This window comes from Actinokineospora auranticolor, from assembly GCF_002934265.1.
GTDB classification, from domain to species: Bacteria; Actinomycetota; Actinomycetes; order Mycobacteriales; family Pseudonocardiaceae; genus Actinokineospora; species Actinokineospora auranticolor.
The window spans coordinates 1-115,343 of the sequence record NZ_PTIX01000016.1; the positions used below are offsets into that span (position 1 = coordinate 1).

Annotated in this window: 99 protein-coding genes, 7 pseudogenes and 1 riboswitch (1 of these 107 running past the window's edge); of the genes and pseudogenes, 58 read left to right on the forward strand and 48 right to left on the reverse strand. The window is 71.9% G+C overall.

The genetic code is table 11. The annotated features are described in order from the left end of the window. Positions 1-175: 175 nt before the first annotated feature. Positions 176-787 carry a tetratricopeptide repeat protein gene (locus CLV40_RS24830; RefSeq protein ID WP_104481409.1) on the forward strand — a complete coding sequence of 204 codons (612 nt, stop codon included), beginning with the start codon at positions 176-178 and terminating at the stop codon, positions 785-787. A gap of 399 nt (positions 788-1,186) precedes the next feature. Here the strand turns inward: CLV40_RS24830 and CLV40_RS24840 are convergent, their stop codons facing one another. Further along, positions 1,187-1,690 (reverse strand): hypothetical protein, encoded by a 504-nt coding sequence (locus CLV40_RS24840; protein WP_104481411.1) that lies wholly within the window; start codon positions 1,688-1,690, stop codon positions 1,187-1,189. A 421-nt stretch (positions 1,691-2,111) separates the two neighbouring features. Then, on the reverse strand, positions 2,112-2,312 hold the full coding sequence (locus CLV40_RS37440) for a hypothetical protein (protein ID WP_146108231.1): 201 nt from the start codon (positions 2,310-2,312) through the stop codon (positions 2,112-2,114). A 907-nt stretch (positions 2,313-3,219) separates the two neighbouring features. Here CLV40_RS37440 and CLV40_RS24845 point away from each other — a divergent pair. From CLV40_RS24845 to CLV40_RS40405, 4 genes and pseudogenes are all read left to right on the forward strand, one after another. Then, positions 3,220-4,599: a helicase-associated domain-containing protein gene (locus tag CLV40_RS24845; protein WP_181043717.1), complete on the forward strand. Its 1,380-nt coding sequence runs from the start codon at positions 3,220-3,222 to the stop codon at positions 4,597-4,599. A gap of 159 nt (positions 4,600-4,758) precedes the next feature. Further along, positions 4,759-5,154: pseudogene (locus CLV40_RS39800) on the forward strand (GAF domain-containing protein); the annotation flags it as partial. A 125-nt stretch (positions 5,155-5,279) separates the two neighbouring features. Further along, positions 5,280-5,369: pseudogene (locus tag CLV40_RS39805) on the forward strand (hypothetical protein); the annotation flags it as partial. Beyond that, positions 5,347-5,679 (forward strand): SpoIIE family protein phosphatase, encoded by a 333-nt coding sequence (locus CLV40_RS40405; protein ID WP_281261691.1) that lies wholly within the window; start codon positions 5,347-5,349, stop codon positions 5,677-5,679. The pseudogene CLV40_RS39805 and the gene CLV40_RS40405, both read left to right, overlap by 23 nt. Before the next feature lie 206 nt (positions 5,680-5,885). Here the strand turns inward: CLV40_RS40405 and CLV40_RS24855 are convergent, their stop codons facing one another. Continuing rightward, positions 5,886-6,854 (reverse strand): iron-containing redox enzyme family protein, encoded by a 969-nt coding sequence (locus tag CLV40_RS24855; RefSeq protein ID WP_104481413.1) that lies wholly within the window; start codon positions 6,852-6,854, stop codon positions 5,886-5,888. 120 nt (positions 6,855-6,974) lie between these two features. On the opposite strand from CLV40_RS24855, the gene CLV40_RS24860 reads away from it, so the two are divergent. From CLV40_RS24860 to CLV40_RS24880, 5 genes and pseudogenes are all read left to right on the forward strand, one after another. Next, positions 6,975-7,187, forward strand: coding sequence for a CDGSH iron-sulfur domain-containing protein (locus CLV40_RS24860; RefSeq protein WP_104481414.1), 213 nt, complete (start codon positions 6,975-6,977; stop codon positions 7,185-7,187). 162 nt (positions 7,188-7,349) lie between these two features. Beyond that, positions 7,350-7,685, forward strand: a pseudogene (locus CLV40_RS40885) (thiamine pyrophosphate-requiring protein); the annotation flags it as partial. A 23-nt stretch (positions 7,686-7,708) separates the two neighbouring features. After that, entirely contained in the window at positions 7,709-7,882 is a 174-nt protein-coding gene (locus CLV40_RS40890) for a hypothetical protein (RefSeq protein WP_219824101.1), read from the forward strand. A gap of 732 nt (positions 7,883-8,614) precedes the next feature. Further along, positions 8,615-9,052 (forward strand): SRPBCC family protein, encoded by a 438-nt coding sequence (locus CLV40_RS24875; protein WP_104481416.1) that lies wholly within the window; start codon positions 8,615-8,617, stop codon positions 9,050-9,052. 11 nt (positions 9,053-9,063) lie between these two features. Further along, the gene (locus CLV40_RS24880) at positions 9,064-9,885 is read left to right on the forward strand and encodes an SDR family NAD(P)-dependent oxidoreductase (RefSeq protein ID WP_342752301.1); all 822 of its coding nucleotides are present in this window, start codon (positions 9,064-9,066) and stop codon (positions 9,883-9,885) included. Here CLV40_RS24880 and CLV40_RS24885 read toward each other — a convergent pair. The 3 genes from CLV40_RS24885 to CLV40_RS24895 form a co-directional block, all read right to left on the reverse strand. Beyond that, positions 9,851-11,443: a phytoene desaturase family protein gene (locus tag CLV40_RS24885; RefSeq protein WP_104481417.1), complete on the reverse strand. Its 1,593-nt coding sequence runs from the start codon at positions 11,441-11,443 to the stop codon at positions 9,851-9,853. The genes CLV40_RS24880 and CLV40_RS24885 overlap by 35 nt on opposite strands. Before the next feature lie 106 nt (positions 11,444-11,549). Next, a complete protein-coding gene (locus tag CLV40_RS24890; RefSeq protein ID WP_181043719.1) occupies positions 11,550-11,978 on the reverse strand; it encodes a DUF6292 family protein in 429 nt (142 codons plus the stop codon). Positions 11,979-12,055: 77 nt separating this feature from the next. Then, positions 12,056-12,496 (reverse strand): Hsp20/alpha crystallin family protein, encoded by a 441-nt coding sequence (locus CLV40_RS24895; RefSeq protein ID WP_104481418.1) that lies wholly within the window; start codon positions 12,494-12,496, stop codon positions 12,056-12,058. 145 nt (positions 12,497-12,641) lie between these two features. Between CLV40_RS24895 and CLV40_RS24900 the strand changes: the two genes are divergently transcribed. Together CLV40_RS24900 and CLV40_RS24905 are read left to right on the forward strand one after the other, a co-directional pair. Then, a complete protein-coding gene (locus CLV40_RS24900; RefSeq protein ID WP_245931548.1) occupies positions 12,642-13,271 on the forward strand; it encodes an HSP18 transcriptional regulator in 630 nt (209 codons plus the stop codon). A gap of 407 nt (positions 13,272-13,678) precedes the next feature. Further along, positions 13,679-14,348 (forward strand): annotated as a pseudogene (locus CLV40_RS24905) (catalase); the annotation flags it as partial. Here CLV40_RS24905 and CLV40_RS24910 read toward each other — a convergent pair. The 8 genes from CLV40_RS24910 to CLV40_RS24945 all read right to left on the reverse strand — a co-directional run bounded on the left by CLV40_RS24910 (position 14,290) and on the right by CLV40_RS24945 (position 20,530). Then, the gene (locus tag CLV40_RS24910; protein WP_245931549.1) at positions 14,290-15,285 is read right to left on the reverse strand and encodes a hypothetical protein; all 996 of its coding nucleotides are present in this window, start codon (positions 15,283-15,285) and stop codon (positions 14,290-14,292) included. The pseudogene CLV40_RS24905 and the gene CLV40_RS24910 sit on opposite strands and share 59 nt — an antisense overlap. Before the next feature lie 91 nt (positions 15,286-15,376). After that, complete coding sequence (locus CLV40_RS24915; protein WP_146108232.1) at positions 15,377-15,661, reverse strand: hypothetical protein; 285 nt, start codon at positions 15,659-15,661, stop codon at positions 15,377-15,379. A 149-nt stretch (positions 15,662-15,810) separates the two neighbouring features. Continuing rightward, complete coding sequence (locus CLV40_RS24920) at positions 15,811-16,002, reverse strand: hypothetical protein (protein WP_104481420.1); 192 nt, start codon at positions 16,000-16,002, stop codon at positions 15,811-15,813. A gap of 145 nt (positions 16,003-16,147) precedes the next feature. Next, positions 16,148-16,663 carry a glycosyltransferase gene (locus CLV40_RS39095; RefSeq protein WP_219824102.1) on the reverse strand — a complete coding sequence of 172 codons (516 nt, stop codon included), beginning with the start codon at positions 16,661-16,663 and terminating at the stop codon, positions 16,148-16,150. 294 nt (positions 16,664-16,957) lie between these two features. After that, the gene (locus CLV40_RS39820) at positions 16,958-17,329 is read right to left on the reverse strand and encodes a glycosyltransferase (RefSeq protein ID WP_245931550.1); all 372 of its coding nucleotides are present in this window, start codon (positions 17,327-17,329) and stop codon (positions 16,958-16,960) included. A gap of 206 nt (positions 17,330-17,535) precedes the next feature. After that, positions 17,536-19,803, reverse strand: coding sequence for a catalase (locus CLV40_RS24935; protein WP_104481422.1), 2,268 nt, complete (start codon positions 19,801-19,803; stop codon positions 17,536-17,538). A 197-nt stretch (positions 19,804-20,000) separates the two neighbouring features. Further along, positions 20,001-20,327: a hypothetical protein gene (locus CLV40_RS24940; protein ID WP_104481423.1), complete on the reverse strand. Its 327-nt coding sequence runs from the start codon at positions 20,325-20,327 to the stop codon at positions 20,001-20,003. Next, positions 20,324-20,530: a hypothetical protein gene (locus CLV40_RS24945; RefSeq protein WP_104481424.1), complete on the reverse strand. Its 207-nt coding sequence runs from the start codon at positions 20,528-20,530 to the stop codon at positions 20,324-20,326. The genes CLV40_RS24940 and CLV40_RS24945 overlap by 4 nt, the downstream gene beginning before the upstream one ends. A 332-nt stretch (positions 20,531-20,862) precedes the next feature. Here CLV40_RS24945 and CLV40_RS24950 point away from each other — a divergent pair, with 332 nt between their 5' ends. The 4 genes and pseudogenes from CLV40_RS24950 (at position 20,863) to CLV40_RS39830 (ending at position 22,320) form a co-directional block, all read left to right on the forward strand. After that, positions 20,863-21,132, forward strand: a complete 270-nt coding sequence (locus CLV40_RS24950) for an SDR family oxidoreductase (RefSeq protein ID WP_104481425.1) — start codon at positions 20,863-20,865, stop codon at positions 21,130-21,132. A gap of 138 nt (positions 21,133-21,270) precedes the next feature. After that, a pseudogene (locus CLV40_RS40615) lies at positions 21,271-21,642 on the forward strand (GyrI-like domain-containing protein); the annotation flags it as partial. Positions 21,643-21,841: 199 nt separating this feature from the next. Continuing rightward, positions 21,842-22,024 carry a hypothetical protein gene (locus CLV40_RS39825; RefSeq protein WP_104481426.1) on the forward strand — a complete coding sequence of 61 codons (183 nt, stop codon included), beginning with the start codon at positions 21,842-21,844 and terminating at the stop codon, positions 22,022-22,024. Between the two features lie 146 nt (positions 22,025-22,170). Beyond that, positions 22,171-22,320: a hypothetical protein gene (locus CLV40_RS39830; RefSeq protein ID WP_245931552.1), complete on the forward strand. Its 150-nt coding sequence runs from the start codon at positions 22,171-22,173 to the stop codon at positions 22,318-22,320. Between the two features lie 182 nt (positions 22,321-22,502). On the opposite strand, the pseudogene CLV40_RS40410 reads toward CLV40_RS39830, so the two are convergent. Then, positions 22,503-22,652, reverse strand: a pseudogene (locus CLV40_RS40410) (transposase); the annotation flags it as partial. 323 nt (positions 22,653-22,975) lie between these two features. On the opposite strand from CLV40_RS40410, the gene CLV40_RS24980 reads away from it, so the two are divergent. The 3 genes and pseudogenes from CLV40_RS24980 (at position 22,976) to CLV40_RS24985 (ending at position 24,967) form a co-directional block, all read left to right on the forward strand. Then, positions 22,976-23,323 carry an STAS domain-containing protein gene (locus CLV40_RS24980; protein ID WP_104481427.1) on the forward strand — a complete coding sequence of 116 codons (348 nt, stop codon included), beginning with the start codon at positions 22,976-22,978 and terminating at the stop codon, positions 23,321-23,323. A 216-nt stretch (positions 23,324-23,539) separates the two neighbouring features. Then, a pseudogene (locus tag CLV40_RS40895) lies at positions 23,540-23,764 on the forward strand (DUF6098 family protein); the annotation flags it as partial. A gap of 261 nt (positions 23,765-24,025) precedes the next feature. Continuing rightward, on the forward strand, positions 24,026-24,967 hold the full coding sequence (locus tag CLV40_RS24985; RefSeq protein ID WP_104481526.1) for a carbon-nitrogen hydrolase family protein: 942 nt from the start codon (positions 24,026-24,028) through the stop codon (positions 24,965-24,967). Between the two features lie 23 nt (positions 24,968-24,990). On the opposite strand, the gene CLV40_RS24990 is transcribed toward CLV40_RS24985, so the two are convergent. After that, complete coding sequence (locus CLV40_RS24990) at positions 24,991-25,413, reverse strand: hypothetical protein (protein ID WP_104481428.1); 423 nt, start codon at positions 25,411-25,413, stop codon at positions 24,991-24,993. 223 nt (positions 25,414-25,636) lie between these two features. Here CLV40_RS24990 and CLV40_RS24995 point away from each other — a divergent pair, with 223 nt between their 5' ends. Continuing rightward, positions 25,637-26,077: an Hsp20/alpha crystallin family protein gene (locus CLV40_RS24995; protein WP_104481429.1), complete on the forward strand. Its 441-nt coding sequence runs from the start codon at positions 25,637-25,639 to the stop codon at positions 26,075-26,077. A gap of 925 nt (positions 26,078-27,002) precedes the next feature. On the opposite strand, the gene CLV40_RS39850 is transcribed toward CLV40_RS24995, so the two are convergent. The 4 genes from CLV40_RS39850 to CLV40_RS25015 form a co-directional block, all read right to left on the reverse strand. After that, on the reverse strand, positions 27,003-27,602 hold the full coding sequence (locus CLV40_RS39850) for an alpha/beta fold hydrolase (RefSeq protein ID WP_245931553.1): 600 nt from the start codon (positions 27,600-27,602) through the stop codon (positions 27,003-27,005). A gap of 796 nt (positions 27,603-28,398) precedes the next feature. Next, complete coding sequence (locus tag CLV40_RS25005) at positions 28,399-28,704, reverse strand: hypothetical protein (protein ID WP_181043720.1); 306 nt, start codon at positions 28,702-28,704, stop codon at positions 28,399-28,401. Positions 28,705-29,023: 319 nt separating this feature from the next. Beyond that, the gene (locus CLV40_RS25010; protein WP_104481430.1) at positions 29,024-30,439 is read right to left on the reverse strand and encodes a COG1470 family protein; all 1,416 of its coding nucleotides are present in this window, start codon (positions 30,437-30,439) and stop codon (positions 29,024-29,026) included. Continuing rightward, positions 30,436-31,044: a hypothetical protein gene (locus CLV40_RS25015; RefSeq protein ID WP_104481431.1), complete on the reverse strand. Its 609-nt coding sequence runs from the start codon at positions 31,042-31,044 to the stop codon at positions 30,436-30,438. The genes CLV40_RS25010 and CLV40_RS25015 overlap by 4 nt, the downstream gene beginning before the upstream one ends. Before the next feature lie 186 nt (positions 31,045-31,230). Here CLV40_RS25015 and CLV40_RS25020 point away from each other — a divergent pair, with 186 nt between their 5' ends. Next, positions 31,231-31,611, forward strand: coding sequence for a VOC family protein (locus tag CLV40_RS25020; RefSeq protein WP_104481432.1), 381 nt, complete (start codon positions 31,231-31,233; stop codon positions 31,609-31,611). 91 nt (positions 31,612-31,702) lie between these two features. Here CLV40_RS25020 and CLV40_RS25025 read toward each other — a convergent pair whose 3' ends face one another. Next, positions 31,703-32,815, reverse strand: coding sequence for a beta propeller repeat protein (locus tag CLV40_RS25025; protein WP_104481433.1), 1,113 nt, complete (start codon positions 32,813-32,815; stop codon positions 31,703-31,705). A gap of 198 nt (positions 32,816-33,013) precedes the next feature. Continuing rightward, positions 33,014-33,496, reverse strand: a complete 483-nt coding sequence (locus CLV40_RS38315) for a hypothetical protein (RefSeq protein WP_181043721.1) — start codon at positions 33,494-33,496, stop codon at positions 33,014-33,016. Between the two features lie 223 nt (positions 33,497-33,719). Here CLV40_RS38315 and CLV40_RS25030 point away from each other — a divergent pair, with 223 nt between their 5' ends. Both CLV40_RS25030 and CLV40_RS25035 read left to right on the forward strand, forming a co-directional pair. Next, positions 33,720-36,599, forward strand: a complete 2,880-nt coding sequence (locus CLV40_RS25030; RefSeq protein ID WP_181043722.1) for a helix-turn-helix transcriptional regulator — start codon at positions 33,720-33,722, stop codon at positions 36,597-36,599. Positions 36,600-36,816: 217 nt separating this feature from the next. Further along, positions 36,817-38,979: a bifunctional lysylphosphatidylglycerol flippase/synthetase MprF gene (locus CLV40_RS25035; RefSeq protein WP_104481435.1), complete on the forward strand. Its 2,163-nt coding sequence runs from the start codon at positions 36,817-36,819 to the stop codon at positions 38,977-38,979. A gap of 173 nt (positions 38,980-39,152) precedes the next feature. On the opposite strand, the gene CLV40_RS25040 is transcribed toward CLV40_RS25035, so the two are convergent. Further along, on the reverse strand, positions 39,153-40,265 hold the full coding sequence (locus tag CLV40_RS25040) for an epoxide hydrolase family protein (RefSeq protein ID WP_104481436.1): 1,113 nt from the start codon (positions 40,263-40,265) through the stop codon (positions 39,153-39,155). A 56-nt stretch (positions 40,266-40,321) separates the two neighbouring features. On the opposite strand from CLV40_RS25040, the gene CLV40_RS25045 reads away from it, so the two are divergent. The 3 genes from CLV40_RS25045 (at position 40,322) to CLV40_RS25055 (ending at position 45,329) form a co-directional block, all read left to right on the forward strand. After that, positions 40,322-41,266, forward strand: a complete 945-nt coding sequence (locus CLV40_RS25045) for a helix-turn-helix transcriptional regulator (RefSeq protein ID WP_104481437.1) — start codon at positions 40,322-40,324, stop codon at positions 41,264-41,266. A gap of 22 nt (positions 41,267-41,288) precedes the next feature. Then, positions 41,289-41,498, forward strand: a riboswitch (cobalamin riboswitch). Between the two features lie 103 nt (positions 41,499-41,601). Further along, the gene (gene metE, locus CLV40_RS25050) at positions 41,602-43,881 is read left to right on the forward strand and encodes a 5-methyltetrahydropteroyltriglutamate--homocysteine S-methyltransferase (RefSeq protein ID WP_104481438.1); all 2,280 of its coding nucleotides are present in this window, start codon (positions 41,602-41,604) and stop codon (positions 43,879-43,881) included. 149 nt (positions 43,882-44,030) lie between these two features. After that, the gene (locus tag CLV40_RS25055; RefSeq protein WP_104481439.1) at positions 44,031-45,329 is read left to right on the forward strand and encodes a glycoside hydrolase family 18 protein; all 1,299 of its coding nucleotides are present in this window, start codon (positions 44,031-44,033) and stop codon (positions 45,327-45,329) included. Between the two features lie 64 nt (positions 45,330-45,393). Here CLV40_RS25055 and CLV40_RS25060 read toward each other — a convergent pair whose 3' ends face one another. Beyond that, positions 45,394-46,527: an epoxide hydrolase family protein gene (locus CLV40_RS25060; protein ID WP_219824103.1), complete on the reverse strand. Its 1,134-nt coding sequence runs from the start codon at positions 46,525-46,527 to the stop codon at positions 45,394-45,396. A gap of 284 nt (positions 46,528-46,811) precedes the next feature. Here CLV40_RS25060 and CLV40_RS25065 point away from each other — a divergent pair, with 284 nt between their 5' ends. Genes CLV40_RS25065 through CLV40_RS25080 form a run of 4 tightly spaced genes read left to right on the forward strand, consistent with a single transcriptional unit; the run spans position 46,812 to position 49,932 of the window. Further along, the gene (locus CLV40_RS25065; protein WP_219824104.1) at positions 46,812-47,267 is read left to right on the forward strand and encodes a carboxymuconolactone decarboxylase family protein; all 456 of its coding nucleotides are present in this window, start codon (positions 46,812-46,814) and stop codon (positions 47,265-47,267) included. A 37-nt stretch (positions 47,268-47,304) separates the two neighbouring features. Beyond that, the gene (locus CLV40_RS25070) at positions 47,305-48,318 is read left to right on the forward strand and encodes a Gfo/Idh/MocA family protein (RefSeq protein WP_104481440.1); all 1,014 of its coding nucleotides are present in this window, start codon (positions 47,305-47,307) and stop codon (positions 48,316-48,318) included. Further along, positions 48,315-49,124: a class I SAM-dependent methyltransferase gene (locus CLV40_RS25075; RefSeq protein WP_219824105.1), complete on the forward strand. Its 810-nt coding sequence runs from the start codon at positions 48,315-48,317 to the stop codon at positions 49,122-49,124. Before CLV40_RS25070 ends, CLV40_RS25075 begins: the two co-directional genes overlap by 4 nt. Then, positions 49,111-49,932, forward strand: a complete 822-nt coding sequence (locus CLV40_RS25080; RefSeq protein WP_181043723.1) for an inositol monophosphatase family protein — start codon at positions 49,111-49,113, stop codon at positions 49,930-49,932. Before CLV40_RS25075 ends, CLV40_RS25080 begins: the two co-directional genes overlap by 14 nt. 9 nt (positions 49,933-49,941) lie before the next feature. Here CLV40_RS25080 and CLV40_RS25085 read toward each other — a convergent pair whose 3' ends face one another. The 3 genes from CLV40_RS25085 to CLV40_RS25095 form a co-directional block, all read right to left on the reverse strand. Continuing rightward, on the reverse strand, positions 49,942-50,679 hold the full coding sequence (locus CLV40_RS25085; RefSeq protein WP_374066528.1) for an APH(3') family aminoglycoside O-phosphotransferase: 738 nt from the start codon (positions 50,677-50,679) through the stop codon (positions 49,942-49,944). A 68-nt stretch (positions 50,680-50,747) separates the two neighbouring features. Continuing rightward, positions 50,748-52,046 (reverse strand): aminotransferase class III-fold pyridoxal phosphate-dependent enzyme, encoded by a 1,299-nt coding sequence (locus CLV40_RS25090; RefSeq protein ID WP_104481444.1) that lies wholly within the window; start codon positions 52,044-52,046, stop codon positions 50,748-50,750. After that, complete coding sequence (locus CLV40_RS25095; protein ID WP_104481445.1) at positions 52,043-53,074, reverse strand: zinc-dependent alcohol dehydrogenase; 1,032 nt, start codon at positions 53,072-53,074, stop codon at positions 52,043-52,045. Before CLV40_RS25095 ends, CLV40_RS25090 begins: the two co-directional genes overlap by 4 nt. Before the next feature lie 48 nt (positions 53,075-53,122). Here CLV40_RS25095 and CLV40_RS25100 point away from each other — a divergent pair, with 48 nt between their 5' ends. Further along, a complete protein-coding gene (locus tag CLV40_RS25100; RefSeq protein WP_104481446.1) occupies positions 53,123-53,878 on the forward strand; it encodes a PIG-L deacetylase family protein in 756 nt (251 codons plus the stop codon). A 5-nt stretch (positions 53,879-53,883) separates the two neighbouring features. Here CLV40_RS25100 and CLV40_RS25105 read toward each other — a convergent pair whose 3' ends face one another. Together CLV40_RS25105 and CLV40_RS25110 are read right to left on the reverse strand one after the other, a co-directional pair. After that, positions 53,884-54,633, reverse strand: a complete 750-nt coding sequence (locus tag CLV40_RS25105; RefSeq protein ID WP_104481447.1) for a TylF/MycF/NovP-related O-methyltransferase — start codon at positions 54,631-54,633, stop codon at positions 53,884-53,886. Between the two features lie 28 nt (positions 54,634-54,661). After that, on the reverse strand, positions 54,662-55,807 hold the full coding sequence (locus CLV40_RS25110; RefSeq protein ID WP_104481448.1) for a radical SAM protein: 1,146 nt from the start codon (positions 55,805-55,807) through the stop codon (positions 54,662-54,664). A 206-nt stretch (positions 55,808-56,013) separates the two neighbouring features. On the opposite strand from CLV40_RS25110, the gene CLV40_RS25115 reads away from it, so the two are divergent. After that, the gene (locus CLV40_RS25115; protein ID WP_104481449.1) at positions 56,014-57,816 is read left to right on the forward strand and encodes a B12-binding domain-containing radical SAM protein; all 1,803 of its coding nucleotides are present in this window, start codon (positions 56,014-56,016) and stop codon (positions 57,814-57,816) included. A 3-nt stretch (positions 57,817-57,819) separates the two neighbouring features. Further along, entirely contained in the window at positions 57,820-59,343 is a 1,524-nt protein-coding gene (locus CLV40_RS25120) for an FAD-dependent oxidoreductase (protein ID WP_104481450.1), read from the forward strand. On the opposite strand, the gene CLV40_RS25125 is transcribed toward CLV40_RS25120, so the two are convergent. From CLV40_RS25125 to CLV40_RS25140, 4 genes are all read right to left on the reverse strand, one after another. Next, a complete protein-coding gene (locus CLV40_RS25125; protein ID WP_104481451.1) occupies positions 59,307-60,578 on the reverse strand; it encodes a glycosyltransferase family 4 protein in 1,272 nt (423 codons plus the stop codon). The genes CLV40_RS25120 and CLV40_RS25125 overlap by 37 nt on opposite strands. Beyond that, positions 60,575-61,840, reverse strand: a complete 1,266-nt coding sequence (locus CLV40_RS25130; protein ID WP_104481452.1) for a DegT/DnrJ/EryC1/StrS aminotransferase family protein — start codon at positions 61,838-61,840, stop codon at positions 60,575-60,577. Before CLV40_RS25130 ends, CLV40_RS25125 begins: the two co-directional genes overlap by 4 nt. 49 nt (positions 61,841-61,889) lie before the next feature. Next, on the reverse strand, positions 61,890-63,311 hold the full coding sequence (locus CLV40_RS38320; protein WP_104481453.1) for an ATP-grasp domain-containing protein: 1,422 nt from the start codon (positions 63,309-63,311) through the stop codon (positions 61,890-61,892). Between the two features lie 86 nt (positions 63,312-63,397). Next, positions 63,398-64,363 (reverse strand): KamA family radical SAM protein, encoded by a 966-nt coding sequence (locus CLV40_RS25140; RefSeq protein WP_104481454.1) that lies wholly within the window; start codon positions 64,361-64,363, stop codon positions 63,398-63,400. 602 nt (positions 64,364-64,965) lie between these two features. Here CLV40_RS25140 and CLV40_RS25145 point away from each other — a divergent pair. From CLV40_RS25145 to CLV40_RS25180, 8 genes are all read left to right on the forward strand, one after another. Continuing rightward, positions 64,966-67,107, forward strand: a complete 2,142-nt coding sequence (locus CLV40_RS25145) for an FHA domain-containing protein (protein WP_181043724.1) — start codon at positions 64,966-64,968, stop codon at positions 67,105-67,107. Then, positions 67,107-70,295: an MFS transporter gene (locus CLV40_RS40620; RefSeq protein ID WP_342752302.1), complete on the forward strand. Its 3,189-nt coding sequence runs from the start codon at positions 67,107-67,109 to the stop codon at positions 70,293-70,295. Before CLV40_RS25145 ends, CLV40_RS40620 begins: the two co-directional genes overlap by 1 nt. A 107-nt stretch (positions 70,296-70,402) precedes the next feature. Next, entirely contained in the window at positions 70,403-71,641 is a 1,239-nt protein-coding gene (locus CLV40_RS25155; protein WP_104481455.1) for a cation:proton antiporter domain-containing protein, read from the forward strand. A gap of 549 nt (positions 71,642-72,190) precedes the next feature. Further along, positions 72,191-72,817 (forward strand): hypothetical protein, encoded by a 627-nt coding sequence (locus CLV40_RS25160; RefSeq protein ID WP_104481456.1) that lies wholly within the window; start codon positions 72,191-72,193, stop codon positions 72,815-72,817. 4 nt (positions 72,818-72,821) lie between these two features. Beyond that, positions 72,822-74,828: a hypothetical protein gene (locus CLV40_RS25165; RefSeq protein WP_104481457.1), complete on the forward strand. Its 2,007-nt coding sequence runs from the start codon at positions 72,822-72,824 to the stop codon at positions 74,826-74,828. 6 nt (positions 74,829-74,834) lie between these two features. Beyond that, on the forward strand, positions 74,835-79,718 hold the full coding sequence (locus CLV40_RS25170; protein ID WP_104481458.1) for a DNA repair ATPase: 4,884 nt from the start codon (positions 74,835-74,837) through the stop codon (positions 79,716-79,718). Positions 79,719-79,735: 17 nt separating this feature from the next. Continuing rightward, on the forward strand, positions 79,736-80,392 hold the full coding sequence (locus tag CLV40_RS25175) for a hypothetical protein (RefSeq protein ID WP_104481459.1): 657 nt from the start codon (positions 79,736-79,738) through the stop codon (positions 80,390-80,392). A gap of 259 nt (positions 80,393-80,651) precedes the next feature. Next, positions 80,652-81,269, forward strand: coding sequence for a signal protein (locus CLV40_RS25180; protein ID WP_146108235.1), 618 nt, complete (start codon positions 80,652-80,654; stop codon positions 81,267-81,269). Here the strand turns inward: CLV40_RS25180 and CLV40_RS25185 are convergent, their stop codons facing one another. After that, a complete protein-coding gene (locus CLV40_RS25185) occupies positions 81,270-81,743 on the reverse strand; it encodes a nuclear transport factor 2 family protein (RefSeq protein WP_104481461.1) in 474 nt (157 codons plus the stop codon). Positions 81,744-81,845: 102 nt separating this feature from the next. Between CLV40_RS25185 and CLV40_RS25190 the strand changes: the two genes are divergently transcribed. After that, positions 81,846-82,391, forward strand: coding sequence for a TetR/AcrR family transcriptional regulator (locus tag CLV40_RS25190; RefSeq protein ID WP_104481462.1), 546 nt, complete (start codon positions 81,846-81,848; stop codon positions 82,389-82,391). A gap of 60 nt (positions 82,392-82,451) precedes the next feature. On the opposite strand, the gene CLV40_RS25195 is transcribed toward CLV40_RS25190, so the two are convergent. From CLV40_RS25195 to CLV40_RS25225, 7 genes are all read right to left on the reverse strand, one after another. Continuing rightward, complete coding sequence (locus CLV40_RS25195; protein WP_104481463.1) at positions 82,452-82,805, reverse strand: 4Fe-4S dicluster domain-containing protein; 354 nt, start codon at positions 82,803-82,805, stop codon at positions 82,452-82,454. Beyond that, complete coding sequence (locus tag CLV40_RS25200) at positions 82,802-84,361, reverse strand: FAD-dependent oxidoreductase (protein WP_104481464.1); 1,560 nt, start codon at positions 84,359-84,361, stop codon at positions 82,802-82,804. The genes CLV40_RS25195 and CLV40_RS25200 overlap by 4 nt, the downstream gene beginning before the upstream one ends. A gap of 15 nt (positions 84,362-84,376) precedes the next feature. After that, the gene (locus tag CLV40_RS25205) at positions 84,377-85,228 is read right to left on the reverse strand and encodes an ABC transporter permease (protein WP_374065056.1); all 852 of its coding nucleotides are present in this window, start codon (positions 85,226-85,228) and stop codon (positions 84,377-84,379) included. Then, on the reverse strand, positions 85,225-86,037 hold the full coding sequence (locus tag CLV40_RS25210; RefSeq protein WP_104481465.1) for an ABC transporter ATP-binding protein: 813 nt from the start codon (positions 86,035-86,037) through the stop codon (positions 85,225-85,227). The genes CLV40_RS25205 and CLV40_RS25210 overlap by 4 nt, the downstream gene beginning before the upstream one ends. Then, positions 86,034-87,059 carry an ABC transporter substrate-binding protein gene (locus CLV40_RS25215; protein WP_104481466.1) on the reverse strand — a complete coding sequence of 342 codons (1,026 nt, stop codon included), beginning with the start codon at positions 87,057-87,059 and terminating at the stop codon, positions 86,034-86,036. The genes CLV40_RS25210 and CLV40_RS25215 overlap by 4 nt, the downstream gene beginning before the upstream one ends. 41 nt (positions 87,060-87,100) lie before the next feature. Beyond that, positions 87,101-88,432, reverse strand: coding sequence for an LLM class flavin-dependent oxidoreductase (locus tag CLV40_RS25220; RefSeq protein WP_104481467.1), 1,332 nt, complete (start codon positions 88,430-88,432; stop codon positions 87,101-87,103). Between the two features lie 111 nt (positions 88,433-88,543). Then, positions 88,544-89,719 carry an ROK family transcriptional regulator gene (locus CLV40_RS25225; protein WP_181043725.1) on the reverse strand — a complete coding sequence of 392 codons (1,176 nt, stop codon included), beginning with the start codon at positions 89,717-89,719 and terminating at the stop codon, positions 88,544-88,546. A gap of 218 nt (positions 89,720-89,937) precedes the next feature. Here CLV40_RS25225 and CLV40_RS25230 point away from each other — a divergent pair, with 218 nt between their 5' ends. Both CLV40_RS25230 and CLV40_RS25235 read left to right on the forward strand, forming a co-directional pair. After that, positions 89,938-90,267: a hypothetical protein gene (locus CLV40_RS25230; RefSeq protein WP_146108236.1), complete on the forward strand. Its 330-nt coding sequence runs from the start codon at positions 89,938-89,940 to the stop codon at positions 90,265-90,267. Beyond that, positions 90,264-94,157, forward strand: a complete 3,894-nt coding sequence (locus CLV40_RS25235) for a tetratricopeptide repeat protein (protein ID WP_104481470.1) — start codon at positions 90,264-90,266, stop codon at positions 94,155-94,157. The genes CLV40_RS25230 and CLV40_RS25235 overlap by 4 nt, the downstream gene beginning before the upstream one ends. Here the strand turns inward: CLV40_RS25235 and CLV40_RS25240 are convergent. Then, positions 94,154-94,975, reverse strand: coding sequence for a hypothetical protein (locus CLV40_RS25240; RefSeq protein WP_104481471.1), 822 nt, complete (start codon positions 94,973-94,975; stop codon positions 94,154-94,156). The two genes, CLV40_RS25235 and CLV40_RS25240, sit on opposite strands and share 4 nt — an antisense overlap. 743 nt (positions 94,976-95,718) lie before the next feature. Between CLV40_RS25240 and CLV40_RS25245 the strand changes: the two genes are divergently transcribed. From CLV40_RS25245 to CLV40_RS25285, 10 genes are all read left to right on the forward strand, one after another. Further along, complete coding sequence (locus tag CLV40_RS25245) at positions 95,719-96,270, forward strand: hypothetical protein (protein WP_146108237.1); 552 nt, start codon at positions 95,719-95,721, stop codon at positions 96,268-96,270. A 25-nt stretch (positions 96,271-96,295) separates the two neighbouring features. After that, positions 96,296-96,652 (forward strand): hypothetical protein, encoded by a 357-nt coding sequence (locus tag CLV40_RS25250; RefSeq protein ID WP_245931554.1) that lies wholly within the window; start codon positions 96,296-96,298, stop codon positions 96,650-96,652. Then, positions 96,652-97,530 carry a hypothetical protein gene (locus CLV40_RS25255; protein WP_104481473.1) on the forward strand — a complete coding sequence of 293 codons (879 nt, stop codon included), beginning with the start codon at positions 96,652-96,654 and terminating at the stop codon, positions 97,528-97,530. Before CLV40_RS25250 ends, CLV40_RS25255 begins: the two co-directional genes overlap by 1 nt. Before the next feature lie 4 nt (positions 97,531-97,534). Beyond that, complete coding sequence (locus CLV40_RS25260) at positions 97,535-99,295, forward strand: WD40 repeat domain-containing protein (RefSeq protein WP_104481474.1); 1,761 nt, start codon at positions 97,535-97,537, stop codon at positions 99,293-99,295. Beyond that, positions 99,292-102,453 (forward strand): CHAT domain-containing protein, encoded by a 3,162-nt coding sequence (locus CLV40_RS25265; protein ID WP_146108238.1) that lies wholly within the window; start codon positions 99,292-99,294, stop codon positions 102,451-102,453. The genes CLV40_RS25260 and CLV40_RS25265 overlap by 4 nt, the downstream gene beginning before the upstream one ends. Positions 102,454-102,690: 237 nt before the next feature. Next, positions 102,691-103,701, forward strand: coding sequence for an acyl-CoA dehydrogenase family protein (locus CLV40_RS25270; RefSeq protein WP_245931555.1), 1,011 nt, complete (start codon positions 102,691-102,693; stop codon positions 103,699-103,701). After that, the gene (locus tag CLV40_RS25275; protein WP_104481476.1) at positions 103,698-104,981 is read left to right on the forward strand and encodes a bifunctional PIG-L family deacetylase/class I SAM-dependent methyltransferase; all 1,284 of its coding nucleotides are present in this window, start codon (positions 103,698-103,700) and stop codon (positions 104,979-104,981) included. The genes CLV40_RS25270 and CLV40_RS25275 overlap by 4 nt, the downstream gene beginning before the upstream one ends. Continuing rightward, positions 104,978-105,109 carry a hypothetical protein gene (locus CLV40_RS40415; RefSeq protein ID WP_281261689.1) on the forward strand — a complete coding sequence of 44 codons (132 nt, stop codon included), beginning with the start codon at positions 104,978-104,980 and terminating at the stop codon, positions 105,107-105,109. Before CLV40_RS25275 ends, CLV40_RS40415 begins: the two co-directional genes overlap by 4 nt. Further along, a complete protein-coding gene (locus CLV40_RS25280; protein WP_104481477.1) occupies positions 105,109-105,444 on the forward strand; it encodes a glycosyltransferase family 2 protein in 336 nt (111 codons plus the stop codon). The genes CLV40_RS40415 and CLV40_RS25280 overlap by 1 nt, the downstream gene beginning before the upstream one ends. A gap of 65 nt (positions 105,445-105,509) precedes the next feature. Further along, positions 105,510-106,616 carry a YihY/virulence factor BrkB family protein gene (locus CLV40_RS25285; protein WP_104481478.1) on the forward strand — a complete coding sequence of 369 codons (1,107 nt, stop codon included), beginning with the start codon at positions 105,510-105,512 and terminating at the stop codon, positions 106,614-106,616. Between the two features lie 10 nt (positions 106,617-106,626). Here the strand turns inward: CLV40_RS25285 and CLV40_RS25290 are convergent, their stop codons facing one another. Next, complete coding sequence (locus CLV40_RS25290; RefSeq protein WP_219824106.1) at positions 106,627-108,090, reverse strand: aminotransferase class I/II-fold pyridoxal phosphate-dependent enzyme; 1,464 nt, start codon at positions 108,088-108,090, stop codon at positions 106,627-106,629. A 7-nt stretch (positions 108,091-108,097) separates the two neighbouring features. Then, positions 108,098-108,991 carry an SDR family oxidoreductase gene (locus tag CLV40_RS25295; RefSeq protein WP_104481479.1) on the reverse strand — a complete coding sequence of 298 codons (894 nt, stop codon included), beginning with the start codon at positions 108,989-108,991 and terminating at the stop codon, positions 108,098-108,100. A gap of 105 nt (positions 108,992-109,096) precedes the next feature. On the opposite strand from CLV40_RS25295, the gene CLV40_RS25300 reads away from it, so the two are divergent. Both CLV40_RS25300 and CLV40_RS25305 read left to right on the forward strand, forming a co-directional pair. After that, positions 109,097-110,113, forward strand: coding sequence for an NAD-dependent epimerase/dehydratase family protein (locus CLV40_RS25300; RefSeq protein WP_104481480.1), 1,017 nt, complete (start codon positions 109,097-109,099; stop codon positions 110,111-110,113). Between the two features lie 17 nt (positions 110,114-110,130). Continuing rightward, entirely contained in the window at positions 110,131-111,315 is a 1,185-nt protein-coding gene (locus CLV40_RS25305; protein ID WP_104481481.1) for a zinc-dependent alcohol dehydrogenase, read from the forward strand. A 187-nt stretch (positions 111,316-111,502) separates the two neighbouring features. Here the strand turns inward: CLV40_RS25305 and CLV40_RS25310 are convergent, their stop codons facing one another. Next, on the reverse strand, positions 111,503-113,326 hold the full coding sequence (locus tag CLV40_RS25310) for a SpoIIE family protein phosphatase (RefSeq protein WP_219824107.1): 1,824 nt from the start codon (positions 113,324-113,326) through the stop codon (positions 111,503-111,505). A gap of 223 nt (positions 113,327-113,549) precedes the next feature. Here CLV40_RS25310 and CLV40_RS25315 point away from each other — a divergent pair, with 223 nt between their 5' ends. Next, positions 113,550-113,999 carry an ATP-binding protein gene (locus CLV40_RS25315; RefSeq protein ID WP_104481482.1) on the forward strand — a complete coding sequence of 150 codons (450 nt, stop codon included), beginning with the start codon at positions 113,550-113,552 and terminating at the stop codon, positions 113,997-113,999. Further along, the gene (locus tag CLV40_RS25320; protein WP_104481483.1) at positions 113,996-114,352 is read left to right on the forward strand and encodes an STAS domain-containing protein; all 357 of its coding nucleotides are present in this window, start codon (positions 113,996-113,998) and stop codon (positions 114,350-114,352) included. The genes CLV40_RS25315 and CLV40_RS25320 overlap by 4 nt, the downstream gene beginning before the upstream one ends. Positions 114,353-114,380: 28 nt before the next feature. Here CLV40_RS25320 and CLV40_RS25325 read toward each other — a convergent pair whose 3' ends face one another. The 3 genes in view from CLV40_RS25325 to CLV40_RS25335 are tightly spaced (each overlapping or abutting the next) and all read right to left on the reverse strand, a layout consistent with a single transcriptional unit that may run on beyond the window. Continuing rightward, positions 114,381-114,668, reverse strand: coding sequence for a hypothetical protein (locus CLV40_RS25325; RefSeq protein ID WP_104481484.1), 288 nt, complete (start codon positions 114,666-114,668; stop codon positions 114,381-114,383). Next, positions 114,655-115,044, reverse strand: coding sequence for a hypothetical protein (locus CLV40_RS25330; RefSeq protein ID WP_104481485.1), 390 nt, complete (start codon positions 115,042-115,044; stop codon positions 114,655-114,657). Before CLV40_RS25330 ends, CLV40_RS25325 begins: the two co-directional genes overlap by 14 nt. Next, positions 115,041-115,343, reverse strand: the final stretch of a protein-coding gene (locus CLV40_RS25335) for an NRAMP family divalent metal transporter (protein WP_104481486.1). The gene runs 930 nt beyond the window's last position; 303 of the gene's 1,233 nt are visible here — the last part of the coding sequence; its start codon lies beyond the right edge, outside the window — the gene reads right to left on this strand; the stop codon is at positions 115,041-115,043. The genes CLV40_RS25330 and CLV40_RS25335 overlap by 4 nt, the downstream gene beginning before the upstream one ends.

Here is a 115,343-nt window from a genome sequence, read left to right on the forward strand (position 1 = left end):
CACCGGAGCTACCCGCGGGTGATCAAACGGAAAATGAGCAACTTCCCGGTCAAACGCGCACGACACCGACAACAACTCCGAAACAGCCGACCACCTCACTCGAACATCACCCTCACCCCGCCCAGCAAGACCCGACACCGCCGCCGACCAGCCGAAACCACCTAACCGACCGGCATTGGGCCTAGGCCACCATGGGCCGGGTGAGTTCGGGCAGGCGGAGCTGTGCTTCCGCGAGGGGATTGAGCTATGCCGGAAATCCGGTGACGAGGTGGGCGTCGCCAGCGCTCTCAACAGCCTGGGTCTCGCACTTCACGGCCTCGGGCGGTCCAGAGAGGCGATTGACCACTACCAACAAGCGCCACGGGCGCAGATCGCCCGTGGTGAGCAACGCGGAGCGGCGCTCACCCACGTGAACGTCGCCCGCTCCTTGATCGCTCTGGGGGACGACTCCGACGTGATCCCACACCTCGACCGGGCGAGGACGGTTTTCGCCGAGATCGGTGACCGGTACAACCAGGCTCGTGCGTCGCTCGAGCTGGGTTCCCTGCGCTTGAATGCCGGCGAGCCTGCCGAAGCGCGGAGAATCCTCTCCGCGGCGCTGGGGGTCATGGTGGACTTGGACGCCAAGTACGAACAGGCACGTATCCACGAACAACTCTGCGCGGTGGCGACGGCGATGCGGACCGACGAGTCGGCCCGACGGCACCTTGAGCGGGCCGCGGAGCTGTACGAGTCCACGGGCAGCCCCTTGGCCGAACGGATCCGCCGCCGACTCACCGGTAGCTGATCAGCTCCGGTGGTCGCAGCCGCGGCAGGACCGCCGCCGTCGACGGCTCCGGCAGATGGAGCACCACGTACACCTCGCGCCGAAGGTTCGCCGCGAATCGACCCGGCTGCGAGCTGAGCAGGTGCCCGAAGCCCGCGTAGCGGCGCGGACCTCTTGGTCGGCCGCTTCGAGCAACTGTTCTTCGAGAGGGCGGTCCGGTACCGGCTCCGGCACGGCGGCCCCCAACCTGCTGCGCACCGACCCTGGTGCCACCAGGGGGTCGTGGAAGCCTGCCTTGAGCAGCGCGGCACCGGTGATGGTCCCGTACTGGAAGGGCGAGCCCTGGTCGCCGATGATGTAGTCGGCCGCGATCGATACCACGGGCCAGTCCTGGTCAGGGGGTACCAGGCGCAGACCTGATCACAGCGCGTCGTGCAGCACGTGCTCGACCTGCTTGCCGTAGCTGTGCCAGATGTTCGGGTGCAGCACGCCGACGACCCGGTACCGGTCGGATGGGAGTTCTGTGACGAGCCTGCGCATCAACCCCGGCTGGTCCAGCCACAGGTTGTGCGCGCAGCCGGTCGAGGTCACCAGGACCAGCCGCTGGTCGGGGCGGACTCCCAGCGCGGCTCGGTGCTCGGCGCGCAGGTGCAGTTCCGCCAACAGTTGGTCGACGACGGGATCGCCGACCACACGCAGCGACTCTCGCACGGCCTCGTGGTGGCCGTTGTAGGCGGCGACTTGGTCGTCGTGCGCCAACAACTGCCGAACCGCGATGGCGCGACCGGCGTGGACGGTGTCCTGCGCGCTGGTGCCGTACCGGTGTGATTCGGTCTGCTTCCCGGCCCCGGCCCGGACGGGCGCGACCTTGTCCCGCAACGCCCCGTGCGCCATCACCAGGACCGGCTCGGTGAGCTTGTGCAACCCGCTGTTCTGCGCGGCGATCGCGACGTCGCAGGACCCCGGGTGGGCCTTGGTGACATCCCTCCAGCGAACGACGTCCGCCCCGCGTCTGCGGAGGTGGGCTGCGACATCGCGCGTTCTGACCTGCGACGGCGTGCCCGCGACGGGGAATACCGCGCAACGTCGTGCAACATGTCCGTGCCACGACCACGGCCGAAAGGGCTCATGCGCCAGCGGCACCTCGTCGTCGCGTGGTGTGGACGCGCTCAGCACGGCCCGGCAGTCAGCGGCCCTGCCATGCGTATCAGCACTTCGGCCAACCGCACGACCTCGACGACGGTTCCGCTGTTGCGGGACAACAGTTGTTCAGCGGCGGTCAGGTCGGATCCTGCCCGCACCCACCCCGCGTCGTCACTTCCGGCAGGGGGTAGTCCGGGGTACTTCACTCACTCGCCACGTCTTCAGCGCCTGGCCTCGATTCGCTGCGTTCGATACGCAGTGCGGCGTCATTGCCGAAGACGGACTTTGCCAGCGGTGCGACCGCGTCGACAGTACCAACCTCTCCGCGTCCGGCAAAGAGGGAGAGCAGGCGCTCGACGAATTCGGTGGCTTGGTTGTTGGCTTCGCGTGCCTCGATCTCCACCCGGCCGTCTTCAAGAACGCGCCACGACTGCGGTGGACTACTTTGTCCGACCCGGTCCGGAGATCGATGACCTGCCCACCGAGTCGCCGCTCCCGCCATCTTTCCACGACCAGGTTCACCGCGAACAACGCGCCGATCACCTCGGCGTAGGCGGTGGGATCCCAGGCAGCGAACCCGACTTCCTCGACGCGGACACCCTCCTCCTCGGCGGTCGCGACGAGGAGAGCCAGGTCATCCTCGTCCCGCACTTCGACTATGTCCCGCGATTCCACCGCGTCCGGACTCACCTCCCTGTGCGCGGCCTTGTCGCATCGATCATCTGCGGAACCTGTGCCGTTGTTGCACGCGAGCAGGCGGTACAGGTCCAGGCGACTGCGGTGGGGTGTGTTTGTCGTAGCGGCACCGGCCTGGTCGCCCGTCCGGGCCACGCGAGAACCTGGCTCTGGGCAGAATGCCTGGTATGGACACCGGTTCGTTCGCGCGGTACCTCGGTCGGATGGACCGGGTGGAGTTGGCTGAGTTGTTGCGGGTTCGGCCGGAGGTGCGGACGGCGCCGGTGCCCGATGGGCCCGGGGCGCTTGCGGAACGACTGAGCGGTCGCGGGTCCTTGGCCGCGGTGCGGTTGGTGAGCCGGGATGCGGTGGCGGCGGGGCGGGCCGCGGCAGGCTTGGGGTCCGAGGCCACCGTTGACGCTGTGGCGGCGTTGACCGGGGGTCGCAGGGACGCGGTCCGGTCGGCGCTGGGCGAGTTGCGGCGGGTCGGGGTGGCGTGGCCGGATGGGGAGGTCGTGTGTCTGGTCTCCCCGGTGTCGGCGCAGTGGAAGCGAGCGAACGGTCACATGGAGGTGACCGGACCGCCCGCGGTTGAGCCTGGTCGGCGCGGTGCGGACGGTGAGCTGCGGTCTTCGGTGCAGCACCTGCTGCGGGTGGCCTATGCGCTGTTGGATACGAGCAAGCCGATCGTGGGGTTGCGACGGGGTGGGGTCGGGGTCCAGGAGCGGAAACGGTGGGGGGCGGCTCTCGGTCTGGATGACGACTACCTGTTGCTGGTGTTGGACCTGCTGTTCGCGGCTGGGTTGTTGGCGCAGGTCGGGACAGCGTTCGAGGTCACCGCGCGGTATGAGCGGTGGCGGGAGGCAACGCCTGCCAGGCAGTGGGCGGAGCTGGCGTGGGCCTGGTTCTGGTTGTCGCACTCCCCGACTGCCCGGCGGAGCGCGGCGGGGTCCAAGGTCGAGTCGTCGCATTCTCGGGCAGCGCGATGGGCGGTGCTGCGGGCGGGACGGGGCGGGGTGTCGGTCGAAGCGGTCGCTGATGCGGCCTATTGGTTCTGCCCGGCGGTGCATCAGCACGCTGTTGGGGTTGTCCGCGAGGCGACGATGGTGGGGGTGGTAGCGGGGACCGCGCTGAGTGCGTGTGGGGAGGCGTTGTTGTCCGCGGGCGATACGGAGGCGCTGGCCGCTTCGGTGGCCGAGGTGGTGGTGCCGATGCGGTGCGAGGTGGAGGTGATGGACGACCTGAAGGCTGTGGTGTTCGGGCAGATGACGGTCGAGGCCGCGCGAGTGCTGGAGGCTTCCGCGGAGAGCTCGGTAGAGGACGGGGCGCGGGTGTGGCGGTTCACCACGGCGAGCGTCCGGGCGGCGTTCGCCCAGGGGTGGACCGAAGGCTCTTTGCTGGCCTCCTTGAACGAGCTGACACAGCACAACGTGCCGTTGGCGCTGCGGGTGCTTTTGGGAGAACGCGGGCGAGGGCAGGTGCGGTTGCGGGAGGTGAGGTGCTGCGTGGTGGCGGAGGCGAATGTCATCACGGAGGTGGTGCGGTTGCCCGGGTTCGCGGAGTTGGCGCCGACTGTGGCGGGGAGTGCGATGGCGCCGTCGGAGGTGGTCGCGCAATTGCGGGCGGAAGGATTCGAAGTGGTCGACGATCCGCCATCCGGGAGTGTGATCGTCCGGCGGCCGCGGAAGGCACGAGTGGCCGCCCAGGTGGAACAGGTGGAGCCGGAGGCGGTGGACCTCCCCGACCTGGGGTCGGACGGGTCGTCCACGACGCAGATCGTGCGCGGACGGAACCCGATGTTGTCGGAGGAGGCGGTGGCGTTGCTGGTGGGAGCTATCGACGGGCAGTCCGACGTGCGCATCGACTACGTCGACGGGAAGGGCGAGTCCTCCACCCGCACCATCACGCCGACTGGATGGGACGGGCCGTTCCTTCTGGCGTGGTGCCACATGCGGGAGGCCGACCGTGTGTTCAGAGTGGAACGGATCAGGGCGGTGTCACCAGCGGGACCCTGAGGGAAGCGATGGGCAAGCACACCTTGCCCGGCCTGCGGAGGCTCGGCGGGATCGGTGCCGCGGGCAGTGCGGTGTTCTAGGCCAGGTCTCCGCCCGTCGAACGGGAAAGTGCCCGCGGACCCGCCGCTTCGAGCCGTGACCGATGTGGGCCTGCGGCACATGAACCTGGAGGAGTTCCTGCGCGCGGTCTTGGCCCGCATCCAGGAGCTGTTCGAGGTCGACGCCGCCTCGGTGCTGCTCTACGACACCGCTGCCGAGGTGCTGACCGTCGGAGCCTCGGTCGGCATGAACGAGCAGGTCGGACACGGGATCACCATCCCGCTGGGCGCTGGGTTCGCCGGGCGGGTGGCCGCTGCCCGCACCCCGGTGATCCTCGACCGCGTCGACGCCACCACCGTGGTCAACTCACTGCTGTGGCGTCGGGGCCTGCGAGCGCTGCTCGGTGTCCCGCTGCTCGCGGGCGGCGACCTGGTCGGCGTGCCGCACGTCGGGTCGTTGACCCCGCGCCGGTTCACCCCCGACGACAGCCACCTGCTGCACTTGGTCGCGGATCGGATCGCCCAGGCCACCCAAGCCGATATCAGCAACGCCGACCGCGCTCCAGCGCAGCCTGTTGCCCACCAGGTTTCCCGGCCGTCCCCGGTCTGGCGTTCGCGGCCCGCTACATCCCCGGCACCTCGATGGCGGTGGTCGGCGACTGGTACGACGTCTTCTCCCTGCCCGGCGACCGCCTCGGCATCGTCATCGGTGACGTCACCGGCCACGGCCTGGCCGCCGCGGTCGTCATGGGCCGCCTGCGCAGCGCCCTGCTCACCGCGCCCCCCGACCTGCCCATCGGCCTCGGACTCACGCCGCGACACCGTCGTCGCCCTCCCGCGGGGAAGCGTCTTGGCCCTCCACACCGACGGCCTCGTCGAACGACCCGGCCAGCCCCTCGACCCCTACCTTGACCAGCTCCTCGACAACCTCACCCACGACAACCCCGCCGCTGTCTGCGCCCAGGTCACCGACGCGCTCTTGGGCGCTGAACCACCCCGCGACGACGTCGCCCTGCTCGTCGTCCGATTCACCCCGACGTAGGCGCCCCCCGCTCGTCCGAAGTCCCGTTCACGTTCGCGCCAGGCCCGGCCCCGCCGGCACGCAACGGCACCCTTCGGCGTCCGCTGGGAGTTGGATGAGTCTCACCCGCAGCCTGCGGGTTCGGTGCACCGGGCATTGGAGATCACCGGACTGCTCACCGTGCGGGTCACCTACCCCCGGTTGCGCACCGTCCCCTGAGCACGAGGTCAGCTCGCCAGGGACGCGGGCGGAGCCTGCCACCGCTGGAGCAGGTGGTGGCCGAAGTTCGCTTCCACGGCGAGGGCGCAAGCCGCGCCGAACACGATGTCGGCGGCCGCGGTGGGGTGTTGCCTGGCGTAGGAGCCGCACAGGTCGTGCGCGGCGATCTGCTCGTGCACCGCGTCAGCCTCGACGTGCTCGTCGTAGAAGCGGGTCGCCGCCTGGTCGAATCCGAGTCGGCGCAACCCGTTGCCGTAGCGGCGGTTCGGTAGCGACGAGGTCATCTCGAACGCCGCCAGGTGACCGAGCAGGGCCGGGGTCCAGCGGTGGTGCAGGCCGAAGAAGGAGATGAGGTTGTTGACCGCCAACGTCTCCCCGGACGCTTGGTCGATGAAGTGGCCGTAGCGGTCGTCGAGGTCGAGGGCGCGCATGGTGGCGCGGAACAGTTCCGAGTGCATGTCGGAGAGTCGGCCACCGCCGTACTCGTCGGCTTGGATCTCGATGATGGCCGCCTTCGCCTGGCCTTCGAGGCGGGGGATGGCCAGGCTGTGCGGGTCGGCTTCCTTGAGGTGGTAGATCGACCGCTGGACGACGAACTCGCGGAACTGCTCCAGTGTCGCTCCGCGTTGCAGGAAGCTCGCCAGCGGCGGCCCGTCATCGGCGGCGACCAGCTCCGCCAACGCCTCGGGGACCCGCTCATGGGTCGTCGACCGGTGCGGAACGAGGTCACGCAGGGCCTCGTGCCACGGTTGTTCCAGCTGTCGGCGGAACGCCAGGAGATCGAGGTCATCAGCGAGGTCGGGGTCCACCTCGTCGAATCCCCGGTAGTGCAACTCGTAGCAGATCCACAGGGCGAGCTGCAGGTCCGCGTCGCGCCAGGGGTCGTCGACCCGCACGGTGGGGAAGGGGCTCCCCGGCTCCCGAAAGGCTCTGATCACCGCGGCGCTGAGCTCGCCGCGGGTGTGGGGGACGCGCATGAGAACTCCTCGGGCCAAGGTAAGTGCCCGACGACTACCCGAACGACCACGAGTCCAATCGGAACCGATCAGTCGTGAACACCACGTGTGTGGTGGGGCAGGGCCGGGTATTCCGCCTCCATGGCTCCAGAACCGGCGGCGACCGTGACCGTCTACGACAACGGCCCCCTGCTCGTCCGGGGCGACTTCGAGATCCACACCCAGGACGGCGCCGTCGTGGACCGCAACCGGGCGACGATGGCGCTGTGCCGGTGCGGACGATCCGCGATCGCACCGCTCTGCGACGGCAACCACAAACTCGGTCACCGGGGGGCCGAGAAACACCTGGGATGAACCCGCGTCGCCTGACGTCGGCTCCCCGCGGCGCCACCGTGTTCCGGTGACCGGCACAGTCCTGAGTGGATCTCACCGTGCCGGGCGCGGTGACGTCGGTTCAGGCCATGTCGCTTCGCGGAAGCTTCCCGGCCGGTGCGCGGTTCCGGGGGACGGCATCAACGGGACGTGGCCAGTGAGTTCCTGGTCGAGGTCAACGTCGCCGAGCAACTGCCCAGCGCCTTGGACCGCGCGATGCGCACCGCGGCGGGGATGCGGGCTCCGACGGTGCCGATCGTTCCGGCGGACCTGCAAGAGGCGGAGCACACGCCGCCGACGCACGAGTTCAAACAGGTCCCGTCCAGCCCACCCGCCCGCGTCCACCCCCGCTTGGTCGCCGCCGCCGACGCCATCACCTGCGCGGCGGACGTGCTCACCGCGGTGGAGAAGGTCGCGATCCTGGTGGGTCAAGGCGCCCGAGGTGTCGCCGACTGCCTCGCCGAACTCATGACCATCACCCGCTACCGACACTCGTGGTCCGCGTGTTCCACAACAACGACCTCAACCAGGTCACCTGGGAGTTGCGCGCGATGGGCGGCGCCCCGAAGTTCGAGCAGTCCCCATCCCTGCCCGACATCTCCTACGCCGACACCGCGCGCCTGTTCGGCGTCGACGCGATCACCGTGGACGGCCCCGCCGACCTCACCGCCGCCTGAGGCCGCGCCCTCACCGCGCGCGGCCCCGTTCACCCCGCCGGGGCACAAGCACGGCCGTGTCGCCGACCCGCGGTCGTCATCACCAACGGCACCGACCGACCGCTAGGCGCTCTGCACGACCTGGGACTGCGCCGCGCCCGCGCCTTCCTGGGGCATCCCGCCCGGAGTGCGACCTGGCTCCTGTCCACCGACGCCGACACCACCGACACCACCGTCCCCGCCGACTGGATCACCGCGCACGTGCGCCTGGCCACCCGTGGCGCCCGAGCGGTCGCGGGCGCCGCCCACCTCGACCACCCGGCTGGGACTCTCCCGGGCCGGAATGCTCGCCTACGCCCAGGTCCTGGACTCCGCCCGCCTACCCGAAGGCCACGGCAACGTCCTACGGCGCCAACCTCGGCATCCGCGCCGACACCTACGACACCGCGGGCGGCTTCCCCACCGGCAATACGGGCGAAGACCACGAACTCTGGCGCCGCCTGCGCCACACGCCCCAGGTGTACGCGGACCACGCTGCCGTCACCACCCGCGCACGCCGCAGCGGCCTGGCCGACCTCCTCGCTAGCCTCGACTGAGCCGCACCACCGAGCCGCGTTCCCTCGGATCGCGGGGATGGGCGCGACACCGAGCGCATGCCCCGAACTGCCAGGACTTCGAACCACGCCTCCGCCGCGTCCGCACTTGGCGCCCGAGCCGGGGTTGCCGCGAAAGCCCGCCGGGTACTCGTCCGGCATGGCCACGGTGCACGCGCGGATATCCGCTTCGCCCGATGTTGTCTGGGCGGTTCTCGCTGACGGTTGGATGTACGCGTCCTGGGTGGTGGGGGCGTCGCACATCCGGAGCGTGGATTCCGGGTGGCCCGCGGTCGGGGCCCGGATCCACCACAGCGTGGGTGCGTGGCCGTTGCTCATCCACGACAGCACCGAGGTGCGGGAGTCGCGCGCGGGGGAGGTGTTGGAGCTGGAGGCGCGGTTGTGGCCCGCCGGGTCCGCGCTCGTGCGCTTGGAGCTCGCCGCGGTCGACGGGGACACGGAGGTCACCATGGTGGAACAGGTGCGTCGCGGGCCGTTCTCCGCGCTCCCCGACCGCCTGCTGGACGCGCTGCTGGTGCCGCGCAACCGTGAGGCGTTGGCGAGGTTGACCGACCTGGCCGTTCGCCGGTCCGACTGAGCGGGCCCCTGGTGCTGTCGAGCATCCCGCCGCCGTTGGCACTGGTCACCGGCGCGTCAACCGGAATCGGGTTCGAGTTGGCCCGCGAGTTCGCCGAACACGACTTCGACGTGGTGCTGGTGGCTGACGAACCCGAGGTCGTCGACGCCGCTCACCGGCTTTCCAGACCCGGCAGCCGGGTGGTGGGGGTGCGGGCCGACCTCACCGTGCCCGCTGAGGTCGAAGCGCTCGTGGCGCGAGTGGGGGAGATGGGCGCGCTGACCGCGCTCGCCCTCAACGCGGGCGCGGGTGTCGGCGGCGAGTTCACCGAGGAATCCACGGTGGACGAACAGCTCGCCGTGGTGGACCTCAACGTCCGCTCGACCGTGCACCTGGCCAAGTCGCTGGTGCCGGGGATGCTCGGACGCGCGCACGGACGGGTGCTGTTCACCTCGTCCATCGCGGCGCTGGCCCCCGGCCCGTACCAGTCGGTGTACAACGCGTCCAAGTCGTTCGTGCAGTCCTTCGCGAAGGCGCTGCGGGCCGAGGTGGCGAATACCGGGGTGACGGTGACCTCGTTGATGCCCGGTCCCACCGACACCGCGTTCTTCCGGCGTTCCGGCCAGCTCGACACCCCGATCGGCGCCGGGCCCAAGGTCGATCCCGCCGAGGTGGCGCGCGCCGGGTTCGCCGCCATGATGGCGGGACGCGCCCAGGTGGTCACCGGGTCGTTGCTGGTCAAGGCACAGGTGCTGCTCGGCAGGGTGTTGCCGGACCGGGTGCTCGTCGCGGCGCACAAGCTGCTGACCCGGCCGCGCGTCAGCGGTGGAGGGCGCGGTGCAGGCCGCGCATGACCGACCGGTAGGCGGGGCCGTACCACCCGTTAGCCGCTAGGGCGGCCTTGGCCGCGTTCGCCCCGGCGCCGCCGTGGACGCCCCCGCCGGGGTGCGCGGACGCACCTGCCAGGAACAGGCGTTCGACGACGGTGTCCGCGCGCGACAGGCCGGGGGTGGGGCGGAAGACCAGCTGTTGGTGGATGCCCGCCGTGCCCGCGTTGATGGCGCCGTCGACCAGTGAGGGGTTGGACCGCTGGAGGTCGGCGGGTCCGGAGACGACCCGACCCGCGATGGTGTCCCGGAAGCCCGGGGCGTGGCGGTCGACGATGGCTTCCACCTTGGCCGCCCACTGCTCCAGGCGCTCGCGCGGCCAGTCCCCGCCGCGGGGCACGTGCGAGTACAGCCAGGCGGATTCCGTGCCCTTGGGGGAGCGGGTCGCGTCGGCGGTGGTCATCTGGCCGAGCAGCAGGAACGGGTTCCCCGGCTCACGGCCGCGGCCCAGGTCGGCGTCGACGGCGACCAGGCCGTCGCTGTCGACGCCGAGGTGGACGGTCCCGGCCCGGCGCGGCTGTTCGGCGGTCCACGGGATGGGGGTCGACAGTGCCCAGTCGATTTTGATGGTGGAGTCGTCCCAGTCGAACTTGCCGATGTCCGCCAGCAGGGTGGTGGGCAGCTGGTCTTGGTCGATCATGTCGAGGTAGAGCGCGGTGGCGGGGACGTCGGCCAGCACGGCGCGGGCGGCTCGGATGTCGTGGTCGGCGGTGCGCACGCCCACCGCTCTGCCCCGGGCGGTGAGGACCTTGGTCACCCGCCGGTCGCATTCGATTCGTCCGCCGCGCGCGGTGAGTCGCGCGACCAGGGCGTCGGTGAGCGCGCCCGCGCCGCCTTGGGGGACGGGGAAGCCGACGTCTTGGCCCAGCATGGCCAGCAGCCAGCCGAAGACGGCGCTGCCGGCTTGGTTGGGTCCGAGGTCGGTGTGCATGGCGTTGCCCGCGAGCAGGACCCGGGCGCCTTCGCCGTCGAACAGTTCCTCGCCGAGTCTGCGCACGGGCATGGTCACCAGGCGGGTCGCGCGCAACGCGTCGCCTACCCCCAGCGTCCGTGCCAGGCCGAGTCCGGCGCGGACCGGGGGGAACGGGCGCAGCAGCGCCGCGAGCAGGTCGTCGCGGACGTGGAGGTAGCGGTCGTACTGGGCGCGCCACGCGTCGCCGTCGCGGGGGGCGAATTGCGCGACCGACTCGGCTGTGCGTTCGACGTCGCGGTCGATGAGCACGGCGCGGTCGTCGGGCAGGACGTGGGCCAGTACGGCCGGGGCGTGGCTCCACCGCAGCCCCCACTGGGCGAGGTCGAGTTCCGCCAGCACCGGGGAGGCCGTGGCCAGCGGGTGGAAGGCGCTGAACAGGTCGTGTCGGAACCCCGGGACGGTCAGCTCGGCGGTGCGCACGGCCCCGCCGGGCACGGCGGCGGCCTCCAGCACCAGGACGTCCCACCCCGCGTCGGTGAGGATGTTCGCCGCGACCAGGCCGTTCGGCCCGCTGCCGACCACGACCGCGTCCACCGCCACCCGAACTCCCATCACCCCCGTGCGCTGGTACCTGACGCGCTCCGCGCGACGAGCGAACGCCCCACCTCACCCTGCCACGCTTGACCGCTCGCCGCTCGCGTAGGCGACCGCCCGGTGTTCAGGCGGCCTTCTGGTCGGACCGGCGCATGGGGTGGCGGCGCAGTTGGTCGAGCAGGCTCTCACTGTCGTCGACGTCACGGATGGCCACAGGCGCGGTCTGCGGGCGGCGGCGGTCGCCGCGCGCCACGGCGGCGAGGAACCTGGCGATCCGGCGGGGAGCGGGGGCGACCGCGTTCGCTGCCAGGTGCGCGACGGTCACGAGGTCTTCCCCGGAGTGCGTCTCGACCGCGACCGACCAGCCGTGCCGCTCGTCCCAGAGCAGGGCGGTGTCGCGCCCCGGGTGGTCCGGTAGCTCGGTGTCCAGCGCGATGTACGCCGAGAGCGGGGTGTCCAGGTCGACCGTGGTCGACTCGGCGCCGACGCCCAGTTCCTCGGCCACCGCGCCGAGGTACTCGCCCAAGGCGCGGTGCAGGGCATCTGAAGTCACGTTGAGGGTGTCCTTTCCCGCGCGGCCGGGTGGATCGGCTGCCCGGGCGTCCGCTCGACCGCCCGGGCAGCCGCAGGTCAGGCGTTGATGGCTTTCCGGTCGCCGTCCGCGGCCTCGATGGCGATCTTGCGGGGCTTGGCCCGCTCGGCGACGGGGATGCGCAGGGTGAGCACGCCGCGGTCGTAGGCGGCGCTGATGCGTTCGGTGTCGAGGGTGTCGCCCAGGAACAGTTGCCTGCTGAACACCCCGCTGGGGCGCTCGGCCACCTGGAACTCGGCGCCCTCGGCGCCTTCCTGCGGCCTGCGCTCGGCCTTCACGGTCAGCACGTTGCGCTCGACGTCGAGATCGATGGCGTCGGGGTCCACACCGGGCAGGTCGAAGCAGACCACGAACTCCTCACCCGCGCGGTAGGCGTCCATGGGCATCGCCGTCGGACGCGACCACGTCCCCTGAGCGCCTCCCAGCACCTGCTGGGCGATCCGGTCGAACTCCCGGAACGGGTCGGTGCGCATCAACATCGTTCCACCTCCTGTGTTGTCGTCTGGTCGTCAACGCGCACGACAGTTCTAACACGTAATCCAAACGACGACAAGTTCATTGTCGTCGGAGTGACGACGTACACGGCTATCTTTGGCGGGTAGCAGGCATCTAGACTGTCGTCTTGTGGATGACGATCGAGACGACGCGCGTTCGCGGTTGCGCAGCAGTCCGTCCCGCGAGGGCGACGCGGTGGCCGATCTGGCCCTGGTGAGCGCGGTCGCGGGGCACGAGGCCGCGGGGGGAGAGGACGTGTTGGCCGCCCTCAGCCTGCTGCGGCACATCCGCGACGAGGTGGCCCAGTGGGAGCCGCGGTTGATCGAGGCGGCGCGCGCCGCCGGTATCAGTTGGGCGCGGATCGCGCCCGCTCTCGGTGTCTCCAGCAGGCAGGCCGCCGAGCGGCGCTACCTGCGGCTGCGCCCGGACGGCACGACGACGAGCACCGGGGAGGAACGGGTCCGCGCCGAACGCGATCGGCGTGCCGGCGACCGGGCGGCCGTGCTCTGGGCCCGCGAGAACGCCGCCCTCCTGCGCAGGCTCGCCGCCGCGGTCGGCGCGGTGGACGGCCTGGGCCGCGATGCCCAGCGCTCGATCGACCACGTCACCGACGCGCTCGGCGGCGCCGACACCGCCGACCTGCTCAGCCCGCTCGCCGACGCGAGCCCGTACCTGCGCGAGTCGTACCCCGACCTGGCCGACCGGATCGCCGCCGTCGGCGACCAGGTCGACCGCGCCCGCCACGACGCCGGAGCGTGACACGTCGACCGTGATCTCCTTGCCGCGGCTTGTTTCCGCGACCGCCCGCCGCCGGGCATGGGGGTTCGGGTGGTCGGCGTCCGCCGTCAACGACGAGGACCACGTGGACGCGAGCAAGCCCGCGAAGATCGTCAAGGACGCCTTGGGCAAGGCCGTCGAGAAAGTTGCCGAACCGACAACAACACCACCGGTACCGGGGCTCCCGGCAGCGCGCCCCCGTCGCTGGACGAGCCGACCGAACCGCGTGAGCCGTGGCCGCGCAAGTCCGACCAGGGCTCGCCCCCGACACCCGCACCGCCACGGGTGCGCGGACCGGGGCCGACCACGGCGCCAGGGAACAGCAGGGCGCGTACCTGACCACCTACGACCGGTGTCCGCCTGCCCGATACCGACCACTCGCTCAAGGGGTGTTCGTGCGGTTCTCCACGGTCGTGGGTTCGCGCGGGTCCGCCGACGCCGTCCGCGACACCAGGGGTTTTGCCACCAAGTTCTACATCTCCGAGGGTAACTTCGACTTGGTGGCAACAACTCCCGGTGTTCTTCATCCAGGACGGCATCAAGTTTCCGGACATCATCCACGCCGCGAAGCCGCACCCGGACCGGGAGATCCCGCAGGCGCAGAGCGCGCACGACACGTCCTGGGATTTCGTGTTCCTGCACACCGAGGCGACCCACCACCTCTTCTGGCACCTGTCAGACCGGGGCATCCCGCGCTCGTACCGCACCTGCTCGACCGACCAAAATCGCGCCGGCGGAACTGGCGCCCGTCCGGCCCATGGGCATGCTCACGCTCGACCGCAACACCAGCAACTACTTCGCCGAGAGACCGAACAGGTCGCCTTCCACGTCGGGCACCTTCCGCCGGCCATCGATGTCACCGACGACCCCCTGCTGCACGCGCGGCTGTTCTACCGCAGCCTGAGCCCGGTGGAGCGGGAGCACATCGCCCGGGCGTTCACCTTCGAGCTGGGCAAGTGCTACGAGCGGGTCATCAAGGAACGGCAGCTCCGGGTACTGGCTACTGTGGACACCGAACGGTGCGCCCGCGTCGCCGCCGGGCTGGGACTGCCCGCGCCGGAGCCCACCGGTCCGGTTGCGGGCGGTGCTGGGTGACGCGGTCTTCCACGACGACCTGTTGCCCACCTCCGGTCAGGATCGCGTACACGCACGCCACCCCGATCGCGAGTGTGGTGGCCGTGGAAACATTGCACAGCAGCGCCTTGCGTCTTTCAGTGGTCTCGGAAGGCTGGTCCCAGAGGTTGTTGTACACGGTCAGCCACACCGTCATGACCAGGAGGGTGACCACGGTGATCCCGGCCAGCCGCAGCGGGGACAGCGCGTCCGCGAGCTTCCAGGACGAACTGGTGATGATGCCGTAGGCGGCGGTGCCCGCCGCGGCAGCGGTGGCGCCCGCGAGGTGGGGGACGAGCCGCCACGGGCGGTTGTCCCGGACCATCCCGGCCAGCAGCCGCAGCCTGCCGCGCAACCCGACCAGGACGACGTGTGTCGCGGACGGCGCGTGGTCGTCGGGCACGTGCTGTGTGGGGGCCAGTGCTCGACGCAGCCGTGCCGCCACCCCCTGTCCGCCGGGATCCCCGTCCAACCCGGGTTGTCGCGAGACCAGCTGCCGCACCACGCGGACCAACAGCGCTCGTACCCGGCGCCGGACCAAGAGGGCCCCGAGCGCGGGCAGCGAGATCAGCGCGACGCCGTGTTCGACGTCGACACCGGCGGCGACGGGTGCCGTCCCGGCGCGCCGGGGCAGATCGGTGACCAGGACCAGCAGGTCCCAGCCCCGGTGCTCCCGGTGCCGATCCGCCAACGCGCGCATCGGGATGTCGCCGTCCTCGTCCAGTGGCAGCTGGTCGACCTCGCGCTCCACCCGCCACCGCGTCCGCCCGCTCACTTGAGCGGCGAAGACCTCGGGCAGCTCGTTGACGGTCGTCGTGATGACCCGCTCCGGCAGTCCTTCGTCGACCAGCACGCCGACGGCCAGCCGGCTCGGTGCGTTCACGTGGTTCCCCTCGCTCGTCGGTTCCCCAGAGCTCAGGCAGCACCACCCGGCCCGGCGGCGTTGCGCGCGGTCGCCGGCCGGGTGGGTGCCGTCAGGGTTTGAGGACGATCTTCTCGCAGTCCTCCTCCTTGTTCTTGAAGATCTCGAAACAGCAGGGGTGAGCGGCGTTGCGCGCACAACCACACCGCCGCGACCCCGGCAGCGGCCACACCTGGCTCAGGTTCACCGCGTCGAGCACCGTGAGCCGTCCGGCGGTGTTCGACGCGAAGAACAGCACGGCGAACACCGCCGTGCGCGCTACTGCGGTGGTCGTGGTCATCCACCACGGCCACCCGAACTCCTCGATCGTCGCCAGGCCCAGTGCCGCGCTCCCCACGTCCACGCCCCGCGGGCCGTCGGCGCGCAGCCAGTCCGCGGTCAGTAGTCGTCGCTCAACCCACGATGCCGCTCTGCGCGCGTGGTCGGATCACTGGCGCGCGCGGTCTTGGAGTCTTCCAGACGCAGGTAGTCGTGGATAGGGTCGAACTACACGAGCCCCTGGAGGTGCAGGTCGTGCAGCCAGCCGCGCACGGGCCAGTGGCCGTGTCCGCGCCGGAAGGTGGTGGCGTTGCGGACGAGTTCGGGTGCGCGGTCGGGGTCGAGGCGGGTCGGCGGGTGGCACTGGTGGTAGACCGCAGCCGCCGCTCGGCACCGCCACCGACCGCACCGGTGCGGCACCGGGGATGGGGTGGAGCCGGGGCACGTCGTCCATGCGCGACCACGACGTGGGAGTCGGGTGGGCAGGCGGCGATTCCCGTGCGTTGCCGGTGCAGGTGGTCGTCGCGGCGGTGGGTGGTGGTGACCACCGCGATACGAGGGCTGGTCACGCGGACAGCGCGTCCAGTTCGGCCGCGGCCCGCGCGGCGCCGTCGCCAGGTGACCACCGCTGCCAACCGTCGCCGCCGCGCTCGCGGGCGCGACGCAGCAACTCAGGCCACCGAGCGGGTTCGGGCCAGCGCGGTGCCACGACGGCGAGGCGGGCCCGGGACAGGACCGCGGCGGTGGTCCGCTGTTCGCCGAAGGGGCGAGCCTGGGGGACCACCACGGCCGCCCGCCGCGCCGCGGCGACCTCGGCCACGGCGTTCTGGCCGCCGTGGGTGACCACGACCTCGGCGGCGCACAGCGCGTCCCACGGGTCCTCGGCCCAGCCCGCCCAGCGGAGGTTCGGCCGCTCGTCGACGGGCTCCGGCCCCATGGCGGTCCAGGTCCACTCGGGAGTCGCCGCCGCGCAGGCGCGCAGTTGCCGGGGGTCGACGTCGAGTCCGCCGGAGCCCCACATCGCGAGCACGTGGCCGGTGGTGCCCGTGCGGCTCGTGTGCCGGTGGTCGGAGCGTGACAACGCGCCGAGGTGGGTGGTCTTCGCCCGCCACTCGGGTGGCCAGTCCGGTTGCGCCCGCGCGGGCCACGGGGCGAGCAGTCTGGTGGCGGGGCACCCAGTGCAGGATGCCGTGGGCGGTGACGTCGTCGGTGGTCGGGTCGGCACCCACGTCGTCGGCGAGTCGCAGCCAGGCTCCCGGCCAGTCGGCCGGTCGAGCCGCGCTCGACAACCCGATCACCGGAGTGCGCAGTCGGGCGGCGACTGCGCGGGCGCGGTGCAGATGGCCGGAACCGCGGTGGTGGATGTAGTAGCCGATCACGATGCGAGTGCCCGGTACAGGCTTTCGTAGTTGTCCACCATAGTCGTCAGCGAGCACGTGCGTTCCGCGTGCACCCGAACCCGGCGGCGGTCCAGAGTGGACGCCGCTGTGATCGCGGTGGCGAGACCCGGGATGTCGCCTGGGTCGGCCAGTATCCCGGTGGGGTCGTCGAGCAGTTCCGGCAACGCGCCGCGCGCGTAGCCCGCGACCGGTGTCCCGCAGGCCAGTGCCTCGGCCACCACCAGCCCGTAGGGCTCGTCCCAGCACGGTGAGACGACCGCGACGGCCGCGGAACCCGCCAGGGCCACCAATGCGGAGTGGTCGAGGTACCCCAGGTACTCGATGTCCCCACCGAGCAGAGGCGCCACCTGCTCATCCTGGGGCGTTGGGTGTCCTGCGGTCGTCGACCACTGTCGTGTGCGCGGTGCATCGCGATCGTCCGCTATGGCGCGCTGATACCCAATTGCGCACTTCCAACGTGGAGAAATCGGGCTGGTCCTGGTGCGGGCGGCGTTCAGCGACGCCACCCGCACCACGTTTGTCACAAGGACCTCGAAGGCCGATTCCAGGCCGCTCAGCTCGCGGTCGTGGCGAACCGCTCCCACACCCTGTGCAGGGTGAGCAGTTGCGTGACCTGGGTGAACACCTCGGCCGGGTCGTCCCCGACGACCACTCCCGGTGCGGTGGGTGCGATACCCGCTTCGGCCAGTGCGGCCTCCCCGCCCCAGGTACCGATCGCTTTGCCGTGTCGGTACGCCTCCTGCAACATCAGGACTACGCGTGGATCGACGGTGGCCGCGGGCACGCCCGCCTTGGCGTCGAGGACGGGCAGCGCGTCGGGTGCGGGGGGCGGCGCGGCGGCGAGCAGGATCGCGTCGAACTCGACGGAGCGGGTGGTGAGGAACGTCCGCTGCGCGATCAAGCCGTCGGCCAGTTCACCGCCGCGAGCGGCGATGACCAGCGGTGTCATGTCCGCGCTGGTGATGTCCTGGCGGAGGGTGTGCAGGGCGTTGAGGCTGTCCGGGTCGTCGGCGTCGACGACGATGCCGACGACCCTGCCGTCGGTCGGCCACGCCTTGCCGACCTGCGACAGGGCGGGACTGGGGATCACCTCCGGCGCGGGCGCGGCCTGCTCGGGGACGGGGAGCCCGAGGCCCGCTGCGACCTGGGCGCACAGTTCGGTGTCCACAGCGGCCAGTACCCGGAGCTGCCGTTCCTTGATGGCCCGCTCGTAGCACTTGCCCAGCTCGAAGGTGAAGGCGCGGATGACGTGGTCGCGCTCCACCGCGGTCAGGCTGAGGTAGAACAGGCGTGCCTGGCTGAAGTGGTCGGCGAAGGACGCCGGTGACCGGCGCTGTTTGACCGACGCCGCCACGGTCGCGGCGACCTCGGCGAACGCGCCGGAGTCGGCACCCGCGTGGAACGGGCAGCCGCCGTCGAGGCTGTTGGGCTTGTACGGGGCCACGCCGCTGTGCACGGCGTGCTGGTGGAAGCCGTCGCGGAGCATGTCGTTGACGGGCGCGTGCGGGCGGTTGATCGGGATCTGGTTGAAGTTCGGCCCACCCAGCCGGGAGAGCTGGGTGTCGACGTAGGAGAACAGCCGCGCGTGCAGCAGGGGGTCGTCGGTGACGTCGATGCCCGGCGGAAGGTGCCCGACGTGGAAGGCGACCTGTTCGGTCTCGGCGAAGTAGTTGGTGGTGTTGCGGTTGAGCGTGAGCAGCCCGATCGGCTGTACCGGGGCCAACTCCTCCGGCACGATCTTGGTCGGGTCGAGCAGGTCGATGCCCTCGAAGGTCTGCTCCGGAGTGTCGGGCAATACCTGGATGCCCAGCTCCCACTGGGGGAACGCGCCCGCCTCGATGGCGTCGAACAGGTCGCGCCGGTGGAAATCCGGGTCCACACCGGAGATGAGCTGCGCCTCCTCCCAGAGCAGGGAGTGCACGCCGAGTTTGGGCTTCCAGTGGAACTTCGCCAGCGCGGTCTCGCCGTCGGCGTTGACCAGGCGGAAGGTGTGGACGCCGAAGCCCTCCATCATCCGGTACGAGCGCGGGACCGCGCGATCGGACATCTGCCACAGCACGTGGTGGGTGGCCTCGGTGTGCAGGGACACGAAGTCCCAGAACGTGTCGTGCGCGCTCTGCGCCTGCGGGATCTCCCGGTCCGGGTGCGGCTTCGCGGCGTGGATGATGTCGGGGAACTTGATGCCGTCCTGGATGAAGAACACCGGTATGTTGTTGCCCACCAGGTCGAAGTTGCCCTCCGAGGTGTAGAACTTCGTAGCGAACCCCCGGGTGTCACGCACGGTGTCGGCGGACCCGCGCGAACCCACGACGGTGGAGAACCGCACGAAAACCGGCGTGCTGACCCCCTCCGCGAGGAAAGCCGCCTTGCACACCCCCTGCGCGTTGCCGTAGCCGACGAACACCCCGTGCACTCCGGCGCCGCGCGCGTGTACCACCCGCTCGGGGATGCGCTCGTGGTCGAAGTGGGTGATCTTCTCGCGCAGGTGGTGGTCCTGCAGCAAGGTCGGCCCGCGCTCACCGGCCTTGAGCGAGTGGTCGGTGTCGTGCAGGCGCACACCGGTGGACGTCGTCAGGTACTCGCCGTGCTGCTCGCGCGCTCGCGGCTCGGCACCGGTCTCGGCACCGGTAGCCGTGCGCGTCTCCGGCGAGGACTGGTCCGCCTTGCGCGGCAACGGCCCCTGGGGCTCGGTGGGCGGATCGATAGCGGGCGGCTTGCTCCCGGGTGCGCCGGGAACGGGTGGGGTGACCAGGTCGGCGACCTTCTCCACGGCCTTCTCCACCGCGTCCTTCACGACCTTGGCGGGGTTGAACGAATCCACGTGGCCTCCTAGTCGGCAGTCGCCGCCCGACTACCCGGGGCAGGCCCGACCTACACGTGGCCGCCGCGGTGGGGTGGAAACTGATTCGGCTCGACCGCGCCGTCGACGTCACAGCGGGCTCACGGCGGTTCTCCCGTCCCCGCGTCCGGCGGCCGGACACGGAGGCCACGGGCATCCGGGTCGAGGAGGATGACGGCTTAGCGCGCGAGGTGCCACGTTGAGTTGCGAACACGGCCCGCCTCTCCACGCCGCAGCCAGTCGACCAACGCGTCCGATACCACCAGGCGATCCGTGGCCGGGGGAACCGGGAGGGGGCGGACGAACAGGTCTACCCTGCGCCCGGTGTAGCTGCGCTCCCAGCGTTCCCACCGCGCGCGGGTGGCCGCGGACGTGGCTCCGGACAGGTCGTAGCGCTGCCGCCCCAACTCCGACGGCCCGAAGTCGACGCGCCGTTGCCTCTGGTAGGCGGGCCACGGCGTGTCGGGCAGCTGCGCGTAGAACGACCACACGTCGAGGTCCTTCACCCCGGTACGGCCGTCGAGGTAGTGCGACGCCGCCCCTGCGCGAGGGTCACCGCCACGCGGCGGTCCAGGTACTCGGGGCGCCGCGCGGCGAACACGGCGTGGTCAGCCTCGGCGATGGCGTACAGCCTGGCCAGGTGCCCCTCGGCCAGCGGCGCGCAGGAGCGCTCACTGAACCCCGGTTCGCCCAGCTTCCCCTCCGCCATCGTGATCAACCCGCCGCCGCGGTCGAGGTCACCGCCGGGTGCGTGGCCGAGCCGCCTCGGCCGTGCCTCATCGCCGCGGTCCGGGTTCGGCGTTGCCCGCGTCGGCTACGCGTGAGGTCGAACGAGGAGCGGCGGCCACCATGTTGACACGCCAGGATTCCTTGATCCCCCGGTTGTCGAAAGGCATCGGCTTGCCGGGAAACACACCGGACATCCTGGGGCTCGCCATACGGGTCACCGCCGACGAGCCATGGGACCTACCGCTGTCCAGAGGACGACAAGACCAGCAGCGCTGCGGAGTCCCTCTGTGAACGCGGGGTGGAAACAGTGGCGTGACGGTGACCGCGTTGATGCCGGGGCCGACCGACACGGAGTTCTTCGGCCGGGCGGACATGAGCGACACCAAACTCGGTACGGGCCCCAAGGACAGCGCTGAGGAGGTAGCCCGAGAGGCGTTCGACGCGCTGATGGCGGGCAAGGACCACGTGGTCGCGGGTTCGGTCAAGAACACCGTGCAGTCGGTCGCCGGGCATGTGGTGCCAGACCGTGTTCTCGCCGCGCGGCACCGCAAGATGTCGGAGCCGGGCACCGATGCGGACTGACACGCGGGTCATCCGGGTGGCGTCCGTCCCCTCCGGACACGTGTACGTCCGCCATATCGGCGACCCGTTGGGACGGGACGGGGCCATCCGCCTCGACGACCCGCGCCGGTGCCACGCACCGAGCGGTTCACAGCAGTGGTGGCCACCGGTCATGCTGGACCCGCGCTGGGTGCACGACCACCACGACGAGTTCGATGTCTTCCACATCCACTTCGGATTCGATGCCCAAGAACCGGGAAAACTGGGCGAACTGTTCGCTGGGTCACGCCGATACGGGAAACCGCTGGCGCACACTGTGCACGATCTCCGCAACCCGCACCACGGGGATACGCGTGCCCCGCGGAACTGGCCGTCACCACCCACGTCGGCGAGCACGGCGGCATCGAGGCCACCTACGGCGCACTCGGGACCTGGGTGGTGCAGAACGCGATGTCGGTGGCCGGACCGGTGCGGGAGGTCTACGTCGTCGGTCCTCGTGACACACGCGATCCCGCCGCGTGGCGCACCGAGATCGGCTGGCCGGACTTCGGGCGGGGCACCACCCCGTGCGAGATCGTTGTGCGCAGGGGTGGCGCGGGTGGCGAGTTCGCCCGCCACTCGGCCGTGGACGATCAGCTCGCTGTGGTGGACCTGAACATCCGTTTGCAGGCGGGCGTTCGGGTGTCGGTGGTGGTGGGAGGACCTGGCAAGACGACCCGGAGGATCACCGATGCCAGTTCCCCAGGGCCCCACCGACCTGCCGAAGCGGTCCTGGTGGGCGGTACTGCGCGCCACGGTCAAGGAGTCCCAGCGCGACGACCTGCTGGACTGGGCCGCCGCGCTGACCTGCTACGCGGTGTTGTCGTTGTTCCCCGCGATCCCCGTGCTCACCTCGGTCCTGGCCATGCTCTGAACCGTCCGCCACCAGCGCCCTGATCGACAACGTGCGACTGCTCGCTCCGGGCGAGGCCGCCGACATCATCGTCAAACGCGATCACCGGGCTGCAAAAGACCAGCAGCACCGCGGGCATCCTGGCGGTTGTCGGCATCGCCGGGGCGTTGCGGTCGGCCAGCGGCTACATCGGCGCGGTCGCCCAGCGGGTGGGCGCGCTCGTGGGGATCGGCGACGCCGGCTTGCGGATCTGGGACATCGCGAAGTGGCCCGTGATCGCCCTGCTCGTCGGGCTCGCGTACGCCATCCTCTGCTAGGCCGCGCCCAACGTCCGCCAACCGCGGTTCCGCTGGCTAAGCCCTGGCGGCCTGCTCGCCGTCTTCCTGTGGGTCCTCGCCTCGGCGGCGTTCGGCGTTTACGTGGCCAACTTCGTCTCCTACAACAAGACCTATGGCTCCCTCGGCGTCGACCATCCGGAGACTCAGCTCCGCCGCTCTTACCGGGAGAAATACCAGTACATCGTCTCCCAGGGAGGGAAGTCTGCGGGCAACGCCCGCCACGCGCAGCCGGTGCGCACCGCGTACGGGATGGGGTCGCAAGGGCACCGAAGCCGCCCCCGGAACCACCGTCGCTCTCGACTTTCCCTCAGGACACCGCCTTACCGGGCAGGACGGTGAAATCCGCCCGGCAGCGGACCCTGTTCGACGGGCCGGTGCGGGGGCGAGGTGCTTGGGTGGGGGAATGGGTGACGACGTGGAGGCCGTTGTGGAGCGCGCCGGCGACGGGATCGTCGTGGTGTGCGCGCCGGGTGAGTTCTTGCTGCTGGAGCCATGAGGCGGTCGGCTGTGAAGAGTCCCCGAGAAATGTCACATCCGGTGCGTCTTCGACAACCCGCCGCGACTGGCTATGGTGAAGGCACGTTCGGGCGGTTGAGCAGCCAGCGGCCACGATGACGCCGCTGGGAGGCTTGGCATGACCAACCCGCTGACCATCACCACCGGCTTCGGCGTCCACGGGGACCTGATCCAGGCCGAGGGCGAGATCGACCTCGCGACCGCGGGCGAACTCCGCGACGCCCTCGATGCCGTGTTCGCCACCGACCACAGTTCCGCGACGGTGGTCGTCGACCTCACGGGGGTGACGTTCATGGACTCGGCCGGGTTGTCGGTGCTGCTGCGCGCCGCCAAGCGCGCCAAGGCCACCGGACGGCAGCTCACCGTGGCCGCGATCCCGGCAGGCCCGGTGCGACGCGTGCTCGACCTCAGCGGGCTCGGCACGATCTTCCCCGTCGTCGACGAACCAGGAACCGCACCGCTCTGAGGCGGTCGGGCCCGCCCCCGCGTCCTCGCGCAGCTACGGTCGGTGATCGCCGAAGCGCGCCGTCGGACTTCGACTGGCTGGTCATGGCCGCACCCGACCGCGGCTCGCGGCGCGGGGTGGGCGCCTTCGGGCATACCCGGCGGGGCCCGTGTTTTCGGGCGTGCCCGCGGGGTACCAGGTGGGTGCGTCGCGCGGGCCTGTCGGCGAACCCGCCGCGTGTGGAGGGACTGGCGGGGCAGGCGGTCGCCGCGGCTGTGGGTGGCCCGCCGGTTGCACGACTACCGGCACCTGCGGTCGATCCGCGGGCCCGACGTTCGGCCGTGGGGCGCCCGTGGGCGGGAACTCGCTCGGGGCCCGGACGACGAACCACTGATCGAGGTCCTCCGGCCGATCGCGCGCATCCACCCGGCGGTGCTGGACGAGGTCGACGCGACCCTGGCGGTGCACGGTGGGCACTGGGGTCCACTGGACCGCACAACCCCGGGGCCCTGCCGCGTTTGGACGGGAGGGCCGTGTGTTGCTGGACGCCGACACCGCTGCCGACGTGCTGAGCACGTGGTCCGGGCGACACCGGCCGCCGTGCCGGATGCCGATCACCGCCACCGACAGCGGACTGGCGTCGACGCCCGCACTGGGGCAACCGCCGAGGACGGAGCCCGGATAACCTCACCGGCAACGACAGTGCGGGTGGAGGAACGGGTCGTGCGGGTTGCGGTGGTCCAGGCGGCGGCGCCGCTGTTCGAGCTGTCGACCGCGCTCGAGCGGTTCGAGATCCTGCTGCGCCAGGCCCGCGACGCCGGTGCCGATCTCGTGGTGTTCCCCGAGGCGTTCCTCGGCGGGTACCCCAAGGGCGCCTCGTTCGGCGCGACGGTCGGTGATCGGACGGCGGACGGGCGCGCGCTGTTCGCGCGCTACCGCCGATCGGCCATCGAGATCCCCGGCGAGTCGCTCGACCGGGTACGCGCCGCGGTCGCCGCGGCGGGGTGCCTGGTCGTGGTGGGCGTGGTCGAACGGGCCGGACACACCCTCTACTGCTCGTCGCTGCTGTTCGACCCGGCGGGCGCCCTCATCGGGCACCACCGCAAACTCATGCCCACCGGGGTCGAACGCCTGATCTGGGGTCAGGGCGACGGCTCCGACATCACCGTCGTACCCACCGACCTCGGCCGGATCGGGATGGCCATCTGCTGGGAGAGCTACCTCCCGCTGTACCGGGCCGCCCTCTACCAGCGGGGAGTCGAGTTCTACTGCGCGCCCACCGTAGACGCCCGCGACGCCTGGACGGCGACCATGCGGCACATCGCCGTCGAGGGCCGCTGCTTCGTGCTCTCCGCCAACCAGTTCGCCACCCGCCGAGACTATCCCGAGGAATACCCGCTTCCCGAACCCGTCGCACGGGAGCAGGCCCTGATCAACGGCGGCAGCTGCGTGGTCGACCCGTTCGGCCACCTGCTGGCGGGTCCTGTGTTCGGCAGGGCGGACCTGCTGGTCACCGAGGTGGACCCCGACCAACTCGACGGCGCCTACCTCGACCTCGATGTGTCCGGCCACTACTCCCGCCCCGATCTGCTGCGCTTGGACCACACCCCCGGCCCACCCCGGGTCGCCGCGCCACCGGTCACCACCCGACAGGACCGGTGCTGACCCGGGTGCTCGTGGTCGGTCGGCTACCGGTGACGGCGTTGTTCCGGAGCGGCGGTGGCGGAGGGGCGGGAGAGCCGGGCCGTCAGCAGCCACAGGGCCAGGACGACGAGGTCCACGACCAGGGTCGGCCAGCGGACGCCGAGCGGTTCGTCCTCGCCGACCGGCGAGAGCAGGCCAACCGCGTCGAAGGCGACCAAGCCGAGGAACGCCGGCGAGCCGAGCTGGGCGAGCAGCCTGCGGAAGCCCGGCCGCAACAGTGCGACCAGCGCGAGCGCGGCGAACACGAGGTGGATGACAGCTGTCAGCGGGTTGCCGAACAAGCCGACCCCGCCGTGGTCGGTGGACCCGGGCATGGTCGACCCGCCGGTGGTGAACGTGACGATGGCGGTGGCCGTGAGCACCACCACCAGCGCGGCGCACAGGGCGACAGCCAGCCGGAACGACACGGGGCCTCCTTGATCAGCTGGTTGCGGTCGGGTCCCCCATCGGCCACCGCTCAAACTCACCGCCGTACGGGCAGTGCTGTGCGACCGCCGCGGCGCCGGCAGCGCGCTGGCGCGGTCGTCTTAACTGTCATCCTTTCGGTGACATGGCTCTTGTCATCGTTTGGACGACGTGCTAGAACTGAGGTGCGCGTTGGCAAGAGCGACACGAGAGGAAGGACAAGCCATGTTGATGCGCACCGACCCCTTCCGGCAGTTTGAGCAGCTCGCCCACCAGGTCTTCAACGGCGTCGCCGGGACCTGGTCGCGTCCCACGGCGATCCCGATCGACGCCTACCGCGCTGCGGACGAGTTCGTGGTCGCCTTCGACCTGCCCGGCGTCGAACCCGACGCGATCGAGCTGCACATCGAGCGAAACGTGCTCACGGTCAGGGCGGAGCGCAGGCCCGCCGCGGGCACCGAGTCGGTGGAGATGCAGGTGTCCGAGCGGCCGCTGGGCGTGTTCTCCCGGCAGTTGTTCCTCGGTGACGCCCTGGCCACGGATCGGATCAGGGCCGCCTTCGACGCGGGCGTGCTGACGGTGCGGATCCCGATCGCCGAGCGGGCCAAGCCCAGCAAGATCACGATCGGCAGCGGGCAGGACGCCCCCAGGGAGCTCAAGACCTGATCCGGGAGGTGACCGTCATGACGTCTATGACGACACCCACCCGCGACGAGTTCCTCGCCCTGCTGTGCGAGGACGACGACTGGGTCCGCGCCGAGTTCGACGCGATCATCGAGGCGAGCTGGGGTCGCCCAAGTCGGCCGCGCCCCGACTCGCCCACCCCGCCAGGACCACCCGTGGCCCGGTACGGGGAGCGGACGGGGCCACGGCGTTGCGACGCCGGTTCGGTGTGGTGTCGGGAGCGCTCGCCTCCGCGGCACAGTCGCCACACACGATGGGACAGGAAGGACGGTGTTGCCCAGTAGCAGAAGACGACAACGCGATGGACTACCTGTCAGGCCGCTCGCCGCTTCGAGCACACCACTGCGCGGGTTCCCCCTCCGGCCCGCACCGCCGTTACGGCACCGTCGCCATACGACACGGCGAACCGCACTGACTGCAAGTCCACTGTAGATGGTGGCCCCGGTCCGCCGGGGCCACCACCATGACCCAACCGGAGCGCGAGCAGGCCCTTCCCGTCACCACACCGGCAGCCGCGGCGAACGCCGCCGCACCGCACGGGTTCGCGGTATCCGCAACCAGCCGGGCCGGGGCCACGTCCAGGCGCGCGTTCGACCCGGATCGGCTCGCGCGCATGAGCGGTGGTGAAAGGGAATCAACATCGCCCCAGGGCTACGCGACCGGTCGTGCGCGACCACCAGTACTGGTCGCAGCACCCCGACCGCCCGTTCCAACCCCGCAGGCGGAGCGTGCCGTACCAGGTGGGTTCCGGACTGCGCGAACGCGACAACCACCCTGTAACGTCCGCGCCGCCGGTTTCCACGTCAAAGGCCACCACCCACCCCGTGCACACCGCTGCGCCCGCCGTCGCCGCCGCCCGGGCCACGTGGGAGACGTCGGCCCCGACGACGCGGCGCCTCAGCCCTGGTCAGGCGCGCGCACCGGGGAACAGCGCGCGGACGAGCAGGGCGACCGCCTCCGGGGCCCCGTGGTGCACCGCGTGCCCAGCCCCGCACAGCTCGACGAGTCTGCCCCTCGGCAGCGGCGCCGCGACCTCGCGGGCCCACGCGCGCGGCACGAGGGGGTCCCGCTCGCCGCGGATCACCACCGTGGCGGTCCGCAAGTGGTGCGGCTTGTGCTCGACGTCGTCCGCGAGCAGGCACCTCGCCGTTCCGGCGATCCGGCGCGGACCGCACCGCAGGTAGTCCGCCGCCACGAGCGGGATGAGGGAGAGCCGTTCGCGGGGGATGTCGAGCAGCAGCCTCCTGAGCTGCCGGATCGCTGAGCGCGCGCTCCGGTCCACGGTGGGGCCGAGGAAGACAACGGGACCGAGCAGCCCGCCCGTGTGCGAGGCCAGGTCCGCGACGACCTGGCACCCCGCCGAGCTCACCACCAGCACCGCCCCCTCCCGCCCGGTGCGCCGCAGCCAGTCGGCCGGCGCCGAGGAGAGCCCCCGCGCGTCCAGCGCCGAGCGGGGGCCGAGTGTGCCGCCTAACCCGGGCAGGTCGATCGTCGCGACCCTGGCCACCGCACCCAAACGCCGCGCCAGCGGCAGGAACGACCGGTGTGCGCAGCCCAACCCGGGGAACGCAGACCACCGCGGGCGCCCCGGTCGGGCCGAGTACGGTGGCGTGCACCCGGGTGCCCGCCGCTTCGGTGATCTCCGTGGTGGTCAGCACCGCCCGAATCCACCCAACCGGACAGCCACGACGGAGCGAGGGCGGCCGGACGGCCGTGGTCGCGCCCGGCCGCCTCGCCCGGCGGCTGTCGGCGCGCTGTTGGACCGACCGTCCACGACTTCGCACTCTCGTGCCGTGCCGGTGAACACCACTGTCGAAAAAGCTGAAACGCCCTACCTGTGGGGATTCCCCCTGGTGCCCGCACTTTCCGGCGTACGTCGTCCACCACCCTGGTGTGACCGCCGCGCAGGGGGAATCCCCGGTCAGGCGCACCCCTGCGGCCAGATGCTCGAGGGGACCCACCGCGGGCTGCGTCAGCATCCCGCCCCGACCCTGGACTCGGTCCTGACCTGGCTCGCCCCGGCTGCCCACCCCGTCATCTCCATCGGTGTCGCCTAACCCGCACGCACGCCTGACGGAGTCGACAACAGCGCAGACCAGCGACTCGACGGCAGTTGGCCACCATCGACTGGTTGCGCGGCAACGCCTCCCCGCTGTTCACCCTCACCGGCCCCAGTAACGGCGAGACCGTCCTCTGGCACGTCGTTGCGGTCGCGGTGGCCACTGCGGCAGCCGCCGGGGTCGGTTCGTGACCGTCAATCGGACCGGATCCGGGGGTGGGCCCTCAAGGCCCACCCCCGGACTTCACCAGCCGTTGGTGGTGCAGGTAGTGGTTGCGGTGGTGGTGTTGCTTTCCGAGGTGGCGGTGAAGGTCACTGTCGTTTGGCCGGAGCCGCTGTTTCGCTTCGCGTGCACTGGAACCCGCACGGTCTCGCCGAACTGTGCTGTGGTCAGTGCGTTGGGTACGGCGATTGTCCTCTCGGGGTTGTCGGTTGTGGCTGTGAGGCGGTAGACGTCGCCGTTGAGGTAGGCGCTGACGTCTTCTGGGTGTTGTCCGGCGGGTTTGGCGAGCAGGACGCCGGAGTCCGGGGTGAACGAGTCCGAGCCCATCCGGTGCGTGCCCGGTGCTCGCCGATGACGGTCAGGAAAGCGTGGTTCGCGGTCTCCAGCAGGTGCGACGACCCGGCCAGCACGACGTGCGCGGCGACGGACTGCCCGAACAGCGCCCGCAAGTCCTCGTCCGCGCGGTCGGCGAACGCAGGACTGGTTGCCAAGTGGCGTTCCGCCGTCATGGTGTTTCCCGGTCCGTCCCTTGTCCCGTGGATGCCACCGAACAGTCGGGGATCACGCCCGCCGGCACCTGACGACCTGGCGGTACGCCGTCGTGCGGGGCGGCGGCGTGCTGGTCGGGTGGTTCCCTGAGTTCCGGTTAGGCGGGGATCGTGGCGAGGGATTTGATGATGGTGAAGGCCTTCGTGGTGGGGTCGGGGTTCGCGTGGCCGTAGGTGAGGGACTTGATGGTGTTGCCCGCAGGCGCCTCATAGGGGATTTGGGCGGGGGTGTTCGGGGGTGGGGTGACTGTGCGGGACTCGACTGTGCCGTCGGCCAGTTGGAGTCGGAGGGTGTAGTCGCCGCCGGTTCCTATGACGGTGAGGGTCAGTTGGCGGGCGGGTTGGGCCAGTTCGATGCGGACCGGGAGGTTGTTGCAGAGGTTCGCGCCCGCTGGGCGGGCGCTGGTGAGGAAGCCGCCGAAGGTGCCGGTGGTGCGGAGGGCTACCGAGGTGGCGTCGCGGCAGTCGGTGGGGGATCGTTCGGCGTCGCTGGACAGGGTTAGGCCTTTGTAGAGGGTTGGTTGGATCAGGCGGTCGCCTGCCGGTTGGTTGTCGGGGAGTCGGCTGAAGTCGGTGATGGTCGATTCGCCGGGGGGTTGGGAGGCGGAGGAAGGGGTGGAAGAGGAAGGGGAGGGGGGAAGGGAGGAGGGGGAGGGAACGGAGGAAGGGGGAAGAGAAGAGGGGAGAGAAGGGGGCGAGGAGGGTTGGGGGAGGGCGGTGGGGATGGCGGGAGGGGTGGGGAGGAGTTGGGCCACCTGCTCGGTTTTGTTGTCGCGGATGAGTAGCGCGCCGCCGACCGCGGCGCCTGCCAGGGCGGCGATGCCTGCTGCGATTCCCGCGACCCGAACAAGACCACCGGCCAGGCGAGGGCGTTGGACGAAAGTCGCCGGTCGCTCGGACTCGAGTTCGCCCGCGTGGGCGCGCAGCGTCAGGGCTCGGCGGACCTCTTGACCCGTGAACGGCGCGTTGGCCCGTACACGCACCGCTACGCCCGAGCCGGTGCCCGGCTCCAGCAGCACCCGTTCCGGGTCGAACTCGAAGCCGACGCGGCGTTCGGGGTCGCTGCCGGTGAGGGCTACCGCGAGGGTTGTGTTGCCCTCGTTGGACAGGGCTACCGTGTAGGCGCCGCGGTCGCCGCCCAGGACGACCTCCGGTTGTACGGCCATGGCCAGTACGGGGACGGGTGCTACCGCCAAGGGCAGTTCCGCGCAGTACGACGCGTCGCGTTGGTAGGGGGAGCGGACCAGGATGCCGAGGACGTAGGGGCCAGCCACCAGCAACCCGCGTGGTGGCACCGTGATGCGCACCTGGGTGGTCCCCGTCTCCTTCGGTCGCAACTTCACCGTGGCGGGCTCCACGGTGAACAGGTCGTCGCGGGGCAGGCCGACGACGGTCGTGGTGAAGTGCTCCACCACCGGCCCCGCGTTCTGGATCGTCACCACCACGTCCGCCGACTCGCCCGGCGCCAGGGCCAGTCGGTCCGGCGCCACGGTCACCCGCACCAGCGCGTTCATCGCTCCACCCTCGGTTCCACCCAGCAGGCCCAGTCCTGGCCGTTGGGCTTGTCGTCTTCCACCCGCAGCACCAGCTTGGTGGCGCCCTGGAACGGGGTCAGGTCCACCTCCAGCCCGTGGACCGCGTGGTCGGTCCCGGTCTGGTTGCTGCGCACCACCTCGCGCCGGGTGCCGTTCGGCATCACCGCGAGCACCACGAAGTCGTCGATCCCGGCGGTCGGGTTCGACCCGCACTGGATGTAGCCCAGCGAGGTGCGGAACCGCTGCCCCGGGGAGACCGGGCCGGGCAACGTGTACGTGCCCTCGATCCACCCGCCCGGCTTCATCTCCGGGTGGGTCTCGACGTACCTCGGGGCCGAGCCGTCCTCGAGAGCGCAGTCGCCGTCGTAGACACCGTCGCGCGGGATGGCGAAGCCGCGCGCGTCGGCGTCGGCCCCGTACGGGATGGTGCCCGCGCCCGTCGCCCAGTCGGCGCTCACCCCGTTGTCGTACATGTTGTACGGCCCGGTGGTGAACCGGAAGGAGCCCCACGGGCTGGACGGTCCCGGCGTGCCGTCGGCGCCGACCGCGGTGACCCGCCAGCGGGCCTGGTTGTCGCCGGTCATGGTGAAGGACGCGGACCCGGTGACCGCGGTGACCGGGCCGCCGCGTTCAGGTTCCCAGCCGCCGGACTCTGTTGTCCATCGACCGCACCGGGGATCCGTTACGGGTGGGAAACCCGTTCGCCCGCCCTCGCGCGCTCGGCTACGGTCGCCGGGTCCGGGGGTTCCCGACCGAAGGCAGGTTCCGCGATGGCGTGTCGGATCAGTGAGCTCGTACTCGGCTGCCGCGACCCCGAGGCGCTGTCCCGGTTCTGGTGCGAGGTCCTGGACTTCGTCGTCCTCGACCGGATGGACGACGGCTCCCAGGAGATCGGCCCCCGCGAGGGCTTCGGCGGCCCGCAGGCCACGATCATCCTGAGCAAGCGCGACGAGCCGGAGCGGGGCAAGTCCCGCCTGCACATCGACGTGAACGCCACCGACCGCGACCAGGACGCCGAACTCGAGCGGCTACTGGCCCTCGGCGCCCGCCCGGCCGACATCGGCCAGACGGGCGACGAGGAGTGGCACGTCCTCGAAGACCCCGAGGGCAACGAGTTCTGCCTCCTCAAGGCCCGCCTCAACCCCCTGTGAGCGGGGCTCGGCGCTCTTGGCGGTGGCCACGAGCACCGGCGGTTGGATGGCTATCGAGCCGACCGCGGCGGCGCGTGGTGGCCGGACCGGCTCAGCGCGGTCGGTTGGTCGCGCGGCCGAGCAGGGCGGCGGCCGTGCGGGCCGCCGGGTCGGTCGACGCGGCGTGCCAGCCGACCGCTGTTACGCGGGTGCCGCCGACGCAGATCCGGTGCAGGGCCGAGGCCACGTTGCCGTTGGTGGTGGCGACGGGTGCCTCGTCGCGCCAGCGGGTGCCGTCCCAGTGGGCCAGGTGCGCGGTGTCGGGGAGGCCCGGCAGTTCCGCGTAGCCCGCGAACCAGACGTCGTCCGGGGCGACCACGGCGATGCCGGTCAGCTCCGTGATGCCGCTGGGGGTCGGGGCGATGTCCGTCCACTTCGAACCGTCCCAGTGCCGGGCGATGCCGACGTGCGTGTCCGACTTGCCCGGCGTGACGTTCGTGCCGACGACCCACACGGAGTCGTGGTCGACGGCGGCGACGTCGTGCAGCTCGATCCCGTCGCCCGGGAACGGGACCCGGGTCCAGGTCGTGCCGTCCCAGCGCGTGATGAGTGCCTCGACGCGTTCGCCGTCGCCGCGGCTGCCCACGGCCCAGACGTCGTCGGTGGTCCGGGCGGAGACCGCGTCGAGCCGGTTCAGCGCGGAGCCGGGGCTGGGGGAGCTGATCGCCCGCCAGGCCGTCCCATCCCAGCGGGCGATCAGCGTGTGGGTCGGGTCGGCGTCGGCCGAAGGGCCGGAGGCGCCTACCGCCCACCCCTCGGTGGTCGACAGCATCGCGACGGCGTTCAGCGAGCTGTTGCCGTCCACCGACGGCCCGTCCAGCGCCTCGACCGCGCCGGAGGACCGGGAATAGCGCTCGATCCGGGGCTTGCCGCCCCCGCGCCCGTCGGAGATCCAGCCCACCGCCCAGACGTCGTCCCCGACCCCGTCGACCCCGATCAGCCGCGCGGCCGCGGCCGCGGGGGCCGGGGCGACGAACCGGAAGTCCTGGGTCCAGCGACCCACCAGCGCGACCGTGCGCCCGGTCGCCGGGTCCGCGGCGCCGCCCACCGCCCACACCTCGTCCGCCGACACGGCCAGCACGCCGGTGAACTCGGACGTCCCGTGCACCTGGACGCGGGTGTCGAACCGCAGTGCGGACAAGGCGGACGCGTCGGATCTCACCATCGGGCAAACCCCCTGTTTCGTGGTGCCGCCACCGCCGTCCTCCCCGACGGCGCGTGGCGCTTGCCCCACGATCCTGCCCGCCGCGGTGCGACCGGGACAGTGCCCGGCATACCGATATTCGCCCCCGGGCATACCGAACTTCCCGCCCGCCCGGGGCCTCGCGCGCGAGGCCCCGGGCGGTCCACCCGCCGGTGGGGTTCAGTTCAGCGGGTTGGTCAGGGACTTGCGGCCCTCGTTCAACGACGTGCCCGGGTTCAGGTGGAAGCCCGCGTCGCCGTCGGAGTAGGAGAGGTCCAGCTCGTAGGCGAAGTTCCAGGTGTCGTGCCCGTTGGGCGCGATCGTGACGGTGATCGAGCCGCCGTTCTCGATGGCGTCCCAGGTGGCGCCGGTGCGGATGCGCAGGGGCAGCGTCTTCGAGGTCTGGTCCTTGAACTCGCCGAAGAAGCCCGAGGTCTGCGCGTCGACCCGGCCGTCGCGGTCCTTGACCACCACGGTGACCAGGGTGTCGAAGTCCTTGTTGTCGGTCAGCGTGGTGAACGTGATCGACGCGGACCGCAGCGTGGCCCCCGCCGCGTCGGCGTGCGCCGGGGTGGCCGATGCGGGCCCCGCCACGCCGACCATGATCGCGGCGCCCGCGAGCACGGGCGCCGCGACCCGGCGCAGCACGGTCTTCTTGTCCATAGGTGATTCCCTTCTCTCGCGCACTGTGGATCCGGTGCGCTTCGAGGGGAAGTGTTCCGCCGGGACCGGTGCGCGCGGATCCGCAGCGGATACCGGGATTCCCGTTGCCGCTTACCGAGAATCAGGACGCCCTTGGTGGGTGGTTTACCCCCTGGGCGGAGATGGTGTCGACCGCTTACGAACGCGCGCCGCCGGGCGATCCACACAGGGGAGGGCGGGTCGGATGAGTGTGGTGAGCGGGACGAAACCGTCGTGGGGGCCGGTCATTCCGGACATCGTGGGCCGCGACGAGGAGTCGGGGCTGTTGCGCTCGGCGCTCGCGGCGGCCCGGCGGGGCCGCGGCTCCGCGGTGTTCCTGGTCGGCGAGGCGGGTCTGGGCAAGACGCGGTTGCTGCGCGACATCGCGGGCGCGGCCGGGCGGTCGGTGGTGGCGCGGGGTCGGGCCACGACCCCGACGGCCCAGTTCCGCGCCCTGTCGGAGGCGTTGTCGTCGGTGCTGCGGCACGGCGCCGTCCTCGACGACGCCGACCTCGCCCCCTATCGGTCCACTTTGTCCCGTTTGGTCCCCGCTTGGCGCGCGCACCGGGTCCCCGGCGCCGACGACTCGCCCGCGGTCCTCGCCGAGGCCGTGCTGCGGCTGCTGCGCCTGCTCGGCGCGGACCACGGCTGCCTGCTGGCGCTGGACGACCTGCACGACGCCGACGCGGACACCCTCGCCGTCGTGGACTACCTCGTCGACAACCTCGCCGAGGAGCCGGTGCTGCTGGTGGGCACGCTCCGACCCGACCCCGGCCCGGCGGTCGACCTGGCGAGGGCGGCGGGCAGGCGCGGCGTCGCGACCGGGCTCGAGCTGTCCCATTTGGCCGATGACGACGTGCGGCTGCTGGTGGCGGGCTGCGTCGGGCTGGACCGCGCCGATCCGACGGTGGTCGAGCTGGCCCGGCTGGTCGCCGACGGCGAGGGCAACCCCTTCTACGTGGAGGAACTGCTCGCCGAAGCCATCGGCGGGGGACCGGGGCGCGCGGACCTCGCACGCGGTCGCGGCCCGGGCGTACCCGCCGCGGTGCTGTCCTCCGTCGCCTCCCGCGCCGACCGGCTCGGACCGGACGGGCCGCGGGTCCTGCGCGCGGCGGCGGTGTTCGGCAGGCGCTTCCCGGCCGAGCTGGTCCCCGGCGTCGCGGGTGTGGACGAGGCCGTCCTGCTCGACGTGCTGCGCGCCGCGATCGGGGCCCGCCTCGTCGTCCCCGTCGACGGCGGCTACGCGTTCCGGCACGCGCTCACCGCCGACGCGCTGCGGGCGGGCCTGCTGCCGCACGAGCACGCCGCGCTGGCCGCCCGCGCCGCGCGGGTGGTCGAACAGGCCCACCCCGACCTGCCCGACGACTGGTGCTTGCTCGCGCAACGACTCTGGGAACGCGCGGGCGACACCACCCGGGCCGCCGAACTGCTGGCCACGGCGGGCCGCCGCGCGGCGGGCCACGGCGGCCTCGGCACCGCCATCACCCTGCTGGAACGCGCCCTCGACCTGGGTGCCCCCGCCGACCCCGCGCCGGTCCTGGCTCCCCTGCTCGACGCCCTCGTCGCGGCGGGCGAGGTCGTCCGCGCCGCCGACCTGGGCAGCCGGTTCACCACCCGCGCCGACCCCGACGCCCAGGCGGGCGTGCACCTGCGCCTGGCCCGCGCCGCCGCGGCGGCGGGCCGGTGGGAGGTCGGCCGACGCGAGCTGGACCGCGCCCGGGCGCTCCCCGCCGTGGCCGACCCGGAGTTCGCGGTGCGCGCCGACGTGGTCGCCGCGCAGCTGGCGTTCACCGACCCCGCGCCCGGGCGGCTGGCCGACGCCGAGGCCCTGGCGGGCCGCGCGCTGCGCGGCGCGACCAGGGCGGGCCTGCCGGACGCCGCGTGCGAGGCGCTGGAGATCCTGGGTACCTGTGTCCGAGTTCGCGATCTGGACGAGGCCGAGTCCCTGTTCACCCGGGCGCTGGACCTGGCCGACCGGCACGGCCTGGTCCTCTGGCGGATCCGCCTGCTGTTCGACCTCGGCGCCCACGCCGGTATCCGGTCGGGCGACCCGACCGCCCTGGTCGCGGCGCACGACGCCGCCCTGACGGCGGGCGCGTTGGTGACCGCGTTGGACATCGCCGCCGAGTTGGCCGTGGTCAACCTGACCCGCGGCGACCACGCCGCCGCCGAGAAGGGCGCCCACGACTGCGCGGAGACCGCCCGCAGGCTGCGCCTCGGCGACATGACCCGGACCGCCACGGGCCTGCGCGTCTGCGTCAGCGCCCACCGCGGCGACCGCCCCACGACGATGACCCTGCTCGACGACTACACCCGCCTCGGCGGCGCGGACTGCGACTTCACCTCCGCGCTCTGGGGCTTCGGGATGGCCTTCTGCTCGCTGCTGGAGGAGGACCGCCCCCGGGCCATGGCCGAGTTCGACCTCGCGGCCGCGGCCGAGGCGGACCGGCCACCCCAGTTCGTGTCCTACGCGCACGGCCCGCGCGTGTTCCTGTCCGTCCTCTCCGCAACCGCGGTCGACGCGACCGCCATCCGCGCGTCGGCCAGTGGGCAGGCCCGGTGGAACCGCGTGTTCCTGGCCGCCGCCGACGCCGTCGTGGCCGCGCGGGACGGCCGGTACCGGGAGGTCGAGCGCCACCTCGCCGACTTCGAGGCGGCCGCCGAGCCGTACCCGCCCGCCCGCCACCTGTGCCTGCGCCTGCTGGCCGAGCCCGCCGCGGCGGGCGGCTGGGGCGACCCCGCCCGCTGGCTGCGGGAGGCGGAGGCCTACTTCCACGCCTTCCCCGCGCCCCGGGTGGCCGCCGCCGCGCGCGGCCTGCTGCGGAGCGCGGGCGAGTCCGTGCGGCAACGCAGGCGCGGGACCGACGCGGTCCCGGCCGAACTGCGGCTCGCGGGCGTGACCGCGCGGGAATACGACGTCCTGGTCCTGATAGGGCAACGCATGACCAACCGCGAAATCAGCGAACGCCTATTCCTCTCGCGGCGCACGATCGATACCCACGTTTCGAACCTATTGGCCAAAACGGGCCAACCCGACCGGTTCGCCATGATCGCGAGATACGCCGAGGACCTGGCTCCCCGTTGATCGCTTTGGGGGTCGGGGGGAGTCCGGGTAGGGCGGCACCGGAGCCAGGGGCAGAATACGCGCGAATCGGACGAATGCCGCCGAAACTCCCCGGATCGACTGAATGTCGCGGGTCTGGGGACTGAGACAACCCTCAACCGGTAGTCTGACGCCCCTAGGGGAAATGTACCCCTGTCGTTGGATGTACAGGACGCCCTTGTCAACAACACTTTCTCCCATGAACCAAGCACCGACGGCGATCACGCCGGGCGCGGGTGGGCGCCTGCGCCGCACGGCCGCCGTACTCCGGCGGCGCGTGCCCTTCACCAGCGCCGTCGTGCTCGCGATGCTCGTGCTGGCGGTGGCCACCGGGGCGCTCTGGGACGCCGCCGAGGACCGCGCGGCCTACCCGTTCGTCGCCTACGGCGTGCCCTCGATGGAGGCGGGCCGATGGTGGACGATGCTCACCGGGCCGTTCTTCGCGGTCGTCCCCTGGTACTACCTGCCGATGGTCGGCAGCTTCGCGCTGCTCGCGGGGTTCGCCGAGTGGCAACTGGGGACGCGGCGCGCGATGGCCGTCACGATCGGCGGCCAGTTCGCGTCCGTGTGCGTCGCCACCGTGTTCCTCGCGCTGTGCCGCGACTCGGGCTGGGAGTGGGCCGAGCGCCTCGGCGGCACCCTCGACGTCGGGTTCTCCGGCGGCGCGCTGGCCGCGGTCGCGGTCGCGAGCGGCACGCTGCGCGCGCCGTGGCGGCTGCGCCTGCGGGCCGGGCTGTGCGTCTACGCCGCGGCGACGATCATCTACGTCGGCACCCTCGCCGACCTGGTGCACTTCTTCGCCCTGGCGATGGCGATCCCGCTGAGCAAGCGGCTGGTGGGCAGGCGCTGGGTGCCGGACCTGGTCGGGCCGAACGTGCGGGAGTGGCGGCTGCTGGCCGTCGCCTGCCTGCTGCTGCTCACCACCGCCGAGTTCCTCATGTACTTCGTGCCCGGCACCGGCCCCTTCGGCTCCGACGACGGGGTGTCGCTGACCGGACCGGAACTGGCCGTGCTGCTGGTGATCGTGGTGCCCGTGCTCAACGGCCTGCGCAAGGGCAGCCGGTTCGCCTGGTTCTGGGCGGTCGCGCTGTCGGCGTTCATCGCGCTGGAGGGCGTCGTGCTCGCCACCCTGATCGTGGTGGCGGACGTGCTCGGCGGCGACTACGACACCGTGGGCCTGCCGCTCTTCTTCGTGGACAACTTCCTGTGGACCGTCGAGCTGGTCGTCCTGCTCGCGGGCAGGCACGCCTTCCGGGCGCGGTCCCGCCGCTGGGCCCGGCGCCACCCCCAAGCGCACGGCGCGGCCCTGGCCCGCACGCTGCTCGGGCGGCACGGCGGCAGCACGCTGTCGTGGATGACGACCTGGCCCAGCAACAGCTACTTCGTCCGCGAGGACGGCCGCTCCTACCTCGCCTTCCGCCGCCACGCCGGGGTCGCCATCGCGCTCGGTGACCCGATCGCCCCCGACGGCACCGCGGCCGCCACGGTCACCGAGTTCGCCGCCATGTGCGACAACTCCAGCCTGGTGCCCTGCGTGTTCTCGGCGACCGAGTCGACGCTGGCCGCGACCCGCGCGCTGGGCTGGCGGCACGTCCAGGTGGCCGAGGACAACGTGCTCGACCTGACCGACCTCGAGTTCCGCGGCAAGGCCTGGCAGGACGTCCGGACGGCGTTGAACCACGCCGCCAAGCAGGGCGTCGAGTTCCGCCTGGTCCGGCTGGTCGACCAGCCGGAACCCGTCCTCACCCAGGTCCGCGCGCTGTCGCGGGAGTGGATGGCGGGCAAGGCCATGCCGGAGATGGGCTTCACCCTGGGCGGTCTGGCCGAGGCCATGGACCCGGCCACCCGGGTCGGTCTCGCGGTCGACGCCGAGGGCACCGTGCACGGTGTGACGTCGTGGCTGCCGGTGCACACCGGCGACGGCCAGATCAGCGGCTGGACCCTCGACATCATGCGCCGCGGCGCCCACGGCTTCCGCCCGGTGATGGAGTTCCTGATCGCCTCGGCCTGCCTGGCCTTCCGCGCGGAGGGCGCCCGGTTCGTGTCCCTCTCGGGGGCGCCGCTGGCCCGCAGCCGCGAGTGCGGGCCGGGTCGGGTCATCGAGCGGGCGCTGGAGTCCCTGGGCAAGGTCATGGAGCCGCACTACGGGTTCCGCTCGCTGCACGCCTTCAAGGCCAAGTTCCAGCCGCACCGCGTCCCCCTCTACCTGGCCTACCGCGACGAGGCCGACCTGCCCCGGATCGGCCTGGCGCTGAGCCGCGCGTACCTGCCGGACATCCGGCTCCGCGAGCTGACCCGGCTGGCCCGCAGGCTGTCCAAGGGCGACCAGGCGGTGCGTCCGCGGACCCCGGCCATCTCCTGAGGTGTCCACACGGGACCGGTGCGCGAACGTCGTCGAGTAGGGCGACCTCCCGCGGTTCCAGGACGAGTCGATCGCCCAGGAAGAGGGCGAGCGGCGGAGTCTGTCGTGGACAGTCCACTGTGGACCAGTGACGGGCCAGGGCGAATCGCCCTGGCCCGTCGTGCTTTCCGGGCTCAGGTCAGGGCGGTGAAGAAGGCGCGGATGTCGCCCGCGACGAGCTCCGGGACCTCCAGGGCGGCGAAGTGGCCGCCGTGGTCGAAGCGGCTCCAGTGGACGATGGCGCTGTTGTCGCGCTCGGCGAAGGCCTTGATGGTCTGGAAGTCGTCGGCGAAGACGGCGACGCCGGTGGGGGCGGCGTTGACCGCGGTGGACTCAGGGGCCTCGGCGTTCTCGTAGTACGAGCGGGTCATCCCCGCGGCGGCGTTGGCGAACCAGGCCACCGAGACCTCCAGCAGCACCGCCTCCAGCGGGACCAGCGAGGTGCCGTTGCCGAAGGAGGTGAACAGCTCGCTGTAGGCGAGCAGGCCGAGCGGGGAGTCGCTGAGACCGGCGGCGACGGTCTGCGGACGGCTGGCGTTCATCGTGTTGTAGCCGCCGACCTTCTGGAACCACTTCATGTGTTCGAGCCCGGCGTAGTCGCTCGGCTCCAGGCGCTCGAACTCGGCGGGGTCGCCGGAGGGAAAGGAGAACAGCTGCAGCACGTGCAGCCCGAGGAAGCCCTCCGGGGCGAGCAGGCCCAGCTCGCGGGCGATGACCGCGCCCTGGTCGGAGCCGTGCGCGCCGTAGCTGTCGTAGCCGAGTCGGCGCATGAGGGTGTCGTAGGCGCGGGCGGTGCGGGCCGAGTTCCAGCCGGACTCGGTGACGGGGGTGGAGAAGCCGAAGCCAGGGGCGTCCGGGATGACCAGGTTGAACGCCTGGCCCTCGGCCGGGTTCGCGAGCTGCTCGACCATACCCAGGTAGTCGACCGACGAGCCCGGGTAGGTGTGCAGGAGCAGCAGCGGGGTCGCGTCCGGGTGGGGCGAGGTGACGTGGATGAAGTGGATCGGCTGGCCGTCCACGTCGGTGACGAAGTGCGGGTGCGCGTTGATCCGCTCCTCGGCGGCCCGCCAGTCGAACGCCCGCCACGCCGCCACGGCCTCGCGCAGGTAGTGGTTGGGGGTGCCGGTCGCCCAGTCGTCGCCGGGGGCGGGCTGGGGGAGGCGGGTGCGGGCCAGTCGGTCGGTCAGGTCGTCCAGCTCGGCCTGGGCGATCTCGACGCGGAAGGGGCGGATGCTCGTGTTCGTCATGGCGGTAACGCTAGAGTGCCTATAGGAACGTTTACTTCCTAATTGACGGAGGACCGGTGGCCGATACCCCGGCACGGCTGCTCGCCCTGCTGTCGCTGCTGCAATCCCGGCCGGTGTGGAGCGGCACCGAGCTGGCCGAACGCCTCGGTGTCACGACCCGGACCGTCCGCGCCGACATCGAACGGCTGCGCGGCCTCGACTACCCCGTGCACGCCACCCGGGGCGCCACCGGCGGTTACCGGCTCGGCGCGGGCGGGAAGCTGCCGCCCCTGCTGCTCGACGACGAGGAAGCGGTCGCGGTGGCCATCGGGCTGCGCGCGGGACGCGGCATCGCGGGTATCGAGGCGGCGAGCGGTCGCGCGCTGGCCAAGCTCGAACAGGTCCTGCCCCCGCGCCTGCGGCCCGCGGTCGAGGCGGTGACCTCGGCCGTCGACCACGCCCCTGAGAACACCGCCACCGACGCCCCCGACCCCGAGGTCGACCCGGAGGTGCTGCGGGCCGTCGCCACCGCCATCCACGCCGTCGAGCACTTCCGCTTCGACTACGACGACACCCCGCGCCTGGTCGAGCCCTACCGCCTGCTGGCCTGGCAGCGCCGCTGGTACCTCGTCGCCCGCGACCCCGCGACCGGCGAGTGGGACGTCTACCGGGCGGACCGGGTCAGCCCGCGCATGCGCACCCACCGCCGCTTCGCCCCGACCCCGATCGCCGACGGCGACTACACCGCCTTCGCCATGCGCCGGGTGGCCAGCAGCGGGTGGAACGTGCACGCCCGACTCCGGGTCGACGCCCCGGCCGAGGCGGTGCTGGCCCGGATCAACCCGGCTGTCGGGGTCGTGGAGGCCGTGGACGCGACCACGTCCGTCCTGGTCACCGGGGCGGACTCGCTGGAGACGGTGGCCGTGTTCGCGGGCCTGCTCGGCCTGGACTTCACGGTCGAGTCCCCGGCCGGACTGCGCCCCCTGCTGCGCACCCTGGCCGAGCGCTACGCCCGCGCCTGACCCGATCGGCGCCGCGTCGGGATAGGGTGGGAGCGCAGCTGGTTCGACCGCCGTCCCAGGGGTGGCGGTCGAGGCAAGAGGGAACCCGGTGGGAATCCGGGACTGCCCCGCAGCGGTGAGTGGGAACGACCGCCGTCAACCAAGCACTGGGCGCGAGCCCGGGAAGCGACGGCCAGTAGGCACGAGTGTGGCGCCCGCGAGTCCGAAGACCTGCCGGCCGCGCGCCCCGCGACCGCGGGGCGCTGGCCGAGACCTCGCGGGTGGGTCGTGCCGGACCGGGGTGGTTTGGCGCGCGCTCCTCGCGCGGTCCACGTGGACTCGCGAAGGAGAGCCCCGTGACAAGGACGTTGACCAGTGGCGCGACCGTGTACGGATATCCGCGCCAAGGCGCGGACCGGCGGTTGAAGAAGGCGACCGAGGCCTACTGGGCGGGTCGCGCCGACGCCGACGCGCTGCTCGCCGCCGCCCGCGAGCTGCGGTCGTCGCGGTGGACCGAGCTGCGGGACGCGGGCTTGGACGAGATCCCGAGCAACGACTTCTCGTTGTACGACCACGTGCTGGACACCGCGTGGCTGCTGGGCGCCGTCCCGGAGCGGCACGCGGGCGCGGCGGAGGGGCTGGACCGCTACTTCGCGATGGCCCGGGGCACGGCGGACGTGGCGCCGTTGGAGATGACGAAGTGGTTCGACACGAACTACCACTGCCTCGTCCCGGAGCTGGGCCCGGGCACGACGTTCGCCCTGGACCCGGCCAAGCCCCTGGCCGAGTTCGCCGAGGCGCTGGCCGAGGGGGTGCTGACCCGGCCGGTCGTCCTGGGCCCGATCAGCTTCCTGTTGCTGGCCAAGGACCCGACCGGCACCGCGGGCTTCCGGCCGCTGGACCTGCTCGACCGACTGCTCCCGCACTACGCCGATCTGCTCGGCCAACTGCGGGCGGCGGGCGCGGAGTGGGTCCAGCTCGACGAACCCGCGCTGGTGACCGACCAACCCGCCGACGTGCTGGCGCGTGTCGCGCGGACCTACGCGGCGCTGGCCGCCGAGCCGGTGCGGCCCAAGATCCTCGTCGCCTCCTACTTCGACCGACTCGGGGACGCGCTACCCGTGCTCGCCCAGACCCCGGTCGAGGGCGTGGCGGTGGACTTCACCGGCCCCGCGGCGGCCAACCTCGATCACCTCTCCGCCATCGGGGGCGTGCGGGACAAGCGGCTGGTCGCCGGTGTGGTCGACGGCCGCAACATCTGGGCGGCCGACCTGACCGCCGCCCTGGACACCCTGGGCACGCTCGACGGCCTGGCGGGGTCGCTGGACGTGTCCGCGTCCTGCTCGCTGCTGCACGTCCCGCTCGACACCACCCCGGAACGCGACCTCGACGCCGAGGTCGCGAGCTGGTTGTCCTTCGCGCGGCAGAAGCTCGACGAGATCGTCACCTTGCGTCGCGGGCTGACCGACGGCCGCGAGGTGGTCGCCGACGCGTTGGCGACCAACGCGGCCCGTCTGGCCTCCCGGGCGGCGTCGCCGATCACCCGGGTGCCTGCGGTGCGAGACCGCCTGGTCGCCGATACCCGCCGGGACAGCCCCTACGCGATCCGCCGCCAGGCCCAGCAGGCGAAGTTGGGGCTGCCCGAGCTGCCGACGACCACCATCGGTTCGTTCCCGCAGACCACCGAACTGCGCCGGGCCCGCGCGGCGCTGCGCAAGGGCGCGTTGACCGAGGACGCCTACGAGGAGGCGATGCGCGCCGAGATCCGCGCCGTCATCGCCGACCAGGAGGAACTCGGTCTCGATGTGTTGGTGCACGGCGAACCCGAGCGCACCGACATGGTCCAGTACTTCGCCGAGCAGCTCGACGGGTTCCTGGCGACCCGGCACGGTTGGGTGCAGTCCTACGGCACCCGCTACGTCCGCCCGCCGATCATCGCGGGTGACGTGTCCCGCCCGGCGCCGATGACCGTGGCCTGGTCCACCTACGCCGCGAGCCTGACCTCGCGGCCGGTCAAGGGCATGCTCACCGGACCGGTCACGATGCTCGCCTGGTCGTTCGTCCGCGATGACCAGCCGGAAGCCGAGACCGCGCGGCAGGTCGCGCTCGCCCTGCGCGACGAGGTCACCGACCTGGAGGCGGCGGGGATCGCGGTGATCCAGGTCGACGAACCCGCCCTGCGCGAAACGTTGCCGCTGCGCGCGGCGGACCGCGCAGGCTATCTGGCGTGGGCCGTCACCGCGTTCAAGCTGGCCACCTCCGGCGCGCGCGACGAGACCCAGATCCACACCCACATGTGCTACGCCGAGTTCGGCGACGTCCTCCAGGCGATCATCGACATGGACGCCGACGTGATCAGCCTGGAGGCGGCCAGGTCGAACATGGCCATCGTCGCCGACCTGACCACCGCCGGGTACCCCAACGAGGTCGGCCCCGGCGTCTGGGACATCCACTCGCCCCGCGTCCCGTCCGTCGCCGAGATCACCGCGCACCTGCGCGCCGCCACCGCCGCGTTCCCGGCGGACCGGCTGTGGGTCAACCCCGACTGCGGCCTGAAGACCCGCGGCTACCCCGAGGTCCGCGCCACCCTGGCCAACCTCGTCACCGCGACCGCGCGGCTGCGGTCCCAGCCCTGATCGACGTCCGCCGCCCCGCGGTGCGCGCACGGCGGGGCCGGCAATTGGTACCGATCGCGGCGGATGTCCGGTTGCGCTGTCCGGGCGTATCAGCGGTCCGGATCTTGCTCTAGCTTGGTCTAGACCATAGCTCCGAGATGAGGAGGGCCATGTCCGGGAAGAGGTGGGGTGCCGCGGTCGCGGTGGGCGCCTTGGCGGTCGGGTTGGCGGTTGTCGGGACACCCGCGCAGGCCCACGGCGGTGGCGGCGAGGTGCGCACGGTCGGGTACTACACGCAGTGGAGCCACCAGGATCGCGGGATCCCGGTCCGCTACATCGTCGACAACGGCACGGCGTCCAGGCTCACCCACCTCAACTACGCGTTCGGGCTGCTCGACGAGCGGGGTGGCTGCGTCAGCTCCGACCCGGAGGCCGACTACCGGCGCCTGATCCCGGCCAAGGACTCCGTCAACGGCAAGGCCGACCAGGCGGGTCAGGCGCTGGCGGGCAACCTCAACCAGCTCAGGCAGCTCAAGCGGAAGTACCCGCGGCTACGCGTCTACATCTCGCTCGGCGGGTGGATCGGGTCCGCGTACTTCTCCAACGCGGCGCTGACCCCGCAGTCCCGCGCGGCGCACGTCAAGTCCTGCGTCGACCTGTGGCTCAAGGGCAACCTGCCCGGCGCGCCCGCCGGTGCGGGCAAGGGCGTGTTCGACGGCATCGACCTGGACTGGGAGTGGCCCGCGACCGAGGGCGCGCCGGGCAACGTCGTGCGGCCGGAGGACAAGCAGAACTTCACCGCGCTGCTGCGCGAGTACCGCGCCCAGCTGGACAAGCAGGGCCGCGCCGACCACAAGCGGTACGACCTCACCGCCTTCCTGCCCGCCAACCGCGAGGCGATGGACCGCGGCTACGAACTCCGCGAGGTCTACCGCCTGCTGACCTTCGCCACCGTCCAGGGCTACGACTACCACGGCGCCTGGGAACGGACCGCCAACCAGCAGTCGGCCCTCCGCGTGCCGGACGGTGACCCCACCACGCCGAAGGACAGCGGCGAGATCGTCGTCGACGCCCACCTCGACCGCGGCGCGCCCCGGGACAAGATCACCCTCGGCGTGCCCTACTTCGGCCGCGGCTGGACCGGCTTGCCCAACCAGAACAACGGCCTGTTCCAGCAAGCCACCGGCCCCGCCCCCGGCACCTACGAAGCGGGCTATGACGACTACCGCATCCTCAAGGGCCTGCTGACGAGCGGCAAGTACACCCTCCACCGCGACGACAAGGCAGGCCACGCCTGGCTGTTCAACGGCACCACCTTCTGGAACTACGACGACCCGACCGAGTTGGCCCGCAAGGGCCGCTACATCCGCGACCGCGAACTCGGCGGCGCGATGATCTGGTCCCTCGACGGCGACACCCCGCAGGGCGAACTCATCCGCGGCCTGTCCTCGGGCCTGCACCGCCGCTGACCGACCGACCCGGCCACCCGCCCCGCTCGCCAAGCCCGGTGAGCGGGGCGGTTCGGCGTTCGGGTCACAGGTCCAGTTCCGCGAAGAAGGCGGCGATGTCGGTGGCGAGGGCTCGGGGTTGTTCGACGGCCGCGAAGTGGCCGCCCGCCGTCATCGGTGTCCAGCGGTGGATCGGGTAGAGGCGTTCGGCCCACGAGCGCGGCGGTGTGGAGCCGTGGGTGTATTCGCTGGGGAAGAGGGTGACGGCGGTCGGGCAGCGCACCCGGTCGTCGGCGGTCAAAGGGGACTGGGCGTTGTCGAAGTAGTCGCGGAGTGTCTCCGTGACGCAGCCGCCTGCCCAGAACAGGGTCAGGGTGGTGAGCAGGAAATCCCTGGTGACCGCCCGTTCCGGGTCGCCCTGGGAGTCCGACCAGGCGCGCCACTTCTCCAGGAGCCAGGCGGCCAGGGCGGCGGGGGAGTCGGTGAGGCCGTAGCCCAGCGTCTGCGGTTTCGTGGACTGGATGGCACCGTAGCCACCCTCCCGCCGCTCCCACTCCTCCTCCCTCTCCAGGAACTCCCGCTCCGCCACCGTCAGGGTGTCCTCGTCGGCGATCGGGTCGAGTTCCAGGTTGCTCAGGTGCAGCGCCACGACCGACTCGGGGTGGTCGATCGCCAGGAACGTGCTGACCGCCGCGCCGAGATCGCCGCCGTGGGCGGCGTAGCGGTCGTAGCCCAGCGCCGTCATCAGGCGGTGCCACAACGCGGCCGTGTCGCGGGTGGTGTGCGCGCGGGGTGGACGGCTGGAGAACCCGTACCCGGGCAGTGATGGGATCACCACGTCAAAGGCGGGTCCGGTGATGCCGTGCGCGGCCGGGTCGGTGAGCAGCGGCACCAGCGGCAGCAGTTCGACGAAGGTGCTCGGCCAGCCGTGGGTCAGTACCAACGGGACGCCGCGCCCGTTCGCCGCGCGCCGCAGGGTGAAGTGGACCGTCGCGTCGCCGAGCGCGAGCCGGTGGTGGTCGTGCGCGTTGAGCGCGGATTCCGCGGCGCGCCAATCGAAACCGTCCGCCCAGTGCGCCACGACCTCGCGCAGGTAGCCCAGGTCGGTCCCCTGCGACCACGCGGGACCCGGCGCGGGGGAGGGCCACCGGGTCCGGCGCGCGCGGTCGCGGAGGTCCGCCAGCACCGCTTCCGGAACGGCGATCGTGAACGGTTGCACGCACCCAGGCTGCCACAGCGGGACCCGTGTCGACAGGGGAACCGCCATGGTGGCCACTTCGCTGGATGTGGCCTTGTTGGGCGAAAACTCGCCCTTGCTCCAGATAGGCGACCGGGGAGGCCGTTCGGCCGAAGCCCACGCCGAAGTTGCCCGCAATCCATGTCTACTGGACCGCCCGCTCTGGTATACCAACGGATACCGGTGGCGTGCCCACGCCCCGATCCGCCGCCACAAGGCGGAATCCGCACTGTCGACAAGCATCGGCGTTCCAACAGGAGAGATCCGTGGCCCTTGAACCCCCGAAGTCCCGTCTGCGCGTCGACAAGCTCGTCCCGCACGTGATGGCGGCGATGGAGTCGCTTGAGGACGCGGGCGACAAGCTGAGCCTGCCGCTGGACCTGCTCGAACTCGTCCGGGTTCGGGTGTCCCAGGTCAACAACTGCGCGTTCTGCGTGCACGCGCACCACCAGGCCGCGCTCGACGCGGGGGTGTCGGCGACCAAGCTGGCCGCGCTGCCGGTGTGGCGGGAGGCCCCGTTCTACGACGACCGCGAGCGCGCCGCGCTGGAGGTCGGCGAGGCGTTGACCAACGTCAACGTCGAGTCCGTCGGCGACGACGTGTGGGCCCGCGCGGGCGAGCACTTCACCGAGGTGGAGCTGGCCGAGCTGACCTGGGCCGTGGCGATCATCAACGTGTGGAACCGGATCGCGGGCGGGGCCCGGCCCTGGCCCGTGTCCTGAACCCGGTACCCACCCACTGTAGAGACAGGACGATCGGATGCGCGTAGGAGTGCTTGGCGTCGGCCGGATCGGCGCGCTGCACGCCGCGTCCCTGGCCGCGGACCCCCGGGTCGGCGCGGTGGCCGTCCTGGACCCGGACGCCCGGCGGGCGGGCGAGGTGGTCCGTCCGCTCGGCGCGCGGGTCCTGCTCGACCGGGACGACCTCGCGGCGTGGCGACCGGACGCGGTGGTGCTCGCCACCCCGACCGACACCCACGCCGCGCTCATCCTGGAGTGGGCGCGCGCCGGACTCCCGGTGTTCTGCGAGAAGCCCTGCTTCACCGACCTCGACACGGCTCGCGCGGTCGTGGCCGAGGTCGGGGACGCGGGTTCGGTGGTGCACGTGGGGTTCCAGCGCCGCTTCGACCCGGGCTACCGGCGCGCGTACAACGCCGTGCGCACCGGTGAACTCGGCGAACTGCGCCGCGCGCACCTCGTGACCGCCGACCCGGCCCCACCGCCCGCCGAGTACGTCGCCCGCTCGGGCGGCATCCACCGCGACTGCCAGATCCACGACTACGACGTGCTCCGGTGGGTCACCGGCCGCGAGGTGGTCGAGGTCTACGCGACCGGGGCGAACCGGGGCGACCCGCACTTCGCCGCCGTCGGTGACGTCGACGAGGCAGCCGTGCTGCTCACCCTGGACGACGGCACGCTGGTCACCGCGCAGGCGTCCCGCTACAACGGCGCGGGCTACGACGTGCGCATGGAGGTCGCGGGCACCGAGGGCACGCTCGCCGTCGGCTGGGACGAGCGGGTGCCAGTGCGCTCGGCAGAACCGTCCGCGCCGCCGCCGGGGGACGCCTGGTCCGGTTTCCTACCGCGCTTCGCCACCGCCTACCAGGCGGAGATGACCGCCTTCGTGACCCTGGTCGCCGAGGGCGGGACCAGCCCCTGCGAAGTCTCGGACGCCTTGCGCGCACTGGAGATCGCGGAGGCGGTGACCCGGTCGCGCCGGGACCGCCGCCCGGTGTCGTTACCCGCCTTGACCGCGCCGGCGGTGGGCGCGTGAGCGCCGGACTGGCGCTGTCCGAGGACGCGGTCTTCGCCGACTTCGCCGACCGCGTCCCTCTCTCGGGTGCGGACGTCGTCGAGATCGGCGGCGCCGTCCCGGTCGAGGTGACCGCCGCGCACGGCGTCGCGAGCTGGCGCGCCGTCGACCCGAACCGCGAAGCGCTCGTGGACGGGCACTACGCCGTGGTGCGGGCCCGCGCCGAGGACCTGCCCCTGCCGGACGAGTCGGCCGACGCGGTGTTCTCCAGCAACGCCTTCCAGTTCCTCGACGTATCCGCCACGCTCGCCCAGGTGGCCAGGGTGCTGCGACCCGGCGGGGTGCTGCACGCGCACTTCGGTCCGATCTGGAGCGCGGTCGACGGACACCAGCTCGAATACACCCGGTACGACGGGCGGGACCTGCTGTTCTGGCGCGACACGCTGCTGCCGCCGTGGGCCCATTTGGCCTACACCCGCGAGGAGTTGGTGGCGTTGCTGTCCAGCGCCGTGGCGCCCGACCTGGTGGAAGTGCTGGTACGGCACGTGCACGACAGCACCACGGTCAACCGGATGTTCTTCGAGGACTACGTCGCCGCCGCCCTGGGCAGCGGGTTGCGGTGGGAGCGGGTCGAGGCGTCGTCGGTGCTGGACTACGCCATCGAACCGCCCGCGTACGATTCCGCGCTGCTGCGCGAGGTCGACGAGGCGGCGTTGAGCGCGCACTGGTCGGCGCGGCGCGGCTCGCCGACCTCCGTGGGCTACCGCGACGTGCTGATGGTGCTGCGCAAGCCGGAGCGGGATGGGGAGAGCCGTGCGCACAGCTGAGGACTGGGACCCGTTCCTGTGCGCGGCGACCCGCGCCGCGCACGCGGCCGGGAGCGTGGTGCGCGCGGGCTTCGCCGACGCGCGGGTGGCCGTGCGCTCGAAGTCCCCCGGCGACTACGTCACCGAGGTGGACCTCGCCGCCGAGGCGGTGATCCGTGAGTTCCTGGTACGCGAGACCGGGGCCGCGGCCGAGTTCGTCGGCGAGGAGTCCGGTGGCGCCGTCGACGGGCTCTGCTGGGTGGTGGACCCGTTGGACGGCACCACGAACTTCGTCCGCGGCTACCCGTCGGTCGGTGTGTCGATCGCGCTGGTGTGCGACCGCGAGCCGGTCGTCGGGGTCGTGCACGCGCCGATGTGGGGCGAGACCTTCACCGCGGTGCGCGGTGGCGGCGCGTTCCGCAACGACATGCCGATCCGGGTCGCCAACCGCCCGGTGCGCCAGGCGTTGTGCTCCACGGGTTTCCCGTTCAAGCGCCCGGAGTCCTTCCCGGCGTACTTCGACGTGCTGGGCAAGGTCGTGCGCTCGGTCGAGGACGTGCGCCGACCGGCCGGGGCGAGCCTCGACCTGGCGTGGGTGGCCTGCGGGGTGTTCGACGCGTTCTTCGAGCTGGGCCTGGGCCCGTGGGACGTCGCGGCGGGTGCGCTGCTGGTCCGGGAGGCGGGTGGCGTCGTGACGGACTGGCACGACGACCACGACGCCTGGCTGGTCACCGGCAACGTCCTGGCCGCCTCCCCGCGCGCGCACGCGCCGCTGCTGGCCCACACCAGCACGGCCGCCCTCAGCGCGCCCGCGCCGGTGACGGCCTAGCGGGAACCCTCAGATGAACTCGTCCATCAGCCGGTAGAACGAGTCCTTCGCCGAGTCCACATCGGACAAACCGTAGCGGGCGGTGAACCCGGCCGGGTCGCACCACCCGGCCTCGGCGAGGTCGCGCAGCAGGATCGACAGGTCGGTCCAGCGGTCCGCGACCCCGAGCCTGCCCGCGTCCAGCAAGCCGGTCGGCGCCAGCGTGTCCGGGTCGAGCAGGACGTTGTCCAGCCCGAGGTCCCCGTGGCAGACCACGAGGTCCTCGGGCGGCACGGGCGTGGCGGCCAGCTCGGCGAGCAGTTGTGCCCCGGTCCAGCCCTCGTGCCGCTCGTCGAGGTCGTCGAGGTCCACCGTGCCCAGTTCCACGGCGCGGCGGCACGCGGGCAGCGTCACCGCCAACCGCCGGTCGAACGGGCACCGCGCGACCGGGAGCCGGTGCAGCGCTGCCGCCACACCCGCCACCGCGTCGAGCACCGCGTCCACTTGGTCGGCGCGCCACGGCCCGGACGCGGGCACACCGGGCAGTTCCTCGGTCACGAGCCAAGACCATTCATCGTCTCGGCCGACCTCGACCACCCGCGCCACCGGGAAACCCCGCTCGCGCAACCACCGCAGCGCCGCCGCCTCGGCGACCGGGTGGAACCGGGGGTCGGTCTCGTCCGCCGACGTCGTCGCCTTGACGTACAGCGCGGGGCCGGAGTCGGGCACCACCCGGTGCACGGTCGTGCCGTACGACCGGGTGGCCACGTGCTCCCACCGGCCGCGCCGCCGGTACGCGGGTACCGGCGGCGCGACGGGCGGGGTGGGAGCGCCGGTCACCGGTCCTGGTGCTCGATGATCCGGGTGATGGTGTCGTCGACCCGCGCGAGCACCTCGGGGGTGTCGGTCAACGCGCCGCCGAACGCCTCGGCGGCGAACTCGGCCTTGCGCGACCCGGGCAGCTCGCCCGGCTCGATGTCCGTGCGCGCCGCGACGTCGGCCACGCCGCGCTCGAACGCGGTCAGCGCGTGGTCGACGTCGGCGTCGGTGTAGGACAGCGTGATCATCTGCGTGCCGCTGTCCTCGAAGTACGCGCCGTGGTCGTAGGCCGCGCGGTACAGCTCCCACGACAGCGCCTCCGAGGGCACCACCACGTCGAACATCAGCGGCGGACCGCCGATGAACGCGGGGATGCCCGCCGCCGCCAGGATCTCCCGCATGCCGTCCATGAGCGCCTGGCCGCGCTTCTCGGCGCCCGCGTGGACGGTCCCGTCGGCGAGCACGTCCAGCGTGGCCAGCGCGGCGGCCATCGGCGGCACCTCGCGGGTGTAGGTGCCCGCGATCCCGGCCGCGTCGTAGGCGTCGATGACCTCCCGCTTGCCCAGGATGGCCGCCAGCGAGTGCCCGTTGGCCAGGCCCTTGCTCATGGTGATCAGGTCGGCGGGCACGTTGCCGGTGCCGTTGAGCCCGCGCGGGCCGTAGCGCAGCGACGTGATCACCTCGTCGATCACGAACAGCACGCCGTGCCGGGCGCACAGCGCCGACAGGCGGCGGTAGTACTCGGCGTCGAACCACGCCGGTTCCGGGGTGACGATCACGCAGGCGACCCGGTCGGCGAGCGCGTCGAGCATGCGCTCCAGCGCCGTCTCGTTGTAGCCGAAGCAGGCCACCCGGGTACCCGCGTCGAAACCGAGGTTGAGGAACCCCAGGTGCCAGTCGTGCCAGCCGTGGTACCCGGAGGTGATCACCAGGTCCCGGCCGCTGGCCGCGCGCGCCAGCCGGATCGCGGTCGTGGTGGCCTCCGAACCGGACTTGGTGAACACCGCCTTCTCGCACGCCGGGTACCGCTCCGCCAGCCGCTCGGCCAACTCGATGCGCGGCAGCGACAGCGTGCTGGCGAACACCGTGCCGTGCTCGGCGATGTAGCGGGTGATGGCCTCGACGACGGCCGGGTGCCGGTTGCCCAGCAGCAGCGCCCCGCTGGCCGCGGTGACGTCCAGCAGCCGCTTGCCCTCCACATCGGTCATCCACGACCCGTCCGCGGTGGTGAACACCGACGGGAACCGGGTGCCGATGTCGTACACCTCGGCGGCGGTGACGCGGCGCGCCCGCTCGATCAGCTGCTCGTTGTTCATCGGGTCTCCTCGTCTACCGCGAAAAAGGCACGTAACGGGGCTTCGGTGGCCGGGGTGTCCACAACCGACCGGTAGTGCGCGAGCGGTAGCGCGGGGCTGACCAGGGGCGACAACCGCACCACCCCGTTCGCGACCAGCTCCACCGCCCGGTCGATCATGCCGACCCCGGACAGGGAACCGACGACGGTCAACTCGCGCAGCATGACCACCGACGGCTCGAACGGCGTCGCCTCGGACCCCGAGTAGCCCACCAGCACGCAGGTCCCGCCCTGCCGGGTGGCGGTGAGCGCCCGGGGGAACAGCGCGGCGACCCCGGTCGCGTCGAACACCACCTCCGGCGGATCGGCCTCGAACCGGGACAGGTCCGCTTCCGCGCCCAGCCCCAACTCGGCGGCCACCGCGCGCCTGCTCGCCACCGGGTCGACCACCGTCACCGACTTGGCCCCGGAACCCCGGGCCACCTGCGCCACCAGCAGTCCGACCGCGCCCGCGCCGATGACGCCGACGGAGCGACCGGTCACCTCACCGGCCCGGTCGACCGCGTGCACCGCAACGCACAACGGCTCCACGAGGCAGCCCTCGGCACCGGACACACCGTCCGGCAACAGCCGCAGGTTCTCGGCGGGCACGCACAGCGCCTCGGCGAACGCGCCGGGCAGGCTGAACCCGATCTCGTCGAGCGACTCGCACAGGTTCTCCGCGCCCCGGGCGCACCACGCGCAAGAACCGCAGGGCAGGAAGTTGTGCCCCACCACCGCCCGACCGACCAGCTCCGGCCGGGTGGGCGCCGCGCGCACCACGCCCGCCCACTCGTGCCCCGGCACCGTCGGGTAGTCCGCGTCGTGCAGCGTCCCGCGCAGCAGCCGCAGGTCGGTGCCGCACAACGCGACGTGGCTGACGTCCACCAGGGCCTGGTCGCCGACCGGCTCCGGTCTGGGCACCCGCCGCAGTGCGTGTTCGCGCGGCCCGGTCACTACCAGTGCCACCATGTCCGGCGCGTCCGGGTGGGCCTGTTCGGTATACATCATCACCTTGCTTTACTTGACGGGATGACTGGACGGATGAGGAGCTGAGCCGTGGCCGCAACCGCTGACCTCGGGCCGGTGCTGGCGGTCTCGCCGCACCTCGACGACGCCGTGCTCTCGGCGGGCGCGGCCATCTCCGCGCTGACCCGCGCGGGCAGGCGGGTGGTCGTGTGCACCGTGTTCGCCGGGGACCCGGTCCCGCCGCTGTCGCCGAAGGCGGTGTCGTTCCACGCGAAGTGCGGCCTCGGCGACGACGCGGCGCCCGCGCGCCGGGCCGAGGACGCCGCGGCCGTCGCGGCGCTCGGCGCGGAGCACCGGCACCTCGACTTCGCCGACGCCATCTACCGCCGCCTCGGCGACGACTGGCTCGTCACGGTCTCCGGCGCGCACTTCGACCCGAACCTGCCCGCGGAACCGGACGTGGCCGCCGCCGTCGGCGCCGCGCTGACCGACGTGCTGGACGAGCTGCGCCCGGCCGAGGTGTGGACCTGCGCGGGCATCGGCGGGCACGTCGACCACCGGATGACCCGCGCGGTCGTCGAGCAGGTGCGCGGCGACGTGGAGCTGGTGCTGTGGGAGGACCTGCCCTACGCCATCGGCACCCCGGGTGTCGCGTTCGGACGGGTGCGCGCCGACGCGGGCGACGAGCGCGACCGGGAGCGCAAGCTCGCCGCGATCGCGCACTACCGCTCGCAGATGGGCATGCTGTTCCCGGACAGCTCGTGGCGGGACGGGTTCACCACGCACGCCAAGGTCAGGGTGGACGACCACGGCGCGCCGGAACTGCTCTGGCACACCGCGGACTGAGCCGGTCACCCGGCGTCCGGGTTGGGGCTGTCGCCCAGCCGGTGCGCGAAGAACGCGCGGCCGTGCCAGCCGTAGCGCAGGAACTCGCTGTACTCGTAGAAGCCGTCGGTGCGGGCGAAGCACTCCCGCATCGCGCGGCGCATGCCGAACCTGGGGTTGGCGCGGTTGCAGTTGTAGTCGTCCATCAGCAACACCGCCCCATCGGGCAGCAGCCGCTGCCCGAGGAGGTGGTCCAGCACCTCCACGGTGGACGAGTACAGGTCGCAGTCGAGGTTCGCGATGGCCACCGGCTCGGTGATCGGGTGCGCGGGCAGCGAGTCGGAGAACAGGCCGGGCACGATCGTCCACCCCGAAGCGCCGAGCCTGCGGGTGAACTCCTCGCGCAGCATCTGCTCGGTCCCCGGCGGTGACGCGTCCTCGTGCTCGCGCCAGTAGCCGCTGTCGGCGACCTCGTAGGAGATCGAGTCGACCGGGTTGCCCTCACTGGTCGGGAAGCCCTGGAACGAGTCGTAGACGTACACGTGGCGCGGGAACGTCTCGGCGTAGAACTCGGTCTCCGCGCGGAACTCGGCGACGAGGTCGGCCAGCAGCAGCGTGCTGAACCCCTCGAAGCAGCCGAACTCGGCCACCGCGCCCGGGATGTGGCTGCCGTAGACGTACTCGAAGGTGAGCCGGAAGGCCTCTCCGTAGATCTTCCTGGCCCGGTCGATGTCGCCGTAGGTGGCGTTCTCGACCTGGTGGGCGAAGCGGGTCATGCGTGTCCTTCCGACTCGACCTCGGTGATCAGGGTGTCTCGCCCGGCTGGGCGGTCTTGGCGAACAGCGCCGGGTCGACCTCGATGTCGAGGCTGAGTTCGCAGCAGCGGTAGCAGATGGGCTCGAGCTTCTCGCGGATCAGCTCCCGCATCCGGCCGTACACGTCGTTGCCCCACACCTCGGCCAGGCTCTGCCCGCGGACCGAGCCCATGACCGTGTCGGCGAAGGGCGTGCAGCTGAGCACGTCCCCGTTGGGCAGCACCGTGGTCTGCGCCCACAGCTTGGGGCAGGTGGTCTCGTGCACCACCTCGCGCCACTGGTCGGTGAAGTAGGTGCTCTGCTCCTGGGAGTTGTAGCGCACCGGCGCCACGAGCACCTCGACGGTGTCCGAACAGGACTTCGCCTCCTCCAGCACCGACAGCAGCACGGCCTGGTCCACGTCGGCGTGCTGGTGCTCGTTGCAGTAGCCGGTCCAGGACAGGAACGGCCTGCCGGTCACCCCCTCGAACCCGGCGCGCGAGGCCTTGCCCTCCTCGCGGGTGAAGTACATCGCGAGGTCGACGGTCACCTGCGGGATGTCCAGCTCCTCGGCCAGCCGGACCATGCCGGGCAGCGAGGTGTAGTTCATCCCGGTGAGGGTGAAGTTCAGCGCGATGCGCGGCCCGCGCCCGGCCTTGGCGCAGGCGTCCTGCAGCGCGCGGATGCCGGTGACCACGCGCTCGAAGGACTTCCGGCCGCGGATCGGGTTGTTGATCTCCGGGGTCGGGCCGTCCAGGGACACGTAGACGATGTCGATGCCGCCCTCGACCAGCCCCTCGGCGTAGCGGGGGAGCAGGGTGCCGTTCGTGCTCATGTCCAGCTGGCACCCCGGCGCCCTGGTCTTGGCCTCCCGCACCAGGTCCAGCACCAACGGGTGCATGAGCGGCTCGCCGCCCATCATGGAGATGCCGGGGTGCTCGTTGTGCGCGGCCAGCTCGTCGACCAGCGCCGTCCACATCTCCAGGCTGATCTGCTCGCGCTTGACCTCCTCCAGCCAGGTGTTCTCGCTCGACGAGTCGCCGTAGAGCCAGCACTCGCGGCAGGTGAGGTTGCAGGCCCAGTTGACGAACACCGTCGCGTAGCGCGGGGCCGCGGGCAGCGGCGGTGTGGTGGGCTCGATGGATAAACGGATCATTGTGATTCCTCCGAATGGGGCGTAGCGCACTCCTGGTTCCCGCCTTGCCCTGACGCCACCCTTGACACCGCTTTCCGGGATGCGTCTAATAAACCACGCGGAGCAGCGCCAGATCAAGGATTCCGCAGAGGGGGGTCCGATTGAAGTCGGTCCAGGCACCCGGTGCCACACGAGTTCTTCTCATCAAACCACCAATTCGGTCGTGCATGGTCGAGATCGGTCGGCACATGCCGATCGGGTTGGCCTACCTGGCCGCACAGCTGCGCGCCGACGGCATGCACGTCGAGATCTTCGACTCGCTCGCCTGGACCGACGACAACCACGTCGTCGACCCGGCGGACTACACCGACGCCGACCGCGCCAAGATCGCCGCGCACCCGCGCTGGCGGCACCTCGTGCACTGGGGCGCCACCTGGGAGCGCGTCGAGCAGACGCTGCGCGCGGGGGAGTTCGACGTCGTCGGGGTGTCCTGCATGTTCACCCCGTACTACGAACCCGCCTACCAACTCGCCCGTCTGACCAGGGAGATCCTGCCCGACGCCAAGATCATCCTGGGTGGCCAGCACCCCACCGTGGCACACCACCACGCCCTCACCGAGACGGCCTTCGACGCCCTGGTGCTCGGTGAGGCCGAGGCGAACGTCTCGGCCATCGTGCGCGCGCTGCACACCGGCTCGGGGCTCACCGACCAACCCGGCGTGGCGTTCCGCTGCAAGCCCGGGCTGTGCGACTGCACCGGTCCCGCGCGCGTGCACCTGCGGCCCAGGGCGACGTTCCTCGACGACCTGGACAGCATCGCGCCACCCGCCGTGAACCTGCTCGACATGAGTTCCTACGACGCGACCGCGACGCTCATCACCAGTCGTGGTTGCCCCTTTTCGTGCTCCTTTTGCACGGTGCACGCGACCGTCGGCAAAAAATTCCGATCGCGGGCGTCAGAAAAAGTCGTCGACGAAGTAGAACACTACGTCACGGAACACGGTATCCGGCGGTTTTTCATCGAGGACGACAATTTCACCTTCGACATCGACCGGGTGCGGGAGATCTGCCGGGCGATCCGCGCCAGGGGGCTCGACGTCGAGCTGCACCTGCCCAACGGCATGACCGTGGTCAAGCTCAGCGAGGAGCTGGTCGAGGACATGGCGGGCGCGGGCTTCCGGTCGCTGTTCCTCGGGCTGGAGACCACCGACATGGCCCGGCTGCGCAAGATCCGCAAGGGCTTCACCTCGCTGGCCAAGGTCCGCGACGGCGCGGCCCTGTTCACCCGGCACGGGGTGGACGTCGGCGCGTCGCTGATCGTCGGGCTGCTCGGGCAGTCCACCGAGGAGCTGGTGAAGGACTCGGTGAACCTGGTGCTGGCAGGCGTCCGGTTCTGGACCAACCCGTTCTACCCGATCCCCGGGTCCCCGGACTTCCAGCAGTGCCTGGACGCCGGGCTCATCCGGCACGAGACCGAACCGGCGCTCTACGACCAGTTCAACTTCGCCATCGGCTCCGACCGGCTCCCACCCGCCGAGCTGTACTGGGCGTGGGTGAGCACCCAGGCCATGGCGCAGTGGCCCGACTACCTGCTGGAGGGCGCCGAACGCCGCGCCCGCGGACCGGTCTCGCTGGCCGAGGGCCTGGAGCGGCTGCTCGCGCACAGCACCGACCTGTTCGGACCGGACGGCGGCCTCGAGGTCCCGGCGGTGCCCGAGGTGCTCGACGGGAACCTGGTGCACGTGCACCGCGACGGCTGCTACGACGCCATGCAGCACCTCGGTGACAAGGCCCGCCCGGACGGTCTGTGCACCTTCACCGGCGACGCGCTCGCCGCCGCGGTCAGCCTCTACACCGGGGTCGCCCACGGCAGCAGGCAACTGCCCGGCAAGGTGGACGGCCGCTGCGTGTTCGCGCTGAGCGTCGACGACACGGACCCGGTCTTCGAGTCCGTGTGCGCCACCGCGATCGCCGTGCTGCGGTCGAGCCTGGACGAGCTGGCCGACGAACCCGCACTGGTCGCGGAGTAGCCGGTGCGCGACGTCTGCGTGATCGGCAGCGGCGCCGCGGGCGCGGTCGCCGCCGCCGTGCTGGCCGAGGCCGGGTGGGACGTGCTGGTCCTGGAACAGGGCGAGCACGTCCCACCCGGCACGCACCTGCACGACCTGATCCCCGGCTACGAGACGGCCAGGGCGCGCGACCTCGACGGCGGGTGGACCGAGGAGGGCTACCCGTGGACGGCCTGCTGCGTCGGTGGCGGCACCCGGTTCTACGCCGGGGTGTCGCTGCGGCTGCGGCGGGTCGACTTCGACGCGACCGCGCACTGCGCCGCGGAGGCGCTGCCGCCCGCGTGGCCCTTCGGCTACGACGACCTGCGGCCGCACTACGACTGGGTGGAGCGCCGCCTCGGCGTGACCTCCGACGGCGGGCTCGACCCGACCCGCCCGTCCCCGCCGCTGGACCTGCTGCCCCCGCACCGGCCCAGCGCCCGCGGCGCCGCGCTCGTGGCGGCCGGTCGGGCCCTGGGTCGTACCCCGTTCCCCATGCCCTTGGCCGTGGCGTCCGCGCCGTTCGCCGGGGCACCCGCCTGCGCGGACCTGACCACCTGCACCGACTTCGCCTGCCCGAGCGGCGCCAAGGGCGATGTCCACCACCGCCTGCTCGCGCCGCTGGCCGACCGCATCGAGGTCCGCACCGGGTGCAAGGCGGTGCGGTTGGTCGAGGACCGGCCGGGCCGGGTGGCGGCGGTCGAGTGCCTCGACGTGGCCACCGGCGCGCGGGAACTGGTGCGCGCCAGGCACTTCGTAGTCGCCGCCAATGCCATCCAGTCCGCCGCGCTGCTGCTGCGTTCCCGCTCGGCGCACTCGCCGGACGGGCTCGGCAACGGCCGCGGCGTGGTGGGGCGCGGGTTGTGCATGAAGGTGGGGCAGAACCTGACCGCCCACCTCGACCACGACCTCGACGAGATCCCGGCCCCGAAGGGTGGGCGGTACGTCACCGTCGCGTTCACCGACAACTACCTCGACCAGCACTGCCCATCCGGCCTCGGCGGGCTGGTGCTGGAAACCGGACCGCTCGACCCGGCGGACATCGCCGACCGGCGGGTGCTGCGGCTGGAGTGCCTGGTCGCCGACCAACCCGTGGCGGAGAACCGGGTCACCCTGGATTGGTCCACAGTGGACGCGTATGGTCTGCCACGACTGGTGTTGGACTACCGGCCGCACCCCCTGGACCTCAAGCGGCTGGACTACCTGCGCGATCGCGCCACCGAGGTGCTGACCCGCGCGGGCGCCGCGCGGGTGGACCCGGAGCCCATGGACTTCTCCCTGGGCAGCGGGCACCTGCACGGCACCTGCCGGATGGGGACGGATCCCGCGACCTCGGTGTGCGACCCCCAGGGGCGGGTGCACGGCGTGGTGAACGTGCGCGTGGCGGACGGCGCGCTGATGCCGTACCCCGGCGCGGTGAACCCGGCCCTGACCATCCAGGCCCTGGCCCACCGCGTCGCCACGCTGCTGCTTCACGAGGAGACCGCCGCGGGGACGATCCCGGAGTAGACCCCGGTGAGGCGGCGGGTGACCGCGTCGAGCGCGAAACCCGCCGCCCGCCGGGCGCCCGCGGCGCCGAAGTCGGCTCGCAGTTCCGGCGCTTCCAGCAGTTTGCGCACCGCCGCGGCCAACGCCTGCGGGTCGCACGGCGGTACGACCAGCCCGGCCTCGCCGTGCCCGACCACCTCCGGCAGTCCACCGACGTCGGTGACCACCACGGCGCGCCGGGCGGTCAGCGCCTCCAGCACGGTGCCGCCCAGTTCCTCGTGCCGTGAGGGGATGACCACGACATCCGCCGCGCCGATCGCGGCGGCCACGGCGGTCCGGTCGAGGTGGCCGCACAGCTCCACGTGCTCGGTGATGCCCATCCTGGCCAGTTCCGCCCGGCAGTACCGCAGCTCGTTGCCGTCGCCGCACATCAGGAACCGCGCGGACGCGCCCTCCCGGACCAGCACCTCGGCCGCGGCCACGAAGTCGGCCCACCCCTTCTCCGGGGCGAACCGTCCACAGTAGAGCACCGTGGGCACCTCGGCGGGCGCGGGCGCGGCGGTGGTCAGCTCGGGGGTGAACAGGTCCAGCCGCACCCCGTCCGGCACCACGTGCACGCGGTCCGCCGTGGTCAGCCCGGACTCGGTGTACACCCGGCGAACCCGTTCGGTCAGCACGACGACGGCGTCCGCCCGGCGCACAGCCCACCGCTCGAACAGCCTTGCCGGGCCGATGAGCAGCCTGCCGACGAGGTTCTCCGGGTGGAAGGTGGCGATCGCGCTGCAATGCGTGGTGATCACCAGCGGTCTGCCCAGCACCGCCTTGGCGACCACCGCGAACAGGAACGTCCACGGCAGTTCGCTGCAGTGCACGTGGATGACGGAGAAGCGCCGGTGCGCGCGCCGGACCCGCTGCCGCAGGCACCACACGGTGAGCGCCAGGCCCCACGACACCAGCAGCCCCGCGTACCCCTTGGCCCGGGTCGGGATCGGCGCGATCGGCAGGCGCAGCAACTCGAACCGGGTGCGCGGGTCGACCTCGACCGAGCGCGGCATCCCCGGCCGCCTGGGGAACACCACGGTCTGCCGTGCCCCGAGTTCGCTGACCTGCTCGGTGGTCTGCATGATCTGCACCTGCATGCCACCGATCGGCTCGTACTGCAGCTCGCGGTGGTCCAGCCGCCGATCGGCCAGGTAGTAGTACGGCGTCAGCCGCAGCACGTGCAGGTCGGCGGGGTCACCGCCGCGCCCGCTCACAGCTCGTGGGCGTGGTCGCGGACCTTGGCGACCGCGGCCACGATGTCGGCCGCGTCGGCGCTGTCGCCCAGCAGCACGCCGTGGTGGAACAGCAGCGCGGACCGCCGGAACCGCTCCGCGCCGGGGAACTCCCGGCCGATCGCCCGCCGCTGCCCCTCCTCGGACCAGATCTGCGCGAAGCGGCGCTTGGTGAACGGCCGCAGCATCACGCTGTCGTTGAGCGGAGGGTCCGGCGGGTAGACCGCGAAGCCCAGCTCGGCGGTGATCGCCTCGGCGACCTTCTCGGCGGGCGCGCCGCCGAAGGCGTCCTCGGCGTAGCTGATGCCGTACTCGTAGATGGACCGCCGGTCGACCTCCTCGGGCACCGGGATCGGGCCGAACCCGCCGAGCTCGGCCAGGCCGCGCTCCAACTCGCCCGCGATCTTCTCCCGGTGCAGGTGCTGGGTGTCCAACCGCGGCAGCTGGTCGAGCAGCACCGCCGCCGACAGCTCCGACATGCAGTAGTTGGCGCCCATGACCTCGCCGTCCTCGACCAGCTCCATCGTGCCCTCGGGCACCGGGTGGTCGGGGTAGCGGCGGGAGTCGGCGCGCAGCTGCTGGGCCCGCCGGTACAGCACCGGGTCCGAGGTGATCACGGCGCCGCCCTCGCCCGCGGCCAGCACCTTGCCGTTCTGGAAGCTGAACACCCCGAGCGCGCCGTACGTGCCGACGTTGCGGCCCCGCCAGCGCGCGCCGTGCGCCTGGGCGCAGTCCTCGACGACCGGGACGTCACCGGCCACCGCGAGGATCCCGTCCAGGTCGGCGACGGTCGCGCCGAGGTGCACGACGATGATCGCCTTCGTGCGCCCGGACCGGCAGGCGGCGATGGTCTCCGGCGTGACGCACCCGGTCACCGGGTCGACGTCGGCCAGCACCGGCAGCGCGCCGACGCGCAGCACCGCGGTCACCGGCGCGACCCAGGTCATGGTGGGCACGATGACCTCGTCGCCGGGCCCGATGTCCAGCGCCTCCAACGCCACCAGCAGCGCGCTGGAGCCGTGGTCGACGCTGACGCAGTGGGGGACGTCGTTGTAGCGGGCCCAGTCCTCGGCGAAGCGCCGCTCGCGGGCCGTGGTGCCGTCGCTTGGCCAGCTGATCGCCCAGCGGCCCGAGCGCAGCGCGGCGACCACCTCCTGCTCGGTCGCGGTGTCGTACTGGGGCCAGCGCGCCCAGCGCTTGTCCGCGCGGACCCGGGGTCCGCCGTGCAGTGCCAGTCGGCTCATCGGTTCTCCTGTCGACTCGTCAAACCCACGTCCCGCGCTCCCGGCGCGGTCAACTCCGGAACTCCGTGACCAGCGCGTCCACGCAGTGCGCGAGCTTGCGCACCGCGTCGGCCGCGTCGTCGGCGGCCACGACGACACCCAGGTGCGGCAGGGCCGCGTCGGTGCCCGCGACGAGCGTGGGCACCACGTCCGCGGCCAGCCCGGCCAGCTCGACCGCGCGGGCGAAGCGGGCGAAGGCGGGCCGGGAGGCGTGGCGGCTCGGCAGCGCGATCACGTCCCGGCTGATGACCGTCACGTCCCGGCCGCGCCGCGCGCGCAGGCAGGTCTGGACGCTGAGCGGCGCGGTGGTGCCGGTGCGCCGGGCGTTGATCTCCAGCGGCACCAGCTCACCGGTCGGCCGCACGAGGAAGTCGATGTCGAACCACCCGCGGTAGCCCACCAGCGCGAGCTGCTCGCCGACCGCGACGCAGAACGCGGACAGCAACGCCGAGCGCGCGGGCGCGATCACCACGCCGTCGTCGGTGACCCCGCCCGCGAACTGGGTGCCGTTCATCGCCATGGCCGTCACGCCCTCCAGGCGCACCCGTCCCAGGTGGTCGATGGTGCAGTCGCCGCTGACATCCGACCATGGGAGGTCGGAACGCCACTGGTAGTCCTGCACGATCGTGGGCAGTCCGTTGTGGAACGTGTCGTCTTCGCGCAGGCGCGCCAGCGTTTCGAGCACCGCGCGGCGGGTCGACGTCCGGTGCGGGGACAGCACGGCCGTGCCGTAGCCGCCGACGCCGAACGGCGCCTTGAGGACCACGGTCCGGCCGCGCGCGCCCGCGTCGACCAGGGTCGCGACCAGGTCCGGTTCGGACTCGCAGAGCCGCTCCCCGGTCAGGTGGATCCCGTCGGGGGAGTCCAGCGCGTTGTGCGCCTTGGCGAACAGCTCGGGGCTGGAGGCCTTGGACTCGGCGAACGCGGGTAACGCGGCGTCGGTGGACCGCACCGCGGCGGCTTCCGGCAGGTCCCGCGCGTACTCCCGGTACGGCGCGCTCTCGCCCCACGGGATGAGCCGCGCGCCCGCGTCGACCGCCGCGCGCACCCGCGCGGACAGCACCGGGTCCGCGCCCAGCGCGGCGAACCCCGGCCCCAGCGGCCCCGGCACGGTGACCGGCTCGAACCGGTCCCACCCCAGCAGCGCCACCTGGCGCTCCCACCACGGTTCGCCGTCGAACTCCGGCACCAGGACCAACCCGGGGTCGGGGGAGTGGAACGGCGCCAGGCAGGCGTAGCCCAGGTCCCCGGCGGCGACGTCCGCGCGGACGTCGTCCGGTACCCCTTCGGGCAGCATCGCGTCGTGGAACTCGACCACGTTGCCGACGTGCACGTCACCCACGCGCCCGGCACCTACGTGAGCACCGTTCACCTTGCCCTCGCGGGGATGTGCGCCGGTGCGGACGTCCTTGCCCTTGTGGACACCGCTCATGTGGACACCCCCGTCCCGAATCCCGCTCTCGTGCGGGTTCTCCGCGCTCACCGGTCTCCCACCCCGCTCCCCCTTCCGCCCACCGCTCAGTCCTCGCGCGCCTTCCAGGTCTCCGTGCTGAGGGTCAGCCCGTCGAAGTCGGTGACGTGCCCCAGGTCGAAGTCCCAGTGGTTCGTCGGGACCAGCACCTTGCCGCGCGCGGCGGGCATGTCGATGACGTGCTGCGGGAAGGCGAGGCCGTCGAGCCGCTCGCGCAGCCGCGACATGATCGCCACCTCGTCGCGCAGGTCCATCTCGAACCGGGCCGTGGTCGGGATGCGCTGGCAGTGGTAGAGGTAGTACGGCCGCACCCCCAGCTGGAACAGCCTGGTGTAGAGGCGGTACAGGACCTCGACGTCGTCGTTGACGCCCTTGAGGAACACGCTCTGGCAGATGAGGAGGTAGCCCATCGCGCGGAACTGGGCGATCAGGTCCTCCACCTCGGGCGTCAGCTCGTCCGGGTGGGAGATGTGCAGGCTCAGGTACATCGTCGGCCGCAAGGTGGCCAGCTTGCGCATGAGGTCGAGGTTGACCTGGCCCGGGGACTGCACCGGGAACCTGGTGTGGATCCGCATGACCTTGACGTGCTCGACCTCGGCCAGCGAGGTGAACAGGTACTCCAACCCCTTGGGGTTGATCAGCGGGTCGCCGCCGCTGGCGATGATGTCGTGCAGCTCGCCGTCCTGCTTGACGTAGTCGACGATGGTGTCGATCTGCGCGGTCCCCAACCGCCCCAGGCGGTCGAGGCCGACGCCGACCCGGTCCTGCCGCTCGCAGTAGCGGCAGTTGGCGCCGCAGGTGTACGAGAGCAGTACCAGCAGGCGTCCGTCGAACTTGCGCACCCCGCCGGGCACGGCGGTGTTGGCCTTCTCGCTGAGCAGGTCCCGTTCGATGTCGGCGGGGATGTCCTCGTGCGCCGGGTCGTAGACGTACATCTTGCGGACGGCGTCGCTGCGCTCGGCCAGTTCCAGCAGGTACGGCGTGGTCTTTTCCGCGAAGCGAGCTTCAGTCATGCGCCTACTCGAATCTCTCGGAGGGACGTGGCGGGACACCGCCCGGGCACCGCGCCCGTCGCCGGACGGGTCGCGCGACCCGTCGCCGGTCGGGCCGCGCGCTGCTGCCGGGGATCGCGGCCGGGGCGTGCGGCCGATTGTCACCGGTGGATCGTCTTGGGGTCGTCGTGGTGGTAAGCGAATTCGTTACCCGGTTAACCGGTAGGCCAATTTCGACAGTCGACGATGGTCACCGCCGGTTTTTCGCCAGGCCGCTCGGGTGCGGCCCAACATAGCGAAAACCCGGGGCGGTGTCGCTGCTCTCCTTGGACCGCACCGGTTAGGACGTTCGGCGGAAATCCGCGCGGTTGCGTCCTTTTGGACCAACGCCGTCCCGTGTGTAACAGTCGGGTTGTTTGCGCGAAACACACGCGACAGTCGGGGAGCGCTGCCTATACTCGGAGTAGGGGAGGTGACCTGTGGTTTTCGCCCACCTGTTGGCAGCGCGGAGAGTTGACCTCTCACGGCACCTGCCGCCGACCGGTTGGTGACTCATTTTCGACTCCCCGCGCGTCCACTCGGGCGCGTTCGTCACCGGTTCCTGACGCGAAGGACTGTGCACAATGGCCAAGTCCGCAAGGCCTGCTTGGAGACGCGCGTGGGCCACGCCCGCGCGCAAGGCGGTACTGGGGGCGCTCGCCTCCGTTGCTGTCGCTCTTGGGGCCGCGGGTCTTGTGCAAGCGGGCACCGCCCGCACCGCGCTGCTCATCGGGGCCTGTACCGCCTTCGCCGCCCTGATCGCGGCTTTCCTCGTCCAGCTGGCCCGTTCGGCCGCCCCGGTGCCCGGTGACCTGGACGGCACCACCGTGGACAACTCCGCCGCCGCGGACGCCGCCGACGCCGCGCTGGTCCGCGACCCGGACTTCCTCGCGCTCGGCCTGGGCGGCACCAACATGATGGCGATGCTGTGGACGGTCGCCATGGGCAAGCGCGCGGTCGGCGTGGAGATGCGCGGCGACCCGTCGCTCGGCGTGCACTGGAACATCCGCGAGGACCTGTACCACCACTTCGGACTGATCGACCAGATGATGCTGGAGCGCTACGGCGCCGACGGCGTGCCCAAGCGCGGCAACGGCACCCCGTTCCTGCTCGCCGAGTGCTTCTACCACCCCGACACCGCCGCGGGCGCGGTCGCCGCGGACGAGGTCGTCACCGGCTTCCTCGACTCGCACATCGGCGAGGACGCGCACGTGTCCGGCATCATCCACCACACCGAGTTCATCGACGACCGCTGGGCCGACGGCCGACCGCAGCGCGTGGTGACCGTCGTGGACTCCGCGCTGCCGCCGACCGACCACGACCCGTCCAAGATCGGCAGGCCGATGGTGGAGGTCCTCGACGGACCCTCCACGTTCCAGGCGGGCGCCTCCGAGGTGCTCATCCTCCAGCGCCGCTACCTCGAGGCGATCGAGCGGATGGACCTCGAGCGCGGCGCGCGGCCCCGGGTCCGGTTGTTCACCAGCCACCGCGTGGTGACGCCGAACGACGACGGCGGCTACCTGAACTGGCTGCGCCGCGACGAGGGCTTCACGCCGCAGCGCGACGGCCGGATGGGCGTGCGGATCGAGCAGATCCGCGAGCTGGACTACAAGGGCAAGTTCCGCCGCGTGCGGGTGCCCGGCACCGAGGTGCTCGACCTCGGCGTGCCCGAGCTGTTCATGATCGCGCAGGGCTTCGACAGCACCGACGCCACCCGCCTCGGCTTCCGCCAGGAGGAGGTCAAGGTGGACCACCAGGACGGCCGCGGCCCCGTGGTGGCCCAGGCCGACTACCTGGCCGGGCTGATGGAGGTCCTGGTCGACGGGCGGCTGCGCAGGCGCATCGCGTCGGAGTTCGACAAGCAGGGCAACGAGTACTGGGTGCGGCAGATCGCCGTGGGCCACCAGGACGACCCCGAGGTGGGCTGGATCCTGGTGCAGGTACCCGACTTCAAGACCTTCGACCCGATCCTGGCCGGACTGGTGCCCCCGGGCACCGACCGCAAGGCGCCGGAGTACTTCGCCGCGTACCAGTACCTGCTGCGCGACTTCTACCTCGAGCAGGTCTCGCACATCGTGGAGATCCCGCGCGAGGAACTGGAGTCGGTGCAGATCCCCTACGGCCCCAAGCTGTTCAGCCTGGTCGAGCAGGTCGGCGCGGACGCGCTGGTGGCGGCCAACGGCGTCGTCGCGGGCGACTCCTTCGGCAACGGCCACTTCCTGACCAGCGGCGGCGCCATCACCGGCATGGTCGGCCACGGCGCCCGGGTGCTGCGCTACTGGGAGGCCCGGGCGGCGGGCGCCGACCAGCCGACCGCGGTGCGCGGGTTGGCCGACGGCATCAAGGCGGACACCGACGGGTGGCTGCACGTCAGCGCCCAGGAGTTCAGCCAGGCCGTGCCGATCAACTTCGGCGCCGAGCGGATCGAGCGGATCTCCGCGGCCAGCGGCAAGTCCACCGAGGCCCGCGCGAACACGATCGACGCCACCCGCAGGCACCGGCACTCGCTGGTGCCGCTCGACCCGTCGGACTGGCGGCGCCTGGTGATCCGCAGCGGCCGCACGCACGCGCTGTCGCTGCCCCCGCTCAGCCAGGTCCACCCCGCGCTGCGCGGGTCGGGGGAGGTGGCCGGGGAGTCCTCGGACGTGATGGCGGACGAGGCCGGGATGACCACCGGCAACGGCCAGGCGGACCTGGCCGCCCCGGCGCTGAACGCGGGGGCGTGATGGACGCGATGACCGGGGCCGCGCTGCGGCCCGTCCCCGTGCTGCGCGGCCTGCGCGAGCGCCAGTTGGCGCTCGTCGTGCTCTGCGCGGGCACCCTGATGATCATCCTCGACGGTTCCGTGGTGAACGTCGCGCTGCCGTCCATCCAGACCGACCTCGGGTTCGCCCAGACCGACCTGGCGTGGGTGATCAACGCCTACCTGATCCCCTTCGGCGGGTTGCTGCTGCTGGCGGGTCGACTCGGTGACCTCTTAGGTCGCAAACGCCTGTTCATCAGCGGATTGGCCGTGTTCACGGTCGCGTCGCTGGCCTGCGGGCTGGCGAACAGCCAGGCCGTGCTGATCGCGGCCCGGGCCGCGCAGGGCATCGGCGGGGCCGCCGCCTCGGCGGTGGTGCTCGGCATGATCGTGACGATGTTCCCCCGCCCGAGGGAGCAGGCCCGCGCGGTCGGCGTCTACTCCTTCGTGGCCGCGGCGGGCGCCTCGCTCGGCCTGCTGGCCGGTGCCGCGCTCACCGAGGCGATCAACTGGCACTGGATCTTCTTCGTCAACCTGCCCCTCGGCGCGGCGACCATCGTCGCGGCGCTGCGGCTGCTCGACGAGAACACCGCCGACACCGACGCGCAGACCTCGGACGTGCTGGGCGGTCTGCTGATCACCCTGGGCCTGTCGCTGTGGGTCTACACGATCGTGCAGGCCGGGGAGACCGGCTGGGGCTCGACGCGCACGATCGTGCTGTGCGCGGTGTCCACCGCGCTGGTGCTCGGCTTCGTCGCGCACCAGGCGCGGGCCCGGGACCCGTTGGTGCCCCTGGGCATCTTCCGCGCCCGCAACGTCGGCTGGGCGAACCTGGTGCAGACGCTGATGGTGGCCGGGTTCGCCGGGGTCTTCTTCCTCGGCGCGCTGTACATGCAGAACGTGCTGCGGTTCAGCGTCGCCGAGGTCGGGCTGGCGTTCCTGCCCGCCGCGGCGGCCATCGCGACGCTGTCGCTGAAGGTCACGCCGAAGCTGGTGGACAAGGTCGACGCCAAGGCCGTGCTGGTGCCGGGCATGCTCCTCATGGTCGCGGGCCTGGCGCTGTTCGCCAGGGTCCCGGTCGACGGGGACTACCTGGTGGACGTGCTGCCGGTGATGCTGCTGCTCGGCACCGGCGCGGGTCTGTGCTTCCCCGCCGTGATCACGGTCGCCATGGCCGACGCCACCACCAGCGACGCGGGTGTGCGCTCCGGTCTGGTCAACACGACCCAGCAGATGGGCCCCGCGCTCGGCCTGGCCGTGCTGGCCGCGATGTCCAGCGCGCGCACCGGCGACGCGCTGGCGGACGGCGTGCCCGCGCTGGAGGCGCTGACCTCCGGCTACCGGCTGGCGTTCCTCGTCGGGGCCGGGATCGTGCTGGTCGCCGCCGTGCTGGGCATGACCGTCGTGCAGCCCGCGGTGCCGAAGACGGCGCCGAAGTCCCTGGACGACACCGCGGTCGACGCGCACGACCACAACCTCGCGGGCGTGCGCGACCCGGACTACCTGGCCCTCGGGCTCGGCGGCACCGGGATGATGGGCATGCTGTGGTCGGTCGCGGAGGGCAAGCGGGCCGTCGGTGTCGAGCTGCGCGGCGACCCGTCGTACGGGGTCATGCACTGGAACCTCAACGCCGACATCTACCACCACCTCGGCGTCATCGACCAGCTGATGCTGGAGCGCTACGGCGCCGACGGCGTGCCCAAGCGCGGCGACGGCAGCCTGTTCCGGCTCGCGGAGTGCCTCTACAGCACCGAGACCGAGGCGGGCGACGCCTCCGCCGACGAGGTGGTCAGCGGGTTCGACCTGGAGTCGCACGTCGGCGGCGTGGTCTTGCACGAGGAGCACGTCGACGACCGCTGGCTCGACGGCAGGCCGCACCGGGTCGTCGCCGACCTGGGCGGCATGACGCCGCCCACCGGCCCGGACCCGTCGCGGCTCGGCCGCGACCTCGCCGAGGTGCTGGCGGACCGGCCGACGTTCCTCGCGGGCGCCGAGGAGGTGCTGGTGATCCTGCGCCGGTACCTGGAGGCCGTGGAGGCCATGGACCTCGCGTCCGGCCGCGAGCCCCGCGTGCGGCTGTTCACCAGCCACCGCGTGCTCACCGAACCGCGGCGCGCGGCCAAGGGCGCCACCGGGTTCGAGCGGCAGCCCGACGGCAGGCTGCGGGTGCGCCTGGAGATGGTGCGCAGCCTCGACCACAAGGGCAAGTTCCGCCGCGTCGCGGTGGACAACGCCGAGATCGTCGACCTGGGCGTGCCCGGTCTGATCGTGATCGCCGAGGGCCAGTCCGGCGCCGACGCGCGCAGGCTCGGGTTCACCCAGCGCGACGTCCGCGTCGACCACGGCGACGGCAACGGCCCGGTGCCCGCGCAGGCGGACTACCTGGCCGGGCTGATCGAGGTGTTCATCGACAGCCGGGTGCGCAGGCGGGTGTCCACCGAGTTCGACCGCAACGGCACCGCCTACACCACGCGCCAGATCGCGATCGGGCACGAGGACGACGCCGAGGTCGGCTGGGTGCTGATCGAGGTGCCGGAGTTCAAGACCTTCGACCCGGTGCTCGCGGGGCTGGTGCCGGAGGGCACCGCCAAGGACACCGCGAAGTACTTCGCCGCCCACCAGCTGCTGATGCGGGACTTCTTCCTGGAGCAGACCGCGCACCTGCTGGAGATCCCCAAGGCCGAGCTGGCCAAGATCCAGCTCACCTACGGGCCAAAGCTGTTCCGCCTCGTGGAGCGGATCGGCTCGGACGCGGTGGTCGCGGCCAACGCCGTGGTCGCGGGCGACTCCTTCGGCAACGGGCACGTGCTCACCAGCGGCGGTGTCACCACCGGCATGGTCGGCCACGCCCACCGCGTGCTGCGGTACTGGCGGGCCCGCGAGTCGGGGGTGACCCACGAGCAGGCGCTGCGCGACCTCGCCGACGGGATCAAGGCCGACACCCAGGCCTGGATCCGGCACAGCGAGTCGGAGTTCAGCCCGATGCCACCCGCGGACCGCCGGGCGTTGGCCGCGACCCGCGAGCACCGGGCGTCGCTGCTGATCCGCGACCACTCCGACGAGTGGATCCGGGTCGTGATCCAGGCGGGCAGGCTGCACGCGTACGCGCTGCCGCCGCTGGCCGACACGCACCCGGCGGCCCGCGCCGCCGCGGAGTCGCCGTCGTCCTGACGCCCGCCTGACGTTCGCACGGAAAACCCCGCGGTACGACGGCATCGTCGTACCGCGGGGCACCCGCGTCTGCCATCGTGTCCGGGGAGAGATCCCTGGGGGAGATCATGACCACGCATCAGACCGTCTTCCTGTTCTTGGACCTGGCCGTCGTCGTCGCGCTCGCCCGCCTGGTCGGCGCCCTCGCCCGGCGCCTGGGGCAACCCGCGGTCATCGGCGAGATCCTGGCCGGTGTGCTGATCGGCCCGAGCCTGCTCGGCACCGGCGTGACCGACGTGCTGTTCCCCGCCGACGTCCGCCCACTGCTGTCCACCCTGGCCAACGTGGGCGTGGCGGTGTTCATGTTCGGCATCGGCGTCGAGCTGGACCGCGCCCTGTTGCGCGGCAAGGGGAAACTCGCGACCGCGGTGTCCCTCGCCTCGATCGCGCTGCCGTTCGCGCTGGGCGCGCTGCTGGCCCTGTACCTCGTGGGCAACCACACGGCGCCGCACCGGCTCGGGTTCGTCCTGTTCATCGGCGCGGCGATGTCGGTGACGGCGTTCCCCGTGCTGGCCCGGATCCTCGCCGACCGCGGCCTGTCGAGGACCCCCGTGGGCGGCATCGCCCTGGTGTGCGCCGCGGCGGGCGACCTGCTCGCCTGGTGCCTGCTCGCCGTCGTCGTCCTGGTTTCCGGCGGCGGTGGACAGTGGTTGTTCCTCTGGGGTCCGGCCTACCTCGTGGTGATGCTCTGGCTGGTCCGCCCACTGCTGCGCAAGGTGCTCACCGACCGCGTGCCGACCTCGGTGGCCCTGTCGATCCTGATCGCGGGTCTGCTGCTCTCCGGCGCCGCCACGGAGTGGATCGGCCTGCACTTCATCTTCGGCGCGTTCCTGTTCGGCGTGGTGGTCCCGCACGAGGGGACCAGCAGGCTGCGCGAGTCGGTGGTCGAGCGGATCGACCTGTTCAACGGGACGTTGTTGCTGCCGGTGTTCTTCATCGTGGCGGGGCTCAAGGTGGACCTGTCGGCCATCGGCGCCACCGGCGTGCTGGAGCTGGCGCTGGTCCTCGTGGCCGCCGTCACCGGGAAACTGGGCGGTGCCTTCGCCGCCGCGCGGCTCAACGGCATGCCGACCAGGGAGGCCGCCGGGCTCGGGGTGCTGATGAACACCCGGGGCCTGACCGAACTGATCATCCTGTCCGTCGGGCTGCGACTGGGGATGCTGGACCAGCGCCTGTACTCGGTCATGGTGGTGATGGCCATCGTCACCACCGCCATGGCGGGCCCGCTCCTGCGCCTCCTCGACCTGCCGACCGACCCGCCCGCCCCGGTGCACCGGCCGCGGACGGCCGCGGCCGCCGCCGAGTAGCCGGGCGGCGATAGTCCACGCGAAAGGAGCGGGTCCCGGTCGGTGCCGGACGCCTCGTCCGACCACCTGCTCGCCACCCGGTCGGGACAATGGTGGTTCCCATCGGAAAATGAACGCCATGTCTTGTCGCCGACCGGAACCGGGCTGGGGTGCGCGGGCGCGGGCCGCCACCGGGTCGTCACGCTGTTCGCGGTGTCCACAGTGGCCACACCGTAGGCGTCGGGAGCGACCCACCGCGCACGAGCCGATCGACACCCGCGTCCGCCCATCGGACGCCACCACCTGGCTCGCCCGCACCCGCGAGCCGGGTGGTTCCGCCCGGCTCGCGCCGGGTGCTCCACTCCGGACAGTTCGATGACGTGAAACCGATTCGCGGCAAGCGCGTCGTTCGCCCTTGGCGGACCGCGACCGGACAGGATCTCTCCGCGTCGGGAAATCGGAACAAACGGACACGATCCACCGATCCTTCGCCTGCTGAGCGAATTTTCCGAAACCCCCCACCCGGGAGGTGTTCACCGGGTAATTTCCCCTCAGTGACGAGGAGGCTGGATGGGTGAGTTCGTCGGGGCGGCGTTGAGCTTCCCGGCCGTGCTGTTCAGCTTCCTGCTCGTCGTGGTCGTCGGCTACTGGCTGCTGGTGCTCGTCGGGCTGTCCGAGATAGACCTTCCCGGTGCCCCGGACCCCGACGGCATCGGGCTGGGCGGCGTGCCGCTGACCGTCGCCGTGTCCGTGGTGACGGTCGTGGCCTGGTTCCTCGCGCTGGTCTCCGGCGTGCTCCTCGACGACCTCGGCCTCGCGGGCGCCCTCCTGGTCATCGCCCGCGCGGTGGCCCTGGTCGTCGTGCTGGTGGTCGCGCTGCTGGTCACCAGGCTTGTCGTCATCCCGTTGCGGAAGGCGTTCCCGGAGGACGCCGGGCCCAAGCGGGCGGACTTCGTCGGGCTGGTGTGCGTCGTGCGCACCGGGTCGGTGGACCGGACCTTCGGGCAGGCCGAGGTGACCTCGGTCGACGGGTCCTCCGCCGTCATCCAGGTCCGGCAGCCCGGAGTGGAGCCGCTGCGGGCGGGCAGCACCGCCGTCATCCACGACTACGACCCGGTGGGCGAGTTCTTCTGGATCACCCCGGTCGACCTGACCCCCCTCGCGGACCCCCGCGACCAACCACGGCCAAGGGACTAGAAGCATGGACGTCATCTCCACCGGGCTGGGTGTGCTGCTCGGCGTCATCCTCCTCGTCGTCATCGTCCTGCTGTTCCTGATCGGCAGGCTGTTCCGCAAGGTCGACCAGGGCAAGGCGCTGATCGTGTCGAAGGTGAAGAAGGTCGACGTGACCTTCACCGGCGCGGTCGTGCTCCCGGTGCTGCACAAGGCCGAGGTCATGGACATCTCGGTGAAGACCATCGAGATCAACCGGGCGGGCACCGAGGGGCTGATCTGCCGGGACAACATCCGCGCCGACATCCGGATCACGTTCTTCGTGCGGGTCAACAAGACCGTCGAGGACGTCATCAAGGTGGCGCAGGCGATCGGCACCGCGCGGGCCAGCGACGAGCAGACGTTGCAGGTGCTGTTCAACGCGAAGTTCTCCGAGGCGCTCAAGACCGTCGGCAAGCACCTGGACTTCGTCGACCTCTACACCAAGCGCGACGAGTTCCGCGACCAGATCATCCGGGTGATCGGCACCGACCTCAACGGCTACAGCCTGGAGGACGCGGCGATCGACTACCTGGAGCAGACGCCGATGGCGCAGCTGGACGCGGCGAACATCCTCGACGCCCAGGGCATCCGCAAGATCACCGAACTCACCGCGGTCGAGCACGTGCGCACCAACGAGTACCGGCGCAACGAGGAGAAGGAGATCACCCGGCAGAACGTCGACGCCCGGGAGGCCATCCTCGAACTCGAGCGCAGGCAGGCGGACGCGGAGATCAAGCAGCGCCGCGAGATCGACACCATGCGCGCCCGGGAAGAGGCCGAGACGCAGAAGGTGCAGGCCGAGGAGCGGCTCAAGGCCCAGGGCGCGAACCTGCGCACCGACGAGTCGCTCGGCATCCAGGCGGAGAACCAGGCCCGCGAGATCGCCGTCGCGCAGAAGAACCGCGAGCGGGTCATCGCGATCGAGACCGAGCGGATCGAGAAGGACCGGCTGCTGGAGGTCATCTCCCGCGAGCGCGAGACCGAGCTGTCGCGGATCGCCAAGGACAAGGAGGTCGAGGGCGAGAAGCGCGCCGTCGCCGAGGTCGTCCGGGAGCGGATCGCGGTCGACCGGACGGTGGCCGAGCAGGAGGAGAACATCAAGCGGCTGCGCGCGGTCGAGGAGGCCGAGCGCGGGCGCCAGGCGCTGGTGATCGCCGCCGAGGCCGCCGCGCAGGAGAACCTGGTCAAGGACATCAAGGCCGCGGAGGCGGCCGAGGCCGCCGCCAAGCACAAGGCCCGCGAGGAGATCGTGCTCGCCGAGGCCCGCCAGCAGGCCGCCGAGCTGGACACCCGCGCGCAGATCCGGCTCGCCGAGGGCGAGCAGGCCCGGGCCGCCGCGACCGGGCTCGCCGAGGTGCAGGTGCGCGAGCGCGACGCCGCCGCGATCGAGAAGGTGGGTCGCGCGGAGGCCGCTGTCGCCCGCGAGAAGGCGATGGTCGAGGCCGCCGCGATCCGGGAGAAGCTCAAGGGCGAGGCCGAGGGCCTGTCAGAGAAGGCGGGCGCGCTCGCCGCGATGGACGACGCGACCCGCGAGCACGAGGAGTACCGGCTCCGGCTGGAGGCGGACACCTCGGTGCGGCTGCGCGGGATCGACGTGCAGCGCGAGGTCGCCGAGGCGCAGGCGATGGTGCTGGCCGCCGGGCTGGAGAAGGCCGACATCGACATCGTCGGCGGCGAGTCGATGTTCTTCGACAAGATCGTCGGCGCGGTGTCGCTCGGCAAGAGCGTCGACGGCTTCCTGGACCACTCGGAGACGGCGCGCACGCTGGCCCGGCCGTGGCTGGACGGTTCGTCGAGCTTCACCGACGACCTGCGCGGCCTGCTCGGCTCGCTCGGCAGCGAGGACGTGAAGAACCTGACCGTGTCGGCGCTGCTGCTCAAGATGATCAACTCGGACGGCGGCGAGTCCGGCAAGCTCCGGGAGCTGCTCGGGCACGCGCAGCGGTTAGGGGTGGCGGACAAGCCGGTGGCCGCCCTCGCCGCGAGCCTGTAGCACCCGATGACCGACACCACGGAGACCACCGGGCCCGCGCTCGACGCCGGTACCTACGAGGTCCTGCGGGCCCGGCTCGGCGAGCAGGCCGCCGAGCTGGCCCGGCGGGCCGAGGCGCTCAACGACGACCGGCTGCGCGTGTTCGGCGGCACCGAGCTGCGGCTGGTCGGCACCGAGCGGATCCGCACGGAGAACAACTGCGTCCCGCGCGACATCATCTCCGTCGACGGGCTGATGCTGTTCGGCTACAACGTGTTCATCGGCCTCAAGCCGGAGACCTCGGTCGACGACGTGTTCTCCCTGCACCGCTTCGCCCGCGACGGCGAGGCGTTCCGCTTCGAGGCGGCGGGGCCGGACGAGCTGCCCGAGCTGTTGCGCGGGGAGGGTTTCCGGCGCGACTTCGGCGAGCTGTACCGGTACTACCGCGAGACCAGGCTGCTGCAGCTGCGGCACGTCGAGGGCAAGCTGCTCGCGGTGTTCCAGACCGGGCCGCGCACCGAGGACGTGAAGGTCCTGCGCTGGAACATCGCCCCCGGCGGCGCGGTGTCCTATGCGGACAACCGCGGCGAACGCGACCACGTGTTCCCGCCCGCGCAGGACTTCGAGTGGGTCGAGACCACGCGTGACGACCACGTGCTCGGCCGGTTCCCGCACATCTCCATCCTGGGCAAGGTCTTCGTGGAGACCGTGCGCGGCGACCTGACCGTCAAGGTCGAGAACAACACCGAGACCGGCGAGGGCATCTACGCCGAACCGGTCGCCGAGCCGTTGCAGAGCCTCGCCGACGCGGACGTGTACTACGCCGAGGTCGGCTCGCTGATCCTCCTCCGGATCCGCCCCTACAACGAGACCGAGTGGCGGCACCTGGTCTTCGACACCCGCGCCCGCTCGGTCGTCCGCCTCGACGGCATCGGCCAGGCCTGCCGCAGGCTCCCCGAGGACCAGGGGATCATCTTCCCCGGCGGCTACTACCTGGCCACCGGCGTGCACAAGACGTTCGACACCGAGGTGGCGAGCCTGGAGTACGAGCGCGTCATCCGCTCGCCCAACGGCGAGGACGTCCTCTACGCCTTCCACGCCCGCGAGGAGGGCCGCACGCTTCTGCTGCCCTACAACGTGATCCGCAAGGAAGTGGCCAACCCGCTGGTCTGCCACGGGTACTCGCTGTTCGACGACGGCACCCTCGTGGTGTTCCGCGCGACGTCCGAGGAACCCACCCGCGTGCACCCCATGCAGGTCTGGCAGACGCCCTACCTGTCCGACACCTACGCCGCCGCGCGGCCCGTCGGCACCGGGCCGCTGGAGCGGGTCGGCAACGCGGACCTGGTGCGCGGCATCTCCGACTGCCTGTCGGTGGCCCAGATGGTCGGCGACATGGCCCCGTCGACCGCGGTGTTCGAGGCGCTGATCACGACCTGCGCGCGCGTGTTCGACCACTACCACTGGCTCGGCGAGGCCGACCTCGGTGACCTGCGCACACCGCTGGCCCAGGTGCGTTCCACCGCCGAGCAGGTGCTCGACGAGTTCGAGACCGTGCAGGCCCTCACCCGCCAGGCCGCCGACGCCCTCGCCGAGGCCGGTGCCCAGGTCGGCGCGCTGGTGCGGTCCGCGCGCGGCGCGGCGCCGAAGTCGGCGGACGGGTGGGTCGCCCAGCTCGCGGACCTGCGGCGGGCCCAGGGCAGGCTCGTCACCCTGCGGGAGCGGCGGTACCTCGATCTGGCCACAGTGGACTCGTTGACCGCGGAGCTGGCCGCCGAGCTGGTCTCCGCCGGGCAGCGAGCGGTGGCCTTCCTCGGTGGCGCGGACGCCTTCGCGGGCTACCACGAGCAGGTCGACCGGCTCGTGGCCGACGCGGCGGCCATCGGCACGGTGGCCGAGGCCGGACCGGTGGGGGAGCGGCTCGCGGAACAGGCCGAGGGGCTGGAGATCGTCACCGACGTGGTCGGTTCGCTCGACATCGCCGACGCCACCGCGCGCACCGCCATCCTGGAACGCGTCGGCGAGGTGCTGGGCGGGGTCAACCGGGCCCGCGCCACGCTCGCCGCGCGGCGCGGGGAGCTGCTGGCCACCGAGGGGCGGGCGGAGTTCGCGGCCGAGTTCGCGCTGCTCGGCCAGGCGGTCACCGGCGCGCTCGCGGTCGCCGACACGCCGCAGCGCTGCGACGACCAGCTCGGCAGGCTCATGCTCCGGCTGGAGAACCTGGAGTCGCGGTTCGGCGAGTTCGACGACTTCCTCACCGAACTCGGCGAGAAGCGCTCGGACGTCTACGAGGTGTTCTCCTCGCGCAAGCAGGCGCTGCTCGACGAGCGCGCCCGCCGCGCGGACCGGCTGGTCGAGTCGGCGGACCGGGTGCTCGGCAGCGTCCAACGCAGACTGTCTACTCTGGCCTCGCTGGACGACATCAACACCTACTTCGCCTCGGACCCGATGGTCGCCAAGCTGCGCGCGGTCACCGACGACCTGCGCGAGATCGGCGACCAGGTGCGGGCCGAGGAGCTCGCGGGCAGGCTCAAGGCCGCCCGGCAGGAGGCGGGGCGCGCGCTGCGCGACCGGCTCGACCTGTTCACCGACGGCGGCGACACCCTGCGGTTCGGCAAGCACGCCTTCGCCGTCAACACCCAGCCGCTCGACCTGACCCTGGTCCCGCACGACGGCGGCATGGCCTTCGCGGTGACCGGCACGGACTACCGCGCGGCCGTCACCGACCCGGACTTCGCCCAGACGCGCGGGTACTGGGACCAGCTGCTGGTCTCCGAGTCGCCCGAGGTCTACCGCGCCGAGCACCTGGCCGCCGCGATCCTGACCACCGGTGACCTGGACGCGCTGCACGCGGCGGCCGTCGAGTCCGGCGGTCTGCTCGCGGCCGTGCGCGCCGCCGCCGAGTCGCGGTACGACGAGGGCTACGAGCGCGGTGTGCACGACCACGACGCGGCCCTGATCCTGGACGTCCTGCTGCGGCTGCACGCGGGCGCGGGTCTGCTGCGCTACCCGCCCGCCGCTCGCGCCGCCGCGCAGCTGTTCTGGGCGTTCGGCGCGGAGTCCGCCGCCAGGGACCGGTGGTCGGTGCGGGCGTCCTCGCTGGCCAGGGCCCGCGCGGCCTTCGGTCCGCCCGCCGCGATCGCCGAGCTGTGCGGGGAACTGACCACGGCGGTGGCGGGTTTCCTGCGGGTCGCGCCCGACGCGGCCGTGGGGGAGTACCTGTTCGAGGAACTCGCGTCCGCGCCGTTCGGGTTCGTCACCAGCGCGGGCGCGCGGACCGTGGTCGAGCGGTTCCACCGCGCCCTCGGCGGTAAGGACACCTCGTACGCCGAGGACCTGCGCGCGCTCGGCGACGACCTCGACGCGCGCCACCAGCTGGTCTCGGCGTGGTTGGGCGCGTTCCTCGCGACCACCGACATGTCCGATGTGGACCTTCCAGAAGCGGTGGCGCTGGAGCTGTGCGGTGACCTGCTGGCCCGGCACGACTCGTCCGCGGCGTTGGCCGAGCGGGTCGACGGCCTGCTCGGCGCGCACCCCCGGGTCGTCGACCGCGCGCTGCCCGTGCGGCTGGACGACCTGCTGGACCGCACCCGGCGGTTCCGGCTGGAGCGCGTCCCCGGCTTCCGCGACTACCAGCGCAGGCGCAACGAGCTGGTCGCCGCGGAGAAGCGGCGGCTGCGGCTGGACGAGTACCGGCCGAAGGTGATGAGCGCGTTCGTCCGCAACCGGTTGCTCGACGAGGTCTACCTGCCGCTGATCGGCGACAACCTGGCCAAGCAGCTCGGCGCGTCCGGAGTGGACAAGCGCACCGACCAGATGGGCCTGCTGCTGCTGATCTCGCCGCCCGGCTACGGCAAGACGACGCTGATGGAGTACGTCGCGAACCGCCTCGGCCTGGTCTTCGTCAAGGTCAACGGCCCGGCGCTGGGCCACGGCGTGACGTCGTTCGACCCGGCCGACGCGCCCAATGCCACGGCCCGGCAAGAGGTCGAGAAGATCAATTTCGCGCTGGAGCTGGGCAACAACGCGCTGCTGTACGTCGACGACATCCAGCACACCAACCCGGAACTGCTGCAGAAGTTCATCTCCCTGTGCGACGCCCAGCGGCGCGTCGAGGGGGTGTGGAACGGGCGCACCCGGACGTACGACATGCGCGGCAAGCGATTCGCGGTGTGCATGGCGGGCAACCCGTACACCGAGTCCGGTAAGCGCTTCCGCGTCCCGGACATGTTGTCCAACCGCGCGGACGTGTGGAACCTGGGTGACGTGCTGTCGGGCCGGGAAGAGTTGTTCGCGCTGAGCTACGTGGAGAACTCGCTCACCTCGAACCCGGTCCTGGCCCCGCTGTCGACCCGCGAGCGGTCCGATGTGGAGTTGTTCGTCCGCTTGGCCCAGGGCGATGACGGCGCCCGGGCGGACCAGCTGGCCCACCCGTACTCCGGCGTCGAGGTCGAGCAAATCCTCTCGGTCCTGCGCAAACTCCTCCGCGTCCAGCGGGTGGTGCTGGACAACAACCGCGCCTACATCGCCTCGGCCGCCCAGGCGGACCCGTCCCGCACGGAACCGCCGTTCGGCCTCCAGGGTTCCTACCGGAACATGAACAAGCTGGCCGAGCGCATCGTCCCGGCGATGAACGAGGACGAGCTGGAGGCCGTCATCGACGACCACTACCGCGGCGAGGCCCAGACCCTGACCGCGGGCGCCGAGGCCAACCTCCTGAAACTGGCCGAGATCCGCGGCCGCCTGACCCCGGACCAGGCCGAACGTTGGTCGGAAGTGAAGAAGGCCTACCTCCGCACCCAAGCCCTCGGCGGCGGCACCGACGACCCCATCAGCCGCGCCGTCGGCGCCGTCGGCCTCCTCGCCGACCGCGTCGAAGCCGCCATCGACCGGGCCGCGGGCCACCGCTGATCTGCGAGACTCCGGCCGTGCGTGAACTTTTCCCTGTCGACGGCGACAGCCTGGCGCGGTTCCTGACCCGCTGGTATGGCCCACCGGACCGGCAGTCCGTGCTTGACGGCAGCCGCGCTCCTGGGCCGCTGCGCGACTGGTTCGAGGTGACCTCTCGCTGGTCGACGCCGGTCGCCACCCAGAACCGCGTGCTGAGCGAGCCTTGGCTCGAGGACGGCAAGCTGGTCTTCTGGGAGGAGAACCAGGGGGCGTGGTCGTGGGCGATCGATGCCGACGGTGACGACCCGCCGGTCTATGACCGGGAGAACGTCGACGGCGCGGTGTGGCAGCCCACGGGCGAGCCGCTGTCGACGTTCCTGCTCCACGTCGCGGTGTTCGAGGCGGTGATGGGCTCGGCGTTCGGTGCCTGTGCCTGCGTTGTGTCGCAGGCACAGTGGGAGGGGATCGTGGCGCCGGTGCACCCGCTGCCGATGCCTGATTGGCGCTGGCCCGCCCGCGGCCATCGCCTGTACGCGGCGGACGGGCTGCTCGCCTTCGGCGGACCGAACCCCGGACCGGGCGAGACAGCCGAAACGGCGACCGCGCGCGAGGTGTGGGTGGCGGCCGACAAGCCCGCCCGTCTGGCGTACCTCACGAAGATCGAGAACCTGGAGTGGGACGCCTTCACCGCGTGAGACCGAGACGAGTCTCGGGATCGGCACGGTGGGCGGCGGCCGAGGGCTGTGCTCACCCTGTCCACTGTGGCCTTTGGCAGTGGCGACACGGCAGAGCACGCCGAGTCGCTTCGCTTCCGCGACGAGGAAGTCGTAGGGCGACCGGATGCTCACGATCCGTGCCGTGTGCCTGGTCTCATCCCGCGCGGGCTCGGGTCTCCTTACACTCCGGCCGTCGACCTCGTTCTCGGAGGTCCGGGCGCTGTCTGGGGAAGTGGACATGGTGTGGCGATGGTGGGCCGCCGCCGCGGTGGCCTTCGGGGTGCTCGCGGCCGGGTGCGCGACGGACGGGCAGCCGGTCCCGTCACCCGGGGTGAGCGGTGCCGTGCGCGCGCCGATCGACCTGGCCGAGACGCAGGGCCGCTGGTGGAGTTGGGCGGCGTCCCGGCCGAGCGGGTCCGACCCGGTCAGTGACCTCGTCGGCACCCAATGCCACGTCAACCAACCGGACGACCTGTGGTTCGTCGCGGGCACCTTCGGCGGCAAGGCCCACCGCCGGTGCGTGGTCCCCGCCGGTCGAGCACTGGTCGGTCCGGCGGTCAACCTGGTCAGCACCCCGGAGGACTGCCGCGACTTCCTCGACGCCGCCGAGGGCACCGTCACCCTCGACGGCGCGCCGGTCACCCTGCGGCGGACCGGGCCGACCCGCCTCACCGTGCGCGCCGTCGAGGGCAGCGCGATCTACGACGAGGCGGGCGACCACCGCGGTTGCGGCTGCGGCCTCTGGTTCGAGATCGAGCCGCCCGCGCCCGGGCCGCACGAGTTGCGGATCAAGGGCGGGTCCGACGGGCTCGCCGTCGAGGTCGTCTACGACCTCGTGGTCGGCGACCGGAGCTGATCAGCCCTCGGTGGCCAGGTTGTCCAGGAGTTCGTCAAGGCGGCCGAAGGCGCGGGCGCCCGCCAGGTGGTGGGCGTAGTCGCGGGACTCGACGATCAGGCCGTCGCGGACCCGGGTGATGAAGACGCAGGGCAGGGTGAAGTCGCGGCCGTCTCGGGTGATGGCGTAGCTGAACTCCTGGATCACCACCTCGGGGTCGTCGGTGCGGTGGACCACCTGGTCGACGACCTCGAACCGGTCGACGGCGGGGGTGCGGTCGGGGGCGCCGACGAAGTGCGCGCGCACTTCGGCCCGGGTGCGCAGCGGGGTGTCGCCGAGCGGGGCGAACGGGTGGCGGACGTCGGTGTCTTCGGCGTACAGCCCGGCCAACTCGTCGAACGCGGCGGCCTGCTCCCGGTCAGTGAGGCCACCGGAGATCAGGCGGGAGACCTCCGCGGTGACGGCGCGGACGACTTCGGTGGGAGTTCGTGGCATCTCATCCCCCAGGACGGGTAAGCGGAGTCTGGACTCTGGTTAGCCTACCGAAGTCCCCGCTCCGGTTACCCTGCTCCACACGGGCGAATCACGAGGAGGGCCATGCGCCAGGACGCGCGGGAGAACCGGGAGCGGATCCTGGCGGCGGCCGAGGACGTGTTCGGCACGCGGGGCGCGGCCGGGTCGACCGAGGAGGTGGCCCAGCGCGCGGGCGTCGGCATCGCGACCGTCTTCCGGCACTTCCCCACCAAGGACGCCCTGATCGAGTCCGCCCTGCTCCGCCACTACGAGCGGCTGGGCGAGCGGGCCCGCGCCCTCGCCGACCACCCCGACCCGGCTGAAGCGTGGCGGGCGCTCGTCCGCGCGCTGATCGAGACCGGCGCCACCAAACTGACCCTCGCGGCGACCCTGTCCGACCGCACCCAGACCCCCGCCGCGGCCATGCGGGCCGCCAAGCACCTGAAGACCGCGGTCGGCGACTTCCTCCACCGCGCCCAGGCGGCCGGTGCCGTGCGGGAGTCGGTCACGATCGACGAGGTCTACCTGCTCATCCGCGCCCTGGCCCAGGCCTGCGCCACCGCGCCCACCCCACCCGACACCCGCGACCGCGCCATCACGATCGTCCTCGACGGCCTGGCCCTGCCGTGACGGGCGCGGTGGAGTGGCGGCGGACCAAGGGGAGGGCACCTGGTCCGCCGCCACAGTCCCTCAGGAGATGAGCCTGGGACCGCTGGGCGTGAGGCTGGGGCCGACGGCGAGCGCGGCGCCGGGAGTTCGGCCCCGACCCCAGCCGAGGTGCGCCCGGTAGCTGCCGAGCAGACCCGTCTCGACCAGGTGCGCCACGTCGTGCTCCGGGGAACCCGGCGGCAGCGGCGTGGTGTGCGGGGCGACGTAGAGGGCGTCCGTCGGGCAGTTCGCCTCGCACTGGAAGCAGGTCTGGCAGTCCGACTGGCGCGCGATGACCGGCACGCCGTCGGCACCGAGGTCGAACACGTCGGTGGGACACACCTTGACGCACTTGTCGCACGACACGCAGCGTTCCGGGTCGAGGAGTTCGATCACGCGACGGCCTCCGTCCAGGTCCGGACGCGGTCCAGGCCCCCGCTGAGCACGCGGTGGTGCTGGGTCGGGTCCTGCTCGGGGAAGTCGAGCCGCTTGGCCATGCCCCGGCTCTCGGTGCGGGTCAGCGCGGAGTGGTACATCCACCGGGCGTGCGCGGTCATCGCGGCGGCGGAGCGCAGGCGCCCAGCCCCGGAACCGTCCGCGAAGGCGTGTTCCCGCAGCGCGGTCCACACACCATCCAGTTCGGACAGGGCCGCGCGCAGCCGGTCGCCGTGGCGCAGGTAGTTGATGTCGTACGGCAGCACTTCCCGCTGCACCAACCGGATCGCCTCGGCGGCCGACGGCGCGGCGCCGAATCCGGTGGGCCGCAACCCGGCCCCGCCCGCCGCGCGGACCGGACGGTCCCGGTGACGCCCCTCCGCGAGCGCGAAGGCCGCCGCGCCCGCCCCCGCCCAGGCACCCGAGGACATCGCCCACGCGGCGTTGTGGCTGCCGCCGCCGGTGAAACCCCCGCAGATCGGCTCACGGGTGGCCGCGTCGCCCGCCGCGTAGAGTCCCACGACGGTGGTGGCGCAGTCGTCGCCGGTGATCCGGATGCCGCCCGTGCCGCGCACCGTGCCCTCGGCCAGCAGCGTCACGGCGAACCGCTGGGTGAACGGGTCGATGCCCAGCCGGTCGAAGGTCAGGAAGAAGTTCGGCTGCGCCAGCCGCATCGCCCGTCTCGTCGGCTCGTCGGCGCGGTCGAGCACGCAGAACACCTTCTCCGACAACAGGGTCCGGGCGATCACCGACCGACCGCGCGCGCTGCCCGCGCCCTCCAGCACCTCCCCGTCGGCGCGGCTGAACGTGGCGTACGAGTAGAACGCGGTCTTGGTCACCGAGGTGTGCTCGGGGGCGATGCCGTACGCGTTGGAGAACTCCATGCCCGACAGCTCCGCGCCCACCTCGGCGGCGAACAGCGCCCCGTCCCCGGTGTTGACGTCACACCCCAACGCCTTGCTCAGGAAGGCGCACCCGCCCGTGGCCAGCACCACCGCGCCCGACCGCACCCGGTAGTCCGCGCCCTCCTGCCGCCGGTGTCCGACCGCACCCGCCACCGCGCCGTCGCGGTCGACCAGCAACTCGCGCACCGGGCTGTGGTCGAGCACCCGCACCCCCGCCCGGCGCACCAGGACCCGCATGCGCCGCATGTACTCCGGCCCCTGCAACCCGGTGCGCAGCGGCGCCCCGTCCGGGCCGGTGGGGAACGGGTAGCGGGCCACCTCGGCCAGTTCGTTCATCTGCGCGTACGTCTGGTCGAGCACCCGCCCCATCCAGCGGCGGTCGGCGAGGTAGCCGCCGAGCCCCTCCCGCGCGGCCATCGCGGCCTCGCGGGCCTCCGGGTCCGGCGGCACGTACCAGACGCCGGTACCCGCCGACGCGGTCGCGCCGCTGGTGCCGCAGTAGCCCTTGTCGGCCAGGACGACGTCCGCGCCCCGCTGGGCCGCGCGCAGGGCTGCCCAGGTGGCCGCGGGGCCGCCGCCGACCACGAGCACATCGGTGTCGAGGGTGGTCATGAGTCCTCCGGTCGGTCATGAGGTGGGGACGCGCCAGGACGTGAAGCGGCGCTCGACGGCGACGAGCGCCTGGTTGAACAGCACGCCGAACACCGAGAGCGTGACGATCCCGGCGTACATCCGCGGCACGGCGAAGTTGTACTGCGACGCGTTGATCAGCTGACCCAACCCGGCCTTGGCGCCGACCATCTCGGCGGCCACCAGCACCAGGATCGACACCGCGCCCGCCAGCCGGATGCCGGTGAACACCGTCGGCACGGCGGCGGGCAGCACCACCTTCTGGAACACCCGCGGCGGCGGCAGGTCCATCGACCGGGCCAGCTTCACCAGCGTCGGGTCGACCGTGCGGACCGCGCTGATCGTGTTGAGCAGGATCGGCCACGCGCAGGCGTAGAGCACGATGGCGATCTTCGAGGTCTCACCGATGCCGAGCAGCAGCACGAACACCGGCAGCAGCGCGAGCGCGGCGGTGTTGCGGAACACCTCCAGCAACGGCCCCAGGATGTCCGACACCCGTTTGTACCACCCGATCAGCAGCCCGAGCGGCACCGCGACCAGCACGGCCAAGCCGAACCCGCTCAGCGCCCGCACCAGGCTGGCCTCCAGGTGCGTGGTCAGCTCGCCGTCGAGCAGCAGCTCCCACCAGGCCACCGCGACCTCGCTGAACGGCGGCAGGAACGTCGGGTCGACCAGCTCGAAGCGGGGCGCCAGCTCCCACAGCAGCAGGAGCGCGGCGATCGCGGCGGTGCGGGTCACGACCGCGCCTGCCAGGCGGCGCAGGCGGACCAGGCCACCGGGTCGCCTGGCCGGGGCGGGGGTCGCGGGCGCGGGTATATCCACTGTGGATGGTAGCTCGGTGGTGGTCACAGCGCGGCCCTCTCCTTCTCGCGCGAGCGGGCGACCTCGTCGCGCAGCAGCGTCCAGATGTCGTGCCGGTACCCGGCGAACTCGGGCGTGGACCGGGTGTCCGCGCCCGCCGCGCGGCTGTCGAGCCCGATCGGCCGCACCTGCTTGATCCGCCCCGGCTGCGAGGTCATCACCGCGACCCGCTGACCGAGGTACACGGCCTCGTCGATGCCGTGGGTGATGAACACGACCGTCTTGCCGGTGCGCTCCCAGATCCGCAGCAGCTCCTCCTGCAGCGACTCGCGGGTCTGCGCGTCCAGCGCCGCGAACGGCTCGTCCATCAGCAGCACGTCCGGGTCGTAGGCGAGGCTGCGCGCGATGGCGACCCGCTGGCGCATGCCGCCGGAGAGCTCGTGCGGGTAGCGGCGCTCGAACCCGGTCAGGCCGACCAGGTCGAGGAAGTCCCGGGCCCGCGCGGCCCGCTCGCGGCGGGGCACGCCGGTGGCCTCCAGACCGAACTCGACGTTGCCCAGCGCGGTCCGCCACGGCAGCAGCGCGTACTGCTGGAACACGATGCCCCGGTCGAGACCCGGCCCGGTGACCGGTTTCCCGTCGACCAGCACCTGCCCGCTGGTCGGCTTCGTCAGTCCGGCAAGCAGTTCCAGCAGCGTCGACTTCCCGCAGCCGCTGGGCCCGACCACCGCCAGGAACTCGCCGGGTGCCACGGTCAGGTCGATCCCGTCGAGCGCGGTGAACGTGCCGGTGCCGCCCGCCTCGCGCACCGCGAAGGTCTTGCCGACACCCCGGAACTCGATCTTCGCGGTGCTCATCCGCCCGCCTGCCCCGACTTGTTGTACTGGTTGGTGTACAGGTCGGACGGCTTGAGCGACCCGGCCTCGACGTCACCGCGCTTGCCCAGCCAGTCCAACCACAGCGCGAACTCCTGGTCGCGGATCACCCCGCCCCGCTCGGCCACGCCGAAGGACTTCCAGAACGCCAGCGGCCCGGAGTCCTCGGACCGACCGCGCTTGGCCACGATGTCCCGCATCCGGGCGATCACCTGCTCGCGCGGGGTATCCCGCGACCAATCGAGAGCCTTGGCGACCCCGGTGACGAAGGTGGTCGTGGTGTTCGGGTTCTCCTGGACGAACCGCTTCGTCATCACGTAGGTGCCCGCGCTGAACGGGCCCAGCAGCTCGAAGTCGGTGAACAGCGGCCGCAGCCCGCCCGCCGCCAGTGCCTTGTCGCGCAGGATCCCGCTCAGCGCCGCCACCTGGATCTGGCGCTGCCGCAGCGATTGCTCGGTGTTGACCGGCGGCAGCGCCAGCCGCTCGACCTTCTTCGCCTCGTCGCCGGCGATCCCGGCGAGCTCCAGGTAGGTGTCCAGGATGGCCTCCGCGTGCGCGCCGAGGGTGTTCATCCCGACCTTCGCACCGGACGCGACCAGGTCGGCGGGCGTGCGGATCGGGCTGGAGTCCAGGACGAAGTAGCCCGTGTAGGAGTCCTTGTCGGAGCCGTAGTAGCTGATCACCGACACGATCGGCGCCTTGCTCGCCACCAGCTTCACCACCGCGCCGTTGAACGCGCCGCCGAAGTCGACCTGGCCGGTGGCCGCGGACTGGATGTCCTGCGGGCCGCTGGTGGTGTTGCCGACCCACTCCAGCTCCAGGTCGCCCAGGTACCCGAGGTCCTTGGCCAGCTCGGGCAGCGTGACCTGTCCGACCCAGCCCTGGTAGCGCAGCTTCTTGGTCTCGGCGCCGCCCGCCGCCTCGCCGCGCCCGCACGCGGTGACGAGCGCGGTCGCGCCGAGCGCGGTGAGGCCGAGGAAAGCCCTTCTGGATGTGGTGCGCACTTCGATGTCCTTCTGTGGTGGGAAAAGGGTGGACGGCGCCGTCAGACGGCGGAGGCGAGGTCGGCGAAGCCGTCGGCGGGGCGGGCGAGTCCGTAGTGCTCGCGCAGGGTCGTGCCGGTGTAGTCGTCGCGGAACAGGCCGCGCCGCCGCAGGATCGGCAGGACGGTGTCGACGAACTCGGTCAGACCGGAGGGCAGCAGCGGGGCCATGACGTTGAACCCGTCGGCCGCCCCGGTGGTGAACCACAGCTCGATGTGGTCGGCGATCCGCTCCGGCGTGCCCACGACGACGGTGTGGCCGCGTCCGCCGCCCAGCCGCGACAGCAGCTCGCGCAGCGTCGGGTTCTCCCGCTCGACCAGGTCCCGGACCAGCGCGAACCGGCTCTGCGCGCCGTTCACCCCGGTCACCGGCAGCGGCGGCAGCGGCCGGTCGAGCGGGTGCCCGGACAGGTCGAACCCCAGCATCTCCGACACCTGCGCCACCGCCCGCGCGGGCACGATCAACTCGTCGAGTTCACGGGCCAGGCGGTTCGCTTCCTCCTCCGTAGACCCGAGCACCGGCACCACCCCCGGCAGCACCTTCACCGAATCCGCGCCGCGACCGTGCCCGGCCAGCCTGCCCTTCAGGTCGGCGTAGAACTTCCGCGCCGACTCGACGGTCTGGTGCGCGGTGAACACCGCCTCGGCCCACCGCGCGGCGAACGCCTTCCCGTCCTCCGACGACCCGGCCTGCACCAGCAGCGGGTGGCCCTGCGGCGACCGGGTCGAGTTGAGCGGGCCGCGCACCCGGTGGAAGCGGCCCTCGTGGCCGATCTCCCGGACCTTGGCCGGATCGACGAAGCGCCCGGTCTCCCGGTCGGCCAGGACCGCGTCGTCGGCCCAGCTGTCCCACAGTGCCGTGACCACCCGCAGGTACTCGTCCGCGCGCTCGTAGCGCTCGGCGTGGTCGGGCGCGCCGGGCAGGGAGAAGTTCTGCGCGGACCGGTCGCCCGCGGTCGTGACGATGTTCCACCCCGCGCGACCACCGCTGATGTGGTCGAGCGAGGCGAACCAGCGGGCCAGGTTGTACGGCTCGCTGTAGCCGGTGGACACCGTGGCGATCAACCCGACCCGCGAGGTCACCGCCGCCATCGCGGTCAGCAGCGTGAGCGGCTCGAACACGTGCGCCGCCGTGTGCTCGACGTCGCCCCAGACCTGCACGCCGTCGGCGAGGAACACCGAGTCGAACCCGCCTGCCTCGGCGATCCGGGCCAGCTCCTGGTAGTGGCGGACGTCGCCCAGGCGGGCCGGGTCGGTGACCGGGTGCCGCCAGGCGGCCTCGTGGTGACCCACCCCCATGAGGAAGGCGTTGAGGTGCAAACGGCGTACGGACATGCGCGCTCCAAGCGTGCGAATGGGGAGGCACACCGCATTCGACGCGGTGCTGCGAAGTGGTCCCATCCTGTTTCAGCCCGTCGCGACCGGTCAACTATGCGACCGGCGAAATTAACTCCGGCCCATGAAGTGGGAAGTCCGCACCGCCCCTATCGGATCCGCGTACACCTCGGCCAGAGCGACCCCGGCCGCCGACACGGCCAGGATCTCGGCAGGTGGGAACGCGCTCGCCCGGATCGAGGTGGTGGGGGAGGAGCACAGCAGCGACCGCCGACCGACCTCGGCGCGGATCGCGTCAAGGCATTCCGGGATGGCCGAGGCGCCCAATTCCGCGACGATCAGCACATCGGGGTTGACGATGTCGTACAACAGCGCGGCGGCCCGGCCGACGATCCCGCCGCGCGCGACGAACAATTCCCGCGCCCGCGCGTCCCCGCCCTGGGCTTTGCCCAGCAGGTCCCAGAACGACGCGCCCGACACCCGCCGCGCCCACGCCTGGTCCGCCACCGTGGCCTCGAAGCAGCCGGTGTGCCCGTCGGGGCAGGGGATCGCCGGGTCGCCGACCGGCAGGTGGGCGACCACCCCCGCGCCCGAGCGCGGCCCCCGGTGCACCTCCCGTCCCGTGCGCACGGCGGCGTCGACCACGTTGCCCACGAACAGGAACAGCACCGACTGCTCGGGGTCGACGTCACCGAACAGCCCCTCGGCCTGCACCAGACCGCGCGTGTGGTTGTCCACGTGCACCGGCAGCCGGACCCGGTTGGCCACGATGTCGCGCACCGGCACCGACCGCCACCCGAGGGACGGGTGCGAGACCAGCACGCCCTGGTCGGCGTCGACCCAGCCGCCGGTGGCGACACCGACCGCCCTGGTCCGCCCGGGTTCGACCCACCGCGCGGCGACCGCGGCCACCGAGTCGACGGCCGCGCCGGGGGAATCGCCGCGGTACTCCACGCGCCGCTGGCGGATGATCCGTCCACACAGGTCGGCCACCGCCACGGTGCCGAACTCGTGCGCGAGGTGCACCCCGATCACCTCGCAGGCCCGGGGGTTCACCGCGAGCGGCACGTGCGGCCTGCCCACCCGCCCGTCGGGCCTGCCCTCGGTCTCCCGGATCAGCCCGGTGTCCAAGAGGACCGCGCTGTGCCGGGTCATCGTCGACCCGCTCATGCCGACCAACCGCCCCAGTGCCCGCCGCGACAGCGGACCGTGGCGCAACACCGCGCGCAGCATCATCGCCGTACTGGACGCGAACCGGTCTTCGCCGGGTACCGAGATCGCGGACATCCCCCGATGCTCGCACGATCCGCCGCGCGCGGAACCCGCGTCCACAGCGCGGAACCACTTGCGCCGGACCGCGCACCAGGCGCTTGGGCCGTTCGGGGGGTGTTTCCCGACCGGCCCGGGAATCCCGACCACTCGAACGCGCGGGTGCGTTCCGCGCATACCGCCCACCGGCGCGCGCGAACCGTGCATGATCGAGACAACGACGGCCGGAGGTGCGGGTGGCGAACCGGAGACGGGTCTGGGTGATCGGCGCGGCGGTCGCCACAGCGGTGGTGGTCGTGGCCGGGGTGTGGCTGGTCCGCGCGCTGGTCGGGTACTTCCGGCTGCCACTGGACGAGCGGGACTCGCAGGCGAGCGTGGTGAGCATGTTCATCGGCGGCGCGTCGCTCGTGCTGGGGCTGGTGTCGCTGGTCGTGACCCTGGCGCAGTCCCGGCGGGCGCCCGCGCCGACCCAGACCATCACGGCGTCCGGGGGCGGGATCGCGCAGGGCGTGATCGGCGGCGACATCGTCAACCACCCGGCGGGCCCAGGTCGGGAGCACCGGTGACGGCCGCGGACGGCGCCGTCCAGCACGTGACCGCCACCGGCGGCTTCGCCTACGGCGTGATCGGCGCGGACATCCACGTCCTGGGCGACGGCGCGCCGCTGTACCTGCTCCGGCGCTGGTCACCGCCGACGCCCCCACCCGACGCGTGGCTGCGGGAGGTCCCCAGCCGACTGCTGCACGCCCGCAGCGCGGTGGTCGGGTTCACCAGCCGCGCCGACGAACTCGACCGGCTCCGGGCCTGGCGCGACGCGGACGGCGACCTCGCCGCGCACTGGTTGCACGGCCCCGGCGGCGCGGGTAAGACCCGTCTCGCCGACCGGCTCGCGGCCGAGTCCGACGCGGCGGGCTGGCTGGTCGTCACCGCCACCCACGGCCCGGGGGCCGTCGCCGTCGCGCCGGGCAGCCAGGACCTGCGTGTCGACGGGAAGGCCGGGGTGCTGCTGGTCGTCGACTACGCCGACCAGTGGCCGCAAACCCACCTGCGGTGGCTGCTGAGCAACGCGCTGTTCGCCCAACCCGGCACGCGGACCCGGCTGCTGCTGATCGCCCGAACCGACACCGCCTGGCCCGCCGTGCGCGGCGCGTTGGTCGCGTTGCGCTCCCGGACGTCCTCTTCGGCGCTCACGACCCTGCCACCGGCCGACCGCACGACCATGTTCACCGCCGCCCGCGACGCCTTCGCCCCCTACTACGACCTGATTGACCCGGCGGACGTGCGGCAGCCACCCGACCTCGACGGCAACCCCGAGTTCGGTCTCACGCTCGCCGTGCACATGACGGCCTTGGTCGCCGTGGACGCGCACGCGGCCAGTCGCACCCCGCCCGCCGACCTGGCGGGCACGACCGCGTACCTGCTCGACCGCGAACACCTGCACTGGCACCTCATGCACGAACGCCGCGACGGCTACCGCACGACCCCCGAGGCCATGCACCGGGTCGTGTTCACCGCGACGCTGACCGGCGCCCAACCCCTCGCCGCCGCCGAGCGCGTCGTCGCCGACCGCCTGGACCTGCCGGACGACGCCGTCGGCGACCACGCCGCGTGCTACCCGCCGGAGGACGGCGCGGCCCTGGAACCGCTCTACCCGGACCGCCTGGCCGAGGACTTCCTCGCGCTCACCCTGCCGGGCCACGACGCGGACCACCCGGCCGCGCCCTGGGCGGCCGAGACGGCGCGGGCGGTCCTCGCGCGGGTGCCGACGAGCCGTGAGCCCGCCGACTGGACACCCCGCGCGGTCACGTTCCTGGCCGCCGCGGCGCACCGCTGGCCGCACGTCGCCGAGACGTTGTTGCTTCCCCTGCTGCGCCGTGATCCGCACCTGGCCGTGGCGGCGGGCAGTGGCGCGTTGGGCGTGGTCGCGACCATTCCGGGGATCGACCAGACCACGCTGACCGGCATCATCGAACGGTTCCCCGCCGCGGTCGACCCGGACCTGGCGGCCGGGGTCGCCGCGGTGGCCAATGTCCACATCGGACGTAGGCTGGTCGAGGAGACCGATCTCGCGACCAAAGCGGTGTTGTACGGCGCGCTCGGGTCCCGATTGCTCGCCGCGGACCGGTTCGACGAGGCGCTGGCGGCGTTCACCGAGTGCGTGGCGCTGCGCCGCGAACTGCACGCCGCCGATCCCGACGCCCACGCGGGCACCTTGGCGGCGGGCGTGGACAACCTGGGCATCGCCATGGCGAGCCTGGGCCGCCGCGACGAAGCCGTGCGGCTCGGGGAGGAAGCGGTGGCGGCGCACCGCGCGCTCTTCGCCGTCGACCCGGAACGGTTCGCCGTCGCACTGTCCCGGTCGTTGGGGAACCTGGCGAGCCACTACACGGCCGTGGGCCGGGTGCGGGAGGCGGAAGCCGTCTCCGACGAGGCGATCGCGCTGCCGCGAGACCCCGACGAGTCCCCCGACGAGTCCGTGGCGCTGCTGCGCGTTCACGGCACTCGCCTGAGGGACAAGGGGGAGTGGGCGGCGGCGGTCGCGGTGTTCGAGGAGCGGGTCGCGCTGCTGCGTGAACTGGTCGAGGCGAACCGGCTCGTCCACACGCCCGACCTGGCCATCGCCCTGGGCGACCTCGGGACGGCGTTGGCGGACGCGGACCGGCACCCGGCGGCGCTGGAGTCGACCGTCGAGGCCGTCGCCCTGTTCCGCGGCGTCGCCACCGAGGACAACAGCACCCAACGCGTCCACCTGGCCGTCACGCTGACCCACCTCGCGGACCGGCTCGCCACCGCGCAGCGGCCCCAAGAGGCCGTGGACGCGGCGGAGGAGGCCGTGGCCATCTTCCGCGTGGAGGCCGAACGCAACCCGACCGCGCACGCGGTGAGCCTGGCCGAGGCGCGCGCCGCCCTGGCGGTCGCGCAGGCGCGCGCGGGCAGGCGCGCCGACGCGGTGCGGACGGCGGGGGAGGCCGTGGCGGGCCTGCGCGGCCCGGCCGCGACCTACCCGGACCGGTTCGAACCCCGGCTCGCGATCGCGTTGGGAAACCACGCCACCGACCTGGCGACCGCCGGTCGCCCGGCCGAGGCACTCGCGGTCGCCGCGGAAGTGGTGGCGCTGCGCAGACGACTGGCCGCGCGCGACCCCGAGCGCGAGACGGCCGGTCTCGCCGCCGCGCTAAGCGACTTGGGCGCCAGGCTGACCGAGAACGGCAGACCCACCGACGCCGTCACCGCCGCGGCGGAGGCCGTCGAGCTGAGCCGCGCCCTGCTCGACGCGGGCGAACTCGCGGGCACGCGGCGGTTGGACAAGGCCCTCACCGCCCACGGCCTGGCGCTGGTGGACGCGGGCCGCCCGGCCGAGGCGGTGGCGGCGCTCACCGAGTCGGTACGGCTGTGCCGGTCGCTCGTCGAGGCGGACACCGCGGACTCCGCCGGGAGCCTGGCCACGGCACTGGTCAACCTGAGCCTCGCGCTGGCCGCGTCGGGTCGGTCGACCGAGGCGCTCGCGACGGGGGTGGACGCGATCGCCGCGCTGCGACCGCTGGCCGCCGCGGTCCCCGAGGTGTTCCGGCCGCACCTGGCGAGGGCGCTGGCCAACCACGGCGAGCTGCTGGCGGAACTCGACCGCGTCCCCGAGGCGGTGACCGTGCTGCGCGAGTCGCTGGCGCGCTACCGGGACTTGGCCGCGGTGGAGGAGGGCTTCGAGTTCGACGTGGCACACGGATCGGCCCGGCTGGGCGCGGTGCTGTACCGACAGGGCGAGCACACCGAGGCGGCCACCATCCTCAAGGACGCGGTCGTCCGACACCGAGCACTGGCCGCCGCCGAACCCGCCGCGTTCACCTTGCCCCTGGCCAGGACGCTGCGGTTGTCGGCATTGGCCACCGCGCGCGCGGGCGGCGACCGCGACGCGGCTCTACGTGAGGCCGAAGAATCGTTGGCGCTGCTGCGTTCCCTATCGGCCTCCCCGGACGACATCGCCGACGCGCTGGAGCTGATCGAACTCCTCCCGATCATCCCCGCACCACCACGGCCCGATCCGGAACTGGCGCGGACCCGGGAGGTGCTGCGCCGCTCACACACCGCGTCGAGGTGGCTCGGCCTGCGGCTGCTGGTGCCCGCCGCGCTGTACACCGCCGTCGGGGTCTTCACAGCTGTGCGGGGCGCCGTGCCGGTCACCATCGCCACCGCCTTGGTCGTGGCGGTCGCCGTGCTGTCGGCCTTGATGTTCGCGCTACGCAGCGACTACGCGACCGTGCCGTTCTCGGTATTCGCGGTCTGCACGGACACCAAATCGGCGGTGCTGCTACTCGGCATCGCCGCCATCACCTGGTTCGACCGCATCGTGACCGACCCAGGGCTCTGGATAACCTTCGCCGCCGCCCTGATCGTCGCGACATTGAGCGCGGTGTGGGCCCGGATATCAGTCGAGTCCGTGATCGGCAGAGTGGGCTAGGCCCGATCGTCGCGTAGCGCGCGGGCGTGGACCATGCCCTGCTCGTGAGCGGGCCGGTCCGGGTGCTCGGCGGGCATGAGGTGCAGTACGACCTCACCCTGCTCGATGAGTTCGTCAAGGTCTTCACGAACCCCGAACCGCCGAAACCGCGCGTCAAGGGCACTGCAGAGCGAGCGAGTCGCCTGAAGGCGGTGCTCGGGGCCCGCGTCCGCGAGCGCGTCCCGCGCCACCGCGAGAGCTTCAGCCAGGTCGGCATCGGCAGTGAACTCGGCGAACCGACCCAACAGGTTCGCCCCCAACATCTCGCGAGCGATGAACCGCTGAGGCGACCCAGGTTCGGTAGTGCCCAGCGCCGCCCGCCAAAACGCAACCGCCGCATTGCGATGGGGGAGCGACCCGAACACCTCCGCCCGTACCGAAAGCCCCACACCCACAAGCTGGCGGTGGCGGCCCGCGTCAGGATGACCGGGCGGCAGCGCCGCAAGAGCGTCCTGCCACAACCCCAGCGCTTCCTCGCAGTCGCCCCGATCGGTGGTGGCGACACCCCGAGGCATCAGCGCACTGGCAAGCTGAGCCTGCTGCCGAGGATAAGTCGGATCGTCGGGTGACAGGATCGCCAGCACTTCCCGGTGCGCTTCGACGGACCTGGTGATGTCGTCGAGGTCGCCAAGCCGCTCAAACCGCAGCCGCAGCAACACACCGAGGTTCTCCACCGCCTCGACCCGCTCGGGAAGCCCTATGGGCGCCACTTCCCTCAACGCACTCAACGCCACCACCGCGTCATCCAACGCCTGAAGATCACCAACGTTCTCAAACACGCTCTGAGACTCTCAGCGCATCTGACGGCACCAACGAACAGATAGTAGCCAAGCGGTCACCGGTTGTCCGGCGGTTGGCGAAGAATCGCTAGCGTGACACCCCGGAGAATGCAAAGTGTTTTCGTATTCGTGCTCGGCCGCGTCATGAGCGAGGCGTTCGAACTCGTTTCCTCGACATCGGCGTCTCCGCCTGCGCGCACCGACGGCGTCCGCCTTCCCCTGAGTTCCCGGAATGGCGGTCGGCACCTGCGCCTGCGGAACGACATCGCGCCCTGGTGTGATCGGTCGGAGCGATGACTGGGCGTCGGTGGTTTCCGTGGCTGGCGGAGGTGCTGGCCGTGAGGGCGACCAGATGGGCTTGTCCCGGCACGCCGAGCCCCATCCGGCCAGAGCGCCGTTGCGCGGTATCTGCCTGTGGTGGCCACAATTGGCAGCCACTGTGCGCAGACGCGGCTGAGCCACCCGCCGTGCGTCTGCACGGACATCTCAAGCCAGGCCGAGCTCTGCCACCAGGGCCGCGAACGCCCGAGTCGACAGGCCCGTGCCCAGACGGCTCACGCTACCGGAACCACGCCCGGATCATCTCAACAGGCGCTCGCTCAACCCTGCGCGATGGCAGGCGACAACGGTCGTTGTGCCGACTGCCGGTATGACCACCCTGTCGAGCCCCAGCCAAAATTGAGCCCTCCTCGTCTTCGGCGATAGCGGACTCCAGCACGGGAAGATCCACTAACGTGCTACCCGTGCAGTCACACCCTCCACGCTCGAGCGACGAGGACCTCGTTCGCAACATCATGCAGCCGCCCTTCTGGGTGGTGCACGCCCTCGATATCGATGAATGGTCGACGGAGGCGATGGTCGAGGGCGCGTTCGCGTTCGATACCCGGTTCGTCAAGGAGGGAACGCACCCTCCGCACGCACTGGACGTGGCGAGCTGCTGCCGCCGCTATGCGCGCGAGCACCCGGACCAGCGGGTTGTGTTCTTCACCGATGTCACCAGGTGGCTGGACGAGCAGGGGTCGTCGTGGGCGGCGCTGGAGGTGGATTGGCTCTCCGCGCTCAACTACATTCCCGGCAACACCTTGGGCCTGTTCATGACCGTCAGCCGACGGGCTTTGATGCACATCGGCAACGCCGCCATTGTCCACCGGGTGCACTATGGCGACGGATCGAGTGAAGTTCTCACCGAGGGTGAACGAGATGCCGTCCGACAAGCCCTGGCCGAGAAGTTGGCCGACGATTGGCCTCCCTTCATTCGTGGTCTCATCGACCGGGGACAGCTCGCGCTCGGGTAGTGCGCCACGAAGACGGGAGGACGCGGTGGACAGGTTCGAGCGGGATGTGCTGACCATGCTCTGCGCGGGGTTGCCCGAGCTGCGCCAGGAATGCGCGAACCTGTCGGCGGACCGCAAGGCGCTGCTGGACCGCATAGAGGTCGAGGCCGCCTCCCGCCGCCCGGTGGCCAGGCTCGTCTCGCAACTGCTCGAGTGCGACCCCGAGGACATTGTGGAAGCGCGCCGAGGCCCCGCCACCGGCCTGCCCGGCGCGGGCGGGGGTCGAGCCGACGACGAGGTCTTCGGCTGTCCCGACGACAGTTGCAACCACCGTGCGCGAACGGTTCCGGCGGGTGAACCGCCCCGGTGCGCGTTGCTCGGCCTGCGCATGAGGCGCCTGTAGTGGGCAAGTTCTTCGAGGAGCTGGCCAAGAAGCTGGCCGAGCGCTGGATGGCGTTGCTGGTCCTGCCCGGCGCGCTGTTCATCTTGCTCGCCGCGCTCGCGCTGTGGCAGGGCCAGCGGCTCGCGCTCGACTGGACCAGGGCGCGACAGGGGCTGGACGCCGTGACGGCGCTGCGCCTCCAGGTCGGCGGCCAGGTTACCGCCGTGCTGGCGTTGCTCCTCGCCTCGGCCGGGATCGGCTTCGCTGTACAAGGTCTCGCCGGGCTGACCAGGGCGGTCTGGCTCGGCCGCTGGCCGGGTCCCGTGCGGCGTCTACGTGCGGCGGCGCGCAGGCGGCGGTGGCTGTCCCTGGTCGAGAAACGGGCGGCGGTCGACCGGGACGACCCCGACCGGCAGGCGAAGGTCGACCGGTTCGCCGAGCGGGCCAACCGGATCGCGATGGCCGAGCCGGGTCGTCCGACCTGGATGGGCGACCGGGTGCACGCGGTGGAACAGGTGGCGCTGAACCGGTTCGGCGTCGACTTGGCGTTCGGTTGGTCGCGGTTGTGGTTGGTGCTACCCGACACGGTCCGCGCGGAGATCACCGCGGCGGAGTCGACGTTCGCCGCGGCGGTGGCGACCGGCACGTGGAGCCTGCCCTACCTCGTGCTCGCCGCGTGGTGGTGGCCCGCCGCCGTGATCGGTCTGGTGTTCGGTGCCACCGGGTGGGCCAAGGGGCGCCACGCCATCGCCGAGCTGACGGTGTTGTCGGAGGCCGCCGTCGATCTGCACGGGCGCACCCTGGCCCGTGCCCTCGGTGTCGGCGACCAGGAGGAGACGGGGGTCCTCACCATCGATCAAGGGCGGGAGATCACCGCTTTGGTCCGAAAGGGACGGTGAGCGCGTGGAGCACGAGCCGGTCATGCAGTGGGTGCTGCGGAAGCGAAAACCACTGGACGAGGAGGCGCACATCCGGGTCAGCGTCCGCGCCGGGGAGTACCGGGTCGACCACACGGGTTTCGGTCACCGCCGCTACCCGGACAAGCAAAGTGCGTGGGACGCCGTGCAAGCGCTCCGCGCGGGACATGACGGCGTGTGGGTCCAGGTGGAGTGCGACGACGCCCCGTTCGCCGCGATGCGCCCCGCGGATGGTTCGCGGGTGCTCTACGACACCGCGGGCGAGTGCCTGTACGGGCACTGGGGCACGCACGCGGACAGTTGGTGGAAACGCTACGAGCAGGCCATGGCCGCGGGCGAGACCTTCCGGCAGACCCTGGCGCACGAGCTGTTCGGTGGCTTCATCGACGCGGTCGCCTACCGCGACCCCCTCACCGGGGACGACCGGTACGCCGTGGCGACCGCAGTCGACGAAGGCTCCGACTACTACGTGGTCGACTACCCGGACAGGTCCACGGCGGAGACCCAGTACGAGGAGACCGTCCACGCCAACCGCAGCGAGGAGTTCCCGTACCGGTCCTGCGACATCCCCGCGATTGTCATCGACTCCGCCTCGGACATGCCGGACAACCTCGTCCGACTCCCGAATGGCGCCGTCATGGACCGCGTCGACCACCTGGAGATGTACGGCTACCGCGCGACGATCGACTTTCCCACGACCCCCCGCTCGGCGAAACCCGGTCGGGTGCGAGGCATGACCAGCCGCCCGCGGAGTTGGGGGCCGGGTCCGATGGAGGTCGTCGACGCGACGCCCGAGTCTTGGTCGTCCGGCAGCGCGCCGCACGCGCTGACGCTCCTCGACCTCCCCGACGGCAGCCTGCTGATGGCCTCCGGCGACGACGGCGGCGCGACCGTGTGGAGTCCCCGCGACGGTATGCCCCGCCAGGAGTTCGTCGGTCACGGTGATCGGGTGCTCGCCACCGCGTTGTTGCCGTTGCCCGAGGAGGAGGCGGTGCTGGCGACCGGCGGGCAGGACGGGCTCGTCAAGCTGTGGGCGGTGCGCGACGGCCGACCGCTGTTGAGCTTCGAGGCGCACCGCCGCCCGGTCAACGCCGTCACCTGGGCCTGCCCACCGGGCGAAGTGCCGTGGTTGATCACCGGTGGGGACGACGCGACCGTCGTGGTGTGGGACCCGGAGACAGCAAGCAAGATCGTGGACTGGGAGGTTGGCACGCCGAGCGTGCACATCGTGTGGTCGCTCGACGCTCTCGTGCTCGCGAACGGGCACGTCTGCGTGGTGGCTGGATCGGATGATGGTGCCAGCTCGGTCGTCCACGTGTGGGACGCGACCACGCGGACGACCCTGCACACGTTCACCCTGGAGCGCGGCGGGTTCGGGATCGAGTCGCCGAGTGTGGCGGTTGTGGGGTTGGCGGACGGGTCGTTCCGGGTGGGGGTCGCCGGCGGCTCGGAGGTGCGGGTCTGGGATGGGTCCACCGGTGAGGAGATCCGCGCGTTCTCCGTCCCCGGCAGGTACGGCCAACTCGCCATGGCGGTCCTGGAGGATCTGCGGGTCGCGGTCGCGGTGACCGACGGCGAGCGCACCGCGGTGTGGGACAGCGAGTCCGGGGAGGAACTGGCCTCGGTGACGGGCCGCGAGACGTACCCGACCGCACTGGCCATGACGACCACAATGGACGGTGGTGTCGTGCTCGCCGTGACCGATGTGGACCACGTCCCGGCTCGTCTGCTCCGTTTGGCGGAGTGAGAGTGCAGATCGACGAGCAGATCAACCGGGTGGCGGACTGGGTCCGCTACCCGCTTCCGGCCGCGTTCTCCCGCGACGCCGAGGAGGAGTCCACCAAGCTGTGGCGAACCGTGCGCGCGGCGACCGACGCCAGCGGGTCACGGGTGCTCGCGGCACAGCTGACCGCGGCCAAGACCGTCCTCGGCCAGTTCCACCACCGCCGCTACCGGTTCCGACGGCGCCCGATCGACCTCGCCAAGGCGATCATCTGCCTGTCCCAGGTCGCCGACGACCACCAGCGGATCCCCCCGGACCTGACCCCGGTCGTCGGCCGCTTCGCCGACCGGCGGACCCAGGTCGAGGTCGGCACGAGCCTGCTCGACGGCTTCGAGCCGGAACTGGTGGAGGCAGGCATCCTGCTCGTCGCTGCGCACGCGGCAGGCTCCCCGGAATTGAGGCGCGTGCTGTTCCTCGCCTACCTGCGCCGCTACCAGGACTCACGCGCCCCGGCTGATCTCGAGCACGGCATCGAACTGGGCGACAGGGTGATCGCCACGACAGACGACGCGGAGATCATCGAAGCCCTCGCCCGCGCCTACCTGGACAGGTACGCACTCCACACCCACCTGGACGACCTGGAGCGCGCACGTGAGCTCCTGCACGACGTCCCCTCCGCCCGCGGCGCACTGGGCGTCGCCTACCGACTGCTCTACGACCACACCGGTATCGACAACCACCTCGACCGCGCCATCGACTTCTGCGAGTCCACCCACCTCGCGATCGCCCTGGCCCGCCGGTTCGAACGCGACGCCACCCTGCCCGACCTCGACCGCGCGTGGACACTGGTCGTCCCACCCGTGGACGTCGAGTCCGCAGCCGACATCGTCGCCCTGTTGTTGCTGCGGTACCGACACCGCGGCGACCGCTCGAGCCTCGACCGCGCCGTCACCCTGGCCAAGGACACCCTGGCCGAACTACCCGACCACCACCCCCGCCTGCACGGCCTCCACCTGGCGCTGGCCGCCGCGCTGCACCAGCGCTACCTGGGCGGGGGTGCGGAGGCGGACCTGCACCAGGCCGTCAAGAACGCGACCTGGGCGCACCGGTCACGCCCGGCGAACAACACCGCCCCCGACTCCGGTGCGGTCTTGGCCGAGATCCACCTGACCCGCTACGCCCGCAACGGAGTAGGCGCCGACTTGGACGCCGCGGCCCGCCTGACAACGGACGCGGCGGTGTCCGCCCGCATCCACCACGCCCGCTACCTCGCCACCCAGGACCGGGCCGAGATCGACCGGGCGGTGGAACTCGGCGACCAAGCCGTGCGCACGACCCGCGCGGGCCGTGCGTCGCTGCCCGACCGCCAAGCGCAACTTGCCCTCCACCTGCGAATCCGCGATGCCGAAGGGGACTTGGCCATGGCCACGGCGTTGGCCGAGGGCGCCGTGGCCGCCACCGGAACCGATCACGTCGACCTGCCGGATCGCCGCGCCGTGCTCGCCGACGCCTACCTGGCCCGGTTCCGCGCCGATCCGGACGCCGCGCACCTGGCCGAAGCGGTGTCGGCGAGCGAGCGCGCGTGGGAGCTGGTGCGGGCCGATCCGCAACACCCCCGGCGGATTCGGCGAGCGGGGGAACTCGCCCGCTGCCTGCTCGAGGCGGCCCGCATCGACGCTCCCGTTCCGGCGGACACCGTGCGCGCCCTCGCCGACGAGGTGTTCCTCGCCCCGTCGGCGTCTCCGCACGACCAGGTCGCCGCCCAGCACGCGGTGGGTGAGCTGCTGTTGGCGATCGGTGAACCGGACCTCGCCGTGCCGGTGTTGGACGCGGCGATCAGGTTGTTGCCGTCGCTACCGCCGCGCGAGGCGGACTGGGCGGACCGGTTGGGCACCCAGTCGGGCTTGGTGCAGGCCGCGGTCGCGGCGCGCTGCGCGGTGGCGGACCCGGCCGGGGCGGTCACCGTCGCCGAACTCGGGCGCGGCGTGCTGCTCGCGGCCGAGGCGGGCATCCGGGTCGACCTGTCCCAGCTCCGGTCCGCGCGGAGTCAGCTGGCCGACCGGTTCGAGTGGGTGTGCGAGCGGCTCAACACCCCGGACTTCCCGACCTCGGAGCGCAAGCGCTGGTGGCGGGACTACGACGAGCTGCTCGCCGAGATCCGCGACCTGCCCGGCTTCGGCGACTTCCTCGCCGAGCCAGCTGAGCGGTCGCTGCGCCCCGAGGCGGGCACGGCCGTGCTGGTCAGCGCGCACCGCCGTGGTGGGCATGCCGTATTGGTGCGCTCCGACGCCGAGCCGGTGGTGGTGGACCTGCCGGACCTGGTGGACGTGGAGGCCCGTGTCGCGGCGATGCTCAACGTCGTCCAGGGCAACTCGTTGGCCATGCAGATGCGGCGACGCCCTGTCCTGCTCGACACACTCGCCTGGCTGTGGGACGCCGTGGTCGGGCCGGTCATCAGCGCACTGCCATCCACCCGCGTCTGGTGGGTGCCCACTGGCGTCCTGGGACTGCTCCCCTTGCACGCGGCGGGACACCCGGGGGAGCAGGGGGCATTGGACCTGGTCGTCTCGTCGTACACCCCGTCACTGCGCGTACTGCGCGCCGCGCGGTCCCGACCACCGGCCGCGGAACGCCGTGTGCTCGCGGTCGCCATGCCGCAAGACCTGGCCACCGCGGCCGAGGAAGTCAAGTCGCTGCGGGGGACCACGCTGGTGGACACCGCCGCCACCGGGGACGCGGTCTTGGCGGCCATGGGCAAGGCGACTTGGGCGCATTTCGCCTGCCACGCCATCACCGACCCGGTCTCGCCCGCAGCGGGCGGACTGGTCCTGCACGACCGGGACGTGCTCCTACCCGAGATCGGCGGACTGCACCTTCCGGACGCCGAACTCGCCTACCTGTCCGCCTGCTCGACGGCCAACCACGGCACCCGCCACGCCGACGAGGTGCTCCACCTCGCGTCGGCTTTCCACCTGGCGGGCTTCCGCCACGTCATCGCCACCCTCTGGCCCTTGCACGACACAACCGGCGCCACGGCCGCCCACGCCTTCTACGACCGACTCCCCGACAGCCCAACCGCCCCCGACGCGGCAACCACCCTGCGCCACGTCACCCGCGAACTCCGAGACTCCGACCCCCAACGCCCGGACCGCTGGGCAGCCCTCATCCACAGCGGCCCATAACCACTGTGCTCGAACCGGAACGCATCGTGGACGAACCGCCCTGGGCCCGCGGTCCGGGGCGGTGGCGAATCCGCCACCCTTCGCGTTTGGGCAATTTGTCTGTTTCTTGGCATCCGGACGCCGCGCACGGCGGTACGTCGCATCGCACGGTGCTGCGCCAAGGCGCGGGTGCAGGCATGGCTGGGCAGGCGGAGGGGTATGTCCGGCTTGGCCTGAAGACGTCGTTGAGGAGGCGTGGTGTCCGCTGCTGTGCTCACCGCCACCGGCCTGGAGTGGCTCGATTGTGGACGGCCGCCCAGATCGGCGGTGTCGAGGTCGGCCGCGAGTGCGATCGACGAGGTGCGTGCGCACTTGGCCGACGGTGGGCTTGAGCTGCCGATGCCGGGGGAGGACACGGTGGCTCGGTGGGCTGCTCTGGCGCGGTTGGGGCGAACCGACTTGGTGGTGGCGCGGCTCGCGGAGGGGCATGTGGACGCGGTCGCGATCTTGGCCGAGTCGGGGCGGGACGCGGTGGCGGGCGCGGTGTACGGGGTGTGGGCGTCGCGGTCCGGCGGGGTGTGTGCGCGACTGGTCGGCGGACGGGTGTGCGGTACGACGAGGTTCTGCTCCGGTGGCGCCGGGTTGGACCGGGTGCTCGTGGTCGCGGTGGACGAGGCGGGGGCGGCGCGGCTGGTCGAGATCGATCCGGCGCACCCCGGGGTCACGGTGGACCCGTCGAGTTGGCAGGCGATCGGGATGGACGCTTCCGCCAGCGCCGACGTGCGATTCGACCACGTGGAGCCCACCGCGGTCGTCGGGCCGCCGGACTGGTACGCGGCGCGCCCGGGGTTCGCGGTGGGTGGTGGCGGTGTCGCGGCGGTGTGGCTGGGCGGTGCGGTCGGCGTGCTCGACGACGTGGTCGACGTGCTGGGCGGGCGGGCCGACGAGCACCAGCTGGCGCACCTGGGTGCCCTGCACGCGGCTGTCGCCGGGGCGGGCGCGCACCTGGAGCACGTGGCCCGGATGGTCGATGCCGGTGTGGCGACCGGTCATCACCTGGCTACCTGCCGGGCGGTGGTGGAGCGAGCGGCGTGGGAGGTCCTTGATCGCGCGCCGCGGGTTGTGGGGCCGACGCCGCTGTGCCGGGACCGGGTGTTCGCGCAGCGGTTGGCCGATCTGCAGGTCTACGTGCGCCAGCACCACGCTGAACGGGATCTCGCCGCGTTGGGTCGAACCGTGCTGGACCGTGCCGGGCGGGGCGCGGGATGAGGCAGACCACCGACGAAGACGAGTGGGCGTCTTGGTTGACCGGCCTGCGCCGGTTCCCCGACGAGCGCTACGACCTGGCCGTCGTGGTCGCCGCGCACCCGGACGACGAGACGCTGGGCGCGAGCGGGCTGATCCAGGCGCTGCACGAGCGCGGCACCGAGGTCCGCCTGGTGGTCGCGACCGACGGGGAGGCCGCCTTCCCCACCCTGTCGCCCGCCGAACGCGCCGATCTGGGCCGCGCCCGCAGGCAGGAGCTGACAGCGTCGCTGCGCGCCCAGGGGCTCGGCGAGGTGGAGGTGCGCTGGCTCGGGCTGCCCGACTCGGGGCTCACGGGCCGTCGCGTCGAACTCGCCGGGGCCTTGGTCGGTGAACTGGCCGACGCGGACCTGTGCCTGGTGCCGTGGCCGGGAGACCCGCATCCCGACCACCAGTGCGCGGGCGAGGTGGCGCTCCAGGTGGCGCCGGTGACCGCGCACCGCTGGTCCTACCCGATCTGGATGTGGCACTGGCTCAAGCCCGATGATCGCCTTGTCCGGCGCGAACGGGCGTTCACGATCGCGCTCGACCGGGGTCGGCGCGAGCGCAAGGCGGCCGGGATCGCCCGGTTCGTCTCGCAGGTGGAGCCGGGGCCGGAGGGTGTTCCGATCCTGGACACGGCGATGTTGAGCCACTTCGACCGGGACGTGGAGGTCGTGTTCCGGGAGCCACCGCGTGCGAGCGCTCCCGTCGACCGGTTCGCCGACCTCTACGCCGCGCACACCGACCCCTGGTCGGTGACCGACAGTTGGTACGAGCGGCGCAAACGCGCGGTCACCCTCGCGTGCCTGCCGGAACAGCGGTACGGCACGGTCGTGGAGCCCGCGTGCGGGATCGGTCAGCTCACCGTCGACCTCGCCGCCAGGTGCGAGCGGTTGACCGCCTTCGACCCCGTGCCCGTCGCCGTCGACCGGGCCAGGACGCGCACCGCGCACCTGCCCCACGTGCGGATCGAGGTCGGCGCACTACCGCGCGACCTGCCGGACGAGCCCGCGGACCTGGTGGTGTTCAGCGAGATCCTCTACTACCTCGGCGACACCGACCTGGACTCCACAGTGGACAAGGCGGTCGCGGCGCTGCGCCCCGGTGGGCACCTGCTCGCCGCGCACTGGCTGCCATGGGCGGCCGAGGCACCCCGGGACGGCATGGACGCCCACCGCCGCCTGCTGGCCCACCCCGACCTCGACCCGCTCGTCGAACACCTGGACCACGAGTTCGCCGTCCACGTGCTGCGCCGCCGGTGATCACACCGATCACCGCCGTCGCGATCGCCGTCCCGGCCCGCGACGAAGCGGAGCACATCCACGCCTGCCTGCGCGCCATCGCCACGGCCGCCCGTGGCCTACCCGCCGCCATCGCGTGGTCGGTGTGATGGCCCACCTCGACCACCGCACCACCCTGGGCCATGTCGCGCTGCTGCGCTACGCCCATGTTCTCGACAAGGCCCGGCTACCGGAGGGCCACGGCAACGTCTACGGCGCCAATCTCGGCATCCGCGCCGACGCCTACGACGCCGTCGGCGGCTTCGGCTCCCTCTCCACCGGCGAGGACCACGACCTGTGGCGTCGACTCGGTCAGGGCGGACACCCCCGCGCCTACGCCGACCACATCACCGTCACCACCAGCGCCCGGACCCGCGGACGCGCCCGCGGCGGCCTCGCCGACCTGCTCGACTCGCTCGAGAGCACTGCCGGACCGCCGGTCTGACCAGCAGCGTTTCACCTGTCGCGGTGGCGGGAACACCGCTGTGAGTTCGCGCGGAGGGAACGACGATGCCGGTGCCAGAGGGTCCGACGGATCTGCCGAAGCGGTCGTGGAAGGTCGTGCTGCGGGGCACGGTCAAGGAGTTCCAGCGGGACAACCTGCTGGACTGGGCAGCCGCGCTGACCTACTACGCGGTGCTGTCGCTGTTCCCGGCGATCATCGTGCTCACCTCGGTGCTGGCGATGCTGGGTCCTTCGGCGACCGCCACGGTGATCGAGAACGTGCGGCTGCTGGCGCCCGGCGAGTCGGCCGGGATCATCGTGGACGCGATCACCGGGCTCCAGCGGACCGGTGGGGCGGCCGGGGTGTTGGCGGTGGTGGGCGTCGCGGGGGCGTTGTGGTCGGCCAGCGGGTACATCGGGGCGTTCATGCGGGCGTCGAACGCGATCTACGAGATGCCCGAGGGCAGGCCGGTGTGGAAGACCATCCCGTTGCGGGTCGGGTTGACCGCCGCGGTGGTCGTGTTGTTGGCGGTGTGCGCGTTCGGCGTGGTCACCACCGGCACCGTTGCCGAGCGGGTGGGAACGCTGCTGGGTATCGGCGACACCGGTGTGCGGATCTGGGACATCGCGAAATGGCCCGTGATCGCGCTGCTGGTCGGGCTGGCTTTGGCGATCTTGTACTGGGCCGCGCCGAACGTGCACCAGCCCCGCTTCCGATGGCTGAGTCCCGGCGGGCTGCTCGCGGTCCTGCTCTGGGTGCTCGCCTCCGGCGCGTTCGGGCTCTACGTCGCCAACTTCGGCTCCTACAACAAGACCTACGGCTCACTCGGCGGGGTCATCGGCTTCCTCGTCTGGCTGTGGATCTCCAACATCGCCGTGCTCCTCGGGGCCGAACTCGACGCGGAACTCGCCCGCGCCAAGCAGATCACCCAGGGGCTGCCGGCGGAGCAGGAACCGTTCCTGCCCCCGCGCGACACCCGCGCCCTCGACGAGGATCAACGTGCCGACATCGAACCCGCCGTCGAGGCGGTCGCCACCGACGGGGAGCCCGGGGAAGTTCAGAAGCCGGTTCAGCGGCGGTCGCCTAATAGGACAGTCGCCACTCTCGTGGCGGGCGGGGCCGTGGCCACCCTGACCGCGGTCGTGCTGGCGTCCCGCCGTCGCCGCTCGTGATGGCCGGGGGCTAGGCCACGACGCGGATGGTCTTGAGTTCGGGGTCCACCGAGTCCGGGATGACCATCCCCGCCGTGACTCCGGTGAGCAGGTAGTCGAGGGCGTGTTGCTCGATGCGTTCGCCGGGGAGCAGGACGGGGATGCCGGGTGGGTAGGGGGTGACCTGTTCGGCGCAGATCCGGCCGACGGCTTCGCGGGCGGGCACGTCCCGGGTGTCGGCGAAGAAGGCGTCGCGGGGGAGCATGACCGTGTCGAGTTCGAGGTCTCCCAGGTCCGGCAGCGCCACCTGAGGTGGTGTGGGCAGGGCCTTCGCGGTCTTGGCGAGGGCGGTCAGGCCGTCGATGAGGATGGTGGTGGTGTGGGTGGTGTCGGCGATGCTGAGTTGGGCTTCGACGCGGCGGTGGTCGGAGAGCCCGACGTCGATGGCGTGGTGGGCGCGCAGCCAGTCGGCGGCCTGGTAGCCGGAGATGCCGAGGTCGGAGACGTCGATGAGGATCTTGAGCGGGTCGAGTTCGTGGGAGGCCTCGACACCGATCAGTTCGTCGCGGAGCACGTGCGGGCCGGGGATGTCCTCGATGGCGGCGCGCACGGTGTCGGCGAGGTCGAGGGCGCCGGTGAGCAGCCGGTGCCCGTGCTGGACCATCTGGCGGCGCCAGCCGTCCATGGCGGCGTAGACGAGGGTGTTGGGGCTGGTGGTGGCGAGCATGTCCGCGCAGGCCCGCAGGTGTGCGGGGTCGACGAGGTCGCCCTGCAGGTGGAACACCGAGCCCTGCTCCAGTCCGGCGCCCATCTTGTGGACGCTGACCACGCACAGGTCCGCGCCCGCGTCCATCGCCCAGGTGGGGAGCTGTTCGTGGAAGGGCAGGTGCGCTCCCCACGCCTCGTCCACCACCAGCGGCAGCCCGCGCTGGTGGCACAGTTCGGCTATCGCGGTGATGTCCGCGCACGTGCCGTACGGGGTGGGGCTGGTGATCAACACCCCCGCGACGTCACCGTCGCGGTCCAACGCCTCGGCCACCGCGTCGGGCGAGGGTGGGTGGGCCAGGTGCAGGTCGGGGTCGTAGCGCGGGTGCACCCAGGTCGGTCGCAGCCCGGAGAGCACCAGGCCGGAGACGACCGATTTGTGCACGTCGCGGCTGACCAGGATGCGGCCGTGCCGCCCGGCGACCGCGAGCACCGCGCTCTTGACCGACAGCGAGCTGCCGCAGGTGGAGAAGAAGGCGTGTTCGGCGCCCACTGCGTCGGCCATCAGCCGTTGTGCGCGTTCGATCACCTTGCCGGAGGAGGAGCGGTCGTCGAGTCCGCCGGTGGCCAGCAGGTCGTTGCGGAACACGTCCTCACCCAGCACCGCTCGCACCCGCGGGTCGGCGCCCCGGCCGTGCTTGTGCCCCGGTGGCGTGAAGGGCGTGTGGCCGCGGGCGTGGTAGCCGGCCAGGGCGTCGAGGACGGGTGCCTCGTCGTGGTTCACGGACATGCCCCTTTCAGGAGATCGGTGAGCCGCCGGTGACGCCGACGACCTCGCCGGTGGTGTAGCTCGATTCCTGGGAGGCGAGGAAGACGTAGGCGGGCGCGAGTTCGGCGGGTTGAGCGGGCCTGCCCAGCGGTGCTTGCGCGCCGAAGGACTCCACCTTGTCCGGTGGCATCGTGGCGGGGATCAGCGGTGTCCACACTGGACCGGGGGCGACGGAGTTGACCCGTACGCCGCGGTCGATCAGGTTCAGCGCGAGGCCCTTGGTGAAGTTGACGATCGCGGCCTTCGAGGCGGCGTAGTCCAGCAGGTGCGGTGAGGGCTGGTACGCCTGGATCGAGGAACTGGTGATGATCGACGCGCCCGGGCTCAGGTGTGGTAGGGCGGCCTTGCACAGCCAGAACATGGCGTAGACGTTGGTCTTGAGCACGCGGTCGAACTGCGCGCTGTCGATCTCGGCGAGGCCGCCGTCTTGCGACATCTGGTAGGCGGCGTTGCTGACCAGCACGTCGATCCGCCCGAACGCGGCCACAGCGGCGTCGATCACCCGCGCGCAGGCGGCCTCGTCGGTCAGGTCGGCGACCTCGATCTCGCCGCGCCTGCCCGCCTCCCGCACGAGTCCGATGGTGGTCTCGGCGTCCTCGCGTTCCTTGGGCAGGCAGGTGATGAGCACGTCCGCGCCCTCCCTGGCGAAGGCCAAGGCCACCGCGCGCCCGATCCCGGAGTCGCCGCCGGTGATCACGGTCGCGGCGTCGGTCAGCCGCCCGGAGCCCCGGTAGGTGTGCTCCCCGTGGTCGGGCTCGGAGTCCATCTGCCGTGTGGGGCCCGGGTGCTCGACGTCGTCGGCTGACTCGACCGGGCCGGGGTACTGGCGGCGCGGGTCCTGGCGGGTCGTCTGGTCCGGCATCGCGGCTCCCGAGTCGCTGGTCCATGTGTACGGGACAGAAGTGCCCAGGAGCGGGAGCGGGAAACCCGAGCGGTTAGCGCGCGCCGCGCACGGGTATGCGAGGACATGCGCATAGTGGTCGTGGGTGGAAGCGGCAACGTGGGGACCGCGGTTCTCCGGGCGGCCCGAGCTGCCGGGCACACCGCGGTCGGGGTGTCACGGCGGCCCCCACGGGCTGGTGCGCCTTACGACGGCGTTGACTGGCACTCCATCGACATCAGCGGCGCGGACGCGTCCACGAGGCTGTTTGAGGTGTTCGACGGGGCCGATGCGGTGGTCCACGCCGCGTGGGCGGTCCAGCCGAGCCACGACCAGGACTACCTGCGGTCGGTGAACGTGACCGGTAGCCGCGCGGTGTTCGACGCTGTCACCGACTCGGGTGTCACACGGCTGGTGTACCTGTCTTCGGTCGGGGCGTACGCGGCCCGCCGGTCGATGAGCCGAGTGGACGAGAGCCACCCCGTGACGGGGGTGCCGAGTTCCTCCTACAGCAACCACAAGGCCGAGGTGGAGTCGATCCTCGACGCGTTCGAGGCAGACCACCCGGACGTGTCCGTGGCGAGGTTGCGGCCCGGGCTCATCCTGCAACGCGACGCGGCCAGCGAGATCCGCCGCTACTTCATCGGTGCCCTGATCCCACGTCCACTGTGGAAGGTCGCACGCGACGGCAGGTTGCCGGTGCTGCCCCTCCCGCGTGGCCTGGTGCTTCAGTTCGTGCACTCGCCCGACGTGGCCGCTGCGGTCCTCGCGGCGGCGGAACGGGGCTACCGGGGCGCGGTGAACCTCGCGGCCGACCCCGTGCTCGACGCGCGGGACCTCGCCGCGGTCCTGGGCGGACGCGTGGTCGAACTCCCCGCGCGGGTCGTGCGCGCCGCGGTCGCCGCGGCGTGGCGGGCCCGGGTGGTGCCCACTTCGCCCGGGTGGCTCGACCTCGCCCTGTCCGTGCCCCTCCTGCGCACCGACCGCGCCAAGTCCGAACTCGACTGGGCACCGACGACCGACAGCCACGACACGCTGCGCGCGCTGCTCGACGGACTCGCCTCGCGCGCGGGCATCGAATCCAGCCCGGTTCTGCACCCCTGACCCGAAAGGCATTCCCGGTGAAAGCCCTGACCTGGCACGGAAAACGCGACGTCCGCGTCGACACCCACCCCGACCCGGTCATCCAGGACCCGACCGACACCATCATCCGCGTCACCTCCACCGGGCTCTGCGGATCCGATCTGCACCTCTACGAGGTCTTCGGGCCGTTCCTCACCGAGGGAGACATCCTCGGCCACGAACCCATGGGCGTGGTGGAGGAAGTCGGGGCGGAGGTGACCTCGCTCAAGGTCGGCGACCGCGTCGTGGTCCCGTTCAACATCTCCTGCGGCGACTGCTACATGTGCGGGCAAGGGCTGCACTCGCAGTGCGAAACGACGCAGGTCCGCGAGCAGGGCATGGGCGCGTCGCTGTTCGGCTACACCAAGCTCTACGGCGGCGTTCCCGGCGGGCAGGCCGAGTTCCTGCGCGTGCCCTTCGCCGACCGCCTACCCGTCAAGGTCCCGGAAGGGCCCGCGGATACCCGGTTCCTGTTCCTGTCCGACGTGCTGCCGACCGCGTGGCAGGGCGTCGAGTACGCCGACGTCCAGCCCGGCGGCACCCTGGCCGTGATCGGGCTTGGCCCCATCGGGGAGATGTGCGCCCGCGTCGCGCAGCACCGCGGGGTCGAGAAGGTGATCGGCATCGACCTGGTCGACGAACGCCTCGCCCGCGCCGCCGAGCGCGGGGTGACCACACTGGACCTGCGTGAACACGGTGCCGACCTCGCCGACGCGGTCCGCGAACTCACCGACGGCCGGGGCGCCGACTCCGTCATCGACGCCGTCGGCCTCGAAGCCCACGGCGCGCCCGTCGCCTCCCTCGCCCAACGCGCCGTCGGACTCCTGCCCGACGCCGCCGCCGAGAAGATCATGCGCACCGCGGGCATCGACCGGCTCTCCGCCCTGCGCCTGGCCATCGACATCGTCCGCCGCGGCGGCACCATCTCCCTCGTCGGCGTCTACGGCGGCATGAGCGACCCGCTGCCCATGCTCACCCTCTTCGACAAGCAGATCCAGCTCCGCATGGGCCAGGCCAACGTCCACCGCTGGGTCCCCGACATCCTGCCCCTGCTCACCGACGACGACCCCCTCGGCGTCGACACCTTCGCCACCCACACCCTCCCGCTCACCGACGCCCCCGAGGCGTACTCCATGTTCCAGCGCAAGGAAAACGGCGCCATCAAGGTCGTCTTCACTCCCTGACACCATCCGCCGAGTGCGACCGGTCCCGCCGCCGCGGTGCCGGGCAGGTGCACGGCACGCTCCACGACCTCGGATCAGGCGCCCAACGGCGCGCCGAGATCGAGGACGACACCGTCCGCATCGGCCCGTTGTCGAATACGCGTCGCGGTACGGGTCGCCACGGGTGTTCAGGTCGTCCGCAGCCTGATCAGGTGGTCGGTGGCGGGATGTGGACGGCGATGAGGGCGATGTCGTCCTCGGGTGCGGTGCCGCCGAGGCGGGCGACGAGGGTGTCGAGCAGGGTGGGCATGGTGCCGGTGTGGCCGGCGAGCAGGTGGAGGGTGTGGGTGGTGGCGTCGTCGATGTCGTGGCCGCGGCGGTCGGTGAGACCGTCGGTGTAGAGCAGCAGGGTCGACCCGGGCGGCAGGACTGTGTGGTGGTCGGTTCGGGCGGGCGTGGGCAGGTCGGGGTGGATGATCCTGCCGGAGTGTTGGAGCTGGGTGACGCGGCCGGACGGGCACCGGAGGAGAGGGCTGGGGTGTCCGACGTTGGTCCAGGTGAGGTCCCAGCCGCGGTCTGGGCGTGGGCGCAGGTGGCAGTGCACGAGGCTGCCGCTGGCGCGCAGGTCGAGTGCCTGGTTGGCGTTCTCGACCGCGGTGACGGTGGTGGCGGGGCCCGCGCCGGGGTGGTCGAGGTCGGCTTGGCGGATCATGCTGCGGAGCTGGCCCATGAGGGTGGCGGCGTGGATGTCGTGGCCGGTGATGTCACCGATGGTCACGGCCAGCCCGGCCGGGAGTGTGGTGGTGGCGGGCAGGGGGTAGGCGTCGTACCAGTCGCCGCCGACGAGTTCGTCGGTGGTGGCGGGGCGGTAGAGGGCGGCGGTCTCGATGCCCTCGGTGGTGGGGAGGTCGGTGAGCATGGCCTGTTGGAGCTGGTGGGCGGTGCTGACCCGGTCGTCGAGGAAGCGGGCGCGCTCGACGGCGCGGGCGGTGTACCCGGCCAGCGCGGTGACGACGGAGCGTTCGAGCAGGTCGAGTTCGTGTGGGGTGTCCCAGCACACGGCCAGGGCGCCCAGTGGGCCGCGGGTGCCGGGCAGGGGGACGCAGATCGCGGTGCGGAGGTTCATCTCCTCGAACGCGGCGACCACCTCGGCGGGGTAGCCCCCGTCGACGAGGCCGGCGGTGTCCTGGATGACGACGGTGGCGTTGTCGCGGATGGCGCGCGCGGTCGGCCAGTTGTCATCGAGGTCGTAGCTCTCGTAGACCGCTTCGACCGGAACCGTGCCGGTGTGGTCGACCACCCGGCGCAGCCTCCTGCCCTCCACGAGCACCAGGCCGACGTAGCTGGGCTTGAGGTCGCTGGTGACGAGGTCGCGGACGCGGTCGCGCACCTTGACCAGGCCGGTGGTGTCGGCGAGGTCGTCGGCGGCTCGCAGCAGCAGTTCCGAGCGGGTCAGGGCGGCTCTGACCTGAGCGGCGTACTCGTCGGCGCGGCGGTGGGCCTGCTCGGCCCGGTGGGACACGATCCGCAGCCGCAGCTCGGCGGCGCACGCGGCGGCCAGGTCCGCCAAGTCCCGCAGTTGGGCCTCGGTCCAGCTGCGGGGTGAGGTGTCGATCGCGCACAGTGACCCCAGCACGTGACCGTCGACATCGACCAGCGGCATCCCCGCGTAGGCGGCGACACCGAGGTCGTCGATCGCGGGGTTGGCGCACCAGTGGTCGTCGGCGCGGGTGTCGGGCAGGACCAGGGGCTCGCCGGAGAGCACGACCTGGCTGCACAGCGAGTGCGACAACGGCGTCGACCGGGCCGTCGCCCACGGGTCGTCCAGCCCCACCATGCCGGGGAACATCTGGCGGTCCGCCTCGACCAGCGACACCAACGCCACGGGGGTGCCGACCACGCTCGCCACCAAGCGCGCGAACCGCTCCATCCCGAGATCCGACATCTCGGACAGCCCGGTGTCGCGCAGCGCCGCCAGCCTGGCCGGGTCGGCCAACCCGCCTCGCGCGGGTACCTCCCGCCTCGTCGACATCGTCACTCCCACCGGACACGAAACCAGCGCGGAAGCGTAGCCCGCCGACCAGGGCCGCGACAGTGGATGCGAGCGACGTGACACCGAAGGCGAGAACGTGGGTCTCGTCGTCCGGTGGGGCGGGGCGCCCGGAGCTAGGGTGACGAGGGAGAGCTTGCTGCTCGCCCCACCCACGAATGGCCGGGCGACCGAATCGCGAGCGGATGCGGTGGATGCGAAACCGATGACACCCGGCACCACCACACCGCGGACCTCCGCGTTACGCGTCGAGATCACCGCGCACATCGACGACATCACCGTCATCCGGGCCGCCCTGCGGGCCTGGCTCACCGCCCGCGACATCGTTGAGGCGCGTCGCGAGGACATCCTCCTGGCCATCGACGAAGCGATCACCAACAGCATCGAACACGCCTACCGCGACATCGCCCCCGGCCCCGTCACGCTCACCGCGCTGGTGCTCCCCGACGCCACGAGCGTGCGGGTGTCCATCGCCGACCGCGGCCAGTGGCGCACCCCGACCTCGGAACCGTCCGGGACCCGGGTTCCCCTGAGCGGCCGGGGCCTCAAGATCATCTACACGATCGCCGACCGCCTGAACATCGACCGCGGCACCCCCACCGCGCCCGGCACCACGACCACCATCGAGTTCAGAGCCGAGACCACCAGACCATGAACCCGCAGCTACCCACCGTCACCGTCGACGGGACGGCGACCTCGATCACCGTCCGGTGCGCGGGCGACATCGACCTCGCCACGGTCGGCGACCTGAACACCGCCGTGGACCACGCGCTCACCGCGGCGCCCGCGACGCTCGTCATCGATCTCAGCGATGTCCGGTTCCCCGGCTCGTGCGGCCTGGCCACGCTCGCCAGAACCGACGAACACTGCCGCGCCAACGAGAACAGGCTCGTCGTCGTCCTGCCGCCCGACAACGCCGCCTACCGCGCGCTCCAGATCACCGGCCTGCTCGACGTCCTCGACGTCGTCGACACCGTTCCGCATCGTCGACAGCACAACCCGGTCTGACCCACTGAGCCGCGCGTACCGCCGCCGCTCACGACGCCGCGGGTTCGATGTCGTCAGGTCCCCAGCGGACTTCGGTCCACGGGATCTCGCGGACACCGCGGTGGATCACGCGGGCGAGCCGGTTGACGGTCCAGGGTCGTTGGATGCCGGGTCGTTCGTAGCCGAGGAAGCGGCTGCGGTGGCGGGGTGCGACCAAGACTGCGGTGATGACCGGGGTGCCGTCGGGGCCGGGGGTGGTGAGCAGGTCGACAGCCCGGCCGAGGGGACGGCCGTCGTGGTCGTGGACGGTGCGGCCGAGGAGGTCACTGGCGCGCATCGCGGGCTCCGGGGATGCGGGCGATCACGTGGTCGCGCAGCCAGCGTTCGAGGGGTGGTTCGTCGAGGAGTTCGAGGTCGATGCCCAGGGTGATGGCGCTGCCGACGTCGGTGACGTGGTGGAACGGGACACGCAGCGGCACGGGGTCGCGGTCGGTGTGCAGGCGTCGGCCGACGGAGGCCAGCCAGGTGCCGAACCGGCCGTCGATGCGCAGGCCGAGGGCGATCTGCCCGACGAGCAGGGCGGTGACGGTCGCGGTGCCGTCGAGGTCGATGTGGAGTTCGATGTCGTCGACCTTGCCGACGGGGCGGCCGTGGCGGTCGACGACTTGGCGGTCGAGGAGGTGGAAGTCGACGCGCAGCGGGTCGGGGGTCATGAGGTGCCCATTCCGGTGATGACCATGAGTGGGATCGCGGCGACGGCGGCGAGGAGGATGACGGCGAGGTAGCCGACGCCGAAGATGTTGGCGAGGCGACCGTTGACCTGGTCGCCGAGGTAGTCGCGGTCGTTGGCGACCACCAGGATCGGCAGGTAGGTCAACGGCAGCGCGACCGCGCTGAACACCAGGGAGACCTCGGTGACGGTGACCGGGTCCACCGTGGTCAGCAGGAGCGCGACCCCGAGCAGGAGGCTGACCAGGACGACGGTGTGGAAGCGGGCGGCGCTGCGCGGTGC

Excerpts from the sequence above, each read along its gene's own strand:
- CLV40_RS25110 (WP_104481448.1), bottom strand. The coding sequence starts at position 55,807 with ATGATCCGTTTATCCATCGAGCCCACCACACCGCCGCTGCCCGCGGCC.
- CLV40_RS25200 (WP_104481464.1), bottom strand. The coding sequence starts at position 84,361 with ATGACCACCCTCGACACCGATGTGCTCGTGGTCGGCGGCGGCCCCGCG.
- CLV40_RS25140 (WP_104481454.1), bottom strand. The coding sequence starts at position 64,363 with ATGACTGAAGCTCGCTTCGCGGAAAAGACCACGCCGTACCTGCTGGAA.
- CLV40_RS25210 (WP_104481465.1), bottom strand. The coding sequence starts at position 86,037 with ATGAGCACCGCGAAGATCGAGTTCCGGGGTGTCGGCAAGACCTTCGCG.
- CLV40_RS24980 (WP_104481427.1), top strand. The coding sequence starts at position 22,976 with ATGACCAACCCGCTGACCATCACCACCGGCTTCGGCGTCCACGGGGAC.
- CLV40_RS25020 (WP_104481432.1), top strand. The coding sequence starts at position 31,231 with ATGGCGTGTCGGATCAGTGAGCTCGTACTCGGCTGCCGCGACCCCGAG.
- CLV40_RS25130 (WP_104481452.1), bottom strand. The coding sequence starts at position 61,840 with ATGAGCCGACTGGCACTGCACGGCGGACCCCGGGTCCGCGCGGACAAG.
- CLV40_RS25285 (WP_104481478.1), top strand. The coding sequence starts at position 105,510 with ATGCCGGTGCCAGAGGGTCCGACGGATCTGCCGAAGCGGTCGTGGAAG.
- CLV40_RS40620 (WP_342752302.1), top strand. The coding sequence starts at position 67,107 with ATGGACGCGATGACCGGGGCCGCGCTGCGGCCCGTCCCCGTGCTGCGC.
- CLV40_RS24860 (WP_104481414.1), top strand. The coding sequence starts at position 6,975 with ATGGCTCCAGAACCGGCGGCGACCGTGACCGTCTACGACAACGGCCCC.
- CLV40_RS25325 (WP_104481484.1), bottom strand. The coding sequence starts at position 114,668 with ATGCGCGCCAGTGACCTCCTCGGCCGCACCGTCCACGACCACGACGGC.
- CLV40_RS39825 (WP_104481426.1), top strand. The coding sequence starts at position 21,842 with ATGCCAGTTCCCCAGGGCCCCACCGACCTGCCGAAGCGGTCCTGGTGG.
- CLV40_RS24855 (WP_104481413.1), bottom strand. The coding sequence starts at position 6,854 with ATGCGCGTCCCCCACACCCGCGGCGAGCTCAGCGCCGCGGTGATCAGA.
- CLV40_RS38315 (WP_181043721.1), bottom strand. The coding sequence starts at position 33,496 with ATGGACAAGAAGACCGTGCTGCGCCGGGTCGCGGCGCCCGTGCTCGCG.
- CLV40_RS25170 (WP_104481458.1), top strand. The coding sequence starts at position 74,835 with ATGACCGACACCACGGAGACCACCGGGCCCGCGCTCGACGCCGGTACC.
- CLV40_RS25055 (WP_104481439.1), top strand. The coding sequence starts at position 44,031 with ATGTCCGGGAAGAGGTGGGGTGCCGCGGTCGCGGTGGGCGCCTTGGCG.
- CLV40_RS25040 (WP_104481436.1), bottom strand. The coding sequence starts at position 40,265 with ATGACGAACACGAGCATCCGCCCCTTCCGCGTCGAGATCGCCCAGGCC.
- CLV40_RS24885 (WP_104481417.1), bottom strand. The coding sequence starts at position 11,443 with ATGGGAGTTCGGGTGGCGGTGGACGCGGTCGTGGTCGGCAGCGGGCCG.
- CLV40_RS25155 (WP_104481455.1), top strand. The coding sequence starts at position 70,403 with ATGACCACGCATCAGACCGTCTTCCTGTTCTTGGACCTGGCCGTCGTC.
- CLV40_RS25070 (WP_104481440.1), top strand. The coding sequence starts at position 47,305 with ATGCGCGTAGGAGTGCTTGGCGTCGGCCGGATCGGCGCGCTGCACGCC.
- CLV40_RS25330 (WP_104481485.1), bottom strand. The coding sequence starts at position 115,044 with ATGACCCCCGACCCGCTGCGCGTCGACTTCCACCTCCTCGACCGCCAA.
- CLV40_RS25225 (WP_181043725.1), bottom strand. The coding sequence starts at position 89,719 with ATGTCCGCGATCTCGGTACCCGGCGAAGACCGGTTCGCGTCCAGTACG.
- CLV40_RS25185 (WP_104481461.1), bottom strand. The coding sequence starts at position 81,743 with ATGCCACGAACTCCCACCGAAGTCGTCCGCGCCGTCACCGCGGAGGTC.
- CLV40_RS25300 (WP_104481480.1), top strand. The coding sequence starts at position 109,097 with ATGCGCATAGTGGTCGTGGGTGGAAGCGGCAACGTGGGGACCGCGGTT.
- CLV40_RS25090 (WP_104481444.1), bottom strand. The coding sequence starts at position 52,046 with ATGAACAACGAGCAGCTGATCGAGCGGGCGCGCCGCGTCACCGCCGCC.
- CLV40_RS25165 (WP_104481457.1), top strand. The coding sequence starts at position 72,822 with ATGGACGTCATCTCCACCGGGCTGGGTGTGCTGCTCGGCGTCATCCTC.
- CLV40_RS25005 (WP_181043720.1), bottom strand. The coding sequence starts at position 28,704 with ATGGGCTCGGACTCGTTCACCCCGGACTCCGGCGTCCTGCTCGCCAAA.
- CLV40_RS25180 (WP_146108235.1), top strand. The coding sequence starts at position 80,652 with ATGGTGTGGCGATGGTGGGCCGCCGCCGCGGTGGCCTTCGGGGTGCTC.
- CLV40_RS24895 (WP_104481418.1), bottom strand. The coding sequence starts at position 12,496 with ATGTTGATGCGCACCGACCCGTTCCGGGAGTTCGACCGGATCGCCCAG.
- CLV40_RS25295 (WP_104481479.1), bottom strand. The coding sequence starts at position 108,991 with ATGCCGGACCAGACGACCCGCCAGGACCCGCGCCGCCAGTACCCCGGC.
- CLV40_RS25310 (WP_219824107.1), bottom strand. The coding sequence starts at position 113,326 with ATGTCGACGAGGCGGGAGGTACCCGCGCGAGGCGGGTTGGCCGACCCG.
- CLV40_RS25115 (WP_104481449.1), top strand. The coding sequence starts at position 56,014 with ATGGTCGAGATCGGTCGGCACATGCCGATCGGGTTGGCCTACCTGGCC.
- CLV40_RS25280 (WP_104481477.1), top strand. The coding sequence starts at position 105,109 with ATGGCCCACCTCGACCACCGCACCACCCTGGGCCATGTCGCGCTGCTG.
- CLV40_RS25275 (WP_104481476.1), top strand. The coding sequence starts at position 103,698 with ATGAGGCAGACCACCGACGAAGACGAGTGGGCGTCTTGGTTGACCGGC.
- CLV40_RS25010 (WP_104481430.1), bottom strand. The coding sequence starts at position 30,439 with ATGAACGCGCTGGTGCGGGTGACCGTGGCGCCGGACCGACTGGCCCTG.
- CLV40_RS25160 (WP_104481456.1), top strand. The coding sequence starts at position 72,191 with ATGGGTGAGTTCGTCGGGGCGGCGTTGAGCTTCCCGGCCGTGCTGTTC.
- CLV40_RS25290 (WP_219824106.1), bottom strand. The coding sequence starts at position 108,090 with ATGTCCGTGAACCACGACGAGGCACCCGTCCTCGACGCCCTGGCCGGC.
- CLV40_RS25220 (WP_104481467.1), bottom strand. The coding sequence starts at position 88,432 with ATGTCCGTACGCCGTTTGCACCTCAACGCCTTCCTCATGGGGGTGGGT.
- CLV40_RS25030 (WP_181043722.1), top strand. The coding sequence starts at position 33,720 with ATGAGTGTGGTGAGCGGGACGAAACCGTCGTGGGGGCCGGTCATTCCG.
- CLV40_RS25015 (WP_104481431.1), bottom strand. The coding sequence starts at position 31,044 with ATGACCGGCGACAACCAGGCCCGCTGGCGGGTCACCGCGGTCGGCGCC.
- CLV40_RS25025 (WP_104481433.1), bottom strand. The coding sequence starts at position 32,815 with ATGGTGAGATCCGACGCGTCCGCCTTGTCCGCACTGCGGTTCGACACC.
- CLV40_RS25035 (WP_104481435.1), top strand. The coding sequence starts at position 36,817 with ATGAACCAAGCACCGACGGCGATCACGCCGGGCGCGGGTGGGCGCCTG.
- CLV40_RS25105 (WP_104481447.1), bottom strand. The coding sequence starts at position 54,633 with ATGACCCGCTTCGCCCACCAGGTCGAGAACGCCACCTACGGCGACATC.
- CLV40_RS25315 (WP_104481482.1), top strand. The coding sequence starts at position 113,550 with ATGACACCCGGCACCACCACACCGCGGACCTCCGCGTTACGCGTCGAG.
- CLV40_RS38320 (WP_104481453.1), bottom strand. The coding sequence starts at position 63,311 with ATGAGCGGTGTCCACAAGGGCAAGGACGTCCGCACCGGCGCACATCCC.
- CLV40_RS24875 (WP_104481416.1), top strand. The coding sequence starts at position 8,615 with ATGGCCACGGTGCACGCGCGGATATCCGCTTCGCCCGATGTTGTCTGG.
- CLV40_RS24945 (WP_104481424.1), bottom strand. The coding sequence starts at position 20,530 with ATGGCGGAGGGGAAGCTGGGCGAACCGGGGTTCAGTGAGCGCTCCTGC.
- CLV40_RS25145 (WP_181043724.1), top strand. The coding sequence starts at position 64,966 with ATGGCCAAGTCCGCAAGGCCTGCTTGGAGACGCGCGTGGGCCACGCCC.
- CLV40_RS24995 (WP_104481429.1), top strand. The coding sequence starts at position 25,637 with ATGTTGATGCGCACCGACCCCTTCCGGCAGTTTGAGCAGCTCGCCCAC.
- CLV40_RS25190 (WP_104481462.1), top strand. The coding sequence starts at position 81,846 with ATGCGCCAGGACGCGCGGGAGAACCGGGAGCGGATCCTGGCGGCGGCC.
- CLV40_RS25320 (WP_104481483.1), top strand. The coding sequence starts at position 113,996 with ATGAACCCGCAGCTACCCACCGTCACCGTCGACGGGACGGCGACCTCG.
- CLV40_RS25095 (WP_104481445.1), bottom strand. The coding sequence starts at position 53,074 with ATGATGTATACCGAACAGGCCCACCCGGACGCGCCGGACATGGTGGCA.